This window comes from Mesorhizobium sp. L103C119B0 (assembly GCF_000502235.1).
Lineage (GTDB): Bacteria > Pseudomonadota > Alphaproteobacteria > Rhizobiales > Rhizobiaceae > Mesorhizobium.
In genome coordinates, this window is the sequence record NZ_AYXE01000005.1 from 115,344 (window position 1) to 230,686 (window position 115,343).

General features: G+C 63.4%; 97 protein-coding genes, 4 pseudogenes and 1 riboswitch (2 of these 102 cut by a window edge). Of the genes and pseudogenes, 36 read left to right on the forward strand and 65 right to left on the reverse strand.

The window, feature by feature from the left end; genetic code table 11:
- Positions 1-133: the 3' portion of a nucleotidyltransferase family protein gene (locus tag X728_RS156580; RefSeq protein ID WP_023732535.1), read on the forward strand. It extends 893 nt beyond the left edge of the window; only the last 133 of its 1,026 coding nucleotides appear in the window; the start codon falls outside the window, past its left edge; the stop codon is at positions 131-133.
- 17 nt (positions 134-150) lie between these two features.
- Here the strand turns inward: X728_RS156580 and X728_RS156575 are convergent, their stop codons facing one another.
- From X728_RS156575 to X728_RS156560, 4 genes are all read right to left on the reverse strand, one after another.
- Entirely contained in the window at positions 151-1,146 is a 996-nt protein-coding gene (locus X728_RS156575) for an HPr kinase (RefSeq protein ID WP_023732536.1), read from the reverse strand.
- A complete protein-coding gene (locus X728_RS156570) occupies positions 1,143-1,577 on the reverse strand; it encodes a lasso peptide biosynthesis B2 protein (RefSeq protein ID WP_023668789.1) in 435 nt (144 codons plus the stop codon). Before X728_RS156570 ends, X728_RS156575 begins: the two co-directional genes overlap by 4 nt.
- On the reverse strand, positions 1,577-1,864 hold the full coding sequence (locus X728_RS156565; RefSeq protein WP_023684213.1) for a PqqD family protein: 288 nt from the start codon (positions 1,862-1,864) through the stop codon (positions 1,577-1,579). The genes X728_RS156570 and X728_RS156565 overlap by 1 nt, the downstream gene beginning before the upstream one ends.
- A 545-nt stretch (positions 1,865-2,409) precedes the next feature.
- On the reverse strand, positions 2,410-3,207 hold the full coding sequence (locus tag X728_RS156560; protein ID WP_023831196.1) for a DUF2259 domain-containing protein: 798 nt from the start codon (positions 3,205-3,207) through the stop codon (positions 2,410-2,412).
- A gap of 218 nt (positions 3,208-3,425) precedes the next feature.
- On the opposite strand from X728_RS156560, the gene X728_RS156555 reads away from it, so the two are divergent.
- Together X728_RS156555 and X728_RS156550 are read left to right on the forward strand one after the other, a co-directional pair.
- Complete coding sequence (locus X728_RS156555; RefSeq protein ID WP_023732537.1) at positions 3,426-5,333, forward strand: propionyl-CoA synthetase; 1,908 nt, start codon at positions 3,426-3,428, stop codon at positions 5,331-5,333.
- Between the two features lie 71 nt (positions 5,334-5,404).
- The gene (locus X728_RS156550) at positions 5,405-6,106 is read left to right on the forward strand and encodes a metallophosphoesterase family protein (protein ID WP_245266110.1); all 702 of its coding nucleotides are present in this window, start codon (positions 5,405-5,407) and stop codon (positions 6,104-6,106) included.
- An 89-nt stretch (positions 6,107-6,195) separates the two neighbouring features.
- Here X728_RS156550 and X728_RS156545 read toward each other — a convergent pair whose 3' ends face one another.
- The 6 genes from X728_RS156545 to X728_RS156520 form a co-directional block, all read right to left on the reverse strand.
- Positions 6,196-8,574, reverse strand: a complete 2,379-nt coding sequence (locus X728_RS156545) for a polysaccharide biosynthesis tyrosine autokinase (RefSeq protein WP_023831198.1) — start codon at positions 8,572-8,574, stop codon at positions 6,196-6,198.
- A gap of 183 nt (positions 8,575-8,757) precedes the next feature.
- Positions 8,758-9,654: a UTP--glucose-1-phosphate uridylyltransferase GalU gene (galU, locus tag X728_RS156540; RefSeq protein WP_023668795.1), complete on the reverse strand. Its 897-nt coding sequence runs from the start codon at positions 9,652-9,654 to the stop codon at positions 8,758-8,760.
- A gap of 75 nt (positions 9,655-9,729) precedes the next feature.
- Positions 9,730-10,680: a glycosyltransferase family 2 protein gene (locus X728_RS156535; RefSeq protein WP_023831199.1), complete on the reverse strand. Its 951-nt coding sequence runs from the start codon at positions 10,678-10,680 to the stop codon at positions 9,730-9,732.
- A complete protein-coding gene (locus X728_RS156530) occupies positions 10,670-11,617 on the reverse strand; it encodes a glycosyltransferase family A protein (RefSeq protein WP_023696972.1) in 948 nt (315 codons plus the stop codon). Before X728_RS156530 ends, X728_RS156535 begins: the two co-directional genes overlap by 11 nt.
- A complete protein-coding gene (locus tag X728_RS156525) occupies positions 11,614-12,609 on the reverse strand; it encodes a glycosyltransferase family 2 protein (RefSeq protein ID WP_023831200.1) in 996 nt (331 codons plus the stop codon). Before X728_RS156525 ends, X728_RS156530 begins: the two co-directional genes overlap by 4 nt.
- Positions 12,610-12,653: 44 nt before the next feature.
- Positions 12,654-13,826: a glycosyltransferase gene (locus tag X728_RS156520; RefSeq protein ID WP_023684222.1), complete on the reverse strand. Its 1,173-nt coding sequence runs from the start codon at positions 13,824-13,826 to the stop codon at positions 12,654-12,656.
- 295 nt (positions 13,827-14,121) lie between these two features.
- Here X728_RS156520 and X728_RS1000000168625 point away from each other — a divergent pair.
- A pseudogene (locus X728_RS1000000168625) lies at positions 14,122-15,171 on the forward strand (polysaccharide pyruvyl transferase family protein); the annotation flags it as partial.
- Between the two features lie 225 nt (positions 15,172-15,396).
- Here X728_RS1000000168625 and X728_RS156515 read toward each other — a convergent pair.
- The 9 genes from X728_RS156515 to X728_RS156475 form a co-directional block, all read right to left on the reverse strand.
- The gene (locus tag X728_RS156515; RefSeq protein WP_023831201.1) at positions 15,397-16,860 is read right to left on the reverse strand and encodes a lipopolysaccharide biosynthesis protein; all 1,464 of its coding nucleotides are present in this window, start codon (positions 16,858-16,860) and stop codon (positions 15,397-15,399) included.
- Entirely contained in the window at positions 16,857-18,026 is a 1,170-nt protein-coding gene (locus X728_RS156510) for a glycosyltransferase (RefSeq protein WP_023831202.1), read from the reverse strand. Before X728_RS156510 ends, X728_RS156515 begins: the two co-directional genes overlap by 4 nt.
- A 221-nt stretch (positions 18,027-18,247) precedes the next feature.
- Positions 18,248-19,489 carry a glycosyltransferase gene (locus X728_RS156505; protein ID WP_023702332.1) on the reverse strand — a complete coding sequence of 414 codons (1,242 nt, stop codon included), beginning with the start codon at positions 19,487-19,489 and terminating at the stop codon, positions 18,248-18,250.
- Between the two features lie 223 nt (positions 19,490-19,712).
- Positions 19,713-20,792: a glycosyltransferase gene (locus X728_RS156500; RefSeq protein WP_023668804.1), complete on the reverse strand. Its 1,080-nt coding sequence runs from the start codon at positions 20,790-20,792 to the stop codon at positions 19,713-19,715.
- 31 nt (positions 20,793-20,823) lie between these two features.
- Positions 20,824-22,155 (reverse strand): UDP-glucose/GDP-mannose dehydrogenase family protein, encoded by a 1,332-nt coding sequence (locus X728_RS156495; protein ID WP_023668805.1) that lies wholly within the window; start codon positions 22,153-22,155, stop codon positions 20,824-20,826.
- Between the two features lie 55 nt (positions 22,156-22,210).
- Positions 22,211-23,110: a glycoside hydrolase family 16 protein gene (locus tag X728_RS156490; protein WP_023668806.1), complete on the reverse strand. Its 900-nt coding sequence runs from the start codon at positions 23,108-23,110 to the stop codon at positions 22,211-22,213.
- A 121-nt stretch (positions 23,111-23,231) separates the two neighbouring features.
- Positions 23,232-23,627 (reverse strand): hypothetical protein, encoded by a 396-nt coding sequence (locus tag X728_RS156485; protein ID WP_023668807.1) that lies wholly within the window; start codon positions 23,625-23,627, stop codon positions 23,232-23,234.
- 127 nt (positions 23,628-23,754) lie between these two features.
- Complete coding sequence (locus tag X728_RS156480; protein ID WP_023831203.1) at positions 23,755-24,777, reverse strand: glycosyltransferase family 2 protein; 1,023 nt, start codon at positions 24,775-24,777, stop codon at positions 23,755-23,757.
- A 142-nt stretch (positions 24,778-24,919) separates the two neighbouring features.
- The gene (locus X728_RS156475; RefSeq protein WP_023831204.1) at positions 24,920-26,044 is read right to left on the reverse strand and encodes a nucleotidyltransferase family protein; all 1,125 of its coding nucleotides are present in this window, start codon (positions 26,042-26,044) and stop codon (positions 24,920-24,922) included.
- 475 nt (positions 26,045-26,519) lie between these two features.
- Here X728_RS156475 and X728_RS1000000168630 point away from each other — a divergent pair, with 475 nt between their 5' ends.
- The 6 genes from X728_RS1000000168630 to X728_RS156450 all read left to right on the forward strand — a co-directional run bounded on the left by X728_RS1000000168630 (position 26,520) and on the right by X728_RS156450 (position 32,233).
- Entirely contained in the window at positions 26,520-26,672 is a 153-nt protein-coding gene (locus X728_RS1000000168630; protein ID WP_023684233.1) for a lasso RiPP family leader peptide-containing protein, read from the forward strand.
- A 162-nt stretch (positions 26,673-26,834) separates the two neighbouring features.
- Positions 26,835-27,104 carry a PqqD family protein gene (locus tag X728_RS156470; RefSeq protein WP_245261370.1) on the forward strand — a complete coding sequence of 90 codons (270 nt, stop codon included), beginning with the start codon at positions 26,835-26,837 and terminating at the stop codon, positions 27,102-27,104.
- 25 nt (positions 27,105-27,129) lie between these two features.
- The gene (locus X728_RS156465; protein ID WP_245266111.1) at positions 27,130-27,504 is read left to right on the forward strand and encodes a lasso peptide biosynthesis B2 protein; all 375 of its coding nucleotides are present in this window, start codon (positions 27,130-27,132) and stop codon (positions 27,502-27,504) included.
- A gap of 3 nt (positions 27,505-27,507) precedes the next feature.
- Positions 27,508-29,424 (forward strand): lasso peptide isopeptide bond-forming cyclase, encoded by a 1,917-nt coding sequence (locus X728_RS156460; RefSeq protein WP_023831206.1) that lies wholly within the window; start codon positions 27,508-27,510, stop codon positions 29,422-29,424.
- Positions 29,424-30,392: an HPr kinase gene (locus tag X728_RS156455; RefSeq protein WP_023715553.1), complete on the forward strand. Its 969-nt coding sequence runs from the start codon at positions 29,424-29,426 to the stop codon at positions 30,390-30,392. The genes X728_RS156460 and X728_RS156455 overlap by 1 nt, the downstream gene beginning before the upstream one ends.
- Before the next feature lie 5 nt (positions 30,393-30,397).
- Positions 30,398-32,233, forward strand: a complete 1,836-nt coding sequence (locus tag X728_RS156450) for an ABC transporter ATP-binding protein (RefSeq protein ID WP_023831207.1) — start codon at positions 30,398-30,400, stop codon at positions 32,231-32,233.
- A 47-nt stretch (positions 32,234-32,280) separates the two neighbouring features.
- On the opposite strand, the gene X728_RS156445 is transcribed toward X728_RS156450, so the two are convergent.
- Complete coding sequence (locus X728_RS156445) at positions 32,281-32,553, reverse strand: hypothetical protein (protein WP_023711266.1); 273 nt, start codon at positions 32,551-32,553, stop codon at positions 32,281-32,283.
- Between the two features lie 607 nt (positions 32,554-33,160).
- Between X728_RS156445 and X728_RS156440 the strand changes: the two genes are divergently transcribed.
- The 3 genes from X728_RS156440 to X728_RS1000000167760 all read left to right on the forward strand — a co-directional run bounded on the left by X728_RS156440 (position 33,161) and on the right by X728_RS1000000167760 (position 36,548).
- Positions 33,161-33,838, forward strand: coding sequence for a sugar transferase (locus X728_RS156440; RefSeq protein ID WP_023668816.1), 678 nt, complete (start codon positions 33,161-33,163; stop codon positions 33,836-33,838).
- A 217-nt stretch (positions 33,839-34,055) separates the two neighbouring features.
- Entirely contained in the window at positions 34,056-35,279 is a 1,224-nt protein-coding gene (locus tag X728_RS156435) for a polysaccharide biosynthesis/export family protein (RefSeq protein WP_032885928.1), read from the forward strand.
- A gap of 177 nt (positions 35,280-35,456) precedes the next feature.
- Positions 35,457-36,548 (forward strand): acyltransferase, encoded by a 1,092-nt coding sequence (locus X728_RS1000000167760; protein WP_023831208.1) that lies wholly within the window; start codon positions 35,457-35,459, stop codon positions 36,546-36,548.
- A 10-nt stretch (positions 36,549-36,558) separates the two neighbouring features.
- Here X728_RS1000000167760 and X728_RS156430 read toward each other — a convergent pair whose 3' ends face one another.
- From X728_RS156430 to X728_RS156410, 5 genes are all read right to left on the reverse strand, one after another.
- Complete coding sequence (locus tag X728_RS156430) at positions 36,559-37,842, reverse strand: O-antigen ligase (RefSeq protein WP_023831209.1); 1,284 nt, start codon at positions 37,840-37,842, stop codon at positions 36,559-36,561.
- A gap of 277 nt (positions 37,843-38,119) precedes the next feature.
- Positions 38,120-38,947 carry an SDR family NAD(P)-dependent oxidoreductase gene (locus tag X728_RS156425; protein ID WP_023831210.1) on the reverse strand — a complete coding sequence of 276 codons (828 nt, stop codon included), beginning with the start codon at positions 38,945-38,947 and terminating at the stop codon, positions 38,120-38,122.
- A gap of 96 nt (positions 38,948-39,043) precedes the next feature.
- Positions 39,044-39,529, reverse strand: a complete 486-nt coding sequence (locus X728_RS156420; RefSeq protein WP_023668821.1) for an acetone carboxylase subunit gamma — start codon at positions 39,527-39,529, stop codon at positions 39,044-39,046.
- Positions 39,526-41,730: a hydantoinase B/oxoprolinase family protein gene (locus X728_RS156415; RefSeq protein WP_023831211.1), complete on the reverse strand. Its 2,205-nt coding sequence runs from the start codon at positions 41,728-41,730 to the stop codon at positions 39,526-39,528. Before X728_RS156415 ends, X728_RS156420 begins: the two co-directional genes overlap by 4 nt.
- A 12-nt stretch (positions 41,731-41,742) precedes the next feature.
- Positions 41,743-43,902, reverse strand: a complete 2,160-nt coding sequence (locus X728_RS156410) for a hydantoinase/oxoprolinase family protein (protein ID WP_023745192.1) — start codon at positions 43,900-43,902, stop codon at positions 41,743-41,745.
- 110 nt (positions 43,903-44,012) lie between these two features.
- On the opposite strand from X728_RS156410, the gene X728_RS156405 reads away from it, so the two are divergent.
- Positions 44,013-44,867, forward strand: a complete 855-nt coding sequence (locus X728_RS156405; protein WP_023807716.1) for a helix-turn-helix transcriptional regulator — start codon at positions 44,013-44,015, stop codon at positions 44,865-44,867.
- A gap of 19 nt (positions 44,868-44,886) precedes the next feature.
- Here X728_RS156405 and X728_RS156400 read toward each other — a convergent pair whose 3' ends face one another.
- The 8 genes from X728_RS156400 to X728_RS156365 form a co-directional block, all read right to left on the reverse strand.
- Positions 44,887-45,468 (reverse strand): DUF1349 domain-containing protein, encoded by a 582-nt coding sequence (locus tag X728_RS156400; RefSeq protein ID WP_023831212.1) that lies wholly within the window; start codon positions 45,466-45,468, stop codon positions 44,887-44,889.
- Between the two features lie 15 nt (positions 45,469-45,483).
- Entirely contained in the window at positions 45,484-46,998 is a 1,515-nt protein-coding gene (locus X728_RS156395; RefSeq protein ID WP_023831213.1) for an aldehyde dehydrogenase family protein, read from the reverse strand.
- Positions 46,999-47,163: 165 nt separating this feature from the next.
- Positions 47,164-47,649 carry a hypothetical protein gene (locus tag X728_RS156390; RefSeq protein ID WP_023694218.1) on the reverse strand — a complete coding sequence of 162 codons (486 nt, stop codon included), beginning with the start codon at positions 47,647-47,649 and terminating at the stop codon, positions 47,164-47,166.
- Positions 47,650-47,749: 100 nt separating this feature from the next.
- Positions 47,750-48,631 (reverse strand): ABC transporter permease, encoded by an 882-nt coding sequence (locus X728_RS156385; RefSeq protein ID WP_023831214.1) that lies wholly within the window; start codon positions 48,629-48,631, stop codon positions 47,750-47,752.
- A complete protein-coding gene (locus X728_RS156380) occupies positions 48,628-49,587 on the reverse strand; it encodes an ABC transporter permease (RefSeq protein ID WP_031195253.1) in 960 nt (319 codons plus the stop codon). Before X728_RS156380 ends, X728_RS156385 begins: the two co-directional genes overlap by 4 nt.
- A 37-nt stretch (positions 49,588-49,624) precedes the next feature.
- Positions 49,625-51,268 carry an ABC transporter substrate-binding protein gene (locus X728_RS156375; RefSeq protein ID WP_023738076.1) on the reverse strand — a complete coding sequence of 548 codons (1,644 nt, stop codon included), beginning with the start codon at positions 51,266-51,268 and terminating at the stop codon, positions 49,625-49,627.
- Positions 51,269-51,303: 35 nt separating this feature from the next.
- Positions 51,304-52,080: a DUF427 domain-containing protein gene (locus X728_RS156370; protein ID WP_023831215.1), complete on the reverse strand. Its 777-nt coding sequence runs from the start codon at positions 52,078-52,080 to the stop codon at positions 51,304-51,306.
- Positions 52,081-52,095: 15 nt separating this feature from the next.
- Positions 52,096-53,454, reverse strand: coding sequence for an LLM class flavin-dependent oxidoreductase (locus tag X728_RS156365; protein ID WP_023831216.1), 1,359 nt, complete (start codon positions 53,452-53,454; stop codon positions 52,096-52,098).
- A gap of 191 nt (positions 53,455-53,645) precedes the next feature.
- On the opposite strand from X728_RS156365, the gene X728_RS156360 reads away from it, so the two are divergent.
- Positions 53,646-55,448 (forward strand): ABC transporter ATP-binding protein, encoded by a 1,803-nt coding sequence (locus X728_RS156360; RefSeq protein ID WP_023703592.1) that lies wholly within the window; start codon positions 53,646-53,648, stop codon positions 55,446-55,448.
- 77 nt (positions 55,449-55,525) lie between these two features.
- On the opposite strand, the pseudogene X728_RS1000000168635 reads toward X728_RS156360, so the two are convergent.
- A pseudogene (locus tag X728_RS1000000168635) lies at positions 55,526-55,705 on the reverse strand (ATP-binding cassette domain-containing protein); the annotation flags it as partial.
- A gap of 139 nt (positions 55,706-55,844) precedes the next feature.
- On the opposite strand from X728_RS1000000168635, the gene X728_RS156350 reads away from it, so the two are divergent.
- The 5 genes from X728_RS156350 to X728_RS156330 are packed head-to-tail and all read left to right on the forward strand — an operon-like array spanning position 55,845 to position 60,700.
- A complete protein-coding gene (locus X728_RS156350) occupies positions 55,845-57,080 on the forward strand; it encodes an ROK family transcriptional regulator (protein WP_023668835.1) in 1,236 nt (411 codons plus the stop codon).
- A gap of 14 nt (positions 57,081-57,094) precedes the next feature.
- Positions 57,095-58,174, forward strand: a complete 1,080-nt coding sequence (locus X728_RS156345; RefSeq protein WP_023668836.1) for a Gfo/Idh/MocA family oxidoreductase — start codon at positions 57,095-57,097, stop codon at positions 58,172-58,174.
- Positions 58,174-59,010, forward strand: coding sequence for a sugar phosphate isomerase/epimerase (locus X728_RS156340; RefSeq protein WP_023831217.1), 837 nt, complete (start codon positions 58,174-58,176; stop codon positions 59,008-59,010). Before X728_RS156345 ends, X728_RS156340 begins: the two co-directional genes overlap by 1 nt.
- Positions 59,007-59,810 (forward strand): alpha/beta hydrolase, encoded by an 804-nt coding sequence (locus X728_RS156335; RefSeq protein ID WP_023831218.1) that lies wholly within the window; start codon positions 59,007-59,009, stop codon positions 59,808-59,810. Before X728_RS156340 ends, X728_RS156335 begins: the two co-directional genes overlap by 4 nt.
- Entirely contained in the window at positions 59,807-60,700 is an 894-nt protein-coding gene (locus X728_RS156330; RefSeq protein WP_023831219.1) for an ROK family protein, read from the forward strand. Before X728_RS156335 ends, X728_RS156330 begins: the two co-directional genes overlap by 4 nt.
- A gap of 26 nt (positions 60,701-60,726) precedes the next feature.
- Here the strand turns inward: X728_RS156330 and X728_RS156325 are convergent, their stop codons facing one another.
- The 6 genes from X728_RS156325 to X728_RS156300 form a co-directional block, all read right to left on the reverse strand.
- A complete protein-coding gene (locus tag X728_RS156325; RefSeq protein ID WP_023831220.1) occupies positions 60,727-61,725 on the reverse strand; it encodes an ABC transporter ATP-binding protein in 999 nt (332 codons plus the stop codon).
- A 30-nt stretch (positions 61,726-61,755) separates the two neighbouring features.
- Entirely contained in the window at positions 61,756-62,817 is a 1,062-nt protein-coding gene (locus X728_RS156320) for a Gfo/Idh/MocA family oxidoreductase (RefSeq protein ID WP_023831221.1), read from the reverse strand.
- A gap of 250 nt (positions 62,818-63,067) precedes the next feature.
- Positions 63,068-63,907 (reverse strand): carbohydrate ABC transporter permease, encoded by an 840-nt coding sequence (locus tag X728_RS156315; protein ID WP_023831222.1) that lies wholly within the window; start codon positions 63,905-63,907, stop codon positions 63,068-63,070.
- Positions 63,908-64,134: 227 nt separating this feature from the next.
- Positions 64,135-65,064 carry a sugar ABC transporter permease gene (locus X728_RS156310; RefSeq protein WP_023696936.1) on the reverse strand — a complete coding sequence of 310 codons (930 nt, stop codon included), beginning with the start codon at positions 65,062-65,064 and terminating at the stop codon, positions 64,135-64,137.
- 238 nt (positions 65,065-65,302) lie between these two features.
- A complete protein-coding gene (locus tag X728_RS156305; RefSeq protein WP_023668844.1) occupies positions 65,303-66,562 on the reverse strand; it encodes an ABC transporter substrate-binding protein in 1,260 nt (419 codons plus the stop codon).
- 1 nt (position 66,563) lies between these two features.
- Entirely contained in the window at positions 66,564-67,520 is a 957-nt protein-coding gene (locus X728_RS156300; protein ID WP_023729668.1) for an N-acetylmuramic acid 6-phosphate etherase, read from the reverse strand.
- Positions 67,521-67,719: 199 nt separating this feature from the next.
- On the opposite strand from X728_RS156300, the gene X728_RS156295 reads away from it, so the two are divergent.
- From X728_RS156295 to X728_RS156275, 6 genes and pseudogenes are all read left to right on the forward strand, one after another.
- Complete coding sequence (locus X728_RS156295) at positions 67,720-68,598, forward strand: N-acetylglucosamine kinase (RefSeq protein ID WP_023668846.1); 879 nt, start codon at positions 67,720-67,722, stop codon at positions 68,596-68,598.
- Positions 68,595-69,377, forward strand: a complete 783-nt coding sequence (locus X728_RS156290) for a GntR family transcriptional regulator (RefSeq protein ID WP_023668847.1) — start codon at positions 68,595-68,597, stop codon at positions 69,375-69,377. Before X728_RS156295 ends, X728_RS156290 begins: the two co-directional genes overlap by 4 nt.
- Positions 69,374-70,405, forward strand: a complete 1,032-nt coding sequence (locus X728_RS156285; RefSeq protein WP_023684262.1) for an SIS domain-containing protein — start codon at positions 69,374-69,376, stop codon at positions 70,403-70,405. The genes X728_RS156290 and X728_RS156285 overlap by 4 nt, the downstream gene beginning before the upstream one ends.
- Positions 70,402-71,577: an N-acetylglucosamine-6-phosphate deacetylase gene (gene nagA / locus X728_RS156280; protein WP_023831223.1), complete on the forward strand. Its 1,176-nt coding sequence runs from the start codon at positions 70,402-70,404 to the stop codon at positions 71,575-71,577. The genes X728_RS156285 and nagA overlap by 4 nt, the downstream gene beginning before the upstream one ends.
- A 9-nt stretch (positions 71,578-71,586) precedes the next feature.
- Positions 71,587-72,707 (forward strand): annotated as a pseudogene (locus X728_RS01000000166570) (NAD(P)/FAD-dependent oxidoreductase).
- Between the two features lie 72 nt (positions 72,708-72,779).
- Positions 72,780-74,816, forward strand: coding sequence for an ABC transporter ATP-binding protein/permease (locus tag X728_RS156275; RefSeq protein ID WP_023831224.1), 2,037 nt, complete (start codon positions 72,780-72,782; stop codon positions 74,814-74,816).
- Between the two features lie 89 nt (positions 74,817-74,905).
- Here the strand turns inward: X728_RS156275 and X728_RS0134780 are convergent, their stop codons facing one another.
- The 5 genes from X728_RS0134780 to X728_RS156255 form a co-directional block, all read right to left on the reverse strand.
- Complete coding sequence (locus X728_RS0134780; protein WP_031195257.1) at positions 74,906-76,417, reverse strand: malonyl-CoA synthase; 1,512 nt, start codon at positions 76,415-76,417, stop codon at positions 74,906-74,908.
- A 269-nt stretch (positions 76,418-76,686) separates the two neighbouring features.
- Entirely contained in the window at positions 76,687-77,424 is a 738-nt protein-coding gene (locus tag X728_RS156270) for a GntR family transcriptional regulator (protein ID WP_023694237.1), read from the reverse strand.
- Between the two features lie 494 nt (positions 77,425-77,918).
- Entirely contained in the window at positions 77,919-78,596 is a 678-nt protein-coding gene (rpe, locus tag X728_RS156265; RefSeq protein ID WP_023823849.1) for a ribulose-phosphate 3-epimerase, read from the reverse strand.
- A gap of 304 nt (positions 78,597-78,900) precedes the next feature.
- Complete coding sequence (locus tag X728_RS156260; RefSeq protein WP_023831225.1) at positions 78,901-82,773, reverse strand: hypothetical protein; 3,873 nt, start codon at positions 82,771-82,773, stop codon at positions 78,901-78,903.
- Between the two features lie 10 nt (positions 82,774-82,783).
- Complete coding sequence (locus tag X728_RS156255; RefSeq protein WP_031195258.1) at positions 82,784-85,054, reverse strand: hypothetical protein; 2,271 nt, start codon at positions 85,052-85,054, stop codon at positions 82,784-82,786.
- 202 nt (positions 85,055-85,256) lie between these two features.
- On the opposite strand from X728_RS156255, the gene X728_RS156250 reads away from it, so the two are divergent.
- Both X728_RS156250 and X728_RS156245 read left to right on the forward strand, forming a co-directional pair.
- Positions 85,257-86,849: an ABC transporter substrate-binding protein gene (locus X728_RS156250; RefSeq protein ID WP_023831227.1), complete on the forward strand. Its 1,593-nt coding sequence runs from the start codon at positions 85,257-85,259 to the stop codon at positions 86,847-86,849.
- Between the two features lie 6 nt (positions 86,850-86,855).
- Positions 86,856-87,719, forward strand: a complete 864-nt coding sequence (locus X728_RS156245) for a hypothetical protein (RefSeq protein ID WP_023831228.1) — start codon at positions 86,856-86,858, stop codon at positions 87,717-87,719.
- Between the two features lie 6 nt (positions 87,720-87,725).
- Here the strand turns inward: X728_RS156245 and X728_RS156240 are convergent, their stop codons facing one another.
- The 7 genes from X728_RS156240 to X728_RS156210 all read right to left on the reverse strand — a co-directional run bounded on the left by X728_RS156240 (position 87,726) and on the right by X728_RS156210 (position 95,509).
- Entirely contained in the window at positions 87,726-88,661 is a 936-nt protein-coding gene (locus X728_RS156240) for an alpha/beta hydrolase (RefSeq protein WP_023831229.1), read from the reverse strand.
- Between the two features lie 148 nt (positions 88,662-88,809).
- Positions 88,810-89,592, reverse strand: a complete 783-nt coding sequence (locus X728_RS156235; protein WP_023831230.1) for a carnitinyl-CoA dehydratase — start codon at positions 89,590-89,592, stop codon at positions 88,810-88,812.
- Entirely contained in the window at positions 89,585-91,663 is a 2,079-nt protein-coding gene (locus tag X728_RS156230) for an acetate--CoA ligase family protein (protein WP_023831231.1), read from the reverse strand. Before X728_RS156230 ends, X728_RS156235 begins: the two co-directional genes overlap by 8 nt.
- Before the next feature lie 18 nt (positions 91,664-91,681).
- Positions 91,682-92,845 (reverse strand): acyl-CoA dehydrogenase, encoded by a 1,164-nt coding sequence (locus tag X728_RS156225; RefSeq protein WP_023694246.1) that lies wholly within the window; start codon positions 92,843-92,845, stop codon positions 91,682-91,684.
- A 5-nt stretch (positions 92,846-92,850) separates the two neighbouring features.
- On the reverse strand, positions 92,851-93,945 hold the full coding sequence (locus X728_RS156220; RefSeq protein WP_023831232.1) for a carnitine 3-dehydrogenase: 1,095 nt from the start codon (positions 93,943-93,945) through the stop codon (positions 92,851-92,853).
- 2 nt (positions 93,946-93,947) lie between these two features.
- On the reverse strand, positions 93,948-94,571 hold the full coding sequence (locus X728_RS156215) for an HD domain-containing protein (RefSeq protein WP_023831233.1): 624 nt from the start codon (positions 94,569-94,571) through the stop codon (positions 93,948-93,950).
- A gap of 14 nt (positions 94,572-94,585) precedes the next feature.
- On the reverse strand, positions 94,586-95,509 hold the full coding sequence (locus tag X728_RS156210) for a 3-keto-5-aminohexanoate cleavage protein (protein WP_023831234.1): 924 nt from the start codon (positions 95,507-95,509) through the stop codon (positions 94,586-94,588).
- Between the two features lie 77 nt (positions 95,510-95,586).
- Between X728_RS156210 and X728_RS156205 the strand changes: the two genes are divergently transcribed.
- Positions 95,587-96,567, forward strand: a complete 981-nt coding sequence (locus X728_RS156205) for a GlxA family transcriptional regulator (protein ID WP_023831235.1) — start codon at positions 95,587-95,589, stop codon at positions 96,565-96,567.
- A 61-nt stretch (positions 96,568-96,628) separates the two neighbouring features.
- Here the strand turns inward: X728_RS156205 and X728_RS156200 are convergent, their stop codons facing one another.
- Together X728_RS156200 and xylA are read right to left on the reverse strand one after the other, a co-directional pair.
- The gene (locus tag X728_RS156200) at positions 96,629-96,832 is read right to left on the reverse strand and encodes a hypothetical protein (protein ID WP_023831236.1); all 204 of its coding nucleotides are present in this window, start codon (positions 96,830-96,832) and stop codon (positions 96,629-96,631) included.
- A gap of 205 nt (positions 96,833-97,037) precedes the next feature.
- A complete protein-coding gene (gene xylA / locus X728_RS156195; protein WP_023831237.1) occupies positions 97,038-98,363 on the reverse strand; it encodes a xylose isomerase in 1,326 nt (441 codons plus the stop codon).
- A 113-nt stretch (positions 98,364-98,476) separates the two neighbouring features.
- On the opposite strand from xylA, the gene X728_RS156190 reads away from it, so the two are divergent.
- Positions 98,477-98,839: a nuclear transport factor 2 family protein gene (locus X728_RS156190; protein WP_023806199.1), complete on the forward strand. Its 363-nt coding sequence runs from the start codon at positions 98,477-98,479 to the stop codon at positions 98,837-98,839.
- 191 nt (positions 98,840-99,030) lie between these two features.
- Here the strand turns inward: X728_RS156190 and xylB are convergent, their stop codons facing one another.
- The 3 genes from xylB to X728_RS156175 form a co-directional block, all read right to left on the reverse strand.
- Positions 99,031-100,485: a xylulokinase gene (xylB, locus tag X728_RS156185; protein WP_023831238.1), complete on the reverse strand. Its 1,455-nt coding sequence runs from the start codon at positions 100,483-100,485 to the stop codon at positions 99,031-99,033.
- Positions 100,486-100,566: 81 nt separating this feature from the next.
- A complete protein-coding gene (locus tag X728_RS156180; protein WP_023831239.1) occupies positions 100,567-101,892 on the reverse strand; it encodes a tetratricopeptide repeat protein in 1,326 nt (441 codons plus the stop codon).
- Positions 101,893-101,916: 24 nt separating this feature from the next.
- Positions 101,917-102,540: a LysE family translocator gene (locus X728_RS156175; RefSeq protein WP_023831240.1), complete on the reverse strand. Its 624-nt coding sequence runs from the start codon at positions 102,538-102,540 to the stop codon at positions 101,917-101,919.
- 229 nt (positions 102,541-102,769) lie between these two features.
- On the opposite strand from X728_RS156175, the gene X728_RS156170 reads away from it, so the two are divergent.
- From X728_RS156170 to X728_RS156145, 6 genes and pseudogenes are all read left to right on the forward strand, one after another.
- Positions 102,770-103,537 (forward strand): L,D-transpeptidase, encoded by a 768-nt coding sequence (locus X728_RS156170; protein WP_023668871.1) that lies wholly within the window; start codon positions 102,770-102,772, stop codon positions 103,535-103,537.
- A 99-nt stretch (positions 103,538-103,636) separates the two neighbouring features.
- A complete protein-coding gene (locus X728_RS156165; RefSeq protein WP_023831241.1) occupies positions 103,637-104,803 on the forward strand; it encodes a diphosphate--fructose-6-phosphate 1-phosphotransferase in 1,167 nt (388 codons plus the stop codon).
- Positions 104,803-105,567 carry an MBL fold metallo-hydrolase gene (locus tag X728_RS156160; protein ID WP_050589878.1) on the forward strand — a complete coding sequence of 255 codons (765 nt, stop codon included), beginning with the start codon at positions 104,803-104,805 and terminating at the stop codon, positions 105,565-105,567. The genes X728_RS156165 and X728_RS156160 overlap by 1 nt, the downstream gene beginning before the upstream one ends.
- 15 nt (positions 105,568-105,582) lie before the next feature.
- Positions 105,583-105,813, forward strand: a pseudogene (locus tag X728_RS156155) (PDZ domain-containing protein); the annotation flags it as partial.
- Positions 105,814-105,943: 130 nt separating this feature from the next.
- Entirely contained in the window at positions 105,944-106,555 is a 612-nt protein-coding gene (locus tag X728_RS156150; protein ID WP_023831244.1) for a sulfite oxidase-like oxidoreductase, read from the forward strand.
- Positions 106,552-107,292, forward strand: coding sequence for an FAD-binding oxidoreductase (locus tag X728_RS156145; protein WP_023831245.1), 741 nt, complete (start codon positions 106,552-106,554; stop codon positions 107,290-107,292). Before X728_RS156150 ends, X728_RS156145 begins: the two co-directional genes overlap by 4 nt.
- Positions 107,293-107,337: 45 nt before the next feature.
- Here the strand turns inward: X728_RS156145 and X728_RS156140 are convergent, their stop codons facing one another.
- From X728_RS156140 to X728_RS156105, 8 genes are all read right to left on the reverse strand, one after another.
- A complete protein-coding gene (locus X728_RS156140; protein WP_023831246.1) occupies positions 107,338-108,804 on the reverse strand; it encodes a nucleotidyltransferase family protein in 1,467 nt (488 codons plus the stop codon).
- Positions 108,804-109,496, reverse strand: a complete 693-nt coding sequence (locus X728_RS156135; RefSeq protein WP_245266112.1) for a glycosyltransferase family A protein — start codon at positions 109,494-109,496, stop codon at positions 108,804-108,806. Before X728_RS156135 ends, X728_RS156140 begins: the two co-directional genes overlap by 1 nt.
- Complete coding sequence (locus X728_RS156130) at positions 109,481-110,233, reverse strand: glycosyltransferase (protein WP_023831248.1); 753 nt, start codon at positions 110,231-110,233, stop codon at positions 109,481-109,483. The genes X728_RS156135 and X728_RS156130 overlap by 16 nt, the downstream gene beginning before the upstream one ends.
- 33 nt (positions 110,234-110,266) lie before the next feature.
- Positions 110,267-111,010 carry a glycosyltransferase family A protein gene (locus X728_RS156125; protein WP_023831249.1) on the reverse strand — a complete coding sequence of 248 codons (744 nt, stop codon included), beginning with the start codon at positions 111,008-111,010 and terminating at the stop codon, positions 110,267-110,269.
- Positions 111,007-112,056: a hypothetical protein gene (locus X728_RS156120; protein ID WP_023831250.1), complete on the reverse strand. Its 1,050-nt coding sequence runs from the start codon at positions 112,054-112,056 to the stop codon at positions 111,007-111,009. Before X728_RS156120 ends, X728_RS156125 begins: the two co-directional genes overlap by 4 nt.
- Before the next feature lie 151 nt (positions 112,057-112,207).
- Positions 112,208-112,630, reverse strand: coding sequence for a PqqD family protein (locus X728_RS156115; RefSeq protein WP_023696905.1), 423 nt, complete (start codon positions 112,628-112,630; stop codon positions 112,208-112,210).
- A 161-nt stretch (positions 112,631-112,791) separates the two neighbouring features.
- Entirely contained in the window at positions 112,792-113,892 is a 1,101-nt protein-coding gene (locus tag X728_RS156110; RefSeq protein ID WP_023831251.1) for a hybrid-cluster NAD(P)-dependent oxidoreductase, read from the reverse strand.
- Positions 113,893-113,928: 36 nt separating this feature from the next.
- Positions 113,929-115,176 (reverse strand): aromatic ring-hydroxylating dioxygenase subunit alpha, encoded by a 1,248-nt coding sequence (locus tag X728_RS156105; RefSeq protein WP_023831252.1) that lies wholly within the window; start codon positions 115,174-115,176, stop codon positions 113,929-113,931.
- 116 nt (positions 115,177-115,292) lie between these two features.
- Positions 115,293-115,343: riboswitch (cobalamin riboswitch) on the reverse strand; it runs 152 nt beyond the window's last position.

The following is a 115,343-nucleotide window of genomic DNA, read 5'->3' on the forward strand; positions in this document are numbered from 1 at the left end:
TTTGGCCAAATGGCTGATCACCGGCGATACGCTGCTCGGCGTCAATTCCAGGGACAAGATGCATTCGCGCCTGCGCCGCGACGCCTTCCGCTGGATCCAGCGGCTCGCCAGGCCAAAGTCACGTTTTGCCTGAACTTGCCGCGCCGGCCGTCAGTCCGGCGCCGGCAGCGCGGCGCGGATCAACGGTGACGCCTCGGCCGGTTTTTCGCCGACTTCCAGGGTAAAGGTCGGGACGGCTTTGACCAGCGTTGCGATAGTTGCCATGCGGCGCCTCTGCGCCGGCAAAAGGCCGGTCATGCCGGTCCTGACATTGTCGGTGGCAAGCGCCACCAGGGCGTCTGTCCTGGTCATGGGCACGAGCCGGGTTTGCGCGTCCGCCGAGCGGGCGAGATGAAGCAGTGCCGCAACCGGTCTGCCGACAGTCTCCTCGATGCGGATGATCTCGGCGAGACGTTCCAGCGAGACGGCCTGCTCGCCATTGGCGTCCCATTTGTCGCCAAGGCAAGGCGCCACGAAGGGCAGCATTGCCGCCGTGTGGCGGTGGACCTTCACCTTGCGCGGCAAGCCCCAGGCCGTGATGCCGCCGCCGGCCAAAATCTTGAGGATCATGGCGTCATCAGAGCACAGGCCGAAGCCTTGCGACGCCAGCGCCAGCGACGTCGTCGACTTGCCGGTGCCGCTCGGCGCATGGATCAGCACCAGCGCCTCTCGGCCGGGCAATGTCAGGCCGGCGGTGTGCAGCATGTGCTGGTCGCCGGCATCAAGTGCTGCATCCAGCACCATCATCAGCACCGTCCATTTGACCTTGGCATCGGGATGGACTCGTATCTCGGCCCAGCCTCCATCGGCATTGATCGAGACGGTCTGCAGGCCGGGAAAGACCAGATGAACGGTGCCGCCACCGTCGATCAGCCGGCAATGGCCGTCCTCCGGCACGTCGCCGTCGAAAGCGAGTTTTCCGGCAGGCGATTCCGGTAACTCCCGCGTCTCGACGATGTCGACGCGGAAATCGGGCTCGGCCGGCCCGCTCACGCGCAACGTGCCGAGCATGAGGTCGAAGCTCGGCCAGAGATCGGCCCGCGAGGCCGATATGCTGATGACCTGGCCCTGGAGATCGTAGCAGAAGGTGGTCGCCGGACCGGTCAAGCAGCGTGTGCCTTTCCGGCATCGGCGTGATGGCGATAGATCTGGACCATGCCGGGGAGGCTGTCCGAGACCACTGGGCGGCCATCGAGACAGACCCAGCAATGGGCAGACATACGCGGCGCCTGCATCGACTTCGGATCGACGCCGAAGCGCAGATCCGGATCGAAGCCGGCAAAGCGCAGGAAGCGGTGGGCGAGCAGGCCCTCGCGCAGGCATCTGCGGTCGCGCATCAGCCAGGGGTGCCGGACGGTCCGGTTGACGGCAGCGACGATGTAGGCTGACGACAGGCCGCGATAAGGGGTGGGTGCGCTGAGCGGCGCCCATTTCAGCACCGATTCGAAGCTGCGGCGGCCGATCAGGGTCGGCATCAGCCGCGCGCTTGCCCATAAATGGACACGAAACAAAGCGCGCAGGAGAACGCCGTCCACCATCAGGGAGCCGGGTCGGCGAGAATGCCTTCGCTCACCAGTTCGGCGGCCAGCGCCGCCATGTCCTGGTCGAGCGTGCCCTTGTCGACCTCGAACTCGTCAGACAACAGGACGACGATCTGGTCAAGGCTGCGGGCGCCGTCCACCTTGTCGAGAAAGGCTTCGGTGGTGCCGTTGCAGGTGTAAAGCTGGCCGCTGCGCGCCAAGAGAACGACGGCGCCATCGCCGACATGCTGGACCGAGGCGTCGTCCGCGAGCCGCAGAACCATTTCAGAACCGATTTGGGCCATGGAGCCCCTCCACCATTTTCCTGGAGAGCAGATAGCGCGGCGATGCGGGTCTGTCCATTGCGCGGACGAGAGTGAGAACAGGCAGGCCTGACCGTTCTGTGGCAATCCGGCAACGCCACCATCCTCACGACACAGGCAACCGAAGCCTAATGGAGACATCCAACTTCAGATTGTGGTAACTTCCACATCGTTCAGAGCCTGAGAACAGGGAAGCACCCCAGAAATAGTCGGTGATTGCAGCTGGGAATCACCGCCGCAAACTGTCAAGCCAGCTATCTCGCAGGGTCAAGGTCTTGCTTTTCTTACCTAAAGTAAGCTATGGAGTCGCGGGGTTTTGGGAGAGCATTGGGTATGCGTTACAATTGGGAGCGGGCTCCGACCGCGTTCGAACGTCATCGAAAAGCATTGGCAGCCGCCATATTGATTGCGGGTGGCGTCGGGCTGATGCTGGCGGCCTTGCCGCTTTAAGAGCTGATATCCGACACGAACGCCCTGCTTTTCCGGGCGCATGAGCTTTTTCTGCCTGCCACAAGGGGGGCCGCAGCTTAGCGTGCCTGGCCGGTTACGGCGATGAAGCGGCGGTCGCGTCCTTCGAAGCCCTGGCTGAAGCGCTGCACCAGCACCGCCACTACCGCGGGCCTGCCGGGCGGGGTGTATTCGTAGGATTCCGACAGGCTGTAGGAAGTCGGGCAGTTGCGCGAGCCCGGCACGGCCTTGTCCTCGTGCAGCACCTTGAACGGCTTGCCGTCCTGCCCCTGCAGCGACAGGCGGAAGCCGCGGGCCTTGCCCGTCTTGTCCCCTTCAAGTGTCTTGTCGCCTTGAAGTGTCTTGTCGCCCGGAAGAACTTGGTCGCTTGGCTTCGCGTCATCAAAGCTTGCCGAGCAATCCTCCTTGCTGTCGGCAAGGATCTCATCGAGTTGGATGGTCGAAATCTGTGTTTCGCCATAGAACGGCGACAGCCATTTCTGCGCGGCCTGATCGAGGCGACGGATGTCGTTGTAGTCGACCGTGTCGTCCGGGAAGGTGAACCTGTCGGAGGCCGTGCGCGTGCCGCGCTCGGCGATGGCATATTTGGCCAGGATTGGCGCGGCCTGCTTTGCGGCCTGCGCCCGTGCCTGCTCCACCGTCGTGGTCGCCTCTTCCGATTCATCGAGGACAAGGATCGGCTTGCCGCCGACGAACTCGTCTGTGCTTGTGTCGATGATGTCGATCTGCGACCAGCCGGAAACGGCAGCGTCGAGCTCGCCATATTGCTCGAAGGCGAAATATTTGCCGTCGGGGGAAAAGCCGATGATGCGCCGCGCGGCGGCATCGCCGGCCTGGGCGGCGAAAACGATCGTCAACAGCAGCGCTGCTCCAACGGCAGATCCAACCCCGTATCGTACCGTCATTGCGCGCCCTGCCCCGATTTCAAACCCGGCCATGGTGCCTGCAATTTATGGCCAAGGCGAGATCGGCCAAGCCCCAAATATCGGGAAAGACATGGCATTTGGGGAAAGACGTGGCCGGGAAAACCCGCATAGGCTATTGCAAGATAGAGAGTTTTCCCGAGGAGGGATGAATGGCGTCACGCTACCACGAGGTCTATGACGGCTGGAAACGCGACCCGGAACAATTCTGGGCCGATGCGGCCGAGGCGATCGACTGGTATTCGCCGTGGGCCAGCGTCTTCGATGCCAAGGCGGGCGTTTACGGGCGCTGGTTCAACGGCGCCAGCTGCAACACCTGCTTCAACGCTCTCGATCGCCATGTCGCAGGCGGCCGCGCCGACCAGATCGCACTTATCTACGACAGCGCGATTACCGGCACGGTCAAGAAATTCACCTATGCCGAATTGAAGCGCGAAGTGGTAGCGCTGACTTCGGTGCTCAAGAACCGCGGCATTCGCAAAGGCGACCGCGTCATCATCTACATGCCGATGGTGGCCGAAGCGGCGGTCGCGATGCTTGCCTGTGCCCGCATCGGCGCGGTGCATTCGGTGGTGTTCGGCGGCTTTGCCTCGCACGAGCTCGCCACCCGCATCGACGACGCCAAGCCGAAGCTGGTCATCTCCGCGTCCTGCGGCCTGGAGCCTGGACGTGTCGTGGCCTACAAGCCGCTGCTCGACAAGGCGATCGAAATGTCCCGCCACAAGCCGGACGCCTGCCTGATCCTGCAGCGCGACCAGCTGCGCTGCGATCTGAGGGAGCATTACGATATCGATTTTGCCGACGCCGTTGCCCGCGAGCGCGCCGCGGGCGCCAACGTCGATTGCGTTCCGGTGCTCGCCACCGACCCGCTCTACATCATCTACACCTCCGGCACGACCGGCCAGCCTAAGGGCATCGTGCGCGACAATGGCGGCCACATGGTCGCGCTCAAATGGACGATGGAAAACGAATTCGGCGTCAGACCGGGCGAAGTGTTCTGGGCGGCCTCCGATGTCGGCTGGGTGGTCGGCCATTCCTACATCGTTTACGGACCGCTGCTGCATGGTGCGACAAGCGTGCTGTTCGAGGGCAAGCCGATCGGCACACCCGACGCCGGCACCTATTGGCGGGTGATCGCCGAACACGGCGTGGTCGCGCTGTTCACCGCGCCGACAGCCTTCCGCGCCATCAAGGGGCAGGACCCCAAGGGCGAATTCGTGCCGAACTACGATCTGTCGAAATTCCGCACTCTGTTCCTGGCCGGCGAACGCGCAGACCCGGAAACCATCAAATGGGCGGAGCAGAAACTCAACGTGCCGGTGGTCGATCATTGGTGGCAGACCGAGACCGGCTCGCCGATGACCATCAACCCGGCGGGCCTCGGCCTGCTGCCGGTGAAATACGGCTCGCCCGGCGTGCCGATGCCGGGCTACGACATTCGCGTGCTCGACGATGCCGGCCATGAAGTGCCGCGCGGCACACTTGGCAATGTGGTGGTGAAACTGCCGCTGCCGGCCGGCTGCCTGCCGACGCTGTGGAATGCCGACGAGCGTTTCCGGCAAGCCTATCTCGAGGAATTTCCCGGCTTCTACAAGACGGCCGATGCCGGCATGATCGACGAGGACGGCTACCTCTATGTCATGGCGCGCACAGACGACATCATCAATGTCGCCGGACACCGGCTGTCGACCGGAGCCATGGAGGAGGTGCTTTCAGCGCATCCCGATGTTGCCGAATGCGCCGTCATCGGCGTCGCTGACGCTATGAAGGGCCAGGTCCCGCTCGGCTTCGTCGTGCTCAATGCCGGTGTGTCGCGCGATACCGCTGCCATCGAAGGCGAAGTGGTGGGGCTGGTGCGCGAACGGATCGGCCCGGTCGCCGCCTTCAAGACGGTGGTGACGATCAAGCGCCTGCCCAAGACGCGCTCCGGCAAGATCCTGCGCGGCACCATGCAGAAGATCGCCGACAAGGAAGAATGGACGATGCCGGCGACCATCGACGATCCCGCCATTCTTGACGAGATCACCGCGGCGCTCAAAGCCCGCGGCATCGGGGTCTGACAGCCCCAGTGGCGTTGTTTCAGCGGTCCAGACCTCCCCGGCCGGCGCCGCGCGAGCGCCTGGAAATGGATATGGACGACACCGTCGTCTACGCGATCGGCGACGTGCATGGCTGCTACAAGGAATTGCTGTCGCTGGAGCAGAAGATCCAGCTCGACGCGCTGCAATTTCGCGGCCGCAAGATTATCGTCATGCTCGGCGACTATATCGATCGCGGGCCGCAATCGGCGCGCGTGCTCGATCATGTCTTGGCGCTACCGCCAACAGGGTTCCTGCGCGTCTGCCTGGCGGGAAACCACGAAGTGGCGATGCTGAACTATCTCGACGGCTATCTGTCGCGGGACCGCTGGCTGGCGGTCGGCGGCCGCGAGACGCTGTTTTCCTATGGGGTTGATCCGGCGCGGCTTGCCAGCCTCTATGCCTCGAGCGACGAGGTCGACCGGCGCGTGAAGGAAGTCATTCCGGCCAGCCATATCGACTTTCTGCGCAGCCTGCCGGTGCTGCTCTGTTCGGATAAATTCGTTTTCGTCCATGCCGGCATCAGGCCGGGTATCGACCTGGTCGCACAGGATGAGCAGGACCTGCTCAACATCCGCGACGAGTTCTTCAACACCGCCCATCTGCTCGACCGCTTTGTGGTGCATGGGCACACGCCGGTCGATATCCCCAGGCTTGACGGGCGAAGGCTCGGGATCGACACCGGCGCCTTTCAAAGCGGCCGGCTGACAGCGCTCAGGATCGCGGGTAAATTCGGCAAGCTGATCTTTTCCTGACCTGCCGTGCTTCTTCGTTTGAGCGTGATCCTTTCCGAAAACCGGATCCGCTTTTCCGGATCACGCTCCTTTTCAGGATCGCGCTCCGTTCAGGCGGCGGTCTTGGCCCGCACGTCCGATTTCTCCAGATAGTAGGTCGAATAGCGGTCGAAGAACTTTTCCGAGCCGCCGAGCGAGCCGTATTTCGGCAGCTTCTTCAGATCGACCTTGTTGAGCACGGCGCCGACGACCTTGCTTGCGACGTAGGGTTCCTGCTCCAGCAGCGAGCGCACCATGGCGCGCGGCGTGCGGCCCCATTCGGCAACCAGCACGAAGCCGTCGACCAGCGGCGCAAACGCCTTGGCGTCGACCACGGGGCCGAGCGGCGGCAGGTCGACGATGATGTACTCGAACGTCTCCTTGGCGTTGTCGATGAAGCGCCGCATGCCGGCCGACGACAGCAGCTCGCTGGTATGCGAGAACTGCCCACGCAGCACGGCCGGGATGATCGCCAGCTTGGTCTGGCGGTCGACTTTGCCGACCGACTGCCAGGTCTGGCCGTTGACCACGGCCTCCATCAGCCCCTGCTCGGCCTCCATGCCGAGGTTGCGGCTGAGGCCAGGATTGCGCAGATCGGCGTCGATCAAAAGCGTCTTCGAGCCGTTGGCGGCCAGCAATCCGGCGAGATTGGCGGCGACCGTAGACTTGCCCTCGCCGGGCAGGACCGAGACCACGCCTATGACCCGGCTGCCTTGCCCTTCCATGACGACGTCGAAGGCGATCTTGGCGTTGCGCAGCGTTTCGGAGAACATCGATGCCGGCGCATCGACGCTGACCCGCATGCGCGCCCGTTTCTCGGCCGCCGACAATGTGTTGGCGCCTTTGGCATCCGCCGCACCGCCGTCGGCGTCCTTGCCGAGCCTGCCGCCGATCATCGGCAAATAGCCGAGGAATTTGAGGCCGACGCGATCGCGAATGTCCTCGCCGGTCCTGAAGAAGCGCTCGTTGAACTCATTCAGGCCACCGAAGCCGGCGCCAAGCAGCACGCCAAGCACCAGCGACAGCGCCAGCACCCTGGAGGTGCGCGGGCTTGAGGCGGAAAGCGGCGTTGAGGCATCCGAGATGATGCGGACCTTGCCGACCGGGAAGGATTGCTGCTGCGAGGCCTCCTCGTAGCGGCTAAGGAAGGTCTGGTAGAGCGTGGTCAGCGCCTGCGCCTGCTGGTCGAGTTCGCGCAGTTTGACCTGGCTCTGGTTGTCGATGGAGCTCTTGCCGGCCGCGTCGGCGATCTTCTGCCTCAGTGAGGTCTCGCGTGAAAGCGCGACTTCATATTCATTGCGATAGCTTTCGGTCAGTTGCTTCAACTCGCCGAAAATCTGGGTCGACAGATCGGCCTTTTCCTTGGCCAGCGCCACCGCCTGCGGATGGTCGGCGCCGAAATTGGCCGTCACATCCTGCAGCCGCTTGGCCACTGTGAGATAGCGGGTCTTGAGCGTTGCAATGACCGAGCTTGCCGGCTGATCGCTTGAGATGGCGGAATCGTTGAAGGCATTGTCCGAGCCGCTTTCGACGATGGTCTTGTATTGCTGGTAGCGGGCGCTGGCGCGCGCCGTATCGGCCTGCGCGACGATCAGTTGCGCGGTGAGATCGGCAATCTGTTTGTCGCTGATCAGCTGGCCGTCGCTGTTGGCGGCCAGACCATGCTCGGCCCTGAATTTCTCGACCGCCATAGCGGCCGCCTGTGAGTTCTGACGAAGCTCGGTCAGCCGGCCCTGCAGCCAGACCGCAGCGCGTTCGGTGGCGTCGAAACTGGCGTTGAGCTGGTCGGCGAGATAGGCGTCGGCATAGGCCTTGGTGATGGCGGTGGCGAGCGCCGGATTGGTCGACTGGTAACCGATGGCGAGCACATAGGAGCGGCCGTTGCGCTGCGCCAGCACCTCGCTCTGCAGCTTCAGCACGGCATAGTCGTGGCGCGCCGTCTGCATCATGGCCTGGCGTGTCGCCTCATCGACGTTTTCCATGCCGGGAATCTGCTCGGCGGAACTTGAGCGGAAATAGCCGATCACGCCGCGCACGAAGCCGATGCCCTTGACCAGCGCCGATTGAGGCGGGTTCATGAACTCTGCGCTCTGGTCGAGTTTCAGCTTGTCGACCACCACCGAGGCCAGCCGCGCCGAGGTGATGATTTCGATCTGGCTGAGCAGGGCGGCGTCGGTCTGCATGGTGACGGATGCAGCCGAGATGTCGTCGATGACCTTGTTCAGGCCTTCGTCGATCAGCACGCTGGCGACCGACATGTATTGCTTGGGCGTGGTCTGCAGATAGAGCAACCCCAGGAACAGGCCAATGATGGCGCAGACTGCCACCACCTTGACCTGACGCGCCGCCATGCCAAGCAGGCGCTCGACGTCGATGAAGTCTTCACCCTTTTCCTGATCGGGGTTGGGCAACGGCATCCTCTTGTCGAGAGGAAAGCTGGCATAATTCATCTTCGATCCAATTCTAGGTTACAGGCGCCGGAGCGAGACGGGGCACCTCGCCCGGAGCTGCGGAGATCGGGGGCAAGATATGCAACGCAAGCTTCATGCCATCTGGCGCCAGGCCTGAGCGGCCTGGCGTGCAGGCACGAGCCGCGCCATCGTCCAAACGCATATGCCCTCGAAAGATGGGCATTATGCGGCCACTTCCTGACGCTCATGCGACCGCACGAACGCCTGCAGCATTTCCAGCACAGGTCCCTTCATGTCGTCGCGCGCCAGCGCGAAGGCGATGGTCGCCTCTATGAAGCCTTCCTTGGAGCCGCAGTCGAACATGCGGCCATTGAAAGGCTGGGCAAAGAAAGACTGGCTTTTCGCCAGCCGCACCATGGCATCGGTAAGCTGGATTTCGTTGCCGGCGCCGCGCTGCTGGTTGCCCAGCAGCGAGAAGATCTCGGGCTGCAGGATGTAGCGGCCGTTGATGTAATAGTTCGACGGCGCATTGGCCGGCGCCGGCTTTTCGACCATGGCCGTCACCTCGAAGCCACTGCCTGTCTCGGCGCCGCGCCCGACGATGCCGTATTTGCTGGTCTCGCTGGGATCACAGCGCTCGACGGCGATCACATTGCCGCCGGTCTGCTGATAGAGATCGACTGTTTCAGCCAGGCAACCTCGGCGGCCGAACGACACCATATCGGGGAGCAGCAGGGCGAAGGGCTCGTCGCCGATGACTTCGCGTGCGCACCACACCGCATGGCCGAGACCATGTGGCGACTGCTGGCGGATGAAGCTGGTGGCGCCGGCCACGGGCAGCATGCTTTCGAGCGCCTCCAGCTGGGTCTTCTTGCCGGTTTGTTCGAGCGTTCCAATCAGTTCGGGGTGCAGGTCGAAGTAGTCCTCGATGACAGCCTTGTTGCGGCCGGTGACGAACACGATGTGCTCGATGCCGGCTTCGAAGGCCTCGTCCACCGCATATTGGACGACCGGCCGGTCGACCACGGGCAGCATCTCCTTCGGAATCGACTTGGTTGCCGGCAGGAACCGTGTTCCAAGCCCCGCCACAGGGATGACTGCCTTCCTGATTTTCTTCATCGCAAATTCCTTCTGAGCAGATCGATTTCAGCCTGTTGCAGGCCACGAACAAACGTCTTCATGTACTCGCCCTCCTTACCTCTCCGCGCCGACGGCAAACTGCGCCGCCACCCTTTTGAGGCGGACGGCGATCGGCATCGACATGTGCCTGACAGCCGCCGGATCACTTAGCGCGGTGCGTATCGCTTTCAACGGCGAACGCGCCTTGATGTGCTGGACCAGCGACAGGAACGATGCCGCCTTGCGCAGGCTGCGGGCGCGTTTGGCGAAGGCGGCCGCAGCAGCAGCGTCCATGGAATTGGTCTCGGCGAAGACCGCGTCGGCCTTGCGCATCGCCTCGATATGGTGAAGCTCGAGCACGCGCGAGATCGAGCCCGTGCGGATGTGGTAGATATAGCCGGTCGTCGGCTCGACGACGCATTTTCCGCCCTTGGCCAGCGCGTTGGCGAGCAGGATGTAATCCTCGCCGATGCTCAGACTTTGATCATAGCGAAGGTCGTTTTCGATCAGGAAACGGCGCTGGAAGATCGGCTTGAGATAGCCAAGGTTGAACGTGGACTCGAAAACGATGTTGCCAGCGATGTAGTCGGCGAGCGTGATTTCACGCAGGCCCTCCAGATATTCGGCGGGAAACATCGTCGCTTCGGCAATGCCGTCCTCGCGCACCACCTGGAGGTTGTCGACGGCGATCACAGCGCCCGCGCTTTCGGCCCGCGCGATCATGGCGGAAAGCCGCCCGGGCAGGACGGCATCGTCGGAATCGAGCACCGCAACCCAGCGGCCGGAAGCCAGTTCGAGCCCGGCATTCCTGGCGCCGCCAGGGCCACGATTTGCCGGCAGCGCAACCACTTTGACGACATCTTCGGGATAGGCTCTTGCAACGTCGAGCGTGTTGTCGCGCGACTGGTCGTCGGCGACGATGATTTCGACGCTGACACCGCGCTGGGCCATGGCGCTTGCGATCGCCCGGTCGAGCGTGGCCGCGGCATTGTGGGCTGCGATGACAAAGGAGACGTCAGGCTGCACGCTTGCCTCCTTGCTGCGGGGAAGACAGTCCGTATTGGCGAATTTCGCTGATACCGACCAGGCCGCTGACGACGCCGACATGCATGATGCCGCGCAGCACGCTGCGGTTGCGGCGGACCGGGCTAATCGCGGTCAACGCCGCCATGCCGAAGCAATAGACGGCCTTGGCCGAGGCAAGGCCGACAGCCTTCGCACGCTCTATCACGCCTGCGTCATGGCCGATGAGGTGGCCATGCGTCTGGCCGAAGCGGAAGCGGCGGCGGCGCAGCCAGTCGAAAGCGGCTCGCGAACGCGGCACGACTTCCTCGACCCACGCCTCCGGCGCAAAGGCGATGCGACCGCCTGCCTTGACCATGCGGTCGAAGAATTCGGTGTCCTCGCCGCCGCTCTGGCCGCGCGCCAGGCTGAAACGACGGTCGCGCAAGCTGTCGGCGCTCATCCTCAAAAGGACGTTGCAGGTGTAGCCGGTGCGGATTTCGCCCTGCACCCAGACCGGCAAGGTCGAATGGAAATCGCCCTTGCGCATCCAGTCCGGCGCATCCGGGCGGTAGAGCGCCCGCACCGGACCGAGCACGGCCTCGGCGCCGCTTGTCTCCGCGATAGCAATCAGTTCGGCCAGCCATTGCCGGGAAGCGGTTTCATCGTCGTCGATGAAGGCGACAAAATCGGCCGTGCTGGCATCAAGACAGGCGTTGCGGGCAACCGAGATGTTGCGCGCCGGAGCGTGCCGGTAGCGGGCCACGAGCTTCAATTCGCTCGCCAGCGCGGTCACCAGCGGCTCGGCGGTCGGCTCGTCGTCATTGTCGGCGACGATGACGCCGATGCCGAAACCGGCAGGCATATCCATGGCAGCGAGCGACCGCAGCGTGTCGGCCAGTTCCGGCCGCCGGAACGTGCAGACGCAGATGTCGATTCGGCGGCTGTCGGCGACCATCATGCCACCCCGCGCTGCGATCGCGAGCCGAGCAGTTGCAGCCAAAACCCGAGCGACCAGCCGAAATGCATGACCATCGCCGAAATGCCCGCCAGCACATTGTTGGGATTGCGCTGGCTGATGGCGGTCACAGCGCCGTAGCCCAGACAGACCGAAGTCCAGACCAGCAGCGGCACCGCCGCCAGCCAGTGGATAAAGGAAAATACCGCGAGAAGGACGACCGGCGCCACCAGCAGCGGGATCATCTGCCGAACTTTCGGGATCATACGGTGCTTGAGCACATTCTTGGCGCGGCCGCGGCCATAGCCGAGATATTGGAAATACAGGCCCTTCAGCGACGAACGCGGATAGTAGACCATCTGCGTCTTGCCGCTCATCCAGATGCGGTAGCCAGCCTGGCGCAGCCGGTAGTCGAGTTCGGCATCCTCATTGTGGCTGAAGCTCTCGTCATAGCCGCCGACCGCGGTGAAGGCCGAAATCCGGATCAGCGCGTGATGGCCGTGGTCGACCCATTCGCCGGCCGAGAGGTGCCGGTGCTTGGAGCCGCCGGTGCCGAGCTTGGAATTCTGCGCCGCCGCGACCGCTTTCTGCACCGCGCCGCTGCCGCTGGTCAGCATCGAGACGACGACCGAATCGGCTGAAGTGGCGAGCGCCTCCTCGACCAGCCGGTCGCAATAATCGGCGGGATAGCCGCCATGGGCATCAATGCGGATCAGGTATTCGGCGCCGTCACCGAGGCTGGCGACGGCGAGATTGATCGCCGCGCTCTGGATACGTTTTGGGTTGTGCAGGAGGACGACCTGAGGGTCCTTGGCCGCAACCGCTTCGACAATGGCCAAAGTACCATCGGTGCTGCCGCCATCGGCAACGACGATGCGGGCGCCGAGCCTTAGCGCTGCCGGCCTGAGCTGCTCGAGCAACGCGCCGATATGGGCTGCCTCATTCAGGCACGGAATGACGATCAGGCTTGGCGGCAGCGCTTCGGTTTGCGCCATCGGCGCCTTCCCATGCTCTGTATTTTTCCCATCATCAGCCATCGCTAAGCCAGCGCTTCGGTGACGAAGGGACCGGGGACCGCCGCCAGACCGCGCAGCCTGTCGACAAAGGCGCGGCAGTCGCTGCGGTCGTAGCTCCAGGTTCGTGGGTTGCGGGCCAGCACACGCGCCTTGGCCTTGCCGAAGTGCTCCTGGTCCATGCGGCCGAGCGCGGTTTCCAGGATTTCGGGCGTGGCATCGGAAAGCAGGACGCCAATGTCCTGCTGGTCGAGAAAGCGCCCGGTCTCGGTATTGCCCATCGAGATCGGCACGGCGCCGAAGCGGCAGCCCTCATAGAGGCGGTTGGGCAGCAGCCATTCCGAATTCTGCCCTTCCTCGAAGAAATCGATCGCCCAGGAAAAATGCACTTCGCCGTAGATCGCGGCCATGTCTTCCGGGTTGCGGTAGGGGCCACGAAAGGAGAGATAGGGTTCGGCCTCGACAAAAGCGTGGAAATCCGGGAATTCCGAGAGTGCCGGACGGCCCCGGAGGACGACCTCGAAGCGCCCGCCCTGACGGCGCGTGAAGTCGGCCAGCAGCTCCAGCGAGCGGCGGCAGCGCAGCGCGCCGAACCAGCCGATGCGCCACGGGGGTGCTGCAGGGTTTTCGGCCTTTGACCTGTCATCCAAGGCGATCGGCGCGGTTTCGAAGTATTTGTTTTCGACCAGTTCCACCGGTGCGGCGACCTGCCCGAACGGCTTGAAATAATTGGCGATGAAGGCCGGTGAGCTCGTCACCAGAAGCTTCACGTCGCGGGCGAGATAACGCTCCGCTGTGCGCAGTGCTTTGCCCAGCATGTCATTGCGCAGCACCAGGCGATGGATGTCGAGGCATTCGTAGACGATCGGCACGCCGCCGCGAAAGGCGGCCTTGGCGCGCCTGGCCAGCGCCAGCATTTCCAGATTGCGCGCGATGATGAGGTCGGGCTTCGGCATCGCCGCAAGCTTCGAGCCTATCGACAGCGCCGCCTTGGCGACCGCCGCCAGACGCTGGCCGAATCGGCCGTCACGCGTCGCGCCGAGGTCGACCGGCTGCAGCCCCTCGACGTCGGGAACAGCATTTGTGGTCCGACGGAAGCCGGCCAACGTGACCCGCGCGCCGCCTGCCTTGAGCATTATGATCCGCCGGCGCACCGCCGGGTCGGAAACATCGTGCACAAGGTACAAGACATGCAGCATGAAAACTCGACCGCTGTTGGCCCACCCAGGGGAATGCTAACCCAGCTTTTGCTGCATCGCAACATTTTTGGTGCGCCGTAGCATAAGTGCACGTTTTTTTGTTGCACTGCAAAATTGATGCGTTACCCTCCGTCGGGCTTGAGCGCCGCTCTGGCTGGTCACCCAGCCCGATGCAGCGATGGATTGTGACGCGAGCCGCATCGGGATCGTCCTGGCGTGGGTATTTTCGGTCACCATGCCCGTCCTAGGCACCGCAGGCCACGCCGCGGAATCTGCTGACGAAATGAGGTATCCCATGAAGATCGTCGTTGAAAACACAGTCTGCCTGAATACCGGGGATGCGGCGATTCTGCTGGCGATCCGCCACATTCTCAAGACGATCGTGCAAGGCGACGTGCGGTTTGCCGTCTTCGACAGCCAGCCCGAGGTTGCGGAACGACTCTATCCGAAGACGGATTATCCCGACCTCGAATTTCATAAGCTGCTGTCGGAATCCCTGTTCCGATACAAGAATGGCAGCGGGCTGAGGGACCGGTTCAAGCCGATCTACAATCGGCTCGTTCTCCAGGCCCTGCGCTGGTTTGGCAGCAGCGCGCTAGGCAATTTTTTCAGCCATCGCGACCGGCGCGGTCTCGATATCTACGCCGACGCGGACATGGTGGTCACCACAGGGGGAACCTATCTCGTCGAGAACTACAATCTCGAACGACGCCTCAATCAGTTCAGGCTCGATGCCGTATTTGGCAAAGATCCGGTCTTCTTCACGCAATCCCTCGGTCCGTTCGACAAAAGTTACAACCGCCAGGAGCTCGGCCCGATCTTTGACCGCAGTCCGCTCATCCTGTTGCGCGACGAACGGTCGCGGACCCATATCCGGGACTTGGTGAAGGATCTCGGCAAGTGCCACGTGGTGGCCGATGCCGTATTCGCCTTGGCCGATACCGACAGGATCCGCAAGCGTCTCGCTTCCAGCCAGCCGCCGGCGTCGACGGGCCGCGTCGCTATTTCGGTCCGCCACTGGAACTACGTCAGCGACGGTGAGGGCGGCATGCGCCGCTATCTGGATTCGGTCCGCGAGATCGCCACAATTCTTGTCAGGGACCTTGGCAAGGAGGTGACCTTCGTCTCCACGTGTCAGGGCGTGCCGGAATATGCCCATGACGATTCCAAGACCGCACAGGCCATCGTTGCCGAGCTCGATCCTGAGATCGCCAGCCACGTGACAGTGGACGCTTCGTTCCACACGCCGGACCAGTTGATGGCGCTGGTGAAGGGCTTCGACTTCGTCGTCGCGACGCGCATGCATATGATGATCATGTCGCTTTGCGTCGGCACGCCGGTGCTGCCGATCGCCTACGAGTTCAAAACCAAGGAAGTGGCCAAGCGAATCGGTGTCGACGATGTGCTGCTCGACATCGACACCGTGACGCCCGAAGAGGCGCGCGAAAAGCTCGGCCGGTTTGCGGGAAATCTCGACCGCTATCGCAAGACAAGCCTTCAGGCCGTGCTCGAAGAACATGCTTCGGCAATGTCGGCCACAAACCTGCTGGCGCCGCTGATCGCCGGCCGCTCAGCGGATATTGCGCGCGGCGTTGGACAGGGTGGTGAACAAAGCGCGTCGCGACTGCGGGACGGCAAGCATGAAAACGAGACCGATGCCGTAGTTGAGGGCAAGCGCCAAAAAGACCGCGAGCAGGTCTGACTGGCCCGTTAGAGACGCCGGCAACCACAGGTACAGGAACCAGGCAAGCAGGGACGAGGCGATGAAAAGCCCCTGCATGAGCAGGAAGTCGGCGGCGGTCACCGGACCGACGCGATGGACCAGTAGCGCCAGCACGGGAACGCGCAGCACGTAACCGCTGATGGCATAGGCCGCGGCAACGCCGACGGCGCCCCAGTGCAGGCCGACGACGAAGGCAGCGACGGTCGTCAGCGACGAATAGATGCCCCAATGGAACATGGTCTTCGTCTTGCCCTGACAGATGAATATCCATCCCGTCGTGCTTGAAACGGACTGGACCAGGCTGGCGATGCCCAGCCAGGCAAAGATCGGTGCGACCGGTGCCCAGCCCGCGCCGAAGAGAAGTCCGACGATCTGATTGGAGGTCAGCGTCAGCGCCGCGATGCCAGGCATGGTAACGGCCGCCAGCATCCAGTTGGTGCGCACATAGATATCGCGAAAGCGGGCCTTATCATCGTGGATGCGGCTGAGCAGCGGCACCATGACCCGTGTCAGCGGCTGGTTGATGTTCTGCAGCGGGAACAACAGGAGCTTGTAGGCGCGGTCGTAATAGCCGAGTTCGATCGCACCGGAATATTTTCCGATGAGAATGTTGTCGAGATTGCGCGAGAAGAAGTTGGCGAGGTTGAAGCCGGTCAGGTTGGCGCCGAACGACAATATATCGGCATCGACCTTCAGGTCCGGCCGCAAAGGCGTCCAACGCGCCACCAGCCAGGCGGCAGCCAGGGCGATAGCTGCCGAAACCGCCGGGCCGATGACCAGCGACCAGTAGCCCAACCCCTCATAGGCCGCGATCGCGGCGGCCAGAAGTCCGGCGGCGGCGCTTATTACGTCGTTCAGTGCGAGCTGGCCGAACTGCAGGTGCCGGTTCATCAACGCCAGCGGCACTGCGGCGAGACTGCCGAGAAGCAGCGGCAGGGCGGAGCCAAGGGTGATGCCGGACATACGTTGATCGCCATAGAACGCGGCGATGGCAGGCGCCAGGCCGGCCACTACCACGGCACTACCCAGCCCGACGAGCGCGCTGATCCAGAACACCTGGTTGAGCTGCTGGTTGCTGATGTCCTTGCGCTGAACCACAGCCTGCTGCAGGCCCAGATTCTGAAGCAGCCCGACGAAGGCGACGATCGGCCCGACGGAAGCCACCAGACCGAAATCCTCGGGGACGAGCAGACGGGCCAGCACGATGACGGAGAGAAACTGGATCGCCATCTTGAAGCCCTGGGCGCCGATGGTTACCAGCCCGCCGCGCAGGGCGACACGACCGAACTGGGGGGGCGGATTGGCGTTCATGCAAGCGACCTCGTTTCGCCAAGCCGCATGGCGATTTCCACGAAATGTTGGTTCAGCAGATCGGAGTTGAACTCCGCCTCGATCTTCTTGCGCGCCGCGAGAGCGATCCCTTCACACGGCTTCGGATTCTCGGCGATCCAGGCAAGCTTGCCGGTCAGCGCCGCAACGTCCCGCTCAGCCACGAGAAAACCCGTCTTGTGATCATCGATCAGTTCAGGGATCCCGGAATGATATGTGCTGACCACCGTCAGGCCGGCGGCCATCGCTTCCATCAGCGAAACCGGAATGCCTTCCAGATCGCCATCGCGGGCGCCGACGCTGGGCAGCAGGAACACATGCGCATCGCGCAGACGCTGTTTGACTTCGCTGTGCGGCCGGGGCCCAAGAAAATTCACCCTGTCGGCAATGCCGAGCTCTGCGGCGATCCCCTTCAGCTGCTCGAGAAGTTCTCCGCCGCCGATCACCGAGTAGATCCAGTCTCGCCGCGGCAGGCCAGCAAGCGCGCGAAGCGCATATTCGATGCCCTTCTTTTCAGTCAGGCGGCAGACCGAGATGAAAGAGAGCGTAGCCTGCTCCCATGAACGCCACCGATAGTCGATGTCACTCGGCCGCACCCCCATATGGTGAACCACAACCTGCTCCGGCGATGCACCGACCTCAATCAAGGCATCGCGGAAAAACGCATTCACCGGCAGTTGAAGAACGCCCTTTTCGAACACAATCTTGTAGCGCGCGAGCGTATTGTCATGCAGCGGTTCGCCGACATCACGGCCGTGAAATATCGTCACCAGGGGAGCGGAAATCCTCCCGCGCTTGATGGCGCGGGCCACGCGCATGCCGTTGTTGCCGAAATGGGCAACGATGACGTGGGCGCCCTGCAGTTTTCGCGCATGAGCAATGTCGATGGCGGTCGAGAGCTTGTCCCAGAACCTGCCGGACCACTTCCTGAGCAGCGGGCGATAGCGACCCAGGCCACCCCACCAGCATACGACCTTTCCTGGCAGCGCCTGCCAGCGCGGATCATCGATGTTGCTGTCCCTGCCGAAGGACGTCTCGTTGCAGACGACGCCGACTTCCATGCCGCGCTCAAGGCATCCGGCTATCTGGTCGAGAACAAAGGTTTCGGACAATGAGGGGAACTTGTCGACTACGAAGCAAATCTTCATCGGCAGGATGCGCTCGTGCGGAGAGCCGGTGTGCCCTTGACAAAAGCCGGGCCGAAAACAGGGTGCCGGAGGCACAAGACATGCAGCATGGAACTCTACCGCTGTTGGCCCACCCGCAGGGACGTTAGTATAGGTCTTGCTGCACTGCAACATTTTTGGTGCAGTGTAGCAAGATTTCCCTCGGCTTGGCGTGTCTGCCGATCAAACGCAGAGCAGCAGTGTCAGCCGGCAGATGAAGGATCCGCCAAGCCCTCGGAAACCCCGACATGACCGGCAGGTTCATGCGCAGGGCTCGATGTGGCCAGTTGGGTAACGATCTGCGCAAATCGTTCATTCAGAACATCTGCGTTGAAGTCGTCCTCGACTTTGCGGCGTGCGGCAAGCGCGATACGCTCGCATTCGGTCGGGTGCTCCCCGGCCCAGGCAAGCTTGCCGGCAAGCGCTGAGATATCTCGCTCGGGCGCAAGCAACCCCGTCTCCCCATCCTTGATGAGCTCCGGGATTCCCGAATGATACGTGCTGACCGCAATCAATCCGGCGGCCATGGCCTCCATGAGCGCGACCGGAATGCCTTCCATATCCCCGTCGCTGGCAGTGATACTTGGCAGCAAAAAGAGATGCGCCATGCGAAGCCGTCTTTTCACCTCTGCGTGAGGGAGGCTGCCGAGGAATGTTACGCGACCAGCCAAGCCCAGCTCTACGGCCAGCTTCTCCAGATTCATCCGCAGAGGACCGTCGCCAACAATGTCGTAACGCCAGTCTAGCTGCGGCTGGGAGGCCTTGAGAGAGGCCAGGGCTCGCAAGGCGAACTCGACGCCTTTCTTTTCGACCAGGCGGCAAACCGTCGTCACGACCAGTTGGGTGCCTTCCCACGATTCCCAGCGATAGCCGATTTCGCGGGTGTCAATTCCCATATGGTGGACCGTCGTGCTCGCCTGGGACAGGCCGGCTTCCAGCAGCATCGTGCGGAAGTAATCGTTGACGGGCAGGTTCAGGGTCCCATGCTTGGTCAGCCCGGCATATTGTGTCGCGAGCACTGCCTGCCGCGCCGGGATCGCCACGTCCGCGCCGTGAAAGATGGTTATGATCGGTGGTTTGAGCACCTTCCATTTCTTCAGTGCGGCTGCTCTCTCGCCGTTCTGTCCGAAGTGGGCGACAATCACGTCGCAGCGGTTCAGGCGGCGTGCAAAGGCGATGTCGAGAACGGTCGAGGCCTTGTATCGCAGACGCGGCGGCAGACGCTGTACAAATTTGCTGATTACAGCGGCCCATCGCCACCAATGTCGGGTTCTGGCGAGCAGCGTCGCCATCGGCTCGCTTTGCCGGTCAATTCGGTGGTCACCTTGCATCTTTTCGCAGACCACTTCGACCTGAAAGCCCCGCGCCAGCAGCCCAGCCATCTGGTCCACGACGAAGGTTTCCGAAAGCAGAGGGAATTCGCCGACGACAAAGCCCACGCGCATGACCCGCCCATAAGGTTGGGGCTTGCTCGGACCAAGCGGTCCATATCGCACAAGCCCTAATGTAGACAGGCAGAATACACGTTGATTGCTGCAGTGCCACAAAATATTGCACTGCAGCAATTAAAAGTGATCCGGACGGGCGCACGACGCCTGGACCTGGCTAACGGGAACTTTGCGCGACCACGGTCGTGCAGCGTCTCAGCTGAACTGCAACACGACGCGTTTAGGCTGCGCGCTCCAAACCGACACGTCTTGCGCGGTCGAGAACGCCCATGAACGTTGCGAACTGGCTGTCGGGGTTCATTTGCCGCCGCTCCGAAAACTGACGTGCTGTCGCTGACAGCCGCTTGTACTCGGCCTCATCGCTCCACAGCCGCCTGATCGTTGCGACCCAGTCGGCGAGCGGGGCGTCGTAGTCCAGTACCACGCCGCCGGCGCCGATCGCTTCCGGCAGACCGCCGCGCCGCGAGCCGACCACGGGAATGCCACTACAATGCGCTTCCGAGGCCACCCGGCCCCAGGCTTCTTCCCATTTGCTGGGCGCAAGCAGGATTTTCGTGCGGCCGTAGACCGTCTTCATGTCGCTGGTGCGGCTTTCCAGCTTGACGTTCTGGAGGGGAGAGATTGTTGCTTCGATCCGGGCTCGATGATCGTCGTCGAGCTTCCAGCTTTCGACGAACAGGAACGGGATCTCGGGACAGGCGGCGGCAATGCGCACCGCAAGATCGAAGCCTTTTTCCTCATATGGATTGATGAGCGTGACAAATTCACCGGTCGTCGGTGTGCTGTAGAACGCGGGATTGATGGTCGGCGGAATAACCGTCGAATCAATATCGAATTTTGCCTTATAGGCGCGCGCGGTGAACTCGGAGTTGGCGATATAGACCGCCGAATGGAGCTCACGCAGATCGCCGGCCAATTCGTCGAATTCGACATTCCTCAGATAGACGGTCAGCGGCACGCCAAGCCTCTGCAGCTCTCTGCCGATCGGCACCGAATTGTGGCACTGCACGACCGCGACATCCGGCCTCAACTTTTTGACGGCGAAGTCGGCCGCTTCCCAGGGGAACCACGCCCGTACAACCGGATAGCCCGGGAAATTGTCGATGACCGCGCGCTGACGAAGGAGCTTCATCTTGGCGCGCGCCCTGAAGCCGAACATGCCGTCGCCGAACAGCGCTGCCAGAACGGATGCCTCGTGACCGTTTTCGCGCAATTGCTCGACCAGGTGGTGGGTGCTCGACTGGACGCCCCCGCTGAATTGCGGCGTGTAGCCGGTGCCGCCTGCAAACAGAACTTTCATGAACCTGGCTCCGCGTTGTGCCGCCCTGCCTTCACGCCGCCATCCTGCCGATCGAGAAATACTCGATGCCGTGACGGGCGATGACCTTGGGATCATAGAGGTTACGGCCATCGAAGATGACCGGCGTGGTCAGGGCATCCTTCACCGCGTCGAAGGACGGGGCGCGGAAACTCTTCCATTCGGTGGCGATCAGCAACGCGTCGGCGCCGCGCAGTGCCGCCTCCTTGGTGCCGCACAACAAAAGGTCGTCGCGCAGGCCGTAGATGGCCTGGCATTCCTGCATCGCCTCGGGGTCGTAGGCCTGCACATTGGCGCCGGCCTGCCACAGCGCCTCCATCAGGACGCGCGCCGGCGCCTCGCGCATGTCGTCGGTGTTGGGCTTGAAGGCGAGGCCCCAGAGCGCGAAGGTCTTGCCCTTGAGACTGCCCTTGAAATAACGGTGCACCTTGTCGAACAGCACCGACTTCTGGGCATTGTTGCGCTCCTCCACGGCGCGCAGCAGCTTGGCGTCGAACTTGACACCTTCGGCGGTCTTGATCAGCGCGCGGACATCCTTGGGAAAGCACGAACCGCCATAGCCGAGGCCGGGATAGATGAAGTGGTAGCCGATGCGCGGATCCGAGCCGATGCCCTTGCGTACCTCCTCGATGTCGGCGCCGAGCTGCTCGGCCAAATTGGCCATTTCGTTCATGAAGGAGATCTTGGTCGCCAGCATGCAGTTGGCGGCGTACTTCGTGAATTCGGCGCTGCGCACGTCCATCACGATCATCTTCTCGTGGTTGCGGTTGAACGGCGCGTAGAGCTCCCGCATCACCGCCTCGGTGCCCTCGCTGTTGGTGCCGACAATGATGCGGTCAGGCTTCATGCAGTCGGCGACGGCGGAACCCTCCTTGAGGAACTCAGGATTGGAAGCGACGTCGAAAGCCAGGTCCTGGCGCCCGCGCGCCTTCAGCGTCGCGGCGATTTTGGCCTTCACCTTTTCGCAGGTGCCGACCGGCACGGTCGACTTGCCGACGACGATCTTGGGACCGTCCATCTCGCGGCCGATGGTCTCGGCCACCGCCAGCACATATTTGAGGTCGGCCGAACCATCTTCGCCGGGTGGCGTGCCGACCGCAATCATCTGGATCTCGCCATGCTTGACGCCGGCGGCGGCATCGGTGGTGAACTTGATGCGGCCGGCGGCGTGGTTCTCCTTGACCAGTGCCTCCAGTCCCGGTTCGAAAATCGGCACCAGGCCCTGGTTGAGCCGCTCGACCTTCTTTTCATCGACATCGACGCACACCACCTGGTGCCCGACCTCCGCCAGCACCGCGGCCTGCACGAGACCGACATAGCCAATTCCAAAGACCGTCAAATTCATTCGGGTTAATTCCTGTTCACGCCCTTTGGCCTTATATAGCCGGGCCGGTTCAGATCTACTTTATGCTGCTTACACTGCATGCCAGCGATTCCGGAAACTGGCACGGCTGGCCGAGCGCGGTGAAGGCGACGCGCTGCACCTGCATCGTCACCTGGCGGCCGGGGTCGGAAAAGGCGCCCATCCAGTTTTTCAGCGTGTCGCTGCCCCAGAGGCTGAAGAATATCTTCTGCGAGTGGGTCGGCAATTGCTCGGGATTGGTCACTTCCTGGACCAGCTTGCCGTTGACGTACCAGCGCAGCCGGTCCTTTTCCCAGATAAAGGCATAGTCGTTGAAGCCCTTGTCGGCGCCGCCTTCGACCTCGGCCAGCTTCTCGTTCTTGGGCTTGCCGGCGATGTAGCTGTTGACCTGCACCTTGGATGTATCCTTGGTCAGCACCTCGAAGTCGATCTCATACCAGGGCTGTTTGTCGGCAGGGCCGATATAGGTGAAGAAAGCGGCGTTGAGACCGGATCCGGTGTCGGTCTTCATCCGTGCTTCATAGGTCCCATAGCCGAAGCGCTGCTTGGTCTGGATCTCGGCGCAGGCGAACTCGCGGTCCTTCAGTTTGCGCTTTTCGAAGCCGAGCGTCAGCATGTTGTCGGAAAATTTTACCAGGCTTTTCGACCAGGTGCAGTTCTGGTGATTGCCGTTCGACCAACCGTCGGAGACATACCAGCGCGAACGATCGAAACTCTTGAAATCGTCGACGAAGGACGGTGCGCTTTGCATCTCCGGGGAGGCGTCCTGGGCGCGGGAGGGGTGGGCGGCGCCGAGCAGAGCTGCGGCTGCCGCCAACAGAAGCGCACCAACGGATAGAAGACGCGTTGGGTTTACAAGACGCATTGGCCGATTTGGCCGCGTCGAAATCATGGCATCGATTGCCGCCATGGGCGTCGTCTTCGGATCTGCGTTCATATCAATTCACCTTTGTGCTGTTCCGCCCCAACCCAAAGTCACCGATTGGCCCACATTGCTAACGGGCCGATCCCGATCCTCCGTCCCCGAACTTTCTCTTCTGTGTCTCGTGTGACCGTGTTCAGCCGAAGCGACCTGCGGGTTTGACATATTCCCCGTGCGAATCAGAACTCTGGCCATCCTCGCCGACGATCGCGTCGAGTGAATGACGCAGTTCCTTCATCCGGCTCGTCTGGCGCACCAGCTCGGCGATGCGCTGTTCGCAGTTCAGGATGGACTTCGTCAGCTCGCCGACTTCCGACAGCTTGCGTGCCGACGCCGAGCCGTTCTCCATCGACTCGACCAGGAAGGCCGCGTTGGTGGACTTCGACCGGTAGCGGGCCTCCAACCCGGTCTTCTCGGCCGCAATCTCGGCCGTGATCTGATCCAACAGCTTTGCCAGACGGTCGAAACGCGCCAGATCGGTCTGCTTGTCGCGCGCTGGGTCCCTGGACCTGAAGCCGAAAATTGAAGCCATCCGGTTGGCCTTCCAAAATTGCTGCACCGCAACATACAGTGCCATCGTCGGGGCGTGTAGGCAACCTCCGAGTTTCAGAAAGGCAATTTTTTCAGCCTTGCGGCCGCCGTCCCGGACTTGGCGGAGCCTACTTTTGCGCCGCCGTGTTGGTAGCGGCCATGAGGAAGCGCAAAGGCGGCACCGGCTGCTGCCGCGGGGACAGACCGGCGTGGCGAAACAACGCATCGAGCTTGTCGGCGGCCACGCCGACAACGATGGGAATGAAGTTCGACTGGCTGGCCAGCGCATAGGCGGCGGCAGACGCCATGCCGCGCTCGGCCTTCACATCGAGGAAATTGCGCAGCCGGTATTTGTCACGCACATGCCGCTCGTGCTTGCGCAGCAGGGCCTTGGAGCCTTCCGGCAGGCTGTCGATCTCGAGCAGTGCCAGATCCGCATCGGCGAGGCGCTTCAGATCCTGTGTCTTGTGGCGCCCGCTCAACGAATCGGCGCGCACGATCGCGCCATAGCCGCAGGAACGGATGACCTTGAAGCGTGCGCCAAGGGCAAAGGCGCGAGCGTAGAGTTCGTAATCTTCGCCGAGACGCAGGTTCTCGTCGTAACGCAGCCCATGCCTGTCGAGGAAAGCTCTTGATATCACCGGCTTGAGAAAGCCGAGTTCGCCGCGCTGGACACGCCGTCTGGAGATGTTGCCCTCGATGAATCGCTCGAAGTCGAGGAATTCCGGGTCCGCCGAAAAGGACGGGGCGACGATCTTCGAGACATCGGTCGCCGTATCGTCACGGATCAGCATGATGTTGTCGGCGGCGAAATCCCAGTCGGCGCTGGCAAACAGCTGGCGAAACCGTCCCTGAAGGAAGAAATCGTCGGCGTCGAGAATGCTGATGAAAGGTGATTCCGACCCGGCAATGGCGGTATTGCGGGCGAAGGACGGGCCGCGATTGGCGTCGAGCCGGATGACCGAAAGCCGGCCGCTGCCATCATCGGCAGCGCTGGCCACCTTTGCGGTGTCATCGGTGGAGGCGTCGTCGACGACGACGACTTCCGCCACCTCCGGCTCGCGCAGCGCCGAGGCGATGGCTGCGGGAATGGTCCGGGCCCCGTTGCGCGCCGCGATGATCACGCAGACCCGGGATTCTGTCATGGACATAGGGTGGCCTTTCGATTGCATAAAGTGTCGCGAGGCCCCTCGCCCTCCCGGCGCGCGGCGCCGGACCCCGATCCATCCCCCGATCCATCCCCAGCGGATCGGGACGGAACGTTATCTGCCTGCTGCATGACGACCCTCATCGTCACCGGCTTTCCCGCTCGAAAATCCGCCGGCTGAGGTCGGCTGACGCGGCCCAGCCGGCCTCGGTCAGATAGCGGACAGGTTCGCGGCCGCACAATTCCCACAAAACGGTGCGCCGTTGCGGCCATCTGAGCGACGACAGCCACGGCGCGATGACCATGTGGAACAGGTCTTCATTGCCGATGCGTGACAGGATCCTGGTGGCCCGATCCGACAGCAGCGTGCCGGCGCCACCAAGCAGCACATCGGCGGCGCGCAGGCCCAGCAGCAGGGTGTCAGCCAGCCCCTGCTCGGCCGCGTAGTCGAGCACAGTCTGCTGCTCGGCCTCGCTCAGCCGACTGGCAGCGGCCCGGATATCGCAGACATAGCCCGCGCATGGCTCGCGGTTGAACAGCGCCTTTGCGACACTGATGCAGGACAGAAGCAAAGTGTCGGAGGCCGAGATGAACGGCACGCTGGAGCCGGCGATCGCAAGCGCGCGCTTGCGGCGCAGGAACCCTTCCGTATCGCGCGGGCTGGGCGATCCCGGCTGCTGGAGCCGGTAATGGAGATCGACGGTGGACAATTTCCGACCTTGGCTGCGAACCATGTGCTGCTCGCCCAGAAAGCGCACCCACCAGACGGAGCGGGACTTGCCGGCGACCTCGTAGCCGATCGAGCGCAGCGCATCACGAGCTCTAAAGAAGCCGGCCGGCGACACCAATATGTCGACATCTCCGGACGGCTTCATGAAATGGTCGCCATAGAGCAGTTGCTGCTGGAGGGGGCCCTTCAGGAAGACGAAATCGATGCTGCTGCCGCGCAGCGCCTTGTCGATGGCCATCGAATCCATGATGCCGGACGAGTTCATCGCAATTGTGCGCCGGCGATAAGTGTCGAGCCACTCGAGCAATCCCGGCGGCGTCTCGCCCGCCGGTGGGCGCGACAGTGCCTTCAGCATGAAGGTGGCGACCTTGTTCAGCCTGGCGATATCGCAAACATCGGCAACGGAGATGGCCGGTGCAGGCGCGGCGCTGGGGCTCGCCCTGGAGGCGAAGAACAGCCGCAGGCAAGCCTGCACATAGGCCACTTCGTCGGCGCAGCCAGCGGCGCGCAACCTTTCGAAGGTCCCTTCCTGCAATGCCATATGCTGCAGCATCTCCGCAAAAAATTCGCCAGGCGCGTTATATTGCAACTGCGAAGCAAAGCATCGCCAAATTCATGCGCCGCGTCCAGTTTTTCCTTTGGCGCAATTTTCCTGCAACCTGAACGTTTCGCAACACAGTCCTACAACGAGATGCAAGGCGCCGCCTGATCGGGGCTTGTGGCGGGTACGTCAGCAACAATTTTTGTGGGAATGCGCCAGCGCCCAAGTGAGGAGCATTCGAAGGAAAATTTAACGTAATTAAATCAGATACGGCCTCGGACACTCTGCTGAATTCTCCTGAGATGTGAAATGCAAAGCGCTTTGATCACCATTGAAGGGAGTCGCAACCGAGAATTGATTAACGGCTGGTAAATCAGGCTTGACTCATAAATGCTGCCATGCAGCTATTGCGGTGCAGCAATAGCTCGCTGCCGGCAATCGACAGGCCGCTTCCAGTCCACAAGTGGAGAGTAAATTGGAACAGAATGTTGAAAAGCATGAGTACGAAACCCCTAGCCTGACGGTCCACGGCTCGATCGAGACCATCACGCAAGGCGGTAGCGGTACTACGGCACTCGACGCCTCGTTTCCGGCACATACGCCGGTCGGCGAACTCACCTTCTCCTGAGTATTCTCTCGTTGGGGTGACAAAGTCCGGACTCTGCAAACAGAGCGCACTAAGGAGAGTCGGGGGTCAAACCCCGGCTCTCGCGTTTTTGTCCGGAATTGCCGAAGCGTTGGTTGTGAGCGAGGTTTAGGAATGGACTGGAACCCCACGGACCATGATCGGATGAGCGCGAGCAAGGATGCCGTGGCCTGCGAATTCGGCAACGGCCTAGCGCTGCTCGATATGAGGTCCAACATCTATTACAGCCTGAACGGCGTCGGCGCCTATATCTGGGAGCTGATCCAGGAGCCGCGGCCGATTTCCGAAATCCGCAGCGCCGTGCTGGATCGCTACAATGTCGATCCGGAACGCTGCAAGGCCGATGTCGATGGATTGTTGAAGGGCTTGGCGGACGCTGGGCTTGCGAGGCTCCATGATGAGGAACTTGTCTAGAGCTTTCTCACTGAGCGGGCCGGAGATGCTCTTTCTCGCCCACTGCCTTGCGGTGGTCGTGTCGGTGCGGCTGGGGCTGACGCTGCTTTCCTACAACAAAGTGCGCCGCATGGTGACCCGGCTCGACGCGCGCGAACCAGCCGACATCGGCGATCTCAGGCGTGTCGCCTGGGGCGTGGCTGCGGCTGCCCGCCTGGTGCCTGGCGCAAGCTGTCTGACCCAAGCGCTTTCCGGCCAATATTTGCTTGCCCGCCAGGGCAACGCCTCAAAAATCCGCATCGGCATCGAGCGCGATACCGGCACCGAGTTGAAGGCGCATGCCTGGCTGGTCAGCGGCGACCACATCGTGCTCGGCGGCTCGCTTGGCGGGTTTAACCATCTCGTCGACCACGGCCATTGAGCGATGAGCGGCGTCGCCGGAATTCTGCTGAGGCAGGAAGGCAGGAAGGCCGCCGCGGCCGGCATCCAGCGCATGCTTGCCCGCATGCAACATCGCGCGCCTGACGGCAGTTCGTGGTGGATGGACGAGGGCGTCGTTCTTGGCCACGCCTGGCTCAACACCACCGATGAAGCCGGCCCCGGCCCGCTGACCATGGCCGGCGGCAAGCTCGCGATCACCGCGGACTGCCGGCTGGACAATCGCGACGAATTGCTGGCCAGGCTCGGCATCAGGGACAGTTCGGTTGCCGACGCCGTGCTTGTGATGCGCGCCTATCTGCGCTGGGGCGAAGCCTGCCCCGAGCATCTGCAAGGCGACTTCGCCTTTGCCATCTGGGATGGCGAGCGCCGGCAGCTGTTTTGCGTGCGCGACCATTTCGGCGTCAAACCGTTCTACTATCATTCGAGCGACCGGCGCTTCGTCTTTGCCTCGGAGATCGGGCCGATCCTCGATGCCGGCGGCGTCGACATGCGCATCAGCGAACACCAGATTTCGGGATTCCTGGCCGGGCTGCCCGACGATCCGCAGTCGACAGCCTATGCCGATATCTTCCGCCTGCCGGCGCGCCACAGTCTGACAGTGACCGGCAACCAGGTGGTGCTGCGCCGCTACTGGCAGATCGAACCCTCGCCAAGGCCGATGCGATCGGATACGGCCGAGGAATTCCGGCATCTGTTTTCGCGATCGGTCCGCAACCGTATGCGCGGCACGCCTGCGGTCGGCGCAATGCTGAGCGGAGGGCTCGATTCCTCCTCGATCGCCTGCGTGGCGGGCCTTCAGAATGCCGCGCAGAGAAAGCCGAGGCTGCCGACGTTTTCGCTGGTGTTCGAAAAGGGTTCGCCGATGGACGAGCGGCCTTTCATCGAGGCAGTGCTTGGACAGGAGAAGGTCGACGGCACTTTGATTTCCGTCGGCAACTACGCGCCCTTCGCCGAGTTCGAACGCATTCTGGAAGAGCAGGAGGAAACGTTCCTGGCCCCCGGCCTGTCGCTGACCCGCGACATCTACAGGACCGCCGGCGCCAAGGGCATGAAGGTGCTGCTGGACGGCCATGGCGGCGACGAGGTGGTTTCGCAGGGCCACGGCCATCTGCACGAACTCGCCTATGCCGGCAAATGGATGGAGCTGTGGCGCGAGCTGCGCAGCGCCTCCAACACCTATGGCGATGGCATGCTCGGCCTCTACTACCAGTTCCTTACCCTTTACGGGCCGGCCTGGCGCATCGCGAGAATCAAGCGGTTCGCGAACCGCGTGCTTGGCAAATTGCGGCGCCATCCCACTGGGCGGCCGGCGACGAGCTGGCGCGCCCTGATCAATCCGGACCTGGCGATGCGTACCGACCTCGTCGAACGGTTCCGCAGGGCCGGCTATATGCCGCCCGCGGTCAGCGCCAGCGAGACCTTGACCCATCGCTGGCTGCTGTCGAACGGCATGGTGCCGCACGCCTTCGAGGTTCTCGACAAGGCCGCCGCCAATTTCGGCGTCGAGCCGCGCTACCCCTTCTGGGACAAGCCGCTGGTCGAGTTCTGCCTGGCACTGCCCGGCGCGGAAAAGCTGAACCAGGGCTTTGGCCGCTCGGTGTTGCGCCGTGCCATGGAAGGAATTTTGCCCCCGGCGGTGCAGTGGCGGCGCGACAAGATCGATTTCACCTCCAATTTGGTCAAAGGCATGCTGGGCAATCACCGCGATCTCCTGGACAAGGTGCTGGTGAAAGATGCGGCGCGGATTGCCCCTTACGTCAACCTGCCTGAGGTGACCGCCGCCTATGGCCGCATTTCCAGCCAACCCGAGGCCGCGACCTTGCCCGATGTCCAGTATGTATGGCGTTCGATTTCGCTATCGTTGTGGCTGCGGCAGGTGCAACAGCGCGGGAGCCACTGATGATGCCGGCCAACATGCCTCTTGCCGCTGATGACCGCCATGCAATTGCTGCTCGCGCACAGCACTTCTACAAAGCCTATGGGCTGACGATCGCTTCGCAGGTCGAACTGCCAGAGCTAGAGCCGAGCGAACCAGCTTGCGTCGATGTGCTGATCACCGTCGGCCCGATCGACCTGCCAAAACCCTCGCCCGAGACCGGAACTGCTTTCCGTTTCGAGCCGCGGCAGCAATATTTGGCATGGCAGACGGTCGGCGCCTTCCTGATCACCGATGCCTGCCGCATCGAGGTGGAGCCGGCGCCCGATGTCGACGATGCGCTGCTGGCGTTTCCGCTGCTCGGTCCGGTCATGGCACTGCTCCTGCACCAGCGCGGCCTGCTCATCCTGCACGCCAGCGCCATTGCGGTCGGCGGCAAGAGCGCTGTCTTCATGGGCGACAAGGGCGCCGGCAAATCGACGACTGCAAGCGCGATGATCCGGGCCGGCCATCGCTTGCTGACCGACGATGTCGTGGCGCTCGATCTCACGGACCGGCCGATGATCGTTCCGGGCTTTCCGCAGCTGAAACTCGCCGCCGATGCGGCCGCCGCGTTTCCCATCCGCCAGGCAGAAATACGCCCGCAGGTGCATGCGGCGATCGACAAGATGCAGCATCGCCTGCACGCCGGATTTGCGGCAGACGCGGTGCCGGCGACCCGGATTTATATCCTCGAGCGCAGCGACAAGGCAGCGATCACGCCGCTGCCAGGCATCGGCGCCCTGCCGGCCATCATCAAATTTTCCTATGTGACGCGTTTCGGCCGTCCAGCCCTGGTCGGCGATTTTGCCACGACACATCTTCGCCAATGCGCGGCCCTGGCCAGCCAGATCGGCGTCTGTCGCCTCGAAGTGCCGACCGGGCTCGACCGTATCGGCGAAGCCGTCGCCCTGATCGAAAACGATCTGGCGGCCGACAAAGGGCCGCGGTGACTGACATGTCCGCATCGCAGATCCTGCGCTTTTCGTTTTACCGCGATGTCGCCGGTTTCGGCGCCGCCATGGCCCGGATCGGCGGGCGCAGGACCTTCACGGCATTGCTGTTCCTGATCCTGGGAAGCCTGACCGAAGGCATCTCGATCCTGCTTCTGGTGCCGCTGCTGCATCTGGTCGGGCGACCCGAGCAGAATTTCGCGGTCAGGTTGCCTGACCGCGACTGGGTGCGCTGGCTGGCTCCGGACGGAACGCTGCAATTGACCACGGTGCTTTGCCTGCTGGTCGGGCTTGTCGCGCTGCAGGCAGCGTTCAACCGCTATAAATCCGTCTACATGGCGCGGCTGCTGCTCGACTTCATCAATCGCCTGCGCATGAACCTGTTCGAGAGCATCGGCAAGGCGCGGTGGGGGATATTCGCGCGCATGCGCAGCTCCGATCTCGACCATGCGCTGACCGGCGATATCGACCGCGTGCAGTCGGCGGCGTTCTCGCTGCTGATGCTGGTGCAGATCACCGTGCTTCTGGCGGGTTATCTCGTTGTCTCGCTGTTCATTTCGACAGTGATGACGGCGTTTGCCATTGTCGTCGGCATCGTCACCTTCCTGGCGCTGCAGCCGTTTCGGGCACGAGCCAGCGCCTTCGGCCGGGTTTTGACCAGCAATCGCCAGGAGCAGTACCGAACGGTCTCGGAGTTCCTCGGCGGCATCAAGGTGGCCAAGAGCCTGAATGTCGAGGCGACCTATTACGCGCAGCTTCGCGCGACGCTGGAGAAGATGAAGGCCGACAACATCAACTATGTCCGCAACAGCACCATCGGCACCGCTCTGTTCCAGGTCGCCAGCGTCATTGGTCTGAGCCTGTTCATCTATGTCGCTTTGGTCCGCTTCAACCTCTCGCTGGCCGAGATCGTTGTCCTGCTTCTGGTGTTCATGCGCATTGCGCCGCGCTTCATGGACATGCAGATGCAGGCGCAGCAGGTGCTGATCAATCTGCCGGCCTATGCCTCGATGCGCGACATGCAGGCGCGTTTCGATGCCGAGCGCGAGCCGGCAAACCTCGAATCGGATGCCAAGCTGTCGCTCGATGTCGGGCTCAACATACGCAATGTCTCCTTTGCCTATGAGGCGGGCGGCAAGCCGGTGGTGAGCGATGTCACCTTTGGCCTACCCGCCGGCAAGGTAACGGCGCTGATCGGTCCGTCAGGATCGGGCAAGAGCACGCTTGCCGACATGCTGCTTGGCCTGCTCGAACCGAGCGAGGGCAAAATCCTGGCCGATGACGTCGAGATCGGCGCCGCCAACCGCCGGCGCTGGCGCGACCAGGTGGCGTATGTGCCGCAAGACGTGTTCCTGCTGCACGATACGATCGCCGCCAATCTGCGCCTTGCCGCGCCGCAAGCCAGTGACGCGGAGCTGTGGACTGCACTGCGCGCTGCGCATGGCGCCGACTTCGTCGAGCGGCTGGAGTTGCGGCTCGACACGGTGGTCGGCGACCGCGGCGTCCGGCTCTCGGGCGGCGAACGCCAGCGCATCGCGCTGGCGCGCGCGCTGCTGCGCAAACCTTCGCTGCTCATTCTCGACGAGGCGACCAGCGCGCTCGACTGGCAGAACCAGTCCCTGATCGCCAAATCGATCGACGGCTTGCGCGGATCGATGACGATCCTGACCATTGCGCACAGGCCATCGATGATCGCCTTCGCCGACTGGGTGGTTGCAGTCGAAAACGGACGAATCGTCGAAGTCGGGCAATATCAGAGGTTGAAAGCGAAGGCCGGCAGCCGCCTGTCGAAAATGCTTTCAGGCGAGCAATCCGAACCCGAGCCGGCCGAAGCAGGCTGAGTCCGGCTGCAAGATGATCCGAGGCCGACCTTGCGGCTTCAGACTGTTCAATGCACGCTGCGCCTCGCCGAGAGCTTCTCGCCTTCAACCGCCTTGTCGGCGCCGAGGCTTCTTTCGGCGTCGCGAGCCCTGTCGGCCGATGTCGGCGCGCTCCTGGCGATCATAACATACACCAGCAGGAAATAACCGACTTGGATGAGGACAGCGCAGCCGATGACGCGAAGCACCGTTGTGGTGACCGTCGCGCCGTCGACATAGGACCACGCGACCACGATCGCGAGGGCGAAAACCATTCCAATGACGAATTTTGGTAATGACATGTTCGGCGGCCCGTCAACCGGCCCGAGCATGCAAAAGCGATGACTTACCCACCCGAGTATCTCCCCATTCGCCATGCGAGCTTATTTAGCTGCTCTTTTTCGGCCGGTTGCTTCCGGCCTTCCCAACCCATCCAGACTCTATCAGGAATAATTTGCGACTCTATTAAGGCGCGAAACTGACGGCAAGGGCAACCAGCAATAATTTTCGGCTTGGCGGCGGCTTGGACTCCGCCATGCTGCGATGCACACGCAGGGGTGGTGGCCTAACTCGTCATGCGCTTTATACTACAGTAGAATCTGCAATGTTGATTAGTATTTTACTTGATTAATTTAGCAAAGCCAGTGATTCGAAAATCAGTTAAAGCCGTTCCCTCTGCGGCAAAGGACGATTTGCCCAAAACCCGCCGAAAAAAGGCATTACATTTCCTACGGTTGCTAATTATTCGTCACAAACCCGCCATAAAGGGCAAAATTTGGGCAAGGTGGGTTTATTATTTAGTCAATTCCTGACGTGACTATTTCAGCCATATGGGAAATTGTGTGTTGCGCTGCAGCATTTTTTTGGTATCGTGGCATAAACCATCCGTTCAACGTATGGAGCTTTTGCATGAGGGACGTTGCCAAGTCGGCTAATGCGGCATTTTCGCATGTCGGCGTAGATTTTCCGCCACCCATCGGCGGGCTGCTGAAGCGCAGTTTCGATATTTTCGGTTCACTTGTCGGCCTGGTGGCGCTTAGCCCGCTGTTCCTGATGGTGGCCCTTCTGGTCAAGCTTTCCGACGGCGGCTCGATCTTCTACGGCCACAAGCGCATCGGACGCGGTGGGCGGATTTTCCCCTGCCTCAAGTTCCGCACCATGGTCGAAGACGGCGAACGTGTGCTGGCCGCCTATCTCGCGGCCAATCCGGAAGCCAACGCCGAATGGATCGCGACCCGCAAGCTGAAGAACGATCCGCGCGTCACCCGCGTCGGCGCCGTTCTGCGCAAGCTCAGCCTCGACGAGCTGCCGCAGATCATCAACATCCTGCAGGGCGACATGAGCCTTGTCGGGCCTCGCCCGGTGGTGCGCGACGAGCTTGAGATCTACGGCAGCGCCGCGGTCTATTATTTGAAGTCGCGGCCGGGCCTGACCGGGCTCTGGCAGGTCAGCGGACGCAACGATGTCTCCTATGACAGTCGCGTCGCGTTCGACCGTCACTATGTCGAGAACTGGTCGCTGTTCGAAGACGTTCGCATCATCCTCAAGACCGTGCCCGCGGTGTGGATGTCGCGCGGTTCCTACTGACCGACCGCAACTGGTCAGCAGTCGGGCCGGCACGGCCCGAAGCCAATCCGGTCCAAAGCTATTCGGCGATGGGCCGGTCTCGCATTGCAGCCATAGTGTTCTGCCAGGTTCCGAAGGAGGCACTCGGCAGCAGGCCTATCGGGCGGATGGGGCCAAAACGGATCGGAAACGTCAGTTGAAAACAGACATATCAGCGTATTTTCGCCTTGCCGGCCCGATGCGGCCGGCACGGCTCGTCGCCACGTGCCTCGCTCTGTCACTCGCGGTTCCGGCCATGGCCGACGAGTACCGGCTCGGCTCGCAGGACAAGCTCAACATCCGCGTCGCCGAGTGGCAGACGGTGGAAGGCACGTTCCGTGACTGGTCGGCGGTAAACGGCGAATATTCGGTCGGTCCAGCCGGCAATTTGTCGGTGCCGTTCGTCGGCGAACTGCCGGCCGCCGGCAAGACCACGTCAGAGGTTGCGGCCGCGATCAGCGTCGCCCTGCAGCGCAAGCTTGCCTTGTCGGACAAGCCGGAAGCCTCGGTGGAAATGGTGCAGTTCCGGCCGTTCTACATCTCGGGCGAGATCCAGACGCCTGGCCAGTTTCCCTATGTGCCGGAGCTGACCGTGCTCAAGGCGATCAGCATCGCCGGCGGCATCCGGCGCAACGCCGATTTGGGCACCCAGCTCGGCAAGGACCTGATCACCGCCAAGGGCAATTTCGACATTTATGACGACCAGCGCGTGCGGTTGATCGTCAAGCGTGCCCGCATCGATGCCGATCTCGCCGGCAAGGAGAGTTTCGAGGCGCCTAAGGAAGTTGAGGGCGACCCGCGCCTGGCGACAATCGTCGCCGACGAAATGCAGATCCTGATCTCCGACCAGAAAGCGTTGAAGCTGAAGCTGCAGGCGCTTGACGATCTGAAGGGGGTCCTGCAGTCCGAAATCGAGGCGCTGCAGAAAAAGATCGTCAACCAGCAAAAGCAGGTCGACCTGGCGCAGCAGCAGGCGGACAGTATCGGTCCGCTGGCGCAAAAGGGCCTGGTCGCCAACGCACGCCTGCTTTCCTCGCAACAGTCGGTCACCGATCTGCAGGGCAAGATCCTGGACTATGAGACGGCGATCCTCACCGCCAAGCAGTCGGTCAGCAAGGCGACGCAGGATGCCATCGATGCCCAGAACACGTTGAACTCGAGACTTGCCGCCGACCGGCAGCAGGTCGAAGCAGACCTCAACGAAGCCGCACTCAGGGTCAACATGCAACAGGGCCTGATGGCCCAGGCATCGGACCCGGCCACGACCGCCGCCATCACAAACAACAATGAAGAGCCGGCGCTCATCTATTCGCTGGTGCGCGTGACCGACGGCAAGACCAGCGAGATCGACGCGAAGGAAGATACGCCGGTGCTGCCGGGCGACGTCATCAAGGTGAAGCTGGCGCCGACGGCCAGCCAGTAACCTGTTTGTTTGGAGCAATTCCGGACGGAAATCCGTTTCCCACTTTTCCCGGAATTGCTCTAGCGCGCGGGCTCGCTCGGCGAGGCCCGCGCGATGGAGGCGGGAGGAACCAGTTCGGCTCGTTCGCGCCAGGGTGCGGGCGGGAACTTCCGTTTTTCGACCGCTTGAAGGCATTCCATGCAGCCCGCCGCACCGCGCCACGTCTACCTCAATCTCGATGCCATCCGCGGCGTCGCGGCGATCAGCGTCATGCTCTACCACTTCTCGCCGTTCCTGGCCGCCGGCAAGGTGCTGCCGTCGAGCTATCTGGCGGTCGACCTGTTCTTCCTGCTCAGCGGCTTCGTCATCGCGCATGCCTATGACCGCAAGATCGAAAACGGCATGGGCTTCGGCACGTTCCTGGCGATCCGCCTGATACGCCTCTACCCGCTCTACCTCGCCGGCACGCTGCTCGGTTTCTTCTATCTCATCGTCAAGAACCGGCTGATTCCGGCGGAATACATGCCGATCTCCGAGATCGGCACCATGCTGACGACCGGCATGTTCTTCATCCCGCTGGTCAGCGATGCCTATCACACGATCTTTCCGCTCAACCCCGCCTCGTGGTCGCTGTTCTTCGAGCTGATCGTCAACATAGCCTATGTCGCCGTCTTCTTCCTGCTGACGAAACGCGTGCTGAGCACGCTCATCGCCGTCAGTCTGGTGCTGCTGGTCATCGCTTCGATCGTGGCCGGCACCCTCGACTTCGGCATGACCGGATCGACTATCATCGGCGGCCTGCCACGCGTCTGTTTCTCGTTCTTCCTGGGCGTGCTGCTTTGCCGGTCCATGACACGCTATCAAAGGGGGCTCGGCTTTCTGCGGCGCGGCTGGTGGATAGAGGCCGCGATCGCACTGACGCTCGTTGTCTTTGCCATCGCGCCGGCCGGCGGCGCGCGCGTCGCCTACGATCTCGCCTGCGTCGTCCTGGTCTTCCCGGCGCTGGTGGTGGTCGGCACCATTGCGCCGACGGCGCCGCGCCTGTCAGGCCTCTATGGCTGGCTGGGGCGGATTTCCTACCCAATCTACATCATCCACACGCCGCTGCTGATGATCATCGCCGGGGCGGGCAAGGCCGCAGCGATCGACCCGTTCGCGCATCATCCCTGGTTCGGCATCGTCATGGCGGTTTCCGTCATCGTCATCGCCGACATCGCCACGCGCCTCTATGACGAGCCGTTGCGCCGCTTCCTGCAGCGGCTGATGCTGCGCAAGCGCGCCGTCGCCTGAGATAAGCAAGTCAGACGCGCGCCGGCATGCGGCCGTTGGCGGTGTTCTCGTCCGGCACCGGAACATAGGCCCGCCTTGCCCTGGCGAGCGGCACCGGGCGCAGCTTGAACAGGCCGTAATAGACGATGAACGAGGCCATGAAATAGGGGCCGAGGATCTCGACCTCGAAGAAGGAGCGGATCAGCATCATGCCGACCGCGCCGGCGAGCACCACTGAATCGGCGCTCCAGTCACCGAACACCACCTTCGAAACATGGCCCCAGAAGGAGCGCAGGATGATCAGCGCCAGCATCGTCACGCCGATGAAGCCGAGCTCGACCAGCGTCTCGATATAGGTGTTGTGGAAATGGAAGCCGGTGCGGGTGGAGATGTAGAACTCGGCCCAGAGCCGTTCCGGATCGGCAAAACCCTGGATCCAGTAGGCGGCATAGCCATAACCGAGCACCGGACGCTGCTGCGCGGCGGCCCAGCCCTGTTCCCAGAGATAGGTGCGGCCGGTCAGCGTCGAATCCTTGCCGAAGATGCCGAGCACGACATCGAGCAGGCCAAGGTTCAGCGCAGCCATCACACCGCCGACCAGCGCGGTAGCGCCGACGACGAACAGCACGCGGCGGTAGCGGCGTGACAGAACCTTGCTCATGGCAAGCAAGGCAACGACACCGATCACCGCCGGAAGCGAAGCGACCGACGTCGCCGAGTGGGCGATCGCCAGCATATAGACCGACAGCAGGATGATCGGCGCGGCCCAGACGAAGCTCATCCAGTTGCGCCGGTAGAAGGCCAGAAAAGCGAAGCAGAAGAAGATGCCGAGCGAGGCGAAGAAGCCGATCTGGTTCTTGGAGCCGAAGGCGCCGACGAAATTGGTGGTGCCGTCGATAGTGTCGAGCGCATAGGCGCCAACCTTCAGCGAATACAGCAGCACGATGAAGATGCCGATCAGCGAGCCCAGCACCAGCGTGCGCGTGCTGATGGTGCGCGCCGCGATGTAGGCGCACAGCATGTGGGAGAAATATTGCAGCCCCGCCCGCGCGCTGGTGCCGGCCGCTTGCGACCAGAACAGCGACAGGCAGACATAGGCCGCAAACAGCAGCGGCAGCCAGGCGCTGGAGAGATCGCGGGCGAAACGCCGGTAATCGACGAACAGCAGCGGCAGCCATACCAGATAGTAGGCGAGGATCAGGATCTGGCCGAAATTGGTGGAGTAGGCGAAGGCAAAGACCGACACCGCAACGGCGAAGGCGGCATAGGCCTTGTTGTTGTCCGGATCGATCAGAATGGATTTCGGGATCTTCATATCCGTACCGGATTTCTCATGCTGCCGCCTTTCGGCTGGGCTGAAGCGCCCATGGTCGGCTTTTCTGCGTCATGCGCGATCGCCGGAACCTGCCCTTGCCGGACCCCGATCAGCGGGCATCCATTGTGCAGTGCACAATATAACCTCTCTATCGCCTGTCACTCAATGGTAAATTTGCCGCGAGGGGTAAAGTTGCTGCAGGCAGGGCCAAAACGACCATGCAACCGACAAATGGCGTTAATGCGGCTCGCTCGTTCGAAAATTCAAACTGTGGCCGCTACCACAGCGCTCCGCCGGTGATCTGGATGTTTTCCATGGTGATGCCCTTGGCCAGATCCGAGCACAGGAACACGGCTAGAGCCGCGATTTCCTGCGGCTGCAGCATGCGCTGCTGGGGATTGCCCTTGGCGATCTCGGCCATCGCTTCCTCGGCGGTTCTGCCCTTGCCCTCACGCTCGACGACCTGCGCCACGTTGCGGCGCATCAGTTCGGTCTCGACCCAGGTCGGGCTGATCATGACGCAGGTGACACCGTGCGCGGCGCCTTCCAGCGCCACGCAGCGGGTAAGGCCGAGCAGCCCGGCCTTCGAGGCGCAGTAGGCCGGGTTGTCCTTCCAGCCGACGGAAGCCGCTGTCGAGCCGATGTTGACGATACGGCCCCAGTCGCGCGCGATCATGCCGGGCAGCACAGCTCGGGTGACGCGGAACGCTCCGCTGAGATTAGTGTCGACGATCTTGTCCCACAGTGCGTCGGAATGGCCGCAGACCGGCTGTTCGGCGGTGGTGCCCGCAGCATTGACCAGTATGTCGGCCGGGCCGATGGCGGCTTGTGCGTCAGCCGCAAACCGGTCGGTCACATCGCTGTCGCGGACATCGAGATGGGCGGCATAAACCCTGGTGCCGTGTGCCGACAGGGCCAACCGCACGCGCTCGATTTCGTCGGCGCCGGGATAATAGGCGGCGTCGGATCTGTCGGCGCCGGCGGGCGCGATGTAGGAGCCGACGGCGACATTGGCGCCGGCTTGCGCCAACGCCGTCGCAATGGCGAAGCCCATGCCGGAAAACCCGCCGGTGACGATCGCGCTGCGGCCGGAAAGGTCTGTCATGGGCAGTGAATCTCCGATGCCGACGTTTGATGCGATCGTCTTAGACCCAGCCCGGTGACGAGCGCTACCTTGCCTGCAGCGCTGGTCACCACGTCGCTAAAGCGGTTTGCCCAGCCACTCGCGATAGAAGCCTTCGAGATCGGGTTCGAAATCATGCACGATCGGATAGCCGGGTGCTGCCGCCTCGACCTCGTGCATGGTGCCGCATTGCGGGCAGATAAATTCGCGGATTTCCATCCATTGCGGATCGGGGATATCGCTGTTGGGATAGATCTCGCGCAGCGCTTCCTCGGTGTTTCGCACGTTGATCGCAGCCTTGAGCTTCCAGTTCTTGCGGTAGTCGCCGAAAGAGTGGCCGCATTCGCAGCGGGTGATCCGTTCATCGCCGCTTTGGCAGATGAAGAGGTGATCCGAGACCGGCAGCAGGATCGGGTCCTTCCATGCGACACGGTCCTGATAGACGGCGAGCATCTTGAAGAAGCGGTCGTCGTCCTTGTAGGCGCTCATGATGCGCTTTGTCTGAGGCCAGGGCAGCTTGCCGGCTGAGAGATCGCCGAGGACTTCCTTGCTGTATGAGGTCATGGCTTTGCTCCCGGCATGAAGATCGATCTGGCGTCGATGGTCCAGAAATCACTGAAATCCCTGGTGAAGCGCGACGATAGCTTGATCGCGCTGGCATACATTTTCTTCACCTCGGGCGCGAAGTCGGCCTTCTCGACACGGCCGCGTTCGGCAGCGATCCAGTCCGAAACCGGGATCGCCTTGGCCAGACGCTCTCTGCGCATGGCGGCACGACGTTCGACGGTGGCGTCGATATCGGCAACCGGATAACCCTCGGCGTCGTCCTTCAGCACGATGCCGAAAATCTGGATCGCCGCCTGGCGGGTGAGAAAACCGTTCTCGACATCCCAGGCGGTCTTGACCGGATCGCGCTCCAGCACGTCGCCGTAACCGCCGCCACCATTGTAGGAATGGCTGAAGATGTCCCCCGACTTGTGCGGCGAGGTGATGTAGGGGCCTTCGACCACGGCATGGTCGCCGCCGATGTTCTTCTCGTAGTCGGAGACATGCGGATCGATACCTGGGGCATGCGCGAGCGGTTCGCCTTTCGCCGCCAGTTCGTGGATGTTGGAGTTGCGCACCGCGCGATGCTTCTGGCAGGTTGGCGCGGGATAACCGCCGCACATGCCGCCATTGTCGAATACCCGCGAGGAGTGTTCCGAAGTGTGCAGTCGCAGGTGCGAGGTCTTGTTGATCAGCCAGGTCGAGACGAAGGAACAGCCGCCGCGATATTTGCCGGCGCCGCCCGAATTGGGCATCATCGAGCGGCCGATATAGACCATCGGCATCGACTGTTCCCAGACCTCGATGTTGCCCATGTCGGATTCCGGATTCCAGCCGACATAGGCGGTGTCGAGGCCATCGGCGATGGCGAGCGCGCCGGAGCCGGCGGCGGCGCATTCGAAATGCGCCATGCCGAACGGCGTGCCGTACTGGCTTTCGCCGCCCATCTCGATCATCGGGCTGTTGACCTGGCCGACGAAGGCTTCCTCGACGAAGCCGCGCGCGACGAAGCCGCGCGACAAAAGGCGCTGGAACACGCCATAGGCCGGCAGCAGCAGCGCCCAGGATGTGGCGGTCGCCACCATCTCATTGGCGGGGTTGGTCCAGGTGCCGTGCGGCAGCTTCAGCTCGGTCGCCATCCAGGCGCCGTCATTGACCAGGCCCTCGAAATTCATGTGCTGGGTCAAGGTGACGAACATGCCTCCATCCATGCCGGCCGGCGTGCAGTTCATCGAATGGTAGCCCCAGGGCTGCGTGCCCTCGAAGTCCATGGTGATCTTGCCGTCGGTGGTGATCTCCATCTCGATCGGGATGTTGTAGAGCCAGTCGGGATCGCCAAGCAGCTGGAAGCCGGGCTTGCCCGCTGTGACATGGCCATAGAAGGTGTGGCCGCGATAGATGCCGGGCACGGTGAGCTGGCGGGTGCGGGCGAGCTGGGCACGACGACCCTCCTCGATGAACTCCTTCGATACCTTCATCCAGCAGTCGAGGCCGATCTCCGAGATCAACTGCTTGACGCTTTCGCGCATGTCGATGCAGGAGGCAACCTTGGCCTTCTCGTCGAGCACCCAGTAGATCGGCATGCGCAGATTGCGCTCGCAGCGGATGACGTAGTCGCGCCGGATCTCGTCATTCTCGCCGATCTTTTCGGCGCAGACGAACAGGCCTTCGGTGAAGCGCTCCTGCGCCAGGCAGACGTCGCCGCCGGGCGTGATGCCGCCGGCCTCCAGCTCGTGGCAGACGGCACCTGCCCAGCCGACCAGCGTGCCTTCATGGAAGATCGGCACCACGTCCATGACGTCGGGCACCTGCACGGTGCCGATGAAGGCATCGTTGTTGGCAAAGATGTCGCCTTCGCGGATCTTCGGGTTTTCCTCGTAATCGTTCTTGATCATCCACTTGATGAAGCGGCTCATCGTGTGGACGTGGACCATGATGCCGTTGGACAGCGCGATCGCATCGCCCTCGGGCGTATAGATCGCCACCACCATTTCGCCGACTTCGCGCACGCCGGGCGAGGCCGAGATGCGGCGGGCCATTTCGCGGGCCGAGACGCAATAGGCGCGCAGCTTGGTGTGCAGCGTCTCGAATTTCAGCGGGTCCTGGTTGCGTAGCGTGAGCTCGGTGATGCCGTCATAGCAGCCGGTCTCTTCCATCAGCCGTTCTGATTCGAGCAGCCGTTCGCGCAGGCGCAGGGCCGAGGCAGGTTTGTCCAACATGGCGGTGCCCTTTCAAGAATGGGTGTAATGCAGCAGCGTCCACTCATCGACATGGACACGGTCCTGCGGATGAACAACGAGCGTGGTGGCGGGATGTTCGATGATGGCCGGACCGATCACCTCATGGCCGGGCTGCAGTAGGTCCATCTCGTAGAGATTGGCCTTGTGCCAGCGTCCCCCGATATAGGCCTCGCGCACGCCCTTGTGCGCTGCTGCCGGGGCCGACTTGCCGAGCGGGCGCTTCAAGAGCACCGGCTTGACCTTGTCGGCGGTGGCGATCAATCCGAGCTCGGTGATGGTGAAGCCGGCTTCGCCATAGCGCGAAACGCGATGGTTGACCTTGGCGTAGACCGCCTCGAATTCGTCGATGACCCTACGCATGTCGTCAGCCGAATTGACCTCGGCAAGCGGTGCCATGACCTCGACATCCTCGAGCTGGCCGGTGTAGCGCATCATCAGGAAAGGCACGGTCTTGATCTTGTCTCTGATATGGCCGTCGCTGATCATCTCGTCGACCGCCGCCTTGGTGAGATCATTCCAGACGTCGGTGACCTTCTTGCCGAAAGCGAGCAGCTCGTCATCGCTTGCGCGGGCGCCGATGTCGTGCTGCGTCGAGACCGAATGCCGACGCATGAAATCGGCGGTGGTGCAGCCGAAGGCCGAGAAGGCGGCGGCAAACTGGAAGGTGATGATGTCCTTGAAGCCGATGCCCCTGGAGCAGCCGGCCAGATGCAGCGGACCCGAGCCGCCATAGGACAGCAGCGTGAATTCCGAGGGATGGATGCCCTGGCCGGAGATGACCCGGCGCAGCGCGTTGTTGGCATCGGCTTCCAGCATGTCGATCATGCCTTCGGCAGCCTCCTCGACACCGACGCCAAGGATGCTGGAGCATTTTTCCTCAAACGCTTTGCGCGCCTTCTCGACCTGCAAGACGACCTTGCCGCCGAGGAAATAATACGGGTTGAGGCGGCCTAGTATGGCGTCGCAATCGGCGATGGTGGGTTCAGTGCCGCCCTTGGCGAAGCAGATGGGGCCGGGGTCGGAACCGGCGCTTTCCGGCCCGAGCGAGACTTTCTTGGTCAGCGGGTCGACCTTGAGGATCATGCCGGCGCCGGCGCCGATCGTGTCGAGATGCAGCGTCGGCACGTTGAGCTTGAAACGGTCCATCAGCGGCTCGTTCTCGATCCGCGTCTGGCCGCGCGAGATGACGCCCATGTCGAAGGAGGTGCCGCCCATGTCCGAGCAGATCAGGGAGTCGTTGCCGATGAGCTTGCCGACATAGGCCGCGCCGAGAATACCGCCGATCGGGCCGGAAATCATGGTTTCGTGCAGGCGCGGATGGTTGATTGAGGTCAGGCCGCCAAAGGACAGCAGCGTCTGCACGCCGTATTTGAAGCCGTATTTTTTCGAAACGTCCTCGATACCCCTAAGCTGCTTGCGGCCGCGCGACGTCGCGTAGGCTTCGATCAGCACCGAGTTCAGCCGCGACTGTTCGCGGATGACCGGGCGGACCTCGTGGCTGGTGTAGATGAGGATGTCGGCGCCGGCTTTCAGCACCTCCTCGCGGCATATCTCGGCGATGCGCTTTTCGTGCACCGGATTGACGTGCGAGAAGATGGTCATGATGCAGATCGCCTCGACCTTGTCGGCAATCAGCTTCCTGGCCGCAATCGCGACTTCATGCTCGTAGAGCGGCAGCACGATGTCGCCGAACTGGTCGATGCGCTCGGTGACGCCATGGGTGCGACGGCGCGGCACCAGCGGATCGGGATGGTGGTGCGTCACCGCATGCAGCCGGTCGGCATAGGAATAGTCGGCCCAGGCCTGCAGGCCGCGACCCATCAGGATCATGTCTTCGAGACCCTTGGTGGTGATCAGGCCCAGCCGGCGCCCGGTGCGCGACAACAGTGTGTTGAGCATGCCGGTGCCGGAATAGAGCACGACGTTGACGCCGGAGAACAGCTGCTCCAGCGAGATGCCCCAGGCATCCGCCGCGTCTTCGGCCGATGCGAGGAAGCCTTCGGCCTCGTTCTTCGGCGTGGTTGCCGACTTGCCGATCTTGAAGTGGCCGTCCTGATCGACAAGGATCGTGTCGGTCATGGTGCCGCCGGCGTCGATGCCGATGACGATTGGATTGCCGACGATGGGGCTGGTGAGGTTGGGTTGGGTCACGGTCGCCTCGGGATTGCTCTAGGATGGCTCAAGCTAGATTCCTTGGGCGGCCTTGCGCCATATGCCAAAAGACACAATGACCGCCGGACCGGGATCGCCGAGAAAAGGGCATGCGCATGGGCAATATCTGGGGGCCGCTCGCCAGGGCGATTGCCGCCACCGGTACGGACAGGCATGTCGACTGCCTGATTGACCTGATCGGCGCCGATATCGAGCACGATCTCGTCACCGTGACACGATATTCGGCGACGCAGACGCCGGAATTCATCANGATCGGCGCCGATATCGAGCACGATCTCGTCACCGTGACACGATATTCGGCGACGCAGACGCCGGAATTCATCAAGCACCGGCGCTTCTCCGACGAGATGGTCCGGCGCTATCTCGACAATTACTACGTCTTCGACCCGTTCTATGCCTCGTGGCGGCGTGAGCAGAGGCTGGGCATCCTGCCGCTGAAGCGGCTTGCCGATGACGAGGCCAAGCGCGGCCAGTACATAGCCGGCTTCCTGGCGCAGTCGGAAATCTGCGATGAGGTCGGCATCATGCTGGCCGATGGCGGCGACTGGTGCCTCGGCATCTTCCTCGACCGCTCGACCTCCACCTTCAAGGAGAGCGAGATCGCCCTGCTGGACGAGCGGCTGCCGGTGTTCGAGGCGCTGCATGCACTCGACATTGAGGCGCGGGGGACGGAATTCTCCCGCACATCGGCGCCGACCGGCCCCGGCGCCTCGCCCCGGCAGGAGCCGACCATCCCGGCGAGCCTATGGCCGGAGCTGTCGCTGCGCGAGCGGGAATTGGTGCAGTTGATCCTGGCAGGACATCCGACCGCCAACATCGCGGAACGGCTCGGCATCGCCGTCGGCACGGTGAAGAACCACCGCCGCCGCATCTACGAGAAGCTCGACATAACCACCGAACGGGAGCTGTTTTTGCAGTTCTTCCAGCATCGGGCAGACGGTTAGTCCGCCATCGACATGGCCGTCAGTCGTGCAATTGCCTGGAAATCGGCAGGCCGACAGTAAAGCCGGAGAATGTTACCTCAAACCCTTCGCGCTGCGGCGAGCAGCACATCATGCCGACATCGACGGATTTGGAGATCGGGAAATAAGCCAGCCGCACCGGCTTCCACTTGCCGTCGGTGGTATCAAGATATTGGATGCGGATCGCCTCGGCATGGCGGGTCAGCCGGATGCGCACGCCGTCGGGGCCGGTGGGAATGCTGAGCAGCGACCAGTCCGAGGTGTCGTTGGTGACCACCACCGAAAAGTAAGCCAGCCCGTCGGTGTATTCGATGCCGGCCTTGATCCAGTGCGTTTCACTCAGCCGCAGCATCAGCCCGGCCTGGTCGTAGAGCACCTTGTAGTCGCCCTTGACGGTGACTTCGGCGCTGAAGTCACCCTCGACCGGCCGATACAGGAAATGGCCATTGTCACGCCAGAAACCGTAAAAGGTTTCGCGCCAGAAGTCGGTTTCCCCGCCGGTGCGCACATGCACGATGCCATCGCCGAAGGCATGATGCGGCGGCGGGTTGAGCCAGGTCAGTTCCTTTTTCGCCGCTGTCATCGGGTCACCCGTCGATCAGCCGGCAAATGTGTAGGCTGTCTTCACCGTGGTGTAGAATTCCGCGGCATAGCGGCCCTGCTCGCGTGGGCCGTAGCTCGAGCCCTTGCGGCCGCCGAACGGGACGTGGAAGTCGACGCCGGCGGTCGGCAGATTGACCATCACCATGCCGGCCTCGGAATTGCGCCGGAAATGCGTGGCATGCTTGAGGCTAGAGGTGCAGATGCCGGAGGTCAGGCCGAAGGGGGTGTCATTGGCAACCGCAAGCGCCTCGTCATAGTCCTTGACGCGAATGACGTTGGCGACCGGCCCGAAGATTTCTTCCCGCGAAATGCGCATGGCGTTGGTGCTCTCGGTGAACAGCGCCGGCCTGAGATAGAAGCCGGGTGTTTCGCGGTCCAGCCGCTCGCCGCCGAAGGCGAGGTTGGCGCCTTCCTGGCTGCCGATGGCGATATAGTCCTCGTCCTGCTTCAGCTGGCTCGCATCGACGACGGGCCCGATCTGGGTCTTGGCATCGAGCGCATCGCCGATGACGAGCTTTTCCAGGCGCTCCTTGAGCGCGGCAACGAAGCGGTCGTGAATGCCTTCGGTCACCACCAGGCGCGACGATGCCGTGCAGCGCTGGCCGGTCGAGAAATAGGCGCCGTTGATGGCGCACTCGACAGCCGTGGCGAGGTCGGCGTCGTCGAGCACAACCATCGGGTTCTTGCCGCCCATTTCGAGCTGGAACTTGCGCATGTGCTCGACGCTTGCCGCGGCGACGCGTTTGCCGGTGCCGACCGAGCCGGTGAAGGTGATGGCGTTGAGGTCGGGGCTGTCGAGCATGGCCTGGCCGACCACCGAGCCCTTGCCCATGACCAGGTTGAGCACGCCTTTCGGCAGGCCGGCGCGGTGCAGGATGTCGACAATGGTCCAGGCGCTTTCGGGGACGAGTTCGGCCGGCTTGAAGACGATGGTGTTGCCATGCGTGAGTGCCGGCGCGATTTTCCAGGTGGGAATGGCGATGGGGAAATTCCACGGCGTGATAATGCCGACGACGCCGACGGCTTCGCGGGTGATCTCGACGCCGACGCCCGGGCGAACGCTGGGCACCAATTCACCCGACAGGCGCAGCGTCTCGCCGGCGAAGAAGTCGAAGATCTGGGCGGCGCGGATGGTCTCGCCAATGCCCTCGGCCAGCGTCTTGCCCTCCTCGCGCGACAGCGCGCGGCCGANCTGGGCGGCGCGGATGGTCTCGCCAATGCCCTCGGCCAGCGTCTTGCCCTCCTCGCGCGACAGCGCGCGGCCGATCTCGTCCTTGCGCGCCATGATCTCGTCCGAGGCCTTTTTCAGCACGGCGTGGCGCACCAGCGGCGCGGAGCGCGACCAGGCCGGGAAGGCGGCTTTGGCCGCCGCTATGGCCTGCTTTGCCTGTTCGGCGCCGGCCGAGGCATATTCGCCAACGACATCGCCAGTGTTCGAGGGATTGATGTTGCGCGAGCCGGCCTCGCCTACCCACTCGCCATCGATCAGATTTTTACGAAACAGGCTCATGTCGCGGTTTCCTTGTATTGGTTCGCTGGGGGTGCCGTATGCCTGAATCATTTATCAGACAAATGACGACACTGTGAGGGCTGAAATCTAGCTGCGGACTGGATAGCCGATGGCGCGCGGCTATGAAAGCCGCGACCTCAAGATGGACAATATAAAGCGGCCCTGTCAGGTCGGAAAAGTCCAGAACAGGCAAGCCAGCGTCGCCGCGGCGAAGATGACGAAGAACAGGCTCCTGAGCAGGATGTTGCGGCGCAGCTCGTTCATGGTGAAATGGCTGCCAACGATGGCCGCGGCGAACAGGAAACGCCAGTTCAGGAGCGCCCACAGCACGCTGCTCTGGCCGAAAGCCCAGCGGGCGACGAGACAGCCGACAATTGTGGCGAACAGGGCAATCACCGCCCAGAACAGCGCATCCGCAGCATGGGTCAAGACGATGCCGGCGGCGCGGATCGGCAGGATCATCATCAGCATGGCGCCGAAAAAATAGACGGCGGCGAGCGGCAGGAACGAGCCGGCATCGGCAATGCCGTCCAGCCGCCTCACGCCGATCGCGCCATAGGGATAGCCGTGCCTGGCCACCGCCAGGCTGAGCGCCATGAGCAATGCGGTGAGCACCGCGACCAATGCGAATGTAATGAGGGCCTTGCTCATGCCGTTCCTTGCTTTGAGGCCCTGTCAGAGCCGAATCACGAGGAACGATTTTAGCGCACGGTCCGCGATTGCGCGTCAGCTTTGCTGAGCGTTCCGCTCTTCACCGGTCGCTGTTTTCGAAGGCCCCCATGCCTTGCGCGATCAGATTGGTTGCCATGACAAGCGAAACGATGGCTGCGGAGTTGAAGATCACCACCCACCATTTGCCGCCGGTCAGGAAGCCGTAGCCGTCGGCGACCGCCAGTCCCCAATCGGCTGAGGGAGGCTGGATGCCGAGGCCGAGGAAGCTCAGCGTGGCGATCGAAAAGAAGGCGTAGCCAAGCCTTGTGACCAGCTCGATGAGGATGGTTTCCCTGACATTAGGCAGGATCTCGAGGAACATGATGGAAAGAGCGCTCTCGCCGCCGAGACGAGCGGCGCTGACATAGTCGCGTTCGCGCTGCTCGCGCACGGCGGCACGCACCGTCCGTGCCACCAGCGGGGCATAGGCGATGCCGATCACAAGGATGACGGTGAGGTTCGATGGCCCAAGCGCGACCAGCGCCATGGTGACGAGGACGATGAAGGGAAAGGCCATCAGCGTGTCGAGCAGCCTGGCGCCGATGGCGTCGATCAGCCCGTCGAAATAGCCGAGCACGAGGCCAAGCACGCTGCCGGCGGCAACGCCGAGCAGTGTTGCTGCCGGCGCGACCAGCAGGATGTCACGCGAGCCGACGACGATGCGCGACAGCACGTCGCGGCCAAGTTGGTCGGTGCCGAACCAGTGCGCGGCATCAGGCGGCGCCAGCATGACGAGGAAATCCTCGGCATAGGGATCGTAGGGCACAAACAGGCTGCCTAACACGGCGCAGCCGACCCAGAACAGCAGGATCAGCGATCCAACGATCACCGAGGGCGGCAGCTGCGAAACAGTCTCGCGGATGCGACTTGCTGCCCGCCAGCGCAGCGTACGGCGCTCCGGCAATTCCATCAGTTCCATCATGGCGAGACACGGCGGCGCTGCCGCGGATCGAGCAAGGCATTCACGAGATCGCCTGCCGCGGCCGACAGCACGAAGATGGTCGCCATGACCAGCACGCCGGCTTCGAGCATCGGGAAATCGCGCGCCTTCGCGGCGTTGAGGACAAGGTTGCCGAGGCCCTGTATGCCGAACAGCGCTTCGATGACCACCAGACCACCCAGCATGTAACCGGTCTGGGTCGCGAGCACGGCGATGGTCGGCGTCAGCGCATTACGCAGCACGTGCCGGATGAGTATCTCGCGACGCTCGAGGCCCTTCAGGACGGCGGTGCGCGTATAGTCGGCGGCCAGCGCCTCGATCACGCCGGCCCGCGTCATGCGGGCGATGTAGCCGGCAAGGTTCAGCACCAGCGGCAGCGCCGGCAGGATCAGGTAATAGCCACTGACCCAGAGCCCGGCGCCATCGGGAGCAGCGCCGGTGATCGGGAACCAGTTCAGCCACAGGCCGAAGACGATGAGCAACAGCAGGCCGGAGACGAAGTCCGGGACAATGCCGAAGGACACGCCGGCGAGTACGATCAGGCGGTCGATAAAGCGGCCCTGGTTGAGACCGGCCACGATGCCGGCGCCGATGCCCAGCGGCAGCAGAAAGACGAGGATAATTCCGGCAAGGGCCGCCGAGCGCTTGAAGCTTTCCAGAACGAAGGGCGCCACCGGCAAACGCAGCGACAGGGAGGTGCCGAAGTCGCCTGACAGCACGCTGCTGAACCAGTGCCAGTATTGCACGAGCACCGGCTGGTCGGCGCCGAGCTGCCTGTTCAGCGCCGCGACGGCCTCGGCATCGGCGAACGGTCCGAGCATGAGGCGGCCGACATCGCCGGGCAGAACCTGCCCGGCGAAGAACACCAGCATGCTGACCAACCACAGCGTGAGCAGAAGCGAGGCTGCCCGCACCGACACAGTGCGGCCGGTCAGCATCGGATTCCGGTGCCCGGAGTGGCTGGACGTCTCGCAATCATGCCTGGGCGAACGTCACGCGGTCGAGCAGCAGATGCGAGATTGCCGTGAAGCGGACGCCCTCGACCTTCGATGAGACGATCCGGCTGTATTGCGAGAAGTAGCTGATGATCAGCGGCGTCTCATCCAGCAGCAAGGTCTGGATCTTGCCCGCGGCAAGGCGTTGCGCCTGAAGGTCGCGGGCCTTGCCGTATTCGAGCAGCAGCCCGTCATAGGCCGGGTTGTTGAAATGCGCGGCGTTCCAGGCGCCCGAACTCTTCAGCGTCGCGTTGAGGAAGATGTCGGGCGTGCCGCGATGTCCGAAATCGGTGATGCCGAGATTGGAATCGAGCCATGGCGACGAGCCGAACTTCGCCGAGCCATAATAGGCGTCCTGCGGCAGCACGTTGAGCTTGATGTCGATGCCGGCCTTCTTGGCGAAGTTCTGGATCAGCACCGCATAGTCGGGAATGTCATAGGCGCGTTCGGTGGTCAGCGTCACCGGGAAGCCGTTCGGCACGCCGGCCTCGCCAAGCAGGCGCTTGGCCTCGGCGATGTCCTGCTTGCGCTGCGGCACCGACGGATCGGCCGAGGGGAAGATCGGCGCAAACGGCGTGTCGTTGCCGACAATGGCGCGGCCCTTGAGCAAGCCCTTGACCACCGCCTCGCGATCGATGGTGAGCGCCAGTGCGCGGCGGATGCGCTTGTCGGTGAACGGCGCCTGGTCGGTCCGCAGATGCACCTCGTCATGCGAGCTTGCCTGCACGCTGAGCAGCTTGAAGTTGGGATTGCCCTCGATCGCCAATTCCAGCCGGGTCGTGCTCGGGATGACGTCGAGCTGGCCGGCCTGCAGCGCCAGCACCTGCGCCTGCTCGTCGTCGAAGAACTTGATTTCGACGCGGTCGGGCAGCGCCTTGTCGCCCCAATAGTCAGGGTTGCGCACGAAGCTGGCGCCCTGCTTGGGGCGGAAGGATTCGAGCTTGAACGGGCCGGTGCCGTTGAAATTCTTCTCGAAATCGCCGGCATAGTCGGCCGGCAGGATGACGGCATTGTAGACGTCGGAGGAGACATAGAAGGGGAAGTTGCTGTTGGGCCCGTCGAGGTCGAAGGCGACTGTCTGGTCGTCGACGACCTTGGCGCCGCCCTTGGACAGGATGCCCTTATAGGCAGACAAAGCGGACGAACCGCTGGCCGGATCGACCAGCCGCTCGAAGCTCGCCACTACATCCTTGGCGGTGACGGTGCGGCCGTCGTGGAATTTCACGCCCGGCCGCAATTTGAAGGTCCAGCGGCTGGCGGTCTCGTCGGCCTCCCACGACAGAGCGAGCTTGGGCTGCAGACCGTCCTTGGGATCGTCGAGGATGAGATATTCGCCGACCTGGCTGATGACGCCGATGCTGGCCGGATCGGTGATGGAGACGGGATCGATCGCCTTGGTCGGCTGTCCGAGCCCAACGCGGACCGTGCCGCCGGCGCCGGCAGCGCGCGCCGTGCCGAAACCAGCAAGTCCCTGCGAGGCGGCAAAGCCGGTGAGGCCGATCAAGGCTGCGTATTTCAGCAGATCGCGGCGCTTGAGGAAGCCGGCCTGGTGCTCATCGACGGCGACGTTCCAGATGTCGCCGGACAGATTGCGAAGCGTATCGATGTCGTTGCGTTTGGTCATTTTGAAACCCCTGTCTGAAATGACTGTTGAATGGCTTAAGCGACTGGTTCGCCGTCGAGATGGATGCGGTCGACGGCTTGCGGGTAAAAGGCGATGAGGCCCCTGATCTTGGGCATTTCGGCAATGGGATCGCGGTAGCTCCAGGCGACATCGGGGCTTACCGAGCCGTCGGCGCGCCGGCCCGACCAGTAGGAGGCGATGCCCTTGTAGGGACAGCGCGTCGTGCTGTCCGAAGCGGTCAGCCGGTCGAGCCTGACATCGTCCGGGTGCAGGTAGAAACGCGTCGGTAGATGCGTTTCGAACAGCAGCACCGGGCGATGGCTGTCGGCGATCAGTTCGCCGTCGAACCAGATCTGGACGTGACTTGAACTCTGCAGCACATCGATGCGTGCGTATGGATCGCGGGCGTGGACGAAGACTTCTTCCTCCTCCTCGAACCATTGGTCGACCGCTTTCCAGGTGAAGGCGATGCGGCCGGCCAGTGGCGACAGGTTTTCATCCGGCGGCGCGACAAACGACCAGGCCGCATTGGGAGAAGCTTTCGATCCCGTCTCCAGGTCCCAATAGGTGGTTTCGCCGCCGACTGGATGCGGCTGGCGATGCTCGGACGGCTTCAAGAGCGAGCGGTCCACCGAGGAGGCCGGGAAGAAATAGATCGGCAGAAAATGGTTGGAGCGCAGCACCAGGACGTTGCGGCTGTCGGCGATGGTGCGGCCGGCGAATTTGACCCGAATGCGCTTGGGGCTGTGCAGAACATTGATGAGCTGCGGAGCCGTGGCGTCGCGGGGCTGAAGTTTTGGCGCTGCGGTCATATCAGTTGCCCCAAGTCAGGATACGGCGCGCACATTGTCGCGCTGTTCGGCGAAGCGGTTGGCCGGCCGAGCCAGGCCGAAACGATCACGCAGCGTCCCCGGCGCATATTCGGTGGGGAATACGCCGCGGCGCTGCAGTTCCGGCACGACCTGCTCGGCAAAATTCATCCAATCCTCCGGGAGCAGCGGGAACATCAGGTTGAAGCCGTCGGCGGCACCTGCCTCGAACCAGTCCTGCAGCTGATCGGCGATCTGGTTCGGTGTGCCGACGACGGTCGGCACCGAACCGCTGTTGGCGAGCTTGCGAGCGATCTCGCGCAGAGTGAGGTTCTGCTTCGACCATTCCTTGACGCGATTGAGCGAGGTGCGGCCGCCATTGAAGGTGCTCTCGTCCGGCAGCGGCGGCAGCGGGCCGTCCGGCGGATATACGGAGAGATCGACGCCGCTCCAGCTCGAGAGAAGGTCGATGCCGACCCGATCGGGAAGCAAGCTCTGCAGATACTCCTGCCGCTCGCGTCCCTCCGCTTCGGAAGCTGCGACGATCGGCAGGATGCCCGGCAGGATCTTGAAGCTCTCGGGCTTGCGGCCGTAACGGGCGAGGCGCTCGTTGATGTCCTGCCTATATTTGATGCCGTCTTCCTTGGTGCTGTAGATGGCAAAGTGCGCATCGGCATGCGCGGTAGCGAAATTCTTGCCGTCTTCGGACGAGCCGGCCTGGACGATCAGCGGATGGCCCTGCGGCGGGCGCGAGACATTGAGCGGTCCGCGCACCTTGAAGTGCGGGCCCTTGTGGTTGATCGCATGGACCTTGTCGGGATCGGCGAAATAGCCCGATGCCTTGTCGATAAGCAGGGCTTCGTCTTCCCAGCTGTCCCACAGTGCCTTGACGATATCGAGGAATTCGGTGGCGCGCTCATAGCGAAAGGCGTGCTCGATATTGCCGTCGCGGCCGAAATTGCGGGCCTCCTCGTCCATGGCCGACGTCACCACATTCCAAGACGACCTGCCCTTGCTGATATGGTCGAGCGAGGCAAACATGCGGGCGACATTGTAGGGCTCGCTGTAGGAGCTCGAGGCGGTGGTGATGAGGCCGATATGCCTGGTCACGCCGGCAAGCGCCGACAACAGCGTCAGCGGTTCCAGGCGGGCATTGGCGTAATGGGCTACGCCGCTCTGTGCGGAATCCCAGATCGCGACATGGTCGGCGACGAAGATCGTATCGATCCTGGCGCGCTCGGCAGACTGGACGAGATCGCGGTAGAAGTCGAAGTCGAGCACTTCGCGGCCGGGCGCGCGCGGATGGCGCCATGACATACGATGATCGCCCTGCGGGTTGAAGAAAAACGCGCTGAGGATCATGTGGTCGCGTGCCATGTCGGCCTCCTTGCAGAACTGCTCCAAGGGACCGTCGCGACGCCTCGACCGGCTGCGACAATCTCTCCTGAGCGATGAAAGGTAGATTGCGCTCCAGCTTAATTCGAGTAATTTTATAGAGATTGTGCGGCGCGAAAGCGGAAGCGATTGCCCTCGAAGACCGCGCCGAAAGAAAGTGGTTTCAGCAAGACATGTCGTCATCGGTTCTGAACGTCGAGCAGCTCACCGTCGCCTATGATGAACGCCGGGGATCGCATCCGGCCGTCAACGGCGTGTCGCTCACCATCGGCGAAGGCGAAGCGCTCGGCCTTGTCGGCGAGTCCGGCTCGGGCAAAAGCTCGGTGGCACTCGCTATTCTGCGCTATCTGCCGAATAACGCCCGGATCGCCGCGTCGGCGCTCGAGTTCCAGGGCCGCGAGATCCGCAATCTCTCCGGCGAACAGCTGCGCCGGCTAAGGGGCGATCGCATCGCGGCCGTCTACCAGCATCCGGGTGCGGCGCTCAATCCGGCCATGACGATTGGCCGGCAGATCACCGAGACGATCATGCGGCATCGCCCGGTTCGGCAGGACGAAGCACGCACCCGCGCCGCCGAGCTGCTCGGCCGCGTCAGGGTGAGCAATCCGGAGCGGGTGCTCGATCTCTATCCGCACGAATTGTCGGGCGGCATGCAGCAGCGCGCCAACATCGCGATTGCCATTGCGCTCGACCCGTCGCTGCTGGTGCTGGATGAGCCGACGACGGCGCTTGACGCCAGCGTCCAGTCCGAGATCGTCGCCATCCTGCAGGACTTGCGCCGCGATCACCAAACCAGCGTTCTGCTGATCAGCCATGACATCAACATGGTCCGCCGGGCCTGCGATCGGGTGGCCGTGATGCAGTCGGGGACGGTGGTCGAAAGCGGCATCGCCAACGATGTCTTCGAGAACCCTGTTCACGCCTACACCAAGGCGCTGATCGCCTCGATCCCGGCGCTCAACTTCACCAAGCGCGACGGCAGGCTGGCCGAGATGCACACAACCGGCCCGTCGAAGCCTGTCCGCAGCGATCAACCGGAAGCCGCACGTCCGATCGCCGTCGCCTGCAAAGGCATCAGCCACGCCTTCGGCTCCCAGGCCGTCCTGCACGATATCGACCTGGAGATAGCCCAGGGCGAGACGTTCGGGCTGATCGGCGAATCCGGCTCCGGCAAGTCGACATTGGCAAGGATCGTGACTGGCCTCCAGACGCCGGACGCTGGGTCGGTCGAGCTGTTCGGCAGCACTGTCGCGCCGCGCGTCGAGAAAAGAAGCCTGAGCGAACGGCGCGACGTGCAGATGGTGTTCCAGTCACCCGACCGCACGCTCAATCCGCGCCAGCGGATCGGCAGGATCCTCGGCCGTCCGCTGCGGCGGCTCGCCGGCTTTAGCCGCAGCGAGGTGAAGCAGCGTGTCGGCGATCTCCTGGCCTCGGTTCGTCTTGCCGCTACGACCGTCGACCAGAAGCCGAGATCGCTGTCTGGTGGCCAGCGCCAACGGGCGGCGATTGCGCGCGCCTTTGCCGGCGTGCCGAAGCTCGTGGTGTTGGACGAGCCGACCTCTGCGCTCGACGTTTCCGTGCAGGCGACCGTGCTCAATTTGCTCAACGACCTGCAGCGCGACAAGGACACCACCTATCTGTTCATCAGCCACGACCTCAGGGTGGTGCGCTATATGGCCGACAGGATCGGCGTGCTCTATCGCGGCCGGCTGGTCGAGACGGGATCATCCGAGCAGATTTTCCGTGGCCCCAACCACCCCTACACGAAGCTGCTTCTGGCCGCGTCCTCGGATGAGACGGCGCCGAGGGCTCCGGCTCAGCTCCACGTCGCGGCACACGATGCCGAGACCTCCGGATGCTCCTTTGCCGCCCGCTGTCCTGTCGCGCTGCCCGATTGCCGAAAGGCGCAACCACCCGTCAGGCAGGCCGGCGACGGTCATCTGATCGCCTGCTGGAGAGACGCAAGCAGTCTCTGATTGCGAAGCGGGCAACTGACAAGCCTTCTTTCGAGGAGATGTCCCCCGGCCGATGCGGCCGGAGGACAGGCTTGGGAGGCGCCTGACGTCGGCTGGAAATTTCCGGCGATGGTTTTGACCAGCGTCGATTTGCCGGCGCCATTGTCGCCCGTCAGGCCGAGAACCTGGCCCTCATTGATGTCGAGCGAGACATTGTCCAGCGCGCGAACGGCACCGAAATCCTTCACGATATGTTCGAGACGCGCTAGAACCGTCATCGCATCTTCCCATGCGAATTTGTAAGTTTCTGATACAAATCATCGTTTGAAACTTGGGTCAATGGGCTTGGAGATGCTGAAGATTTATTGCAATGCACCCAACCTTGGGTCTTTCAAACCGCCTAGAAATTCTATTAGTATGTCGAGCAAACAAATTGTGGAGAACGACGTGCTGGTGTCGACCGATCTTCGGCCGAACGAAACGCGGGCACTTGCGGCGCTGTTTCGTGCCGGCGCGTCGAGCCGGGCAGCGCTCGCACGCGATCTCGGCCTGACCCGGTCGACCACCGGCGCCCTGGTGCTGGGGCTGACCGAAGCCGGTCTGGCGCGCGAGCGGTCGGATGGAGCGGATGACGAGCAGGATAGCGAGGGTCGGGTCGGCCGTCCCGGTATCCTGGTCGAGATCGACGGCAATGGCGGCTTCTTCCTTGGCGCTTATATCGGCGTCAACTGGATCGCAGTCGTGACTGTCGACCTTGCCGGCGCGCGGCGTGCGAGCGCCTCTAGGGCATTTGCCGGCCCCGGTAGCACGCCCGAAGCCGCGGTCGACATCATCGGGGAACTCGTCGCCGAGATCCGCTCACAATTGCCTGCGGGCACGCGCCCCTACGGGCTCAATGTCGCCGTGCCCGGCTTCCCCGCCGCCGACGGGATTTCATACCATGCCACCATCCTTGGCTGGCACGGGGTCAATCTGGCGGAGCTTTTGCGCACTGCCTTTGGCGCGGACTTTCCAATCCTCTTGGAAAACGATGCCAATGCCGTGGCGGTGGCCGAGACATACCGGGCGCAGCCGGGCAAGGACCATGAGGATGCTCTGGTCATCCTGATCGAGAACGGCGTTGGCGGCGGCATCATCAATGCCGGCAGGCTGCATCGCGGCCGGCTCGGCGGCGCCGGCGAAATCGGGCATCTGCGCATCGGCGACGAAGGTTTTGTCTTCGACGCGAAGCGCCCGGGCCGACTGGAATCCTATGTCGGCAAGGATGCTTTACTGGCTCGCTATTTGCACATAAGCGGACTGCGCGCCGGCGTGGATGAGTTTGTCGCAGCGCTGGCCGGCGGCGATCCGGCAGCCGTTGCCACCGCGCGCGACTGGGCGCTCTGGTTCGGCCGCGGCCTGGCGACACTTGCCTGCACCTTGCAGCCGGAGCGCATCATCCTCTCCGGCTCCGTCAATGCTGTCTATCCCTTTGTCGCCGAGCAGGTGGAAGCTTTCTTGCTGGAGTTCCTGGCTGAAGGTTACCCCGTTCCTACGGTCGAACTGTCGCGCGTCGGGGCCGACGGTCCGGCATTGGGCGCTGCCTGTCTGCTGCATCAGGCAGCTTTGTCGGGCGATCCGCAATTTCAACTTCGCGGCCTCGCCGCGCGCTAATCAGGAGAGATTCCATGCCTCGCAAAGACGAAAAGCGGCTGCGTGTCGGCGTGCTCGGCTGCGGTCCGATTGCCCAGGCGGCGCATTTCGAATCCTGCACCAAGGCACGCAATACCGATCTCTATGCCATCTGCGATGTCGCCGACGATCTGCGCGACAGGATGGCGGCGACCTACGCGCCTGAAAAATCCTATGCCGACTACGGCCTGATGCTGGCCGATCCCGATCTCGATGCCGTCATCATCGCGACATCGGACATTTTTCACGTCAAGGCCGCGGAACTGGCGCTCGATGCCGGCAAGCATGTGCTTTGCGAAAAGCCGCTGGGCGTTTCGGTCGAGGAGGTCGAAGGCTTGCGGGCCACGCTCGACAAGAGCGGCAAGGTGCTCCAGGTCGGCCATATGAAGCGCTTCGATCCCGGCATCCAGGCGGCAAAGGCTTTCGTCGACGACGAAATGGGCGAGCGGCTGGCGTTCAAAGGCTGGTACTGCGACAGCACCCACCGCTACCCGATGACCGATGCGGTGCAACCGCTGATCATCACCAGCGCCAAGGCGCGCAAGCCTGCCGTCAATCCCAAGGCGGATCTGCGCCAATACTACATGCTGGCGCATGGCAGCCATCTCCTCGATACGGCGCGCCATCTGCACAGGCCGATCGAGGCGGTCGAGGCCCGGCTCACCGAGCGCTATGGCGCCTATTGCTGGTTCATCACCACCATCTTCGCCGACGGCACGATCGGCCATCTCGACCTGACGGTCGCCGTGCGCATGGACTGGCACGAAGGGTTCCAGATCTATGGCCAGAACGGCAGCGTTCTCGCGAAGACGTATAACCCCTGGTACTACAAGAGCAGCGAGGTCGACATTTTCCGCGAGGCCGATGGCAGTTGGCATCGCACGCTTGGCGCGGATGGCCACTTCTATCGCCGGCAGCTCGAAGGCTTTGCCGATGTCGTGCTGAATGGCGCGCCCATGATCGGCGCCAGCATCGAGGACGGCATCGCCTCGGTCAGGGGCATGGCGGCCATCGCCCGCTCGGCCGCTGCCGGCGGCCGCGCCGTCCGTCTGGCCGATGTCGACGGGGTGGTGTGATGCAGCTTGGGATTTTCGCCAAGACCTTCGCCACCACCGGCGCCTTGCCGGTGCTGCGCGCGGTCGCGGACGGCGGCTACACGGCGGCGCAGTTCAACATGGCGTGCCTTGGACTGCCGTCGATGCCGGACAGCATTGAGCTCGGCGCGGCCCGGTCCGTCGCTGAGGCGAGCGGCGAGGCCGGCGTTTCGATCGCGGCGGTTTCGGGAACCTACAACATGATCCACCCGGATCGCACGGTTCGCATCCAGGGACTCGCCCGGCTTGAGGTACTGGCCGCGTCATGCGCCGATATGGGCACCCGTCTGATCACGCTGTGCACCGGCACAAGGGATGCGCAGGATCAGTGGCGCTGGCATCCCGACAATGCAAGCGAGGCGGCATGGAGCGATCTGCGGACGGAGATGGAAGCGGCGATCGCGATTGCCGAGCGCTTCGACATCGAGCTTGGCATCGAACCGGAACTGGCCAATGTCCTCTCCAGCGCCCGGGCCGCACGCCGCCTGCTGGACGAAATGAACAGCACGCGGCTGCGCATCGTGCTCGATCCGGCCAATCTGTTCGAAGTGGCCGACAGCGCGGAGCGTCATCGCCTCATCGACGAAGCCATCGATCTGCTGGCCGCCGAGATCGGCATGGCCCATGCCAAGGACCGCCATGCCGATGGCAGTTTTGCCGCAGCCGGAAAGGGCGTGGTCGACTTCCCGCATTTCATCGGCCGCCTGAAGGCTGCCGGGTTCGACGGCCCCCTGATCACGCATGGCCTGACAGAGGCCGAGGCGCCCGGCGTCGGCGCGTTCCTGCGCAATGTCCTGGAAGCGAGCGACGACACGTGAAAAAGACCTTCAGCCGAGATGGCGTCGACCTTGCCTACCGGGAGGTCGGCACGGGCCTTCCCGTCATCTTCCAGCATGGGCTGGGCGGCGATGAGGCGCAGGTGGCCGACGTGTTTCCCGATCTGCCGGTGACGCGGCGCGTGACGCTCGAATGCCGTGGCCAGGGTGGATCCGGCTACGGGCCGGTCGAGCGGCTTTCGATCGCGACGTTTGCCGAGGACGTCGATGCACTGGCCGACGATCTCGGCCTAGGCCCGGCCGTCGTCGGCGGCATCTCGATGGGCGCGGCGCTGGCGCTTCGCCTGGCGGTGCACAGGCCGGCGCGGGTGCGGGCGCTGGTGCTCGCCCGGCCTGCGTGGGTATCCCAGGCTGCACCGGCCAATATGAGGCCCTATGCCGTGGTCGGCGATCTCTTGATGCGGCATTCGCCCCAAGACGCAAGGCGTCTGTTCGATGACAGCGCTGTTGCCGGCGAACTGGCCAGATTGGCGCCGGACAATCTCGCCAGCCTGCAAGGCTTCTTCACTCGCCCGGACCCGGTTCTGTTCGGCAGGCTGCTTTCGGCGATCGCCGGCGATGGTCCCGGCGTGAGCGAGGCGGACATCCGCGCTATCGCGGTGCCGACTCTTGTCATCGGCCATGACCATGACCTCGTCCATCGACTGGACGACGCACAGACGCTGGCCGGACTCATTCCGTCGGCCCGGCTTTGCACCATCACAGCCAAATCGCAGGATCGCGCCGCCTACCGGCTGGAATTCCGCGCCTGTCTTTCGGAATTCCTGGAACCGCTCGCATGACCGACAAAACGACGGATGAGACCATCGCCGTGGTCGAGATCGGCGGCACGTCGGTCAAGGTTGGCTTTGCCGATCGCGGCCACCCGGTGGATTTCGCCCGCACCTACCCGACCGCGCAACTGCGCAAGGGCGCGCCTGTGGCGGGGTTGGCCGATGCGGTCACCGCAGCCTGCCGCGATGCCGGGCTCAAACCTGCACGGGTCGTTGCGACGGTGCCTGGGTTCATCGACCGCGACTTCGACACGGTGCTGCACACGGCCAACATTCCCGAACTGAACGGCATCCGGCTGGGTACGGAACTGGCATCGCGGCTCCGCGTTCCCGTGCGGCTCGAACGCGACGTCGTGCTGCAATTGCTCGGTGAAAGCGTCGCCGGCGCAGTGAAGCGGCAAAAGGAAGTGCTGGCGGTCTATCTCGGCACCGGCATCGGTGCGGCCTATCTCGGCAAGGACGGCATTTTCAGGGGCGGCGGCTGGGCGCTGGAAATCGGCCATATGCCGATCTACCGGCCTGACGAAAGCGGACCGCCAAACCGCGTCGAGACCTACGCCTCAGGGGCAACGCTTGTCGACCTTGCCGCGGACTACGATATCCCGGTTGCCGAGCTGTTTTCGGCAACCGGGCAGCCGCCGTCGCTGCGCGAATGGCTCGATGAGATCGTCTGGCAGCAGGCGGTGACCATCGCAACGGCAGCCGCTTTGTTTTCCCCGCAGACGATCCTGATCGGTGGCGGCATTGTCGACATGAAGTCCTATCCCCGCCAGGCGCTCAAGCAGCGCATCGCGGAGAGCCTGCCGCATTCGCTTGTTGTAGAGCCTCTGGACATACGCTGGGCGGCCCTGGGCTGGCAGGCGGCGATCCACGGCGCGGTGCTGCTCGGTACGGTATGATCGCCGTGGTTGCTGTCGGCGAAGGATTACTTGATCGTCTTCCCGTCCGCCCCAAACCGGTATGTCTTACCCGGCTCCGGCGTTGCATACAGCGTCGCACCTGGCTCGGCGTCGTAGACACCGAAAATGCGGACCGTGATCAGCCCGGCCTTTTCGCAGTCGAGATAGAGGTTGGTGTCGGCGCCGAGATGTTCGGCATGCACCACCGTTCCCTTCCACGCGCCGGACCTTGGATCCACGGTCAGATGCTCCGGCCGCACGCCGATCGTCTTGGCCGTCTCGCCCAATCTGGCGCCGTCGATGAAATTCATCTTCGGCGAGCCGATAAAGCCGGCGACGAACTCGTTTGCCGGCGAATTGTAGAGCTCCATCGGGCCGCCGATCTGCTCGATCTGGCCGGCGTTGAGCACGACGATCTTGTCGGCCAGCGTCATCGCCTCGACCTGGTCGTGGGTGACGTAGATCATCGTCGCCTTCAGCCGGCGATGCAGCTGCGCGATCTCGAGCCGCGTGTTGACGCGAAGCGCTGCGTCGAGGTTCGACAAGGGCTCATCGAAGAGGAACAGTTTTGGCTCGCGCACCACGGCGCGGCCGATGGCGACGCGCTGGCGCTGGCCGCCCGACAGCTCCGCCGGCCGCCGCTCGAGATACGGTTCCAGCGACAGCATCGACGAGGCGACGCCGACGCGGCGTTCGATCTCCGGGGCGGGCGTGCCGGCCTGCTTGAGGCCGAGGCCCATATTGTTCTTCACCGTCAGATGCGGGTAGAGCGCGTATGTCTGGAACACCATGGCGATGCCGCGTTTTGCCGGGGGCGTGGCCGAGACATCGGCGCCGTCGATCACCACCCTGCCGGAGGTCGAATCCTCCAGCCCGGCGATGACCCTGAGCAAGGTTGACTTGCCGCAGCCAGATGGGCCGACGAAGACGACGAATTCGCCGTCGGTCACTTCGAGGTTGATGCCTTTCAGCACCTCGACCGGCCCGAAGGCCTTCTTCACATTCTCGATTACCAGCGAGCCCACGGCTTCGTCCTTGTTCTAGAGTTTGCCCTACTAGAGCTTAACTGGGGCGCCGCTGCGCACGCTCTCATCGGCGGCAAGGCAGACGGCGAGCGATTTCACCGCGTCGTCCATGTGGCGGGTCAGGTCAATGTCTTCCCGGATCGCCTTCAGCACGAAGGCCTGTTCGAGGTCACAGAGGTCCTGGTGGCCGGGTTCGCCTTCCATGGACAGCATCTCGTCCGGCCTGGCGAACTTGCCGTCCGCGCCGGTCGCAGCGCTGTGCAGGCGGATGGTCGAGGTCTTGGTGTGGGTGTCGATGTCGTCCGACTTCACACCTTCCTTCATGACGATCGACACGCAGCCATTGGGCGACATCACGTCCTTCACGAAGAACGCCGTTTCCGAAATCATCGGTCCCCAGGCAGCTTCGTACCAGCCGACCGAGCCGTCGTCGAACAGCACCTGGAGATGGCCGTAATTGTACATGGTCGGCGCGATTTCCTCGGTCAGCCGCAGCCCCATGCCGCGCACCTCAACCGGCTTGGCGTCGGTGATCTGCAGCATCACGTCGAGATAGTGCACGCCGCAATCGACGATTGGCGAGGTCGTCTGCATCAGTTGCTTATGCGTCTGCCAGGTCGGGCCTGACGATTGCTGGTTGAGGTTCATGCGAAACACGTAAGGGCCGCCGAGCTTGCGCGCCTCGGCGATCAGCCTGACCCAGGACGGGTGGTGGCGCAGGATGTAGCCGATCACCAATTTTCGGCCGTTGGCCTTGGCCGCGGCGACGACGCGCTTGGCGTCCGCCACCGTCGTTGCGAGCGGCTTCTCGACGAAGACGTGGCAGCCGGCCTCGAATGCCTTCACCGCATAGTCGGCATGGCTGTCGGAATAGGTGGCGATGCAGGCGACATCCGGCTTTTCATCGCGCAACGCGTCGTCGAAGGAACGACGGATGTCATAGCCCGACAGTCCTTCCGGCAATGGCACGTCGGAGCGGTTGATGAGTGCTGCGATCTCGAAACCCGGATTTGTGTGGTAGGCCAGCGCATGGCTGCGGCCCATATTGCCGAGGCCTGCGACGACGACGCGAAGGGGCGATTTAGAGGTCACCTAACTACTCCAGATGTTCCAGTTGTTCCTTCTGAGAGGGTGTCACCCCACCCGGCGCTTCGCGCCGACCTCCCCATCGAGGGGAGGTAGGACGTTGGCGCGAACACCCTCACTGCCAAAGAAGCTTCTCCGAAAGTCGCCCTTTGGCGGTCGTGAATGAAGCCACGACCTTTTACCTCCCCTTGATGGGGAGGTCGGCGCGCAGCGCCGGGTGGAGTGAAGGCTCCAGCAGAGATTTGTAGGGCTCCGCTCACTTGACGGCTCCGGATGTGATGCCGCGGATCAGCTGCCGCGAGAAGATGACGTAGAGGGTCAGCACCGGCATGATCGCCAGCGAGAGTGCGGCCAGGATGGCGTTCCAGTTGGTGACGAACTGGCCGAGGAAGAGCTGCGCGCCGAGCGTCACCGTCTTGGTCTCTTCCGACGGCGCCAGGATCAGTGGGAACCACAGATCGTTCCAGATCGGGATCATGGTGAAGACGGCGACCGTCGCCATCGAGGGCCGCACCAGCGGCAGCACCAGCCGGAAGAAGATGGTGTATTCCGACAGGCCGTCGATGCGGCCGGCATTCTTCAGATCGTCGGACACCTGCTTCATGAATTCCGACAGGATGAAGACGGCCAGCGGCAGCCCCTGCGCGGTGTAGACCAGGATCAGCGCCGTCAGCGTGTTGACCAGCCCGCTCGCCACCATCAATTGCAGGATGGCGACGGTGCCGAGCCGGATCGGGATCATGATGCCGAGCGCGAGGTAAAGCCCCATTAGCGTGTTGCCGCGGAAGCGGTATTCCGAGAGCGCGAACGCCGCCATCGCGCCGAGCAGAAGCACGAAGAACAGCGAGGCGACGGTGACGACCAGGCTGTTCTGGAAATAATGGATGAAGTCGCCCTGGCCGATCACCGTGGTGTAGCCGATCAGGTCGAAGGTTTTTGGCGCCGGCGGCGTCAGCGGTTCGCTGAAGATGCCGGCGCGTGACTTGAACGAATTCATGATGACCAGGATCACCGGAAACAGCGCGATCGCCGTGTAGGTCAGCAGGATCGCGTGGGCGCCGATGGTGCGGGGCAGCGAACGAGTGGCGGTGCTCATTGGAAGGTCTCCTGACGAGCCAAGGCAGGCGAGGTTGCCGCCAAGGCACCCCCCTCTGTCCTGCCGGACATCTCCCCCGCAAGGGGGGAGATCAGATGCCGCGACTGCTTTCGCCAATCGCCAACGTTGCAAGACGAGCGGCAAGGCCAGAGCTGCCAATCTCCCCACTTGCGGGGGAGATGGCCGGCAGGCCAGAGGGGGGTGTTCAAGCTCGACATCTCGCCCCTCTAAAACTGGTAGCGACGCAGGCGCGTCTGGACGAGGAAGAGGTAGACGCAGACGCCGCCGAGGATGATCAGGAACATCATCGTGGCGATCGCCGCGCCCATATTGGGATCGCCGGTCTGCAACTGAAAGCCGAAGAAGGCGCGGTAGAGGAAAGTGCCCAGAATATCGGTCGAATAGTTCGGGCCGGCGAGCGCCCCTTGCGCGGTGTAGATCAGGTCGAAGGCGTTGAAATTGCCAACGAAGGTCAGGATCGAGATGATGCCGATCGAGGGCAGGATCAGCGGCAGCTTGATCTTCCAGAACTGCGACATGCCGGTGATGCCGTCACACTCGGCCGCCTCGATCACCTCTTCGGGGATCGACAGCAGCGCCGCATAGATCAGCATCATCGGAATGCCGACGAACTGCCAGACCGAGATCAGGCTGAGCGCGGTCAGGGCATATTGTTCTTTGCCGAGCCACGGCGTGAACAGGCTTTTCAGGCCGACCAGGTCCATCAGATGCGGCGCCACGCCCCATAACGGCGACAGGATCAGTTTCCAGGCGAAGCCGACGATGACGAAGGACAGGATGGTCGGCACGAAGATCGCGGTGCGGTAGAAGGCGGCGAATCTCAGCCTCGGGCTGGACAGCAATGCCGCTAGCATGACACCGATCGGGTTCTGCACCACCATGTGGATGATGAAGAACCAGGTATTGTTCCGCAGCGCGTTCCAGAAGCCGACCGACCAGTTGGGGTCGCCGAACAACGTACGGAAATTAGTGAAACCGACGAACACCTGATGCTGATCGACATTGCGGAACAGCGACAGCTGCAGCGTGCCGGCGAGCGGCAGGATCATGATCGCCGTATAGACCAGCAGCGCCGGCGCCAGGAAGACGCCGATATGCCAGCGGAACGGTCGTTTCGGTCGTGTTTGTGCGGCCATGAGTGCGGTCCCCGCCGAGGTTTAGCAATGCCTTCGACGGCAGCGCTGCCGCTCACCCTTACCCTCTCCCCGTGAAGGACGGGGAGAGGGGCGCCTGCGTTTCGGCTGATCCTTCTCCCCGTCACTATACGGGGAGAAGGTGCCGGCAGGCGGATGAGGGGCGGCGCCGTCGTTCGCAGTCGATGATGCTATCGAAAAACGCAGGGCCGTCCACTTGGGGCCCTGTCTGTCTCTGAGCTTACTTGCCCGGCTTGTACCAGCTGTCGAGGCCGTCCTGCAGCTTCTTGGCGGCAGCTTCCGGCGTGTCGGTGCCGTTGATGACGTTGGCCGATTCAACCCAGGTTTCGTTCTCGAGGTTCGGCGTGCCGCGCGACAGGATCTGGTAGGTCGAGCGGATCGTCGACTTGCACTTGTCGCGCCAGGAGACGAATTCCTGCGCCAGCGGGTCTTCCATCTTCACCGGGGTGGAATTCAGGCTGAAGAAGCCCGGCAAAGCGTTGGCGTAGATGGTGGCGAAGTCCGGCGAGGCGACCCAGGACAGAAAGGTCTTGGCCGCGTCGGCATTCTTCGACGCCGCATTCAGGCCCATGCCGATATCGGTATGGTCGGAGATGTAGCAGGTGTCGCCGGCCTTCTCGACCGGCGGCGGGAAGGCGCCCATCTTGAACTGCGCCTGGGTGTTGAACAGGCCGATCTCCCACGATCCCGCCGGGTAGATGGCGGCGCGGCCAAGCGTGAACAGGTTCTGGCTGTCCGGATAGGTCTGGGCCTCGAAGCCGTCGCCGAGATAAGGCTTCCACTTGGCCAGTTCCTCATAGGGAGCAACCCAGTCCTTGTCGGTCAGCTTCTGGTCGCCCTTGATCAGCGCTGCGCGGCCCTCTTCGCCCTTCCAGTAGTTCGGACCGATGTTCTGATAGCCCATGGTCGCGGCTTCCCAGAGGTCCTTGGTGCCCATGGCCATCGGGATGTAGGTGCCGTCGGCCTTGATCTTGTCGAGCGCGGCGAAGAACTCGTCACGCGTCGTCGGCACCTTGAGGCCGAGCTTGTCGAAGGCGTCCTTGTTGTAGATGAAGCCGTGAATGACCGAGGCCATCGGCACGCAGAAGCTCGCCTTGCCGTCGTCGGTCTGCCAGGCGGCCTTGGCAACGGGCGAAAAGTTTTCCATGCCGGGCAGCGCCGACAGGTCGGCAAGGTTGCCCTTCTTGAACAGTTCGAGCGATTTGTCGAACGGGCGGCAGGTGATCAGGTCGCCAGCCGAGCCGGCGGCGAGCTTGGCGCCGAGTGCGGCGTCATACTCGGTCGGCGCCGACGGTGCGAACACCACTTTGATGCCCGGGTTCTTGGCCTCAAAGGCCGGGATCAGCTTGTCCTTCCAGATGGCAAGGTCGTCGCCGCGCCAGCTTTCGATATTGAGCGTTACGTCATCGGCGTGAGCCAACCCGGCGGTGCCGAGAATGCTGGTGCCGAGAAGCAGTGCCGTCAGTAATTTCGTTGTCATGCTAGTCTCCCTGTTGACCTTTTTCAGGTTCGGTTTTGAGAACAGGGGCCTTCACGCCCTTGTTCCCCTCGATCGCGGAAAGGGCTGGCCGCAGCTTCTGGCCGGTCCCTTCCAGTATCTTCTCGGCCGCAACGGCGTTGGCAGCGCCGGCGGCGAGCAGAATGGCTGTCTTGACGACGCCGCCGCTCGCTTCGAGCAGCCGCACGGCGTCTTGCCGGTCGCGGCCGCTGATAGCGGCGACGATGCGAGCCGCGCGGTCGCGCAGCTTGATGTTGTCGGCGGTGAGATTGACCATGTAGCCGTCATGGACATGGCCGAGATGAATGGCGGTAAGCGTCGACAGCATGTTGAGCGCGATCTTCTGGGCAGTGCCGGCGCCCATGCGCGTCGAGCCGGCAATCACCTCCGGTGGCGTCTCGAGCAGGATGGCGACGTCGGCCAGCCTGAGCAGGGGCGTGTCCTTGTTGTTGGCAATGGCGATGGTTGCCGCGCCCCGGCTGCGCGCATCCTTCAGCGCCTGCACCGCATAAGGCGTCGAGCCGCTGGCCGAAATGGCGATCAGGCAGTCGCCCTTGCCGATGCCGGCGCCGGCAATTGCCGTCGAGGCTTCGTCGGTGTCGTCTTCCGGTCCGCCGGCCAGGGTCTTGAAAGCGTCGTCGCCACCGGCGATGAGGATGGCGATGCGTTCGCGCTTGATGCCGAAGGTGCCGGGCAACTCCAGCGCGTCGGCCAGCGCCATCAGGCCGGAGCTGCCGGCCGCAGCATAGGCGAGCTTGCCGCCGCCGTTCAGCCGCCCGGCGATGATTTCGGCTGCGGCGGCGATGGCGGGAATGGCGTCGCGCACAGCCTTGGCGGCCTCGATCTGCGCATTGACCAAAGAAGAAAGGATGGCGTCCGGGGCCTGGATGTCCAGTCCCTCGGCATTGCTGTGAAGCGCTTCGGTGCGCGGTTCGGTCATCCCTGTCCCTCCGATGGAAGAACAATACCAAAAAAATACCACTTGTCCACACGCATTAACGAAATTGCGAACTGGAAATCGTTGAGCCGGCAAAATTCCCGGGTTTTTCAACCTGATGCGCCTTAATCTTTTTGAAACGGAAATTAATCCCTTGGCTATTGGTATTTTATTGGTATTATCCGCCCGGAGGAGACATCGCGTGAAATTCGTGCTCGGTATCGACGGCGGCGGCACCAGCTGCAGGGCAGCCCTTGCGACAGGCGATGGCGTTGTCATTGGCCGTGCCAAAAGCGGCGCCGCCAACATCCGCACCGATCTCACCGGCGCTCGCACCCACATCGTCGAGGCTGCTCGCCAGGCCTTCATCGCCGCCGGGCAAGATCCGGACCTGATCCCGCAGACACCAGCCATTCTCGGCCTTGCCGGCGCCAATGTCGGCACCTATCGCCAGCAGCTTGAAGCGATCCTGCCGTTCAGCATCAGCCGCGTCGAGACGGACGCCGAGATCGCGCTCGAAGGGGCAGTCGGCTCTGGTGACGGCGCCATGGCCATCCTCGGCACCGGCACCGCCTATATGGCGCGCAAGGGCGGCACGTCGCGCGCCATCGGCGGCTGGGGCTTTCAGGTCGGTGATCAAGGCAGCGGCGCCCGGATCGGCCGCGACCTGCTGGAGCAGACGCTGCTCGCCCATGACGGCGTCCGGCCGCGCTCAGCCCTGACCGACAGCATGATGGCCATTTTCCGCAACAATCCCGAAGACGTGGTCGAGTTCACCACCAATGCCAAGCCCGGCGATTTCGGCGGCTTCGCGCCCAAGGTTTTCGAGCATGCCGAGAAGGGCGACAGCGTCGCCAACTGGATCGTGGACAAGTCGGTTGCCGATGTCGAGGCGTCGCTCCACGCGCTCGACCTCTCTGATGACGCCCCGCTCTGCCTGCTCGGCGGGCTGGCGCCGCTCTATGGGCCGCGCCTTTCCCAGCGCTACCAGGCGCTGCTGAAAGCGCCGCTCGACGATGCCCTGGGCGGCGCCGTGCAGATGGCGGCCCGCATCTTCGTCAAAGCGGAGGCGACGCGATGAGCGATGCCGCCGACCAGATCTTCGCCACGCTGAGGCAGTCGTCGCAGAGCGGCGCCCCGCTCTACCTGCAGCTCAGGAAAAGCATCGAGGACGCCGTCAATCGCGGCCTGATCGGGCCGGGCGATGCGCTGCCTTCCGAGCGCGACATCGCCACCAAGGCCGACATTTCGCGCGTCACCGTCCGCAAGGCGGTGCAGGACCTAGTCAAGGGCGGCATCCTCGTGCAGCGCCACGGCTCCGGCACCTTCGTGGCGCCGCGCATGGAGCGCGTCGAGCAGTCGCTGTCCAGGCTCACTTCATTCACCGAGGACATGGCAAGGCGCGGCATGGCGGTGCGTTCAGCCTGGCTCGACCGCGACCTCTACCCGCCCTCGCCCGACGAGATGATGGTGCTCGGCCTGTCCTCGAACGAGCTGGTGGCGCGCGTGGCGCGCCTGCGCATCGCAAACGACACGCCGCTGGCCATCGAGCGCGCCTCGTTGTCGGCCAGCGTGCTGCCGGATCCGGCCGGGATAGGCTCGTCACTCTATGCGGCGCTGCAACTGACCGGCAACCGGCCGGTGCGGGCGGTGCAGCGCATTTCCGCCGCCAATCTCGGCGACGCCGATGCGCGTCTGCTCGAAGTGCCATCCGGCATTGCCGGCCTGCACATCGAACGCATTTCCTATCTCGCGAGCGGCAAGGTGATCGAGTTCACCCGCTCCATCTACCGCGGCGACGCCTATGATTTCGTCGCCGAACTGCGCCTGACAGGGCCGAGCGAAGAGGGCCGACCATGATCCCCAAGACCACCCATATGCGGCGCGAGATCGACGAAATTCCGCAAGCCGTCGCGCGTCTGCTCGATGGCTCGGCGGCGGTGCTGACCGAGGCCGGACGCGGCATTCGCGAGCGCGATCCGAGCTTCGTCGTTACCGTCGCGCGCGGTTCGTCCGACCATGCCGCCACCTTCATGAAATATGCCGTCGAACTGACCGCCGGCCTGGCCGTCGCTTCGGTCGGTCCATCGGTCGCCTCGATCTACGGCGCCAAGCTCAAGCTCGCCGGTTCGGCTTGCCTCGCCATCTCGCAATCCGGCAAAAGCCCTGATATCGTCGCCATGGCCGAGACGGCACGAGCCGGCGGTGCGCTCACCGTCGCCATCACCAACACCGCCGATTCGCCGCTGGCGCGGGCTTCGGATTTTGCCATCGACATTCTGGCCGGCCCCGAGCGCAGCGTCGCGGCGACCAAGACATTCGTCAATTCGGCGGTCGCCGGCCTGGCGCTGATGGCGCATTGCACCGGCGACGACAGACTGCTGGCCGCCCTTGCCCGCCTGCCCGAGCATTTCAGCAAGGCGATCGCCTGCGACTGGATGGCGCTGGCCGGCGCATTGGAGACGCCGCAATCGCTGTTCATCCTAGGACGTGGCCCGTCGGCGGCGATGGCCAACGAGGCGGCGCTGAAATTCAAGGAGACCTGCGGCATGCATGCAGAGGCCTATAGCGCCGCCGAAGTCATGCACGGCCCGCTGGCCCTGGTCGGGCCAGGCTTCCCGGTGCTGGCGCTCGCCGCCCGCGATGCCTCCGAGCCGTCCGTGGCAGAGGCTGCCGACAACCTTGCCGGCAAGGGTGCAGCCGTTTTTGTAACCTCGGACAAAGCCAAGAGCGCGGCGCGGCTGCCGCATGTCGCCACCGGTCATCCCTTGACTGACCCGCTGACGCTGATCGTCTCCTTCTACGGCTTCGTCGAAGCCTTCGCCCGCCATCGCGGCCTCGATCCGGATGTACCGCGCAATCTGCGCAAGGTGACGGAAACCGTATGAGCGACCGTTTTGCCCTGACTGGCGCCCGAATTTTCGATGGCGACGACTGGCATGACAACGCCGCCCTTGTCGTGCACGGCGATGTGGTCGAAGGCATTCATCCCGTCGGCGCCATTCCGTCGGGCGTTGCCCGCATCGACGCCGGGGGCGGCATGCTGGTGCCGGGTTTTGTCGACCTGCAGGTCAATGGCGGCGGCGGCGTCATGCTCAACGACCATCCCGATGTCGCCTCGCTGGCAACAATCTGCCGGGCGCATGCGCCGTTCGGCACGACCGCACTGCTGCCGACGCTGATCACAGATACGCCTGACATCACCGCCGCGGCCATTGCCGCCGGCACCGGGGCGGCACGGCAAAAACTGCCGGGATTTCTCGGCCTGCATCTCGAAGGGCCGCATCTCTCCGTCGCCCGCAAGGGCGCGCATGAACCGGCGCTGATCCGGCCGATGACGGATGCGGATGAAGCGGCGCTGGTCGCGGCACGCAAAAACCTGCCGGTGCTGCTGACGACGATAGCGCCTGAATCCGTCGAGCCTGCCCGCGTTGCGGCCTTGGCCAAGGCCGGTGTGATTGTCAGCCTCGGCCATTCCGACACCGGCTACGCCACGGCCAGAGCCTTTGCCGATGCCGGCGCCAGCGTGGTCACACATCTGTTCAACGCCATGAGCCAGATCGGCAACCGTGAGCCGGGGCTGGCGGGTGCGGCCATCGACATAGGCAGTCTGTCGGCCGGGATCATCGCCGACGGCATCCATGTCGATCCCGCCACCATGGCAATCGCGCTGCGCGCCAAGCAGGGGCCGGGCAGGATCGTGCTGGTCACCGACGCCATGGCGACGATCGGCACCGACATGACATCGTTCACCCTCAACGGCCGCATCATCTATCGCAAGGATGGCAGTCTGCGGCTGGCCGACGGCACGCTGGCCGGCGCCGATCTCGATATGATCTCGGCGGTTCGCTACGTCCACCGGATCGTCGGGCTGGACCTGTCGGAAGCGTTGCGCATGGCCTCGCTCTATCCGGCGCAGGCGGTCCGCCAGGCCCACCGGATCGGCCGCTTCGCCAATGGCACGGCTGCCGATATCGTCGCTCTGTCGGACGCCCTCGACGTCACCGGCGTCTGGATCGGCGGCGACAAGGTTTTTGCAGGCGCGGGAAGTTCGCGCTAAAGTCCACTTATGCATGATGTCGACTGCGTTGTCGCTGGCGCCGGTGTTGTCGGCCTCGCCATTGCCCGCGCGCTGGCGCTGTCGGGCCGCGAGGTGCTGGTGGTCGAGAAGGCCGCAGCCATCGGCACGGGCACCAGTTCGCGCAATTCGGAAGTCATCCATGCCGGGCTTCATTATACGCCGGGCAGCCTGAAGGCCCGTCTCTGCGTCAACGGCCGCGAGCGTCTCTATGCCTATTGCCGCGAGCACGACGTCGCCCATCATCGCACCGGCAAACTGATCGTTGCCGTCGAACCCGACCAGTTGGACAAACTGCAGGCGATCCAGATCAACGCGGCGCAATGCGGAGTCGGTGACCTCAAGCTTTTGACGCGCGCAGAGGCCGAAAGCCTGGAACCGGCGCTGAGCTGCGCCGGCGCGCTGCTGTCGCCGTCAACCGGCATCGTCGACAGCCAGGCGCTGATGCTGTCATTGCGTGGAGACGCGGAAGCGGCCGGCGCATCTTTCGCCTTGCTCACCGTTGTCTCAGGCGCGAGCATCGAAGCGGACGGCATCCGGATCGACACGCGCGACGCCGATGGCGAGGGTTTCACCTTGAAGACCGGCGCCTTCATCAACGCCGCCGGCCTCGACGCGCAGGCGCTCGCCGGCCGCATCGAAGGCCTCCCGCAAGACCGTGTTCCGCCGCTGTGGCTGGCGCGCGGCAATTATTTCGCGCTTTCCGGTCGCTCGCCCTTTTCGCGGCTGATCTATCCGGTGCCGGTCCATGGCGGCCTCGGCGTGCATCTGACCCTCGACATGTCGGGGAGCGCGCGCTTTGGCCCGGATGTCGAATGGATCGATCGCGTCGACTATACCGTCGATCCCGCACGAGGCGCTGCCTTCTACGACGAAATCAGGCGCTACTGGTCCGGCCTGGCGGACGGCGCCCTGCAACCGGCATATGCCGGCGTCAGGCCGAAACTGTCCGGTCCGGGCCAGCCGGCCGCCGACTTCGTCATCCGGGGACCGGCTGACCACGGGGGCGGTCAGATCGTCAATCTGTTCGGCATCGAGNCATCGAGAGCCCTGGCCTTACCGCCAGCCTCGCCATCGCAGAACATGTCGTTGGGCTTTTATATCCGCAATGACGGACGTTTCCTGAAACGTCGGGCAGGCGCATACCATGAAACCTTTTGATATGGAGGTCGTTGTCGGGGCATATGTCCGAGGCAAAACCCAAATCGGAACCGGCCGACGGCATCGAAGCGCGCGATGCCCCGAAGTCGCGTCGGGAAAAGCCGTCACGGCAAACGCGCGGAGATGGACCGCGCGAGGACACGCCGCGCGAGAAAAAAGCATCGGCCGCCGAAGCCGCGTCCGAGCCCGTTGGCGAGGCTGCGCCGCCGCCGGATGCCGTCGAACCCGATCCCAAGCTGACGCCCGAGCAGGCCGAGCAGGCGCGCAAAAAATATCTGCTGCGGCGTTTCTGGATCAGCGGGCGCGGCTATTGGGGGAGGCATGGCGACAAGCTCGCCTGGCCTTTGACGATCGGAGTGCTGCTGCTGATCTGCATCAACATCGGTTTCCAGTATGGCATCAACGTCTGGAACCGCTCGATGTTCGATGCCCTCGAGCAGCGCAACGCCCGCACGGTCTATCTCCTCAGCGCCGTATTCGTGCCGCTGGTGATCTGCAGCGGCAGCCTTGTCGTCGCGCAGGTCTATCTGCGCATGACGATCCAGCGCCGCTGGCGTTCCTGGCTGACCACCGGGGTCGTCGCGCGCTGGCTGGCAAACGGCCGCTACTACCAGCTGAACCTCGTGGGCGGCGATCACCAGAACCCCGAGGCACGCATGACCGAGGATCTGCGTATCGCCACCGAGTCGCCGGTCGATTTCAGCGCCGGCGTCCTCAACGCATTCCTGTCGGCCTCTACCTTTATCGTCGTGCTGTGGACCATCGGCGGCGCGCTCACCCTGCCGATCGGCGGCGAGAGCATCACCATTCCCGGCTTTCTGGTCATCACCGCGATCATCTATGCCGCCATCACCTCGACCTCGATGGTGGTCATCGGCCGCGACTTCGTCCAGCTCTCCGAGCGGAAGAACCAGGCGGAGGCCGAACTGCGCTACACGCTGACGCGCGTGCGCGAAAACGGCGAGAGCATCGCCTTGCTGGGAGGCGAGGACGAGGAGCGCAGCGGCATCGACAGGAATTTCGGCCATGTGCTGAGGCAATGGGCGCTGCTGACCGGACAGCACATGCGCACGGCCGCGGTGTCGCAGGGATCGAGCCTGTTTGCGCCGGTCGTGCCGATCCTTTTGTGCGCGCCAAAATTCCTCGAAGGCTCGATGACGCTTGGCGAGGTGATGCAGGCGGCGTCTGCCTTTGGCATCGTGCAAGGCGCGTTCGGCTGGCTGGTCGACAACTATCCGCGCCTCGCCGACTGGAACGCCTCCGCGCGGCGCATTGCCTCGCTGATGGTGTCGCTCGACGGGCTCGAGCGCGCCGAGCAGAGCGATGCGCTCGGACGCATCAACCGGGGCGAAGCGGAAGACGGCGCCATCCTCAGCCTCGACAATCTTTCCGTGACACTCGACGACGGCACCTCCGTAGTCAAGGAAACCGAGGTCGTGATCGAGCCGGGCGAGCGGGTGCTGGTTTCAGGCGAATCCGGTTCAGGCAAGTCGACGCTGGTGCGGGCCGTCGCGGGCCTGTGGCCATGGGGCGGCGGCAGCGTCAATTTCCACACCGACAGGCGCCTGTTCATGCTGCCGCAACGCCCCTACATCCCTTCCGGAACGCTTCGCCGCGCGGTCGCCTATCCCGCGGCGGCGGACAAGTGGACCATCAAGCAAATCAAGGCTGCCCTCGACAAGGTGGGGCTTGGCTATCTCACCGGCAGGATCAAGGAAGAGGCGCCATGGGACCAGACGCTGTCGGGCGGCGAAAAGCAACGCCTCGCCTTCGCGCGCCTGCTGCTGCATCGCCCCGATATCGTGGTGCTGGATGAAGCGACTTCGGCGCTCGACGAGAAGAGCCAGGACACGATGATGTTGACGGTGATCCGCGAACTGCCTGACGTCACCATCATCAGCGTGGCGCATCGTGCGGAGCTCGAAGCCTTCCACAGCCGCAAGATCACCCTGGAGCGGCGGGAGGGCGGCGCCAAGCTCGTCAGCGACGTCGACCTCATCCCGCGCAAGCGCAAACGCAGCCTGCTGAACCGCGCTTTGTGGGGTTCCAGCACTCGGTGAAAAAGCCGCGCAGGTAAAAGGCGCCACTGCCGAACCGCGAACAGATGTCCAGGCGAAGCGCTTGGGCAAAGACATTAGCCGGCTATGGATTAGCCGTAGAGACCCTTGTAGGTCTCGCGCAGCAGGTTCTTCTGCACCTTGCCCATCGTGTTGCGCGGCAGCTCATCGACGAAGATCACCTGCTTCGGGTGCTTGTATTTGGCCAGCTGGCCGGCAATGGCGCCAACGATCTCGGCCCCGGTGATCTGCGATGCCGGCGCCCGCACCACGACAGCGGTGACGCCTTCGCCGAAATCGGGATGGGCAATTCCGATGACGGCACTTTCCAAGACGCCGGCAACGGCGTCGATCTCGCTCTCGATCTCCTTGGGATAGATGTTGTAGCCGCCGGAGATAATGAGATCCTTGCCGCGGCCGACGATGTGGACGTAGCCGTCCGCGTCGATGATGCCGAGGTCGCCGGTGATGAAGAAGCCGTCCTTACGAAACTCCGCCTTGGTTTTTTCCGGCATGCGCCAATAGCCGGAAAAGACATTCGGACCTTTGACCTCGATCATGCCGACTTCACCCTGGCCAAGCGCATCGCCGCTGTCAGGGTCGGCGATGCGCAGCGAAACGCCGGGCAGCGGGAAGCCGACCGTGCCGGCCCGACGCTCGCCCTCATAGGGGTTCGACGTGTTCATGTTGGTCTCGGTCATGCCGTAGCGCTCGAGAATGGCGTGGCCGGTGCGCTCGCGCCAGGCCTTGTGCGTTTCGGCGAGCAGCGGCGCCGAGCCGGAAACGAACAGGCGGATGTTCTTCGCCGCCTGGGCATCCAGCCCGTCCTGCTGCAGGAGCCTGGTATAGAAGGTCGGCACCCCCATCATCACTGTCGCGCGGGGCAAGAGCGAGACGATGCGGCCGGCGTCGAATTTCCGCTCGAACAGCATCGAGGCGCCGGCCATCAGGGTGACGTTGGTGGCGACGAACAAGCCGTGCGTATGGAAGATCGGCAACGCGTGGATCAGCACGTCATCCCCGGTGAAACGCCATTGCTCGACCAGCACGCGCGCATTGGAGGCCAGGTTTTCATGGCTGAGCATGGCGCCCTTGGAGCGTCCGGTGGTGCCGGATGTGTAAAGGATTGCGGCCAGATCGTCCGGCCCGCGCGCCACGGCGTCGAAATCCGTGGGCTGTTGTGCCGCCAGTGCGGTCAGCGAGCCCTCACCATTGCTGCCAAGCGTGACGGTGGCAGCACCCGACGCCTGCGCCAACGGCGCGATAGCGCCGGCGCGGGCCGGGTCGCAGACGACCAGCCGCGGCTCGGCATCCCCGAAGAAATAGCCGAGTTCGGCCAGCGTGTAGGCGGTGTTGAGCGGCAGGAAGACCGCGCCGGCGCGCAGGCAGGCGAGGTAAAGGAAAATGCATTCGGGGCTTTTTTCGACCTGCACGGCAACGCGGTCGCCAGGCTCGACGCCGAAATGCCTCAGCGCATGTGCCAGCTGTGCCGATTGCGCCAGCATGTCGCGATAGGCGATCGCGCGTCCGTCATCGGTCGCCATCAGGATGCGCTCGGAGGCTGAAATCCGGCTGCGGAACGCGTCGAACAGGTGATTGGTCATGCGCCTTCCCTAGAGCATGATGCCGAAAAGTGTGAAGCGGTTTTCGGAGGACATGCCCTACCCTTTGATTTAGCCGGATGATTTCAGGTCGATTCGGCCTGAAATCATCCGGCTCTAGCGCATGGCCTTGGAACAAAGGAAACGATTTCGCCTCCGTCCGGCAAAAACGTGAAATCGGGTTTGCCGCCGATCAGATGAAGGCAAGCGGACTTGGATAGCGGGCGATTTTGGATAGCGGGCGGATTTTGGATAGCGGACCGGAAGCGCTTCTATCTGCGGCTGCGCAGCGCCTTGGTGGCGCTCACGCGTGGATCGCCGCTGTCGTTGAAGCGCTCCATGCACATGGCTGCCGTCAGACGGTAGTGGTTGAGGAGGGCTTCAACGGCGCCGTCGGCATCGCCATCCACCGTGCGCTCCGCAATCAGCCGATGTTCACTGATTTCGTCGCGCTCGCTGCCGTCCTGGGAGATCAGCCGGTAACGGGAGGCCTGATCCGAAAGCTGGTCGCAAAAGCCGGTCAGCCAATGCGAGCGGCAGCCTGCGATCAGTGCCCGATGGAAGGCGCGGTGCAGCTTTTCCCATTCCGGATTGTTCGAGGACGGATCCTCCGGCAAGCGGCGCGGGGCACGCGCCAGGCGATGCAAGGCCAGCACGAGCTGCTCTTCCCATTCGCCGGTGCGGTTGGCAATGGATTCACGCAGCGCCCGCTCTTCCAGCCAGCAGCGGGTGCGCGTCAATTCCTCGAGTTCTGGGGCACTGACCGGCATGATGAAGAAACCGCGCTGGTCGTGGCGGCCGAGCAGGCCTTCCGAAGCAAGTCGGTTGAGGGCCTCGCGAACCGGTGAGGCGCCGGCGCCGTAACGGGAAACCACCCATTCGACACGAAGCTTGCTTTCACTTTCAAACACGCCGCGCAGGAGATCGTCGCGAAGCTGTTGATAGACCGTACTAGCGAGTGTGCTCTTGGGTCCCGCGCCTTCGCTCACATCGGCAGATCCGTAGGTCAATACGACTCCTGTAGCTCTCCCATGCTCCGCTAGCCCGTTCGCGAAGCAAACGATTTCCCCTGTAAATTTACTGTAACTCCTAAGGCATCCGCCCCTCAAGCGAAAGATCACGATATTCGACTTAAAGAGGAAGGTTGACCGCATCTTATCCGCCGGAAGTAACTAAAATCGTGAAAAACTTGTTCTTCTGAAGAAAGTTTGTCTGCCAGCATGGCAGGTGCCCTCGAGAAACAGCTTCGAGATCCCGAATACGGATAATTTTTTCTTAACGCGCGTCATGCCGCCGGATTGACCTCTCCCCGCATGCAGATCCCTTCGGCAGTTATCCACTAGATTTATGGGCCAAAACTAGTGCCGGATGCCGCGATCCTGTCGCTTGCCGCGATGCCCTTGCGGCTGCCACCCGTTGACGGCTTTTTGGGAGATCGAAGGATCAGGCAGGGAGATCAGGCCGAGGAGAACCTACCAGCCGGGAACTTGCCCTGGAACTGATGTCAGCCGGCAGCCCGGTCGGCCGCGGTTCGGATGGCTTCTATATTGGCCCGGTAGGCTTCGACGCTGCCGCCCTTGAAGATGGCGGCGCCTGCCACCAGCACATCGGCGCCGGCTGATGTGACCAGGGGGGCGGTTTCCGGCGACACGCCGCCGTCGACCTCGATGCGAATCGGCCGGTTGCCGATCAGCGCTTTCACCCGCTTGACCTTGTCGACCATGGCCGGGATGAAGGCCTGGCCGCCAAAGCCCGGATTGACGGTCATGATCAGGATCAGGTCGAGCCGGTCGAGCACATATTCGATCGCACTTTCCGGCGTCGCCGGATTGAGCGATACGCCGGCCTTCTTGCCGAGACCCTTGATGGTCTGAAGCGAGCGGTCGAGATGCGGTCCGGCCTCGGCATGCACGGTCATGCCGTCGCATCCGGCATCGGCAAAGGCGGCCAGATAAGGATCGGCCGGCGCAATCATCAAATGGCAGTCGAAAAAGGCCTTGGTGCGGTTGCGGATGGCCTTGATCACCGGCGGGCCGAAGGTGATGTTGGGCACGAAATGCCCGTCCATCACGTCGAGATGGATCCAGTCGGCGCCGGCCGCCGTCACCGCCTCGACCTCGTCGCCGAGCTTCGAGAAATTCGACGCCAGCACCGATGGCGCGATCAGGGTCTTCCTGCTCATGATGCGGCCCCTTTGGGCGCCCTGTTTGCGGGCGCGGCCTTGACGACTGCTAGAGCAATTCCAAGAAAAGTGGGAACGGCTTTCCGTCCGGAATTGCGTGAAAACAAAGAGATAGAGCGGTTCGGCTTTTCCACCAAACGATGAACTGCTCTAGACCATGATCCCGGAAAGGGAAAGTCGGTATTTGCTGCGCCCGGCAGCGGGTTCGGCGAATACCTGGCCGCCCGATCGCCGCAGCGCGCCCAAGGAAAAACCCCGCCGGATCGCTCCGGCGGGGTTCTGAATTTTGACTCGTATCCAGATCCTATGGCTTGAAGTTGGCCGCCGGATCCCTTTGCGGCTGTACCTGCGTCTGCGGCGTGCGCTTCGGTATGAACTGCTGAAGGACACCTGGATTGAGCAACAGGGTCGGATCGAGCGACGGCTGCTGCCGGATCGCCCTGCAGTTCGGGAACCGACCAACCGTGCCTTCGGGGCAGCGCCGCTTGATGATCGGCACGCACTGGCCGCCGACCATCTGCGAGCCCGGGGCGCAGTCTCCCAACTGCGGCCTCGGCTTGCGGCATGCGCCGTCGATCACCTGGGTGCCGCGCGGGCAAACACACTCGCCGCGCTTGTTGTGCACCTGGCCGCGTATGTCGCACTGTTCCAGCACAGGCTTCTTCTGCCGGCAGGCATTGCCTTGCACCTCGGTACCCCGCGGGCAGACACAATTGCCGTTGGCGTCGTGGACCTGGCCGCGGATCGAGCACTGCTCGGGCTTCGGCCGGATCGGCCGGCAGACCTTGCCCCTGACTTCTGTGCCGTCCGGGCAGACGCAATCGCCATTGGCGTTTTGGATCTGACCACGGATCGAGCATTGTTCAGGCTTTGGCCGGATCGGCCGGCAGGCTCCATTGCGCACCTCTGTCCCACGCGGGCAGACACAATCGCCATCGGCGTCATGAACCTGGCCGCGTATGCCGCACTCCTCGGGCTTCTGCTTGTCGCGCACGCAGGCATTTGCCTGTCGGTCGAGATGCGTACCTTCCGGGCAGTAGCAGCCATTGCCGTCCGACGTCGGGACCGAACCGGGGATGGTGCAGCCAGGCTTGTCGGTCTTGATGCAAGCGCCGTTCTCAAGCTCGGTTCCGCGGGGGCAGACACAGCGTCCATCCTCGGTGCGGATCTGGCCCTTGAGCAGCACGCAGGGCCTTGGATCCTTTGGCTGGATGATGACGCCGCCGTCGGGCGAGCACTGGCCGTTGCGGAACGTCGTGCCTTCCGGACACACGCACCGACCGGCATCGTTCATGACGAACCCCGGCGAGCATTCCTTCTTCACCTCGCGCTTGATGGTGAAGGGATGGCAGGCATAGGCCTTGCCGCGATCGCCCTGGATATTGGTCAGGTCGCCGGGCAGTACGTCGCCGCCGCCTTGCACCCTGGTGTCGGGAGACAAGACCCCGACGCAGTTCTGGCCGCTAACGTTGCCCCGCAGATTGGCCAGGGGAGCGTCGGGAAGGACCACGGTGACCTTGTGCACATGGCTTTCCCCGGCGTCGAGCGTCAGGTTGGCAATGCAGGTCAACGGCAAGGTCGTCGGTTCGGGCGAGCAGCCAAAGGGCGGCTCGATCGAGGTGATCGCGACGCCTTGCAGCCGCCCCAGCCCGTCCACCCCGATCGCATCGCCGATGCGGACCGGACCGGAGAAGGCGGTCTGGCCATCATTGGTGATGGTGATCTCGAACGAGCAGGGTTGCCCGGGCTGGCACTCGGCATCGCCGGTCTTCTTGACGCTGATGGTGGACGTGCCGCCGCCCTTGGCGCAGGCCTGGCCGATAGGGTAGACGATATCGTCTCCAGGGGCCGGGCCATACGAGCCGCGTGCGCAGTTCTCGAACGCGCCATTGGCCGAGACCGTCACGTCGAAGTGCCTCGATGTTCCGGGAGTCATCACGGCGCCGGGAATCTGGCACGACAGCGCATTGGCCGGAACCGCTCCGCAGGCCCATTCCGCACCGTCGGGTGTGACGGTCTGGATCTGGACCGGCGCGCCACCCGATATCAGCGTGGCAGCATCGTTGACCCGCACCGGACCGGTGGGGGCAGAGGTGCCAAGGCTGATGACGGTGATGCGGCAGGAAACCACCGCCGCACCGGCGAGCGAGCCATTGCAGACCTTGGTGATGCGTAGGGTCGGCTTGCCGCCATTGGGATGACGGAAGCGTTCCTTGGCGCAGGCCTTGTTGTTGGTGAGGTCGACCTCACCGGGGACGGGCTTCAGCGCCGCGCAGTTCTCGACCGAATCCGACTGGTAGCCGGCCGGCATGACCGCCCTGACGACGATCGGCGTCGAGGCGCCCGGCATCAGCACGATGCCTGCATTGTCGCAGCGGAACTGGCCGGGACCGTTCGGTCCGCATGTCCAGGGCGGAGACGGGCCGAAGGTCGAAGAGGCCGGCGCGCCGCCCGGGTAATTGTCGATAACCGTCAGCGGCCCATTATAGGGGACGCTGCCATTGTTGATGATGTCGATCACGAAGTAGCAGATGCCGTCGGGTGTGCAGACCGGGATGCGGGCACGCTTCTTCAGGATCAGGTCGACCTTCTTGTCGACCGGGGGCCGGCAATCGCGGTCGCGGTCGCCACGCCGGCAGATCGGGATCGAGGCACAGCCGCGATCGTTCTGCTGGCTGCCGAACAGCGGCTTGCCGCTGGCGCCGTAATTATAGGTGGCGCAGTTGCGCAGCGCGCTGCCTTGCCAACCACCCGCCGGCTTGAAGCCGAGCTTGAGGTTGATGGAGGCCCCCGGATTGAGCGTGGTCACCGGATAGGTGCACGTCATCGGGGTCACGCCGGGCATGCATACCCAGGGCGGATTGGGCCCTGAATCCAGAGTCGAGCCGGCCGGCAGCGTCACCTCGTCGAGCACGATCTTGCCGTGATACGGCCCGTCGCCGACATTGGTGACCTTGATGGTGAAGTCGCAGCCGCCCCCCATCGTGCAACGCGTCACGTCGGCGCGTTTCTCGACCTTGAGGTCCGGTTCCTTGTCCTTGGGGGGACATCTCAAGTCACGCGGGATGACGATGTCGATGGTCTGCGTGCAGCATAGTCCCCAACCCTCCTTCGGGCCGGCATAGGTCTCGATGCCGGTGACGATGAGGTGGATGACGTCGCCGGGCGATGCACCGACGATCTTCCAGTTCAGCACACCGCCGCCCGCCGGCACCAATTGCGTGTCGGGGATGATGGTGATGCCTGGGGTCGTCGTCGATACCTGCACCCATTTTCCGCCCATCTCCGGGCCGACAGGCATGTGGTAGATGAACGCGCCGCCGCCTTGCACGCAATCGACCGTGCCGCGCTCCACCTTGAAACATTCCCGGTCGGGAGGCGGAGGCCGCTTGTCACAGTTGGTGAGGTCGATCTTGATCGAGGTCTTGGCCCCGGTCTTGTAGTCGCCGTCGTCGGGCTTGCCCGGATCCTGCGACGGGATGATGGCCCCCGTGCCGACGCCCGGCGTCACCTTGATCATGCCCTGGTTGTCGACGATGGTCGGCGAAGGAAACGCCGCATGGTCGATCTTGGCGGTGATCTTGAAATTGATGACGCGTTCATTGCCAGCCCCAGCGCCGTCGAGATCGGTGGTGGAAATCCGGAAATCGGAAACCGTTGCCGTATCGTTCGGATTAGCCGAGGTGCTGATTGTCGCACCCGGCAGCGGTCCGCCAGACGCATCCGTGCCGTCGCCGGACACGTTGACGTTGACGATCGCAAGACCGTGCGGAAGCTGATCCTTGAAGTCGAGTTGGAGTTTCTTCAGCCTGGCCGAAAAGCTTGGGTCGGCAAAGCCTTGCGAGTCGCCGCGCAGGCCAAAGCTCAGGGAGTAGACGACGTAGTCGCAGCTCCTCTGTGTGCCTGTTTTGGTGAAGAACGGCACGATCCGTTCCGGCCTCGGATTGACGATTTTTGAATTGTCGAGGTCGAGCCGCAGTTCCGGAGTGATCGGGACTGCATCTTCGGCGTGGCTTGCCACAGGGGTGAACATGGCGACCGCGATACCGGCCGCCATCAGCCAGCGCGCGCCGCGCCTGGCATATGACGGGGGTTTCATGATGGTCTCCATGACGGTTGGCTGCTTGCCGGTGGATTGACTGCTGTTCGCGGTCGGGGAAAGTGCGAGATTTTTCATCTTCCCCTCCTCAACGTTCGCAGCTGACGGCTGGGGTTCTGAGCGGCAAAGTCATCTTGCAGCAAGGGTAGTAGCCACCCTTGTCCTTGTCGGACTGCCTGTAGAAGCAAAGTCCAACATCGACTCTGTCGCCCGGAGAATGGCCGGTGATGTCGACCGTGTAAGGCTTGCCGGGAGCATGCGACTGGGGTGATGTCACCCCGACGCCTGGTGTCCTGGACTTTGTCTCACTGGAAGGCTGGACCTTGATCGAATCGCCGCCAAAGCCGGCATGGTCATGGAGATAGAGGTCGGCCTGGAGGCCGCGAGGCGTGCAGTAGAACTGAACATCCTCGACATCGATGCACGGAGGCAGATCGCCGGGCGGTGGGAAGTCCGGCGGATAGAACGGCGGCAGATAACCGCCGGGGATCTCTTCATAATAGCCGGCCCGGCCTTCGCAGGGGTGCCAGACCTCGACGTCGCCGACATGGCCTTCCACTTCTGGGTCTTCGAAATAGCCGTCGAAGTCGACGAACCACGAGCCGAAAGGCGGCACGTTGGCCGGCTTGACCAACGGCGTCGGCGTGATCTGCACGCCGTGCACGCCAAGCGGCCCGCCGGCGGCGAGCTGGTCGGCAAGTGTCGGGCTGTCGCGCAGCTTGTCGCCGGTGTTGACCAGCGTGTCGGTGCACACGCCGGTGTCGAGATTGCCGTCGGCGTCATAGCCATATTGCAGGTCGAGCCCACCGGCAGACTGCCGGTTGCCTTGCGGGAAGCCGACCGCATATTCCTGCGGCTCTTCCACCCAGACCGATTCCGTCGCCGGATCGTCCGGGTTTTCGCGCCAGTAGCGGATGACCTCGCCCTTGCCGGAATCGGCGAACTGGCTGTAATCGTAGCGATTCTCGACCGGGCCGCGCTGCGCCAGATACATGAAACCCTGGTTGTCGAAGGCGATGTCGGTGACGGCGTAGTCCTTGTCGGCCTTGACCGTCAGCTCCCAGCGCGGATCACCGGCAAAGCTGCCATCGCGGGCAATGCCAACCGACCAGATCTCGGCCTTTTCGCCGGCCGAATAATAGAGCCGGCCGCCATGATAGGCGACGGACCAGACGCGGCGTTCGTCCTGCGTGTAGCCCCATGTGTCGGGGTCTTCCGAGTCGAAGGCAGCACCCTGTATGTCCATCACCGCACCGTCATCGGCGACGGGAGCCAGCCCATGCGCCGGCCGCCCGGCAACGCCGTGATCGAATGTGTCAATCAGCGTGCCGTTGGCGTCGAGGCGGTGGATGAGGCCGGTGTCGAGATCGCTGGCGAAGAACTCGCGGTGATTGCTGTCGAAGCTGATGTCGCCGATGCCGGAACCGCTGTTGGTGTCAATGTCGGCGAATTTGGAGACCGCGCCGGTGATGCCGTCGATCTTCCAGATCGTGCCCGGACCGCCACCGCTTTCGGTGCCGAACTGGCCGTCCATGAAGACGGCGCCTGCGGTGCCGCGGCGCTGTCGCTCGGGCCGACCGTCGGCATCTTCGTCCGGGGTGACGATACGGATGCCGTGCAGCGAGGTAGCGCCGGCATAGAGGTTGGGGACGCCCGAGGGAACGCCGTCGCGCACACCGTCATCATAGGTGATGGCGAATACCTGGCCGATCTGTTCGGCCGTCACCTCGAAAGGCGGCGGCGTGTAGACGAGCTGGCCGGAAGCCGGTCCGCCGAGCGCCGAAACGTCGAAGACGCGCAAGGTGGCGCGCGTCGTGTCGATGAAGGTTTCGTCGACCGGGTCGACGCCGGGCGGCAGCCCCCCCCTTTCGGAATCGGCAGAGTCGAAATTGGGAATGACGGTGCCGGAAAATCCGGTGACCGCCATCGAGCCGGGATAGACGATCTGGATTTCCTGCGCTTGGGCGGCTGTGCCCAACCAGAGCGTGGCGCTCAGCGCCAGGGCAAGCAAACCGCCGGCCAGATGGAGCGAACGGCGGAAACCGCTTGGAAACGACATGGACGCGCCGCGATCGCAGGACATAAAACTCCCCCCGAAGTTTTCGGGAGGAACATCCGGTCCGGCCGCGCGAAACAGGGCAAGGCGCGGCGTTCCGGCACGTTCGTCCCTGATCGAATTGTCTGCTTTCCTCATCTTCACGATACGCCTGCTCCTGCGCAGGGTCAACGGAATCAGCCGAAAGCCCAGCGCATCGACTCCATCCCGAAGGCGGTGGTCGCGCTGAGCTTGCGTCAGTCCCGGAGACCGTGGAGCCTCTGGGGTCCTGGTCATGGGGGCATCCTTTCCGGCCCGCACCATGCGGCGCCTGGTCGTCAGTCGCGGGCTGAAGCGGAAAGGTTCATGCAAAACGGCGGCCGGGTCTGTCCGCCATTTCACAGAGGCGCGGCTAATTCCTTGTGTCAACTCAAGGTGGAAAACAGTCTTGGCGCGCGAAAGACCGGCCGGCTTACTTACCGTCAGTGCCGGCTTCTGCTAGCGTCTTCCCAACCCTGGGGGGATCATGAGACGCAGGCACTTCGTTCTGTTGCTGGCGGCGCTTTTTCTATGTGCGTTGCCGGTCCATCAATCCGTAGCCAAGACCTTGGTCTACTGCACCGAGGTTAGCCCCGATACGTTCGATCCCGCACTCGCCTCCGGATCCCGCGACGCCTCGGCCACCGCTCTCTACAACCGCATGGTCGAGTTCGAGCCCGGCACCACCAAGGTGCGCCCCGGCCTTGCCGAAAGCTGGGAGATTTCCGACGACGGCCTCACCTACACATTCCATCTGCGGCACGGCGTGAAATTCCATAGCGTCGAGGGCTTTACGCCTAGTCGCGACTTCAATGCCGATGACGTGCTGTTTACCTTCGACCGGCAGGCCAACGCGCAGAACCCGTTCAACAATTACGCCAAACGCCAGTACATTTACTTCGACGGCATCGGCATGCCGGATCTTGTCGCCGGTTGGCGCAAGCTTGACGACCGGACTGTGGTGATGAAGCTGAAGGCGCCGCATTCGCCGATGCTTGCTGACCTGGCGATGGATTTCGCTTCGCTCGTTTCCAAGGAATATGCCGACAAGCTCGTCGCAGAGAAGCGGCTTCTCGACCTGGCGCTGAAGCCGGTCGGGACGGGTCCGTTCCAGCTTGTCGACTACCAGCAGGATGCAGTCATCCGCTACAAGGCCAATCCGGACTACTGGCGCGGCAAGCCGAAGATCGACGATCTCGTCTTCGCCATTGCCACCGATGCCAGCATTCGCATGGAAAAGCTGCGCGCCGGCGAATGCGATCTCATGCCCTATCCAAATCCGGCCGACCTGGAGGCGATCAAGGCGACACCCGGAATCAAGGTCATGCGGCAGGAGGGCCTCAATACGGGATACCTCGCCTTCAACACCTTGCAGAAGCCCTTCGACGATCCAAGGGTGAGGAAGGCGATCGCCATTGCCATCGACACGCAGGCGCTGGTCGACGTCGTGTTCCGCGGCACCGGCGAAGTCGCACGCAATCCGCTGCCGCCAACCTCCTGGGCCTATGACAAGACGAGCCCCGATCATGTCTTCGACCCCGCTGCCGCCAGGCAGGGGCTCGCCGATGCCGGCGTAAAAGACCTGCACATGAAGATCTGGGCGATGCCGGTGCAGCGTCCGTATAACCCGAATGCGCAGCGTATGGCCGAAATGATCCAGTCCGACCTGGCAAAGATCGGTGTCACCGTGGAAGTCGTGACGTATGAGTGGACTGAATACCTTGCCCGCTCGAAATCACGCGACCGCGACGGCGCCATGCTGTTCGGCTTCACCGGCGACAATGGCGACCCCGATAACCTCCTGTCGGTGCCGCTTGGCTGTGCCGGCGTCGGCACCACCAATCGTGCCAACTGGTGTTTTCCGGCCTTCGACGATCTGCTCAAGCAGGCAGCCGGGATCGTCGATCCCGCTGCCCGCGCAAAACTCTATTCGCAGGCGCAAACGATCTTCAGGGAGCAGATGCCGTGGGTCGCTATCGCCCACTCCGTGGTCTCGATCCCGATGCGCGAACAGGTGACGGGCTATGTCATGGACCCCTTTGATCACCACGATTTCTCGGGCGTCGATATCAAGGAATAGCGTTCGGTGTCTGCCGCCGATCTCGATGTCTATGTAGAGAGCCTGCGCAATTTCCGACTGGTGCGGAGCTATAGCATCGCGCAGTTGCTGCCTTACCTGGAACAGGCTGGATTGAAAGTGCGCCTGCTCGACCGGCCAGCCGGCCGAGATCGGGCGCCGGTGGCCTTTCTGCATGTCGACCTGACAGTCGTGCCGCCAACGTACCGCGGGCTCGGCCACCTCTACGACCGCACCATCAATGGCCGCGCGCTGTCCATCCACCGGCACCTTTATTCGACACTGAAGCTGGAGGCAGGCGACAGCCACAAGGGGCCGGTTGTCGTCAAGACGGTCCTCAACTCCAGGGGCCGACCAGAGCAGCGCTGGTGGCAGCATCGCAACGGCCTGACCAGGAGCGCGCATGCCATCCGCAAGCTCTTCGAACCCGGCTACAAGGACCGCCTGTGCCCGCCCTATAAGGTCTACCAGACGATCGGCGAGGTTCCTCCGGATGTATGGCGCAACAATCGCCTGATGGTGGAAAGGTTCGCCTTCGAAACCCTCGACCTGCCCATCGTCAAACACCGCTACATGTTCCTGCTCGGCGCCGAGATCAACATGCGGCAGGTCTACGACGATGTGTTGTGCGCCGGCTCAAAAATCCTGAGCAATGAGGTGGGCGGCGCCGTCCCGCCGGAGGTGCTGGCGGTGCGGCAAAGGCTCAACCTGGATTTCGGCGCCATCGACTATTTCATCGTCGACAGCAAAGGCATTGTCGTCGATGCCAACAAGACCGTCGGCTCAAACCCTGAATGGCTGAAGAAGAATCGCTTTCGTCAGGAATTCAACGATCGCATGGCTGAGGAACTGATCGCCTTTGTCCGCGGTTGAGCCGGATCACCAGATCCAGTCGCCTTTGCCCAGCACGGAAACCGCCTCGACAATGCGGCTGAAGGAGGCGCGGGCCCGGCCAACCGTGTGCCTGGCCCGGAGATAGCCGTGCACCAGTCCCGGCTCCTCGAACCAGGTGGCATGGCCGCCGGCAGCGAGGACGCGGTCGCGATAGGCCTCGCCGTCCGACGACAGTGGGTCACACTCAGCGGTGATCAGCACTGTCGGTGGCAGGCCGGTAAAATCTGCGTCGGCCATTGGATACAAAGTGATGTCGCCGGTCCCATCGACGCCGCCGGTGCGGATACCCCTGTAGAAGTCGAGATCGCGCACCGTCAGCATCGGCGCTTCCGCATGCGTCAAATAGGAGCCTTGCGAACGGTCGCCGCCGAGGCCGGGATAGATCAGCACCTGGCCGATCGGCTTTTTGGCATGGCTGCGCGTTGCGTGGGCGACAGCCGCGCAGAGATTGCCGCCGGCGCTGTCGCCGCAGAGCAAAATAGGGCAGTCGTAGTTCGAGGCCGCCCATTCGAAGGCATGCAGCGCATCGTCGAAGGCGGCAGGGTGCAGATGCTCTGGCGCCAGCCGGTAGCCGATGGAGACCACTTCGAAGCCGGTCCGGGCGCACAGCTCGGCGCAGACATCGTCATGGCTGTCCAGCCCACCGAGGATGAAGCCGCCGCCATGGATGTAAAGCACCATCGCGTCCCGGTTGGGTGAGGCAGAGCGATAGATGCGGATCGGGATGTCGTGGGCGGCAATGAAAGTCGTTTCCGCCGTCACACCATTGGGATAGCCGGCAAAGAACTCGCGGCACATCCGGTCATAAATCGCACGCTGCTGGGCGATGGTGTAGTCGATCGTATCGGGCGGGTAATAGGAATTGGTCCGCTCGATGAAGGCCCAGGTCTCGGCATCGATGAGGGTTTTGTAGTCGGTCATGCAGCTCCTTTACCTCCCCCTTGATGGGGGAGGTCGCCGCGAAGCGGCGGGTGGGGGGTGGNGGGGGGGGGGGGGGGGGGGGTGGTGGCGCATCACCCCACCCCGGACCTTCGGTCCGACCCTCCCCATCGAGAGGAGGGTAAAGAGGCTACTTCCCCTTCCACACCGGGTCGCGCTTTTCTGCGAACGCACGAAACCCTTCCATATTGTCCTCCGAGCCATACAGCGCATCGACCGTCGCCAATTGCCGGCGCGTCACGCGGTTCATCGCGTCCTGGAAGGTCAGCGCCTCCGCCACCCGCGCCGTCTCCTTGATCGCGGCGAACACCAGCGGCGGGCCGCTGGCGAGCAGCCTTGCGATCTCCCAGACGCGCTCCTCGAGCTTGTCCTTGGGCAGCACTTCGTTGACCAGGCCCCAGCGATGCGCTTCCGCCACATCCATCCAGCGGCCGGTGAGCAGAAGGTCCATGGCGACATGGTAGGGAATGCGCTTGGGCAGCTTGATCGTCGCGGCATCAGCCAGCGTGCCGGCGCGGATTTCGGGCAGGGCGAAGGAGGAATGGTCGGAGGCGAAAATGAGGTCGCAGGACAGCGCCAGCTCGAAGCCGCCGCCCACCGCCATGCCGTTGACGCAGGCAATGATCGGCTTGTTCATGTCGCGCAGCTCCTGCAGGCCGGCAAAACCGCCGACGCCATAGTCGCCGTCGACCGCGTCGCCACCGGCGGCTGCCTTCAAATCCCAGCCGGCGCAGAAGAACTTGTCGCCGGCGGTCTTGACGATGGCGACGCGCAATCTGGGATCGTCGCGGAACGCCTTGAAGGTCTCGCCCATCAGCCGCGAGGTCTTGAGGTCGATGGCGTTGGCCTTGGGCCGGTCGAGCGTGACCTCGAGAATGGTGCCCTCGCGGCGGGTGGAAATGACGTCAGACATTCTTCTTCTCTCCCAGCACCAGCAGCGAGTCGGCGATCCAGGCGCCCTTGCCCTCGGCGCAGACGATCAGCGGATTGATGTCGAGTTCCTCGATCTCTCCGGCATTCGTCTGCACGAAGCCGGCAATGCCCGCGATGGCGTCGATGGCAGCGCCGATATCGGCCTTGGGCCGGCCACGATAGCCGTCGAGCAGCGGAAACAGTTTGAGGCCACGCAGGGCGGCCTCGATGTCGTCGCGCGTTGCCGGCAGCATCAGCGTGACGCTGTCGCGCAACAGCTCGACCAGCACGCCTCCGGTGCCCAGCGTCATGACCGCGCCGAACATCGGATCGCGGGTGAAGCCGACGATCAACTCGGCAACGCCGTCGCGCACCATGCGCTCGACATAGAGGCCGGTGCCGAGCGGCAGCAGATCATGCGCGGCCGTGCTGACCGATTCGGCGTCTTTCAGATTGAGCCGCACCGCGCCGACTTCCGACTTATGGGTGACGCCGAGCGCCTTCAGCGCCACCGGGAAGCCGAGCGCCATCGACGAAATCACCGCCTCTACGGCGTTAGCGGCACGTTCTGCCTTCGGCACCGGCAAGCCGGCCTTGATCAGCCGCGCCTTGGCTTCGGCCTCGTCAGGGGTGACATGATCGCCGCCGGCAGCACCTGCAGCCGACGTGTCGATAGGCTGCGCCTGCGGCTCGGCCCAGGCCCAGCCGATGAAGGCTGCCGCACCTGCGGCATCCATGGCCTCGGAGATGCCGAACAGCGGCACCATGCCGCGCGCCATCAGTTCGGCGGTGTATTCCTCCGGCAGGTTCTCCGGCAGCGACGAGACAATCGCGCCATGCGCCTTGTTGGTCTTCAGCGCCGATTCGAAGGCGCGCAGCGTCGCCCACCAGTCGGTGACCGAGCAGCGGTCGGGGCGTGGAAAGTCGAGCACCAGCATGTTGAGGTCGAAACCACCCGACACCATGGCGGTGAAGGTGGCGGTCATCGCCGGCTCGTTGTTCCAGATGAAGGTGTGATAGTCCAACGGGTTGGCGACGGCGACCAGCGGCCCGAGCGTCGATTTGACATGGGCGCGGTGCTTGCTGGTGAGCTCCGGGAAATTGACCCAGCGCCCTTCGGCGCTGTCGGCCATGACGGAGGCTTCGCCGCCGGAGCAGCTCATCGAGGACAGGCGGTAGCCGGGCAGCGGCCCGGTGACATGTAGAAGCTTCAACGCCTCGATGAAGGCGGGGATAGAATCGACGCGCGCAATGCCGAGCCGCCGCAGGAAGGCGCCCGAGGCAGCGTCCGAACCGGCCAGCGATGCCGTGTGCGAGACCGTCGCCTGCCGCGCCTGTTCGGAGCGACCGACCTTCATGGCGATGATCGGCTTCTTCAATTCGCGCGCGCGCGCCGCCAGCTTCTCGAAGCCGGCTACCGAATCGAAGGCTTCGATGTGCAGGCCGAGCGAGGTGACGCGCTCATCCTCGATCAGGCCGAGCGCCATTTCCGACAGGCCGGTCTGCGCCTGGTTGCCGGCGGTCATCAGAAAGGCGATCGGCAGGCCGCGCTTCTGCATCGTCATGTTGATGGCGATGTTGGAGGACTGGGTGATGATGGCGACGCCCTTGGCGCCTTCGGGCAGCCTGATGCCGCCATGCTGGTCGGGCCATAGCAGCGCGCCATCGGCATAGTTGATCAGGCCATAACAGTTCGGGCCGATGATCGGCATCTGGCCCGCGACAGCCACCAGTTCGGCCTGCAGCCGCTCGCCGTCATCGTCATAGGCCTCGGTCTCAAGAAAGCCCGCGGCAAAACAGACGGCGCCGCCGGCGCCGCGCTCAGCCAGCGCCTTGATCACCTCGATGGTGAGATGCCGGTTGACGCCGACAAAGGCGGCGTCGGGCGCCCCGGGCAATTCGGCGACCGAGCGATAGGCCTTGCGGCCGGCGACCTCGTCCTTGTTCGGATGCACCGGCCAGATTTCGCCGACAAAGCCCATCTTGATCGATTGCTCGACGACGGCAGCGGCCTGCGCCCCGCCGAACACGGCGATGGATTTTGGGCGCAGGAGACGTTCAAGCTTGTGCATATTCCCCGTCTCTTCTTTTTAAGCCCCGAACGGGCGCAGCAGCGCCCGCGAAATGATGTGGCGCTGGATTTCCGACGTCCCTTCCCAGATGCGCTCGACGCGGGCGTCGCGCCAGATGCGTTCCAACGGCAGGTCGTCCATCAGCCCCATGCCACCATGGATCTGGATGGCTTCGTCGGCAACGAAGGCGAGCATTTCGGTAGCCTTCAGCTTCGCCATGGCCATGTCCTGATCGGTGACGGTGCCCTGATCGTACTTCCAGCCGGCTTCGAACACCATCAGGTCCGCCGCCTTCAATTCGGTCGCCATGTCGGCGAGTTTGAACGACACGCCCTGGAACTTGCCGATCTGCTGGCCGAACTGCTGGCGCTGCGCGGAATATTCGATGGCATGACCGAGCGCCCGCTCGGCGCGGCCGAGACAGGTGGCGCCGACCTGCAGGCGCGTGGCGCCGAGCCAGGAATTGGCGACGTCGAAGCCCTTGTGGACCTCACCCAGCACCTGGCTTGCCGGCAGGCGGCAATCGTCGAATTCGAGGATGGCGTTGGTGTAGCCGCGATGCGAGACGTTGCGGTAGCCGTCGCGCACGGTGAACCCCTTGGTGCCCTTGTCGACGAAGAAGGCGGTGATCTTCTTGCGCTTGCCGCGCGGCGTTTCTTCCTCGCCCGAAGCCATGAAACAAATCGCGAAATCGGCAAGATCGGCATGGGAGATGAAATGCTTGGTGCCGTTAAGGACCCAGTCGTGGCCGTCCTGCACCGCGGTCGCCTTCATGCCTCGCAGGTCGGAGCCGGCGCCGGGCTCGGTCATCGCCAGGCAGTCCCACTTCTCGCCGCGGATGCACGGGAACAGGTACTTTTCGCGCTGCTCGGGCGTGCCGGCGAGCAGGATGTTGGAGGGGCGCGCGACGCAGGTCCAGTGCAGCGCATAGTTGGCGCGGCCGAGTTCCTTCTCGTAGAGCAGCCAAGTCACCGTATCGAGGCCGGCGCCACCGACATCGGCCGGCATGTTGGCCGCATAGAGCCCAGCTTCGATTGCCTTGACCTTGATCTCCTCGATCAACTCGCGGCGCAGCACGCCGGTGCGCTCGACCTCGCGTTCATGCGGGTAAAGCTCATTCTCGACGAACGCGCGCGTCGTCTCGACGATGAGCTTCTGTTCCTCCGAGAGACCGAAATCCATGGTCCTCAGCCCTTCTTCTTTTTCTTCGGCTTTTCCGCCTTCTTCACCGGCTTGGATGCCTTGGCCTTTTCGGCGGCCCTGGATGCGGCCGGCTTCTTCGCTGCCAGCTTGGCCAGCTGCCTGGTATAGTCCTTGTGCAAGGCACCGGCGCCCCAGCCCTTGCCTTTGTTCTGTTTCGACAGAGCATCCATGATCGCGACCAGATTGTCGTCGCGGATCTTTTCCAGCTCGCGGATCGACAGGCCGTGCGCCTGGTCGTCCGACTGGGAGGCGATAAGATCGACCAGCTCGTCGTTGAACTCCGGCACATCCATAAGCTTGGTCCACGGCCATTTCAGGCACGGCCCGAACTGCGCCATGAAGTGGCGCATGCCTGCCTCGCCGCCGGCGACGCGATAGACCTGGAACATGCCCATCTGCGCCCAGCGCAGGCCGAAGCCATAGCGCATGATGTCGTCGAGTTCCTCGACCGTGCAGATACCGTCCTTGATCAGCCACAGCGCCTCGCGCCAGGCCGCTTCGAGCAGGCGGTCGCCGACAAAGGCCTCGATTTCCTTGCGGATCACCACCGGCTTCATGCCGATCGAGGCATAGATTTCCTTGGCAACCTCGATCGCTTCGGGGAACGTCTGCTCGCCGCCGACGATCTCGACCAGCGGCAGCAGGTAGACCGGGTTGAAGGGATGTCCGACAACCAGACGCTCCGGATGCTTCTTCATCGCGACCTGCATGTCGGTCGGCTTGATGCCGGAGGTAGACGAGCCGACTATGGCGTTCGCCGGCGCATAAAGGTCGATCTCGGCCAGCACGCGGTGTTTGAGGTCGAGCCGCTCCGGCACGCTCTCCTGGATGAAATCGGCGTCGGCCACCGCCTCGGCGATGGTCTTGGCAAAGGTCAGTCTGCCTTCCCTGGGCAGGCCGCCTGGAACCATCTGCTTGTAGGCGCGGCGCGCGCCCTTCATCACTTCCGAGACCTTGCGCGATGCCTCCGGATCGGGATCGAAGATCGACACGTCGATGCCGTTGAGCAGCAGCCGCGCCACCCAGCCGGCGCCAATGACACCGCCGCCAATGGCGGCTGCCTTGTTGATGATGCTCATGGTCAGGCTCCGGTTCTTGTCTTGGCGGTTTCGGGGTCGATGAGAGGCACGCGCTCGCCGGAGCGGATCACGAAGGGGTCGTAGGCCTTGCGGGCGAAGACTTCGAGCACGAAGGGCCAGAAGAATTCGATCGGCAGCGTGTCGTAGTCCGGGTCGAAGCTCGACTGGTCCCAGCGTTCGCAAAACTGGTCGCAATCGTCGAAATAGGCATGGCCGGCGAAGCGGTCGCGAGCGTGGCGGTTGCCGCCGAGATGATGCGCGTAATAGAGCCGCTGGAAGTCGCCATGCTTTTCCACCACCCAGGTGCATTGCTCGCGCACGAAAGGTTTCAGGATCGAAGCGGCGTACTCGTCGTGATTGTAGGGAGCGTAGATGTCGCCGATGTCGTGCAGCAGCGCGCAGGTGATCCAGTCGGTGTCGGCGCCGTCGCGCCAGGCACGAGTCGCCGCCTGCAGCGAATGGCCGAGCCGGGTGATCTTGTAGCCGGACAGGCCTTCGTCGAGCTGCACCAAAGCGTCGAGCAGCCGCTCGCCGGTCTTGGCGGCATAGTCGATCTCATGGGCGGTCAGGAACTCATAGTCTTGCCTGTCGCCATCCTTCATCGCAGTGAATTTGACGGTAGCCATGATCCGCTCCCGTCTTAAGCAGCCGCTGCGATCGGCGCCCGCTTGGTGAGGTTGAGCTTCCTGCGCACTTCCTCCGGCCCCAAAATCCTGGCGCCGAGATTGGTGACGATGCTGGCGGCGCGCTCGACCAGCTGCGCATTGGTGGCCAGCACGCCCTTGTCGAGCCAGAGATTGTCTTCGAGACCGACGCGGACATTGCCGCCGGCGAGCACTGCAGCGGCTGCATAGGCCATCTGGTTGCGGCCGATGGCGAAGGCCGACCAGTTCCAGGTCGACGGCACGTTGTTAACCATGGCCATGAAGGTGTTGAGGTCGTCCGGCGCCCCCCACGGCACACCCATGCAGAGCTGCACCAGCGCGTCGGGATTCAAGACCTTTTCTTCGACCAGCTGCTTGGCGAACCAGAGGTGGCCGGTATCAAAAGCTTCGATCTCCGGCTTGACGCCGAGCGCCGTCATCATGCCGCCCATGGCGCGCAGCATGCCGGGCGTGTTGGTCATGACATAATCGGCCTCGGCGAAGTTCATGGTGCCGCAATCCAGCGTGCAGATTTCCGGCAGGCACTGGCGCACATGTTCCATGCGGTTGGTGGCGCCGCCCATGTCGGTGCCTTTTTCATTGAGCGGCAGCGGCGCTTCCGGTGAGCCGAACACCATGTCGCCGCCCATACCGGCGGTCAGGTTCAGGATCACGTCGACTTCTGCCGCGCGGATGCGGTCCGTCACTTCGCGGTAGAGATGGATATCGCGGCGCGGCTTGCCGGTCTCGGGGTCGCGGACATGGCAGTGGACGATGGCGGCACCGGCCTTGGCCGCATCGATCGCCGAATCGGCGATCTGCTTGGGCGAGCGTGGCACATGCGGAGAGCGGTCCTGCGAGCCGCCGGACCCGGTCACGGCACAGGTAATGAAAACCTCACGGTTCATCGCGAGCGGCATGGACATCTCCTCCCATAGAAACAGACCCTAACAATGACCGACTTGCCGGAAACTGTTTTGCAATTTACGAAGCTCTCGTGATCAAAAGCGAAAAACCGACCATCTTTCGCGCTGAGCGATCGCCGCTCAAGGTGATGCTGCTGGTGTTTTCAGGCTCGTCAATCATGTGCGTGGCGTCGGCCGTCGACCCGCTGCGCGCCGCCAACCGCATCTCCGGCGAGACGCTGTTCGATTTCAAACTGGTCTCGGTCACCGGAGAGGCGCCGGTCACCACATGTGGCCTGCCGGTGGCGGTCAGGGGCCGCTTCGATGCGGCCGAGCCGACCGACGTGCTTGTCGTCGTCGCCGGCTTCGGCACCCAGAATTACGCGACATCGGCTCTGCTTTCCGGATTACGGCGAGCGGCCCGCGCGGCTCGCGCCTGCGGGGGCGTCGAGGCCGGCACATGGCTGGTGGCGCGCGCCGGCCTCCTCGAAGGCCGCAGCGCCACCACCCATTGGGAAGACATGGAGGATTTTTCCTCCGCCTTTCCCGGCGTCGACGTGCGTCCGGACCGCTACGTCATCGACGGACCGGTGTTCACCTCGGGCGGGGCGTCGCCGACCTTCGACCTGATGCTGCATCTGATCCGCACCCGGCTCGGCATGGCCGTCGCGCTCGATGTCGCCAGCGTCTTCATCTACGACCAGGCGCGCGCCGCGACCGACGCGCAGCCGCTGGTCTCGCTCGGCCGGCTCGACGGCTACGACCCGCGTCTGGCGCAGGCTATCCGGCTGATGGAATCGCATGTCGACCAGCCGCTGACCATCGACGCGGTGGCAAAACGCGCCGGGGTGACGGCGCGGACATTGGAGAGCATTTTTCGCAAGTCGATCGGCGAGACGCCGGGCGCATATTATCTCAGGCTGCGGCTGGGCGCGGCGCGGCGGCTGGTGGTCGACACGCGGATCGCCATGGCGGATATTGCCGGGCGGACGGGGTTCTCGTCCGCCGCGGCATTTTCCAGAGCGTTTTCAAGAGCGTTCGGCGAAGCCCCGGTCAGGCTGCGCCGAGGTTGATGCATGTCGCCCAAAAGTGTGTCGCGGTTTTGGGATAACGACATGCACAGACAAAGGGAGATCAGGCTGCGTTCTGTCGTTCGCCGCCGGCGTCCATCTGCGAGCGGATCTGCCTCGCCAGACGGAGTTCAAATCGGCTGCTGACAGCCCGATCCCATTCGTTTTTCACGCTGTCGGTCGGCCGCGGCAGCGCCATCAGCCGGTCGATGATCGATCCGGTCTCGCCGGATGAGAGCAGGGCGTCGATTTCGCGTTCGTGCTGCATATCGGTTCGCCTCCTTCCTTTTCACCCGCCACAACCGCATCCTTATACGAGATACGTGACGGCAGTTTGAAGGCAAGAGCGAGGTCATTGAGGGGCGCCAAAGGGCAAACCCTTGTCGTCGGATAAGGTCTTGCGCAAACCCCATTCCGGGGCGGCCGGAATGTTATCCAGCCACCCTTGAGCACAACGAATCGGCTTTCCGCCCTCAGACGTAGCGGTTGACGATGTTTTCCAGCAACTCCTGGCGGCCGGAGCGTGGCTGCGGCTCGATCTTCTTCTTCACCACGCGCTCGGCGATGTCTTCCAGCGAGCGCTTGCCCGACAGCATCGCCTTCCCCTCGGCCGTGTTCCAACCGGCATAGCGCTCGGCCAGCGGACCCGACAGCGCCTTGTCCTCGACCATCTTGGCGGCTGCCTTGAGGCCTCGTGCGCAGGAATCCATGCCGCCGATATGGCCGATCAGCAGGTCCTGCGGGTCGAGCGACTGGCGGCGCAGCTTGGCGTCGAAATTGGTGCCGCCGGTCTTGAAGCCGCCGGCCTGCAACACCTGGTAATAGGCCAGCGCCATCTCGGGCACATTGTTGGGGAACTGGTCGGTGTCCCAGCCCGACTGGTAGTCGTTGCGGTTCATGTCGATCGAGCCGAAGACGCCGAGCGCATTGGCCAGCGCCAGCTCGTGCTCGAAGGAATGGCCGGCAAGAATCGCGTGGCCCTGCTCGATGTTCAGCTTCACTTCCTTCTCCAGCCCGAAGCGCTTGAGGAAGCCGTAGACCGTGGCAACGTCGTAGTCGTACTGATGCTTGGTCGGCTCCTGCGGCTTCGGCTCGATCAGGATCGTGCCTTTGAAGCCAATCTTGTGCTTGTAGTCGACGACGAGACTGAGGAAGCGCCCAGCCTGCTCCTGCTCGCGGGCAAGATCGGTGTTGAGCAGCGTTTCATAGCCCTCGCGCCCGCCCCACAGTACATAATTCTCGCCCTTCAGCCGCTTCGTGACGTCGATGCAGCTTTTCACCGTCGCCGCCGCATAGGCGAAGACATCCGGATCGGGATTGGTGGCGGCGCCCGACATGAAGCGGCGGTTGGAGAACAGGTTGGCCGTGCCCCAGAGCAGTTTGACGCCGGTCTTCTTCATCTTGGCGGCAAAATAGTCGGCGATCTCGTCGAGCCGCGCGGCACTTTCGGAGAAATCCTTGCCTTCCGGCCGCACGTCGGCGTCGTGGAAGCAGAAATAGGGCGCGCCGAGCAGCGAGAACATCTCGAAGGCGACGTCGGCTTTCAGCCTGGCCAGTTCCATCGTGTCGACGCCGCCAGCCTTGGGAAACCAGGGCCGGTCGAAGGTCTGGCCGCCAAAGGGATCGCCGCCCGGCCAGGCGAAAGAATGCCAGTAGGCGACGGCGAAGCGCAGATGGTCTTGCAGCCGTTTGCCGGCCACCACCTCGTCGGGATTGTAGAAGCGGTAGGCCAGCGGATTGGTCGAATCCGGCCCCTCATACTTGATCGCTTTGATGTCGCCGAAAAATCCGCTGCTCATGATTTCTGTCCTCTCTCGAATAGTTCACCCTGATTACCTCAGGCGTAATTGGTTTCGCTCTCGCTTGGGGTGAAAAGCCTCGTGTCAAAGCCACTCAACGAAGGAGACAGACCATGACCGATCTCAACACGATCGCCCAGAACTACATCACCGCCTGGAACGAGGCCGATGCGGATCGCCGTGCCGAACTGCTCAAGGCCACCTTCACCGAAGACGTCAGCTACCGCGATCCGCTCATGCAGGGCGACGGCCACGCCGGCGTTGCTGGGCTGATCGACGGCGTACAGCAGCGCTTCGCCGGCTTCCGGTTCTCGCTGAGGGGCCAGCCGGACGGGTTTGGCGACCGCATCCGCTTCTCGTGGAATCTTGGGCCGGAAGGCGTGCCGTCGGTTATCGAAGGCACCGATATCGGTGTTATCGAAAATGGGCGCCTGAAGAGCGTCACCGGGTTTCTCGACAAGGTGCCGGCGCAGTGATCGATTAAGGGTGGCGCGAGACACCCCCCTCTGCCCTGCCGGGCATCTCCCCCGCAAGGGGGGAGATTGGCTGGCATCCACGCCTTCGCTAATCACCCACCTTACAAGACTGGCATACCCGCCGACGCTGCCGATCTCCCCCCTTGCGGGGGAGATGCCCGGCAGGGCAGAGGGGGGTGCCTCGCGCTCACTCACGCCATGGCGCCTTTGATCGCCGGGTATAGCGCCCGGTAGCGCTGGTACGCATCGGCATACGCCCCGCCAAGCGCAGCATCCGGCTCGATCGTCGCATCCGTCCTCGGCGCCGTGCACACCGCCCGCGGATCAGCCCCTGTCGCCGCGATCAGACCAAGCCTCGCCGCGCCAAAGGCAGCACCGAAATCGCCGTCGGCCGGAATGTCCACCGGCACCTGCAGCGCCGTAGCGATCGCCTTCAGCCAGTAGCGCGAGCGCGAGCCGCCGCCGATCGCCGTCACCCGCGTCAAGATCGTGCCCGCCGTCTTCAAGGCTTCGAGACTGTCGCGGAAGGCGAAGGCGACGCCTTCTAGCACGGCCTGCGTCAGCACTGCGCGGCCGGATTCATGCGCCAGTCCGGTGAAGGACCCACGAATGACGGAATCATTGTGTGGCGTACGCTCGCCCGAGAGGTAGGGCAGGAACGACACACCGCTCGGCGCTTTCAGCGTCTCGCCAAGTTCGGCGGTCAATTCGCCGGCCTTCTTGCCTGAAATCTCCGACAGCCAGTTCAGCGAATCGGTCGCAGACAGGATGACCCCCATCTGGTGCCAGGTGTTGGGCAGGGCATGGCAGAAGGTGTGCACCGCGCTGGCCGGATTGGGCAGATAGGACGCGTTGGCGGCAAACAGCACGCCAGATGTGCCCAGCGACACAAAAGCGTGGCCGGCGCCGACCGTGCCCATGCCGCAGGCCGAAGCAGCATTGTCGCCGGCGCCGCCGGCAACCGGGGTGCCCGATGCTATGCCCCAGCTGGCGGCCAGTTCGGCGCGCAAGGCGCCGGCCTTCTCCGTGCCTTCGACCAGCGACGGCATCTGCCTTTCGTCGAGCGATGTCGCCGCAAGCAACTCGGGGGACCAGCGCCGTTTGCCGACATCGAGCCAGGAGGTGCCGGCCGAGTCGGACATTTCTGAGATATGCTCGCCGGTCAGCCACAGCCGCAGGAAATCCTTCGGCAAAAGCACCTTCGCCACTTTGGCGAAGACCGAGGGCTCATTGTTCTTCACCCAGGCGAGTTTCGGCGCCGTGAAGCCGGGGAAGACGATATTCCCGGTGAGTTGGCGAAAGCGCGGGTCGGCATCGAGCGCCGCGGCCTCAGCGTGGCTGCGCGTATCATTCCACAGAATGCAGGGGCGCAGCACCTGGTCGCCGGCATCGAGCAAGGTGGCGCCATGCATATGGCCGGAAAGGCCGATGCCCTTGACCGCGGCAAGCTCTTTCGGGTGCGAGGCTTTCAGCTCGGCAATGGCCGTCTCGCAGGCGCGGATCCAGTCCGTGGGGTTTTGTTCGGACCAGCCGGGATGCGGCCGCGATACGTCAAGCGAAGCATGGCCGGAGCCGATGATCTTCTGCCCGGCATCGATCAACAGCGCCTTGACGCCCGACGTGCCGAGATCGAGGCCGAGATACATGCATTCCTCCCATTGCCATTAATTTTTTCGGGTCTCGAAAAAATCTGGCTTGCCAGTTTTTAAAACAAGATCCGCCGCGGGTCAATTCTCTGACAAATTGGCGGCCCGTTGCGAAAGCAGCGCCGACAGCGGACTGTCCGGCCGGGCCAGTGCGCGCTCGGCCGTCAACGCCCGGGCAAGCGCTGTGTCGCCGGCGCGCAACGCCGCCTCGATCAACGAGAGATCAATCACATCGCGCTGGGCGTGGCTGCCGCCAAAGCGATGGGCAATGGCGCGGATCGGTCGAATCAGGCGCACCGCTTCGCTGTAATTGCCCTCGCCGAATGCCTTGATGCCTTCCGTCAGTGGCTGGCCGACATCCCGGGTGAAGGCGGCGTTGTCGTCGCTGCCGCGCATCGCCTCGTGCTGGGCTTCGAGCAAGATCTTGACCGGCGCTTCGAGACCGGCGCCGACGAATGCCATCATCGCATGCGCATCGTTGAAGGCGTAATTGCCGGCTCCAGCCTTGGGCGCCCAGTTGGCAGCGAGCGCTGCCCAGCGGTCGCCGACATCGACACCGCCGAGATAAAGCCGCCACAGGATCGCAGAGGCGTCGACCATGTTCAGCGCCAGCGTCGAACGCTCGCCATAGATCGGCCCGTCATAGAGCTTGAGCACCTCGTCGATCTCGCCGAGATCGTAGTGGAACAGCGCCAGATGCCACCAATTATGCACCTGCAGGAAGCTTTCTTTGGTCCACGCCTCGGGGTTGGCGCGCATCCAGGCGATGCCGTCGCGTTGCCGGCTCTGCATCTCCATGACATGGGCGACCGCATGCTGCGCCCAGCCGTCTCGCGGCTCGATCTCGATCGCCTGTCGGCCTAAACTTTCGGCTCTGATATAGTCGCCCATCTCCTCGAGACCGAAGGCCTGCATACCGAGAATGGCGTGGTAACCTGGCATGCCGCTCTGCCAGGACGGCAGCGCGCGGCTGATACGGTCGCGCAGCATGCGGGCATTGCCGGTGAAGAAGTCGATCTGGTGGCCGACCTGCAACGCCACCGCGTCGAGCGGGTTGTCGATGGCGATATCTTCGAGCAGGCGCGCGGCGTCATGCCAGCGTCCCTCGGCAAGATGGCCAAGGGCCGCGACATGCGCCTGTTCGCGCGACGTCGCGGCAAGCGGCAGTGCCGCAGCATGGCATGCCTGGGCGACCGCCATTGCCTCGCGTTCGGTGGCGAGGCCGAACAGATACCCCTTGAAGACATGCGCCATGACGAAACCGGGATCCGCCGATATGGCGCGGTCAACGGAGCCGACCGGGTCGCCGACGAAGCATTGCAATTCATGAACGGCCTGGCTGTAGGGTGAAAACCCGGCCTCGGTCGCGCCCGAAAACATTAGGCCGAATGGATCTCTTACTGCCATATCGGCCCTGATGCTCCGCAGTTCCTATTTGCCCGAGCGCATCGCCACCGTGGCGATCCCGGCGCCGACCAGCAGCGTGCCGCCGGTGCGGTTGAAGATGCGGATCGCCTTGGGGTTGCGTACGACGTTGCGGGCGCGCGCCGCAATCAGCGCGTAGCCGAAGGCATTGGCGAAGGCGAGCGCCAGGAAGGTCGCTTCGAAGATCAGCATCTGTGTCCAGAAATCGGCTTCCCGATTGAGGAACTGCGGCAGGAAGGCGACGAAGAAGGTGATGCTCTTCGGGTTGAGTGCGGTGACCAGCCAGGCGTGCGCCATCATCTTGGCGGCCGAGACGGCATCTGTGCGCGGTTCAGCTTTGAGCGCGCCGCCGGCGCGAAACAGTTTTACCCCGAGATAGACCAGATAGCAGGCGCCGATCAGCTTCAGAATGGTGAACACGGTCGCCGACGCGGCCAGCAGCGCGCCGATGCCCAGCATCGACAGGGTCATGGCGGTGAAGTCGCCCAGCGCCACGCCGACGGCCATCGGCAAGGCGGTGCGCCAGCCCTGGCCCAGCGCATAGGACACGACCAGAAGAATGGTCGGGCCGGGAATGATGAGCAGGACGGTGGAGGCGGCGGCGAAGGCGGCCCAGTTTTCGAACGACATCTTTGTCTCCTTGAGCGCAAAGAAAAGGATAAATCCTCGTGTGCGGGGGAATGTAAAGAGCCCTCTCCCAAAAATGCGCGGCGGACTATTCCGCTCGACCGCTGCGCTATTGGCGGCACAGGCTTAAGACCGGTCGTTGGGGCCTTCACCCTTTTTCAACCATGTTTGGCGAAACTGCCTGCTATCCGGCCGGACCGTGTTTCCCGCCGACAGCGTAGGGTTTGGGTGCATGCGTGAGTTGCCGCAGAATGTGACGCCGCCAGCAAATGGCGACGCAAACGAGACCGAACATCTCTATTCCCGCCGCTTCGTCCTGTCAGGGGCCGGCGCCATGACGCTGCTCGGCATGGCCGGCTGCAGCACTTCGACGCTCGAGCTGCCGCAATTCCAGCTGGATGACACGGTCACCGGCTCGGTGCGGCCGATCCGTCCGGCGATCAGCGTCGACAAGAACGTCACCGGCCCCGATGTCATGTACGCTTCGCTCAACGATGGCGGCTTCGAAGTGCCGGCGGTGCCCTATCAGAAGGTCAAGCCGGAGTTCCGCCGCCAGATCGTCGTCAACGAGACCGGCGAGGCGCCCGGCACCATTGTCGTCCATCTGCAGGAGCGAAAGCTCTATCTGGTGCAGGAGGGCGGCGACGCCATTCGCTACGGCGTCGGCATCGGCAAGGACGGCTTCCGCTGGTCCGGCCGCGCCAACATCCAGTACGGCAAGGAATGGCCGACCTGGACGCCGCCGCCGGAGATGATCCAGCGCAAGCCGGAACTGGTGAAGTGGCAAAACGGCCAGCCCGGTGGCCTCACCAACCCGCTCGGCGCACGCGCTCTTTACATCTACCAGGACGGCAAGGACACCGGCTACCGCATACACGGTTCGCCGGAATGGGCGAGCATCGGCCAGGCGATGTCGTCGGGCTGCGTGCGCCTGATCAACCAGGATATCATCGACCTCTACAGTCGCGTTTCCAAGAAGAACCCGGTCGTCGTCGTCTGATCCTGTGCGGCGGTTTGGCGCCGGTGGAAACTCCCGTTGCGCGATGCGGCAAGCTAGGCCAAGGTGCCTTGAAAACCACAGCGCCGGGAGAGATCGAGCATGGCTGGAACGTTTGTCATCGCACAGGGCGGCGGCCCGACCGCCGTCATCAACCAGACGGTTGTCGGGGCCACGCTGGAAGTCCGCAAGCGCCATCCCGGCGCCAAGGTGCTGGGCTCGCTCCACGGCGTGCGCGGCATTCGTGACGGCAACTATGTCGACCTCTCCGCCATCCCAGAGGACCGGCTGCGGCTGATCGCCGGCACGCCGAGTGCCGCGCTCGGCTCGACACGCGACAAGCCCGACGCTGCCTATTGCGAAGTCATCCTCAACGGGTTGAAGAAGGCCGGCGCCGACGCTTTCATCTACATCGGTGGCAACGACACGTCGGGCACGCAGCAGATCCTGACCGACGCAGCCGGCGGCAGCATCGCTTTCGTCCATGCGCCAAAAACCATCGACAACGACCTCGAGGAAAACGACCACACGCCGGGCTTCATCTCGGCGGCCGAATTCGTCGCCGGCGCCTTCCTGTCCGTCGATCTCGATTTCCGCGCATTGCCCGGCATCTATGTCGGCATCGTCATGGGCCGGCATGCCGGCTTCCTCACCGCGGCGGCTGCAGCCTGGCAGCTCGATCCCGACAGCGGCCCGCATCTGGTCTACGTGCCGGAACGGCCATTCTCCGCCGCCGGTTTCATCGACGACGTGCGCTCCACGCTCGACCGCCACAAGCGCTGCATCGTCGCCGTCTCCGAAGGTGTCAGCACCGCCGACGGCAAGGCGCTGGTCGAAAGCCTGGTGCCGCCGGACAAGCTCGAGCGCGACGCGCATGGCAACGTCAAACTGTCGGGCAGCGACCTGCCGTCAGCTCTGGAACGTGCGCTCGCCGAAGGCCTGCCGGGCAAGCGCGCCCGCGTCGATGCGCTTGGCTACATGCCGCGCGGCTATGTCGGCGCGATCAGTGCCGTCGACGCGCAGGAGGCTTTCGACGCCGGCGCCTTCGCGGTTGCCGTTGCCGGCGAAGGCGGTGGCTCGGTGGCGCTGCAATATGACGGCACGAAAACCGTGCTGAAGAAGGTGCCGCTGAAGAACGTCGCCGGCAAGACGCGCCATATGCCCGACGATTTCATGAAGCCCGATGTCAACCAGCTTTCGGAAGCGGGCATGGCTTACCTGAAGCGGCTGGTGCCGGAAAAATACAAGGTGGGAAAGCCCTTCGTCTGATGGGCGGCCGTTTTGGCGGCGTCCGTTTTGGTGGCGAGCGCGTTGTCGGCGACTGGTTCGGCAAGACGATCATCGACGACCGCACGACGATGCTGACCGAGCCGTTCGTGCATGATTTCGTGCGCGCCAACATCTGGCATTTCAGCGGACGCGACGCCGACCTGCTGGTCGACACCGGCATGGGCATCTGCCCGCTGGCGCCTGAGATCGACACGCCCGAGGGCAAGCCGCTCATTATTGTCGCCACCCACATCCATCTCGACCATGTCGGCTCGCTGCACGAGTTTCCGCTGCGCGCCGGGCCGCGGCACAGTGCCGAGCATTTCGAGACCATGAACGAGGCAGTGACCTACGCCTACATGTTTTGTAATCTCGACGGCGCCGTTTCGAAATTGCCGACGCCGGGCTGGACGGCGGCCGATTACAAGATCCCGCCGGCGCCGCTGACGCGCACGCTGGACGAGGGCGACATCGTCGACCTCGGCGACCGGCAGTTCCGCGTCCTGCATCTGCCCGGACATTCGCCGGATTCGATCGCTTTGTTCGAAGAGACGGACGGGTTGTTCTTTGCCGGCGACGCCATCTACGATTCCATGCTGATCGACGACCTGCCGGATTCCTCCCGGCCTGATTATCGCCGTACCATGCAGCGGCTCCTCGACCTGCCTGTCCGCCTCGGCCATGGCGGCCATGGGCCGAGCTTCGACGGCAACCGGATGCGCGAGATCGCCACAACCTATCTCAGGCGCACCGAAGGCCGCTGACGACATTGTGATCGGAACCAGCGTGGCGCCGTGGTCGAGCGCGTCAATCCGGACACGGCAGCCGCCAATGCGGGCCTGCAGCCGGGCGACGTCATCGTCGCCGTCGACCAGTCGCCGGTGCGGAATGCGCGGCAAGCCAACCAGGCGATCGCCGAGGCCGGCAGATCGGGCCGGAAGTCGGTGCTGCTTTTGATCGATCGCGGCGACGCGCAAATCTTCGTCGCCGTATCCTTCGCCGCCGGTTGAGACATCATGGCAGGCTCGCCGGACCACCGACAGGCCTGCCGCACGGCCGCCGAAATTCCTATTGCCCGCCGCGACATCTTCGAGAACATTACGGCAGGCCGGCAATGGCCTGCTAAAAACGGACAGTCAAATGGTCACTCGCGGTTTTTCCTCCGGTCGAAAGCCTCCGACGGAGACCGATGCGCGCATTCCGCCCGGTCAGTATCTCGAACAGGGCTTTCCGGTGCTGTCGGCGGGGCCGACGCCGCGCGTGCGCACCGAGGACTGGTCGTTCACGCTCAAGCACGGGCCACGCCCGATCAAGAAGTGGAACTGGGCCGAGTTCAACGCGCTGCCCTTGACCAAGATGACGCGCGACATCCATTGCGTTACCGCCTGGACCAAGTTCGATACCGCCTGGCAAGGCGTGCTGGTCGACGACATCCTTGCCGATGCCGGTATCGAAGCGCCGACCAGCTTCCTGCTGGCGCATGGCTATGACGGCTACACCACCAACGTGCCGGCCAAGGATCTCACCGCGGGGAAGGCGATTGTGGCGCTGCTTTATGAAGGCAAGCCGATCACTGCCGACCATGGCGGCCCGGCGCGGCTCTTGGTGCCGCATCTCTATTTCTGGAAATCGGCCAAATGGCTGAACGGACTGCAGTTCACCGAGCGCGACGAGCCGGGCTTCTGGGAATTGCGCGGCTATCACATCTATGGCGACCCGTGGCGCGAGCAGCGCTATAGCGGCGATCCATGAGCGAAGCGCCGCAATCTCCCTGGCAGACGGCGAAAATCACCCGAATCGAAAAGCGGACGCCACGCGTTGCCAGTTTCTTCTTCGCGCTGTCACGGCCATTCGCCTATCGCGCCGGCCAGCATGTCGACGTCAGGCTGACGGCGCCTGACGGCTACCAGGCGCGCCGCTCCTATTCCATCGCTTCGGCGCCGGAGAGCGGCGCCACGATCGAGCTGGCTATCGAGAAGCTCGACGATGGTGAAGTCTCGCCCTTCTTCCACGACATCGCCGCTGTCGGTGACGAGATCGAACTGCGCGGGCCGCTCGGCGGCCATTTCGTCTGGTCCGATGGGGATGGCGGGCCGCTGCTTCTGGTCGGCGGCGGCTCCGGCGTGGTGCCGCTGATGGCGATGGTGCGGCATAGAACCTTGCGCAAATCGGCGGTGCCGGTGGCGCTGATGTTTTCGGTGCGGGTCTGGGACGAGGTGATCTTCCGCGACGAGCTGATCGGTCTCGGTGACCGCCGCGACGGGTTCGAGCTGGTGCTGACGCTGACGCGCGAGGCCGTACGGCGCCCGTCCGACTATTCGAGGCGCATCGACACGGCAATGGTCATGCAGGCGCTCACGCGGCTGCCGCGGCCGCCGGCGCTCGCCTTCGTCTGCGGGTCGAACGCCTTCGTCTCGGCGGCTGCCCGGGCGCTGATCGACGCCGGCATATCAGCGGAAATCATCCGCACCGAGCGCTATGGCGTCTGAGAGGGCCACAGTGGTTCAATGTTTCATGGAAACAGCGACCCGCTCTCAGGCGGGTGAAAACCTTGCCGACAGCAATTGGAACGGCAGCGCGCCATAGGCGGCGACTTCGGCCTCATTGTCCCAGTTGCGGAACTGGCGCGATGGCCGTGCTTCGATCACCAGAGGCCGGCCGGTGTCGTCCACCGTTACCTTGCCGCGAAAGCGCAGCACACGTCCGCCGCCGGCGCGGCTGATCACCATGGAACGCAGGCGGGCGACATGGCCGCCGCCGGCATTGATTTCCATCTCAATGCGGCGCCGGATTGGTGGAACGACGATCCTGACGGTGACGTCCAGCACCATCTCTCCAGTCCTGTCCGGACGCGGCAGGGGCTGGGAAAGTGCAAACGGCGCCGACGTTGCTCTTGCCTTGCGCAATGTCGGCCTGCCGCGCCAGACGGCGGGCGTCGGCTGCTGCAGGCGGCCCTTCTTGCGTTTCAGGCGCAACTGCTTGGCAAAGCCGCGCGACAGCCAAACGAGGCCGCCGAAATCGGTGCGCGGCTTGGCCTGCAGCACCGAGGACCAGCGCGACAGGCAGGCGCGGTCGGCCAACTCAATCGTCTTTGCAAGTTCGGCCTCCGGCACCGCAATGCCGATCTCCAGGCAGAGATAGGAGAGCGCCACCGCCGCGGCGACGGCGAGACCCCGCTTGGCGATGATGTCGGCGAACACGCCCCAGTCGACTGCGCCACTCTCGATGGCGACCGCACAGTCGACCAGCCAGTCGCTGTGGGTGTGGGCATCGAGGCCGCCATGGGCGATGGCAAGCGCCATGCGGTCGGCCGGAGAGGGAACAAGCACGCGGACGCCATTGAAGTCGGCTGACAGCGCCCGCTGCCAGATCGCCAGATCATCTTCCGCGCTTTGCTGCGACCCGTCATAAGCGAGCTGGTGCAGGTCGATGTCGCCGAAACTGCCCTTGAAGAAATTCATCGAACGCAAGGACGCCAGCCTGGTGCGCAGATATTGCGGACTGACGCCGGTGGCGATCTGCCAGTCGCGTTCGCTAAGCACATCGAAGGCGGCAATCATGTCCTGCGGGCGCACCAGTATGTCGATGTCATGCGCCACCCGGCCGCGCTGCGCCGACGCGTTGACGGCGATGCGGCTGGCGCCTTTGATAAGCATCACCGCGCAGCCGGCGTCGATCATGGCCTGTAGCGCCGGCTCGGCCTCGCGCGCAGCCAGTCGCGATTTGGTCCACAGCATCTTTTGCAGGCCGACAAGACGTGGATAGGCCGGATGCCCAGCGAGCTTGCGGCCGAACCTGTCGGAGATCGCGGCCAGCAGCCGATGCTCGCGGAAAGCAGCATGGTCGATATCGTTCTCGTCGAGCCAGCGCGCCGCATAGCCCCCGGCCGCCTCTTCATCGGGGAGCAATGCGGCCTTCAGCAACTGGTCGAGGCCGCCGGTAGGCCACGACCAGCCATAGTCCGGAAAGCGGCGGCCGATACGGCGCATGGCATTGGCCATCAGTCGGCGCTCGCCTTTTTCGCTGCTCGCCTTTGCATGGCCAGCCTTACGACTTCGAGATAACCGCGATCGCGCACGGGGTCGCGTCCATAGGACATGCTGTCGGGCCGGATGCGGCGCAAGGTCAGGACATCGTCGAGCATGGCAAGCGCAAAGCCCGCCTCGCGGGCACGGGCGATCCAGTCGACCATGTCGCCGCGACCGCCTTGCGGGTCGATGATCGGACCGACGGCCTCGGCTACCTCCCGGCGGATCATCATCGTCGTGCGCGACCAGCCCGCCACGGCCACGTCCTGTTGCACATCGGGCTTATCATCGCGAAACGTCCGCCAGTGGGCAAAGACTGCTGCCGTCGCGGGAAACCGCTCGAAATGCTCCAGCTGCCTTTCGATCTTGGTCGGCAGCCACAGATCGTCTGCATCGAGCGTGGCGACGAAGGGCGTCGCCAGCGCGGCGATGCCCCTGGTGGTGGCGCTGCCTGGTCCGGCATTGTCCTGGCGCAACACCCGCACCGGCATGCCCAGCGCATTGACCACCGCGACCGTATCGTCGGTCGAGCCGTCATCGACGACGATTATGGCGTCGGGCTGGACCGTCTGGGCCGCGACCGATCGCAGCGTCTCGGCGATGGTGGCGGTCGCGTTGAAGGCCGGAATGACGACGCCGTAGCTGGCCATCACAGGAAACGCCAATTCGCAAGTTCCTTGAAATCGAAGATGCCGTCGACAGGGTGCAAGGAGCGGTCGGCCTCGCGCCGTTTCATCGACTTGTAGACGGCGCGCATGAATTCGCGAAAAGGAACATCGGCCTGCCTGGTCATGTTGCCGGGATGGCGCCGGTAATAGAGCGCAACAGTGTCGGGCATCGTGAATTTCGGCCCGCTTTCGAAAGTGCGCAGCAGATAGTCGGTGTCCTCGGCCTGGTGGAAATCCTCGTCGAAGCTGCCGATGCGTTCGACCAACCGCCGGACGAAGATAGCGGGAGACAGGTGAATGCCGCGAACCGTCACCGAGTGGCTGTCGGCTGTCGGCTCCAGCGTATCGTCATCTATGTCGTCGACCAACGTCATGCGCGAATAGGTCAGCTCGAGGGTGGGGTCTGCGTCGAAACAGGCCAGATCCGCCTTGAAGCGGCCGGGCGGGGAAATGTCGTCCGAATCGAGAAACGATACCAGCCCGGTCTGCGGCAGCAATTGCCGCAAGCCCGCGTTGCGCGCCCGCGTCACCCCGGCATTCTCCTGCTGGAAAAGGCGAATGCACGGCGCCTCCGCGATCAGCGAGCGCACGACCGCCGCCGAACTGTCGGTCGAACCGTCATCGATAACGATGATGTCGAGATCGGCGGCGTCGCGCTGCCTCAGCAGCGAGCGCAGCGCCGAGCCGACATGGCGTTCGCGGTTGTAGACCGGCATGATCACGCTCAGCTTCACGCACGCATTCCAGGCTGTGATCTGTTCATTCTTTCACCACTCTGCCGGGCGCTTGATCTCGAAAAGCCCCTCGACCGGGCGCCGCGACGGATCGGCCTTGCGCCGCCGCAAGGATTTCTGAATCACACGCAGATATTCGCGCACCGCCACATCCCTTTGCTTGGTCAAATTGCCGGGGTGGCGCCGGTAGTATACCGCGACGGTGTCGGGAAAAATGTGCTTTGGGCTGGTTTCGAAAATGCGCAGCAGATAGTCGGCGTCTTCGCCCTGCCGGAACTCCTCGTCGAAAGCACCTGTACGGTCGATGAGTGCCCTGCGGAATATCCCGGCGCTAAGGCTGACGCCGCGCACGGTGGGACCTGCGCCGCCCCGTGCCGGCTGCAGGGTTTCGTCGTCCATGAGATCGACGCGCGTCATCAGCGAGTAGGTCAGCTCGAGCGCAGGGTCGGCCGCGAACAGGGGTAGGCCAGCCTTGAATCGTCCAGCCGGCGAGACGTCGTCCGAATCCAGGAACGACACCAGTTCGGTTTGCGGCAGCAACTGCTTCAGCCCTGTGTTGCGCGCGTTGGCCACGCCCTGGTTGGCCTGCTGGAACAGGCGGATGCACGATGCTTCCCGCATGATGGCGCGGACGGCTTCAACGGAGCTGTCCGTCGACCCGTCGTCGACAACGATGATATCGAGATCGGCATCGTCGCGTTGCCTGAGCAGGGACCGCAACGTCGAAACGACATAGATCTCCCGATTGTAGACCGGCACGATGACGCTCAACTTCATGCAGCGCCCCGAAGGACGAAATCCGCAATCGTGCCGGCGATCTCGCGCGGCTCGGTCCCCAGCGACAGCCGGTAGCATGGCAGATCGCGGGTAAGCTCGCTGAAAAAGCGAAAGCCCGCTTCCCGCTCGCCCGGCATCTGCACGATTCCTGACGGCGCCAGGGCGATCATGGCATCCTTGCGCGATATGGGCATGACCGAGCTTCTCGCACCTCCCCTGATATGGGGCACTATCAAAGCAATAATGTCCAGACTTGCAGGAGTTGGTCGAGGCGCGATCTCGTCGATGTGAAAGGCATGCTTGCCTTGCCAGTTCAGCGGTTGGTACGACTTTAGCCGACCCTCCAGCTTCAGCCGCCTGAAGCCCTCCGGATCCTGCTTGAGCGTGGCAAACAGCGGATAGGCCGTCACCCCCTCGGTCCGGTCGATCAGCACATAGTCGTCGCCGACGCTATCGAGCCCATTGAGCAGGCCGGCGACGACCGTTCCCGATTTGCCGGCACCGCCGGAGCCCGCCAGCAGGACGCCCTTGCCATCGATGCCCAGCGTGCCGGCATGGGTGAGCCGCATGCCGCGCGCCGCATATTCCCAATGCAGGAAGGCGCGCAGCGGCGCCCCTTGTTCCCATGGCGGAAAGGCGTCGGCCGACATCATCAGCTGCGCCCCGACATGGCGTTGCGGATCATGGAACTGCCAGAAGTCGAGGTCATGATAGTAGCTGCCGCGCAATCCGGCCTCTTCCAGCCGGTTGGCAAAGGCATGATGGTTGTAATCGCCTCGGCCCCAGGTAGCCGGGGCGGGGACGCCATCGATGGCCGGGTGGGCGACGAAAATGCGGCAGCCGTCAGATGCAGACGGATTTTCCGGGGCCGGTATGAAGGCATGGCTCATGGCTTCCGCCAGCGTGCCATGGTCGAGGTGGACACTCAGGTCCAGTCCCGGCAACCGCACCCCGGCGGTAACGGGATAGAAGGCGGCGGCGCTTTCCGCGGCCGCCAGCACATGGCGGGCATAATCCGGCAGGGTTTGCAGCGTGATCAAAGGCATGTGTTGGTTGTTCAGCGTCCAGAATTGCGCCGGGTCGCCTGATGCATGTCGCTCGGGGTGGCCCCGGTTTTGAGACGACGACATGCATAAAATCAAAGATCTAAACCGCGTCGCCTGAGTCCGTCAAACGCGACGCGCTTTAGGGAAACGATTATGCCTGTTTCACCGCCGGCCAGCCGAGAGGTTCCTCGACCTCATGGATCGGGTCGACAATGATGAGATCGGCAAGGTCGTCGTGGACATCGACCTTGAGCGGCTCATTGCTGGCAGCAAGCGCAGACGACAGCTCGCCCGAAAGCGGTTGTGCCGGTGTTTCGGCTGGCGCAAGCAACCCGAAATCGAGCAGTCGGGCAACGAAGCTTTCGAGGTCGGCCAGGCTTATTTTTGCGGCGCCCGCGGCAGCTCCGACCAGCGCTTCAGTGGCGACGCCGGACGACAAAGCCTGCCAGACCCGGCTGCCGGAATCGGAAAAGCCGAAATACTTACCGTTCGAAAGATCGAGAACGACGGCTTCGCCATCGAATGATTCGAAAACGATGTCCTTGCTTGCGACCGCGTAGACCCGCTGTTGCATCGCTCTGTCCCCGTTCCATGCGCCCATGAAGGGATGCGCCGGTTTCACGGTCTGCCCAGCCCTTCCTAAGTGCGTCTAAATCACTCGGCCTATGCTTGGCAAGACAAAGACCCGCGAACACAACGCCTGCGTCGGCGACCGTTGCGGCGAAGTCGACCGGCTCAAGCCTCGATTTCGAGCGCCGACAGCGGTTTCGAGCAGCAGGCAAGGATGAAACCGTCATCGATCTCGTGGTCGAGGATGCCGCCATTGTGGCTCATCTCGACTTCGCCGCAGACCTTCTTCACCTTGCAGGTGCCGCACAGGCCGAACTCGCAGGCGGCGGGAATCCGCACGCCCGAGCTGCGCGCGGTCTGCAGCACGGTCTGGCCGGCGACGCATTCGGCATCGACCTCCGAAAGCGAGAAGCGGATCGGCGTCACGGCTTCGACAGGTGCAGCGATGCCGTCCTCGACCGGGGAGGCAAACGGCGCCGGAATTTCCTCCATCACAGGCGCGGCAAAGCTCTCCTGATGGTATTTCGTCATGTCGAAGCCGGCGGCATCCAGCATGCCGCGCACGGCGCGCATGAACGGATCGGGGCCGCAGCAGAAGATTTCGCGCTCGCGGAAATCCGGAGCCAGCAAGGGCAGCCGGATCGCGTCGATGCGCCCCATATGACCGTACCAGCCCTCGCGGCTGGAACGTTCCTCGATCATGAAGCCGAGCGACAGGCCGGGCATATGGCCGCCGAGCAGTTCGAGTTCCTTGCGGAAGATGATCTCTTCGGCACGCCGCGCGCAGTTGACGAAACCGACATCGGTCCATGGCGCGCAGTCGTTCAGCCAGCGCAGCATCGACATCATCGGCGTCACGCCGGAGCCGGCGGAAATGAACAGGTATTTGGCCGCCGGGTGGCTGTGCAACGAGAAGTCGCCGGCCGGTCCGTAGGCCTTGACATGCGAACCGGGCACCAGATGGTCGAACATCCAGCGCGTGCCGATGCTGCCGGCCTGCGCCTTGACCGTCACCGCGATCGAAAACGGCCGCGATGGCGACGACGACAGCGTATAGGTGCGCATCAGTGGCCCGTCCGGTGTCGGCAGTTCCAGCGTCAAGAACTGGCCCGGCTTGTAGCGGAACCAGGTCTGGTTGTCGGAGCGGAAGGTGAAGGTCTTGACGTCGGGCGCCTCGTCGCTGACGCCGGTCACTTCCAGCACCTGCAGCCTGTCGTTCCACGGCGCCATCTGGTCAAGATGGCGATAGAGCCCAAGATCCGTCATCGCATCATCCTCCGGTCCTTCCTCGCCTGCTCCAGCTCACGCGACGCTGCGCAGCGCCGGCCGGCCGCCTTCGGCAAGGCGCGGGCCGATGAAGGCCGCGTACCATTCGACGAACTGGATCACGCCGCCCTCATGCAGCTCCGAATAGGGGCCGGGCTCATAGGCCGGCGACAGGATGCCGAAGGCGTTTTCCTCGACGATGCGGCGGTCCTGGTCGTTGGTCTCGGTCCAGACGTGGGTGAGCTCTTCAAGGTTGTAGTCGACGCCCTCGACCGCATCCTTGTGCACCAGCCACTTGGTCGTCACCGCGGTTTCGGTGGCGCTGATCGGCAGCACCCGGAAGGTGACCGCATGGTCGATCAGGATGTGGTTCCAGGTCGTCGGATAGTGGTAGTGCATTAAGGTGCCGATGCGGTCGGCGGCAACAGTGTCGGACAGGTTCTTCGTCACCGCGCGCTTTCCCGACATCGTGTAGCTGACGGCATCGCGCAGCAGCGGCGCGCGGGTGGCGCGGTATTGCCCGGCCGGATCGATGCGGAACTTGCTCGGCAGGCCCGCCGCCTCACATTTCGCCCAGTGCGCCAGCATCTCCGGATCGCTGTCGGCGCCCTGCACGCCGGTCACCGTCGGCGCTTCGGGGAATGTCTTGCACAGCTCCGGATGATTGCCGGCGCAGTGATAGCATTCGCGGTTGTTTTCCCAGACCAGCTTCCAGTTGCCCTTCTCGATGATGGTGCTCTCGAATGCGACCTTGGCTTCATTCAGCCTGTGCGGGTTGAGGTAGGGCTCTATCATGGCGCGCATCGGCGCAAAGTCGGCAGGTTCTTTCGCCAGGCAGATGAAGATGTAACCGCCGACGCTCTCGCAAGCGACGGGCTTCAGGCCGAACTGGCTCTTGTCGAAACCGTCGGCCATCTGGCGGGCAAACAGCAGCCGGCCGTCAAGCTCGTAGGTCCACTGGTGATAAGGGCAGACAAGCTTTGCCGCCATCCCCTTCTCAGTGTTGCAGACACGGCTGCCGCGATGGCGGCAGGAATTGTGGAAGGCGTTGATGTTGCCCTTCTGGTCGCGGACCAGCACCACCGGATAACCGCCGATCTGCACGGTGATATAGCTGCCGGGCTTCGGCAGTTCGCAATCATGGCCGATGAACAGCCAGTCGCGATACCAGATAAGCTCCATGTCGAGCTTGAAATAGTCCGGGTCGGTGTAGAAGGGCTGTTCCAGCGAAAAGCCTTGCTTGCGGCCGTTCAGGAGCCTCAGCATGTCGTTGCGCGTATCCATAGTTCTGTCCTCGTGGTTTAAGGACTGAACTTGGTGGTGATGGAGGAAGGATCGGACGCAGGCCGGCGCGGCGCCGGACATGCACTATCCACCTCTTGACCGCCCACCGCGATCAGTCGAGTCTAGGCATCTCGGGCTGGTTTCCGGGCTCTGGAGTTGTCCTTGCG

What these genes read in the sequence shown, in the direction of transcription:
- X728_RS156570 (WP_023668789.1), bottom strand. Translation starts at nt 1,577, where the DNA reads ATGGTGGACGGCGTTCTCCTGCGCGCTTTGTTTCGTGTCCATTTATGG.
- X728_RS156565 (WP_023684213.1), bottom strand. Translation starts at nt 1,864, where the DNA reads ATGGCCCAAATCGGTTCTGAAATGGTTCTGCGGCTCGCGGACGACGCC.
- X728_RS156555 (WP_023732537.1), top strand. Translation starts at nt 3,426, where the DNA reads ATGGCGTCACGCTACCACGAGGTCTATGACGGCTGGAAACGCGACCCG.
- X728_RS156550 (WP_245266110.1), top strand. Translation starts at nt 5,405, where the DNA reads ATGGACGACACCGTCGTCTACGCGATCGGCGACGTGCATGGCTGCTAC.
- X728_RS156545 (WP_023831198.1), bottom strand. Translation starts at nt 8,574, where the DNA reads ATGAATTATGCCAGCTTTCCTCTCGACAAGAGGATGCCGTTGCCCAAC.
- galU (WP_023668795.1), bottom strand. Translation starts at nt 9,654, where the DNA reads ATGAAGAAAATCAGGAAGGCAGTCATCCCTGTGGCGGGGCTTGGAACA.
- X728_RS156530 (WP_023696972.1), bottom strand. Translation starts at nt 11,617, where the DNA reads ATGATGGTCGCCGACAGCCGCCGAATCGACATCTGCGTCTGCACGTTC.
- X728_RS156525 (WP_023831200.1), bottom strand. Translation starts at nt 12,609, where the DNA reads ATGGCGCAAACCGAAGCGCTGCCGCCAAGCCTGATCGTCATTCCGTGC.
- X728_RS156520 (WP_023684222.1), bottom strand. Translation starts at nt 13,826, where the DNA reads ATGCTGCATGTCTTGTACCTTGTGCACGATGTTTCCGACCCGGCGGTG.
- X728_RS156515 (WP_023831201.1), bottom strand. Translation starts at nt 16,860, where the DNA reads ATGAACGCCAATCCGCCCCCCCAGTTCGGTCGTGTCGCCCTGCGCGGC.
- X728_RS156510 (WP_023831202.1), bottom strand. Translation starts at nt 18,026, where the DNA reads ATGAAGATTTGCTTCGTAGTCGACAAGTTCCCCTCATTGTCCGAAACC.
- X728_RS156505 (WP_023702332.1), bottom strand. Translation starts at nt 19,489, where the DNA reads ATGCGCGTGGGCTTTGTCGTCGGCGAATTCCCTCTGCTTTCGGAAACC.
- X728_RS156500 (WP_023668804.1), bottom strand. Translation starts at nt 20,792, where the DNA reads ATGAAAGTTCTGTTTGCAGGCGGCACCGGCTACACGCCGCAATTCAGC.
- X728_RS156495 (WP_023668805.1), bottom strand. Translation starts at nt 22,155, where the DNA reads ATGAATTTGACGGTCTTTGGAATTGGCTATGTCGGTCTCGTGCAGGCC.
- X728_RS156490 (WP_023668806.1), bottom strand. Translation starts at nt 23,110, where the DNA reads ATGAACGCAGATCCGAAGACGACGCCCATGGCGGCAATCGATGCCATG.
- X728_RS156485 (WP_023668807.1), bottom strand. Translation starts at nt 23,627, where the DNA reads ATGGCTTCAATTTTCGGCTTCAGGTCCAGGGACCCAGCGCGCGACAAG.
- X728_RS156480 (WP_023831203.1), bottom strand. Translation starts at nt 24,777, where the DNA reads ATGTCCATGACAGAATCCCGGGTCTGCGTGATCATCGCGGCGCGCAAC.
- X728_RS156475 (WP_023831204.1), bottom strand. Translation starts at nt 26,044, where the DNA reads ATGGCATTGCAGGAAGGGACCTTCGAAAGGTTGCGCGCCGCTGGCTGC.
- X728_RS156470 (WP_245261370.1), top strand. Translation starts at nt 26,835, where the DNA reads ATGAGCGCGAGCAAGGATGCCGTGGCCTGCGAATTCGGCAACGGCCTA.
- X728_RS156465 (WP_245266111.1), top strand. Translation starts at nt 27,130, where the DNA reads ATGCTCTTTCTCGCCCACTGCCTTGCGGTGGTCGTGTCGGTGCGGCTG.
- X728_RS156460 (WP_023831206.1), top strand. Translation starts at nt 27,508, where the DNA reads ATGAGCGGCGTCGCCGGAATTCTGCTGAGGCAGGAAGGCAGGAAGGCC.
- X728_RS156455 (WP_023715553.1), top strand. Translation starts at nt 29,424, where the DNA reads ATGATGCCGGCCAACATGCCTCTTGCCGCTGATGACCGCCATGCAATT.
- X728_RS156450 (WP_023831207.1), top strand. Translation starts at nt 30,398, where the DNA reads ATGTCCGCATCGCAGATCCTGCGCTTTTCGTTTTACCGCGATGTCGCC.
- X728_RS156445 (WP_023711266.1), bottom strand. Translation starts at nt 32,553, where the DNA reads ATGTCATTACCAAAATTCGTCATTGGAATGGTTTTCGCCCTCGCGATC.
- X728_RS156440 (WP_023668816.1), top strand. Translation starts at nt 33,161, where the DNA reads ATGAGGGACGTTGCCAAGTCGGCTAATGCGGCATTTTCGCATGTCGGC.
- X728_RS156435 (WP_032885928.1), top strand. Translation starts at nt 34,056, where the DNA reads ATGCGGCCGGCACGGCTCGTCGCCACGTGCCTCGCTCTGTCACTCGCG.
- X728_RS1000000167760 (WP_023831208.1), top strand. Translation starts at nt 35,457, where the DNA reads ATGCAGCCCGCCGCACCGCGCCACGTCTACCTCAATCTCGATGCCATC.
- X728_RS156430 (WP_023831209.1), bottom strand. Translation starts at nt 37,842, where the DNA reads ATGAAGATCCCGAAATCCATTCTGATCGATCCGGACAACAACAAGGCC.
- X728_RS156425 (WP_023831210.1), bottom strand. Translation starts at nt 38,947, where the DNA reads ATGACAGACCTTTCCGGCCGCAGCGCGATCGTCACCGGCGGGTTTTCC.
- X728_RS156420 (WP_023668821.1), bottom strand. Translation starts at nt 39,529, where the DNA reads ATGACCTCATACAGCAAGGAAGTCCTCGGCGATCTCTCAGCCGGCAAG.
- X728_RS156415 (WP_023831211.1), bottom strand. Translation starts at nt 41,730, where the DNA reads ATGTTGGACAAACCTGCCTCGGCCCTGCGCCTGCGCGAACGGCTGCTC.
- X728_RS156400 (WP_023831212.1), bottom strand. Translation starts at nt 45,468, where the DNA reads ATGACAGCGGCGAAAAAGGAACTGACCTGGCTCAACCCGCCGCCGCAT.
- X728_RS156390 (WP_023694218.1), bottom strand. Translation starts at nt 47,649, where the DNA reads ATGAGCAAGGCCCTCATTACATTCGCATTGGTCGCGGTGCTCACCGCA.
- X728_RS156385 (WP_023831214.1), bottom strand. Translation starts at nt 48,631, where the DNA reads ATGATGGAACTGATGGAATTGCCGGAGCGCCGTACGCTGCGCTGGCGG.
- X728_RS156380 (WP_031195253.1), bottom strand. Translation starts at nt 49,587, where the DNA reads ATGCTGACCGGCCGCACTGTGTCGGTGCGGGCAGCCTCGCTTCTGCTC.
- X728_RS156375 (WP_023738076.1), bottom strand. Translation starts at nt 51,268, where the DNA reads ATGACCAAACGCAACGACATCGATACGCTTCGCAATCTGTCCGGCGAC.
- X728_RS156370 (WP_023831215.1), bottom strand. Translation starts at nt 52,080, where the DNA reads ATGACCGCAGCGCCAAAACTTCAGCCCCGCGACGCCACGGCTCCGCAG.
- X728_RS156365 (WP_023831216.1), bottom strand. Translation starts at nt 53,454, where the DNA reads ATGGCACGCGACCACATGATCCTCAGCGCGTTTTTCTTCAACCCGCAG.
- X728_RS156360 (WP_023703592.1), top strand. Translation starts at nt 53,646, where the DNA reads ATGTCGTCATCGGTTCTGAACGTCGAGCAGCTCACCGTCGCCTATGAT.
- X728_RS156350 (WP_023668835.1), top strand. Translation starts at nt 55,845, where the DNA reads ATGTCGAGCAAACAAATTGTGGAGAACGACGTGCTGGTGTCGACCGAT.
- X728_RS156345 (WP_023668836.1), top strand. Translation starts at nt 57,095, where the DNA reads ATGCCTCGCAAAGACGAAAAGCGGCTGCGTGTCGGCGTGCTCGGCTGC.
- X728_RS156340 (WP_023831217.1), top strand. Translation starts at nt 58,174, where the DNA reads ATGCAGCTTGGGATTTTCGCCAAGACCTTCGCCACCACCGGCGCCTTG.
- X728_RS156330 (WP_023831219.1), top strand. Translation starts at nt 59,807, where the DNA reads ATGACCGACAAAACGACGGATGAGACCATCGCCGTGGTCGAGATCGGC.
- X728_RS156315 (WP_023831222.1), bottom strand. Translation starts at nt 63,907, where the DNA reads ATGAGCACCGCCACTCGTTCGCTGCCCCGCACCATCGGCGCCCACGCG.
- X728_RS156310 (WP_023696936.1), bottom strand. Translation starts at nt 65,064, where the DNA reads ATGGCCGCACAAACACGACCGAAACGACCGTTCCGCTGGCATATCGGC.
- X728_RS156305 (WP_023668844.1), bottom strand. Translation starts at nt 66,562, where the DNA reads ATGACAACGAAATTACTGACGGCACTGCTTCTCGGCACCAGCATTCTC.
- X728_RS156300 (WP_023729668.1), bottom strand. Translation starts at nt 67,520, where the DNA reads ATGACCGAACCGCGCACCGAAGCGCTTCACAGCAATGCCGAGGGACTG.
- X728_RS156290 (WP_023668847.1), top strand. Translation starts at nt 68,595, where the DNA reads ATGAGCGATGCCGCCGACCAGATCTTCGCCACGCTGAGGCAGTCGTCG.
- X728_RS156285 (WP_023684262.1), top strand. Translation starts at nt 69,374, where the DNA reads ATGATCCCCAAGACCACCCATATGCGGCGCGAGATCGACGAAATTCCG.
- nagA (WP_023831223.1), top strand. Translation starts at nt 70,402, where the DNA reads ATGAGCGACCGTTTTGCCCTGACTGGCGCCCGAATTTTCGATGGCGAC.
- X728_RS156275 (WP_023831224.1), top strand. Translation starts at nt 72,780, where the DNA reads ATGTCCGAGGCAAAACCCAAATCGGAACCGGCCGACGGCATCGAAGCG.
- X728_RS0134780 (WP_031195257.1), bottom strand. Translation starts at nt 76,417, where the DNA reads ATGACCAATCACCTGTTCGACGCGTTCCGCAGCCGGATTTCAGCCTCC.
- rpe (WP_023823849.1), bottom strand. Translation starts at nt 78,596, where the DNA reads ATGAGCAGGAAGACCCTGATCGCGCCATCGGTGCTGGCGTCGAATTTC.
- X728_RS156260 (WP_023831225.1), bottom strand. Translation starts at nt 82,773, where the DNA reads ATGAAAAATCTCGCACTTTCCCCGACCGCGAACAGCAGTCAATCCACC.
- X728_RS156255 (WP_031195258.1), bottom strand. Translation starts at nt 85,054, where the DNA reads ATGGTGCGGGCCGGAAAGGATGCCCCCATGACCAGGACCCCAGAGGCT.
- X728_RS156250 (WP_023831227.1), top strand. Translation starts at nt 85,257, where the DNA reads ATGAGACGCAGGCACTTCGTTCTGTTGCTGGCGGCGCTTTTTCTATGT.
- X728_RS156240 (WP_023831229.1), bottom strand. Translation starts at nt 88,661, where the DNA reads ATGACCGACTACAAAACCCTCATCGATGCCGAGACCTGGGCCTTCATC.
- X728_RS156235 (WP_023831230.1), bottom strand. Translation starts at nt 89,592, where the DNA reads ATGTCTGACGTCATTTCCACCCGCCGCGAGGGCACCATTCTCGAGGTC.
- X728_RS156230 (WP_023831231.1), bottom strand. Translation starts at nt 91,663, where the DNA reads ATGCACAAGCTTGAACGTCTCCTGCGCCCAAAATCCATCGCCGTGTTC.
- X728_RS156225 (WP_023694246.1), bottom strand. Translation starts at nt 92,845, where the DNA reads ATGGATTTCGGTCTCTCGGAGGAACAGAAGCTCATCGTCGAGACGACG.
- X728_RS156220 (WP_023831232.1), bottom strand. Translation starts at nt 93,945, where the DNA reads ATGAGCATCATCAACAAGGCAGCCGCCATTGGCGGCGGTGTCATTGGC.
- X728_RS156215 (WP_023831233.1), bottom strand. Translation starts at nt 94,571, where the DNA reads ATGGCTACCGTCAAATTCACTGCGATGAAGGATGGCGACAGGCAAGAC.
- X728_RS156210 (WP_023831234.1), bottom strand. Translation starts at nt 95,509, where the DNA reads ATGCCGCTCGCGATGAACCGTGAGGTTTTCATTACCTGTGCCGTGACC.
- X728_RS156200 (WP_023831236.1), bottom strand. Translation starts at nt 96,832, where the DNA reads ATGCAGCACGAACGCGAAATCGACGCCCTGCTCTCATCCGGCGAGACC.
- xylA (WP_023831237.1), bottom strand. Translation starts at nt 98,363, where the DNA reads ATGAGCAGCGGATTTTTCGGCGACATCAAAGCGATCAAGTATGAGGGG.
- X728_RS156190 (WP_023806199.1), top strand. Translation starts at nt 98,477, where the DNA reads ATGACCGATCTCAACACGATCGCCCAGAACTACATCACCGCCTGGAAC.
- xylB (WP_023831238.1), bottom strand. Translation starts at nt 100,485, where the DNA reads ATGTATCTCGGCCTCGATCTCGGCACGTCGGGCGTCAAGGCGCTGTTG.
- X728_RS156180 (WP_023831239.1), bottom strand. Translation starts at nt 101,892, where the DNA reads ATGGCAGTAAGAGATCCATTCGGCCTAATGTTTTCGGGCGCGACCGAG.
- X728_RS156175 (WP_023831240.1), bottom strand. Translation starts at nt 102,540, where the DNA reads ATGTCGTTCGAAAACTGGGCCGCCTTCGCCGCCGCCTCCACCGTCCTG.
- X728_RS156170 (WP_023668871.1), top strand. Translation starts at nt 102,770, where the DNA reads ATGCGTGAGTTGCCGCAGAATGTGACGCCGCCAGCAAATGGCGACGCA.
- X728_RS156165 (WP_023831241.1), top strand. Translation starts at nt 103,637, where the DNA reads ATGGCTGGAACGTTTGTCATCGCACAGGGCGGCGGCCCGACCGCCGTC.
- X728_RS156160 (WP_050589878.1), top strand. Translation starts at nt 104,803, where the DNA reads ATGGGCGGCCGTTTTGGCGGCGTCCGTTTTGGTGGCGAGCGCGTTGTC.
- X728_RS156150 (WP_023831244.1), top strand. Translation starts at nt 105,944, where the DNA reads ATGGTCACTCGCGGTTTTTCCTCCGGTCGAAAGCCTCCGACGGAGACC.
- X728_RS156145 (WP_023831245.1), top strand. Translation starts at nt 106,552, where the DNA reads ATGAGCGAAGCGCCGCAATCTCCCTGGCAGACGGCGAAAATCACCCGA.
- X728_RS156140 (WP_023831246.1), bottom strand. Translation starts at nt 108,804, where the DNA reads ATGGCCAATGCCATGCGCCGTATCGGCCGCCGCTTTCCGGACTATGGC.
- X728_RS156125 (WP_023831249.1), bottom strand. Translation starts at nt 111,010, where the DNA reads ATGAAGTTGAGCGTCATCGTGCCGGTCTACAATCGGGAGATCTATGTC.
- X728_RS156120 (WP_023831250.1), bottom strand. Translation starts at nt 112,056, where the DNA reads ATGCCTTTGATCACGCTGCAAACCCTGCCGGATTATGCCCGCCATGTG.
- X728_RS156115 (WP_023696905.1), bottom strand. Translation starts at nt 112,630, where the DNA reads ATGCAACAGCGGGTCTACGCGGTCGCAAGCAAGGACATCGTTTTCGAA.
- X728_RS156110 (WP_023831251.1), bottom strand. Translation starts at nt 113,892, where the DNA reads ATGACGGATCTTGGGCTCTATCGCCATCTTGACCAGATGGCGCCGTGG.
- X728_RS156105 (WP_023831252.1), bottom strand. Translation starts at nt 115,176, where the DNA reads ATGGATACGCGCAACGACATGCTGAGGCTCCTGAACGGCCGCAAGCAA.